This is a genomic window from Bradyrhizobium cajani (genome assembly GCF_009759665.1).
GTDB classification, from domain to species: Bacteria; Pseudomonadota; Alphaproteobacteria; order Rhizobiales; family Xanthobacteraceae; genus Bradyrhizobium; species Bradyrhizobium cajani.
Genome location: NZ_WQNE01000019.1, coordinates 55852 through 153304, shown reverse-complemented (window position 1 = coordinate 153304; position 97453 = coordinate 55852). Strand labels below are relative to the sequence as shown.

Here is a 97453-nt window from a genome sequence, read left to right as displayed (position 1 = left end):
GTGTGAGGGCGAGGCGGGCCGATTTGGCGTGATGGGGAAACCCCAGCGACGGCGATACGGGGATCACCGCCCTGCCATCTCCACCGATGAGAAGCCGCCTAGTTTGCGGTCAAATCCCGCAAAATGGTGCCCAGGAAAGGACTCGAACCTTCACGGCCGTTAAGCCACTGGCACCTGAAGCCAGCGCGTCTACCAATTCCACCACCTGGGCATGCCGTTTGGGGCACGGAGGCGGTTACTACGGTTCGGTGACGCCGTTGTCAATTCATGCTTGAACCGGGCTTCGGCTTGCCGATTGCGCATCGCAAACCGGCCCGATACAAGCCTGATAACACGCACTCTTTCCGCAGGAACGAACCCCATGGCATCGAATCTGGACACGCTGGTCACGGTTTTCGGCGGATCGGGGTTTTTGGGCCGGAACGTGGTCCGGGCGCTGTGCAAGCGGGATTACCGGGTCCGGGTGGCGGTGCGGCGGCCGGAACTCGCCGGTTACCTCCAGCCCTCCGGCAAGGTCGGGCAGGTCCACGTCGTGCAGGCCAATTTGCGCTATCCGGCCTCGGTCGAGGCGGCGCTGCGTGATTCGCAGGTCGTGATCAATCTGGTCGGCATCCTTGCCGAGGGCGGGGCGCAGACTTTCGATGCCGTTCAGGCCAAGGGCGCCGAAACCGTCGCCAAGGCGGCGGCCGCCGCCGGGGCGGGTCTGGTCCACGTCTCCGCGATCGGCGCCGACGCGCAGTCGCCCTCGCACTATGCGAGGGCCAAGGCGGCCGGCGAGGCGGCGGTCCTGGCCGCGGTGCCGTCGGCGACGATCTTCCGCCCGTCCGTGATGTTCGGCCCCGAAGACCAGTTCACCAACCGCTTCGCGGCGCTGGCGCGGATGTCGCCGGTGCTGCCGCTGATCGGCGGGAGTACCCGGATGCAGCCGGTCTATGTCGGCGACGTCGCCACCGCGATCGCGGATGCCGTCGACGGCAAGGCCAAGGCGGGCGCGACCTACGAGCTCGGCGGGCCGGAAGTGCTGACCATGCGCGAGATCATCGAGGCCATCCTCGAGATCACCGGCCGCAAGCGGATGCTGATCCCGCTGTCGTTCGGCCTCGCCCGCTTCCAGGCCAACTTCCTGCAATTCGCACCCGGCGTGTTCAAGCTGACGCCGGACCAGGTCACGCTGCTCGAGCGCGACAATGTCGTGTCGGATGCCGCGAAGGCGGCAGGCCTGACGCTGGAAGGTCTCGGCATCACCGCCGATGCGCTGGAGGCGATCGCCCCGCAATATCTCTGGCGCTTCCGCTCGGCCGGTCAGTTCCAGCGCATGAGCGTGTAGGATTTCACCTCTCCCGCTTGCGGGAGAGGTCGCGCACCATCCGTGAATAGCGTTTTCGACGCCGCGTTAGTGGCCGAGGGCCAGCGCGATCAGGCCGAGCGTGCCGACGATGACGCGCCACCAGGCGAACACCACGAAGCCGTGCCGGGTGACGTATTCCAGGAACGTCTTGACCACGATGATCGCGGTGATGAACGACACCACGAAGCCGATCGCGACGATGTTGATGTGATCCATCGTCATCTCGGAGCGGCTCTTGTAGAAGTCGTAGGCGAACGCGCCGATCATGGTGGGAATGGCGAGGAAGAACGAAAACTCCGCCGCCGCGCGCTTGTCCGAACCGAGCAGCATGGCGGCGACGATGCTGGCACCTGAGCGCGACACGCCCGGGATCATCGCCACGCACTGCGCGATGCCGATATAGAGATACATCAGCAGCGGAAACCTGGTGGCGTCGTACTCACGCGGCTTGAGATCGAGCTTGTCGACCCAGAGCAGGACGGCGCCGCCGACGATCAGCGTGAAGCAGACGACCCACGGATTGAACAGCACGCTCTTGATGTACTTGCCGGCAACGAGGCCGACGATCACCGCGGGCAGGAACGCCACCAGCACGCCGATCACGAAGCGGCGCGCATAGGCATCGCCCGTGAACAGGCCGATCGCGACATCCCACAGCTTCCTGAAGTACAGCCCGACGATCGCGAGGATCGCACCGAGCTGGATCAGAACCGTAAACGAATCCCAGAATGCGCCTTCGCCGAGATGGAAGAAGCGCTCAGCGAGCAGCAGGTGGCCGGTCGACGACACGGGAAGGAACTCGGTCACACCCTCGATGATGCCGAGGATCACTGCCCGTATTGTATCTGACATATTTACGGTCCATTTCGGCTGGAAAAGCGGGGCTCTTCTCGCCTATTCGTCCCCATGCCGCAATCGCAAAATGCGACATCACGCCCTTGCTTCGCGGTTTTGAAGGACTAGTGTGGCGCCGCACAAACATTGATGGATTCTTAAGCACCATCAAATAGTCAAAGGCTTCATGTTTACGCTGTTTCATCATCCGTTCTGTCCGCATTCGCGCTTCATCCGCCTGATCGCGGGCGAATACGGGCTCGACCTGAAGCTGGTCGAGGAACGCAGCTGGGAACGGCGGGAGGCATTTCTGCTGCTCAATGCGGCCGGCACGACGCCCGTGCTGGTCGACGACGAGCAGCCGCCGATACCGGGCGCGGCCATCATCGCCGAATATGTCGACGAGGCCTATGGCGCCGGGATGGGACCGAAGCGGTTGATGCCGGAGACGCTTCCCGAGCGCGTCGAGGTGCGCCGGCTGATGGCCTGGTTCAACGAAAAGTTCTTCGAGGAGGTCTCGCATCCTCTGGTCACCGAGCGCATCTACAAGCGCTTCATGAGCGAGGAGAACGGCGGCGGCCCGCCTTCGGCCGACGTGATGCGGGCTGCCAAGGCAAATGTGCGCTATCATCTGGCCTATATCGGCTGGCTGGCGCAGACGCGTAACTTCCTCGCCGGCGACCGGCTCTCTTACGCGGATCTCGCCGCCGCGGCGCATCTCTCGGCGATCGACTATCTGGGCGACGTGCCATGGAGCGAGGACGACGCAGCAAAGGCGTGGTACGCGCGGGTGAAATCCCGCCCGTCGTTCCGTCCGCTCCTGAGCGAATGGCTGGCGGGCGTGCCGGCGTCGCGGACCTACGTGGACCTGGATTTCTGAACTCCGATCCGACTGAATTGAAGGCGGCGCTCGCGCGCGAAGCCCGCGCGCTCGGTTTCGACGGCATCGGCATCACCGCGCCCGGCACGATCGAGAGCGCCGGAAGATACTTCCTCGAGTTCATCGCCTCCGGCGGCCATGGCGACATGGAGTGGCTCGCCGCGCAGCCGGAGCGCCGTATCGATCCGCGCGGACTATGGCAGGACGTGCGCAGCGTCATCATGCTCGGCGTCAATTACGGCCCCGACCAGGATCCGCTCGCGATCCTGAAGCAGCGCACGCGCGCGGCGATCTCGGTCTATGCGCAGGGCGACGACTATCATGATTTGATCAAGAAGCGGCTGAAGGCGCTGGCGCGCTGGCTGGTCGCGACCGCACCGTCGGACGTGAAGGTGTTTGTCGACACCGCGGCGGTGATGGAGAAGCCGCTGGCGCAAGCCGCGCATCTCGGCTGGCAGGGCAAGCACACCAATCTCGTCTCGCGCGAGTTCGGCTCGTGGCTGTTCCTGGGCGCGATCTACACCACGCTGGAGCTGCCGCGCGACGATGCCGAGATCGATCATTGCGGCTCCTGCCACGCCTGTCTCGACATCTGTCCGACCGCGGCGTTTCCCGCGCCCTACAAGCTCGACGCGCGACGCTGCATCTCGTACCTGACCATCGAGAACAAGGGACCGATCCCGCACGAATTCCGCAAAGCCATCGGCAATCGAATCTATGGCTGCGACGATTGCCTCGCGGCGTGCCCCTGGAACAAGTTCGCGCAGGAGGGCCGCGAGGCGAAGCTTGCCGCGCGCGATGAATTGCGCGCGCCGACGCTTGCCGAACTTGCACGGCTCGACGATGCCGCGTTCCGCGCGCTGTTCACGAAGTCCCCGGTCAAGCGCATCGGCCGCGACCGCTTCCTGCGCAACGTGCTGATTGCGATCGGCAACTCGGCGGACGCGACGCTGGCCGCGGAAGCGCGACGATTGCTGGAGGATGCGAGCCCGCTGGTGCGCGGAGCGGCGGTGTGGGCGCTCGGGCAGTTGTTACCGCGGGAGGAGTTTGACGCAATCAAGCCTGCTGCGATGGACGGTGAGCGCGATGAAGACGTACGTGAGGAGTGGCAAGTAGCTTCCTGACACGCCGCCGCTGACCCTCATCCTGAGGAGCCGCGCAAGCGGCGTCTCGAAGGATAGAGGCCGAGCCGCCGCAGCCGGGCCTTCATGGTTCGAGACGGCGCTTCGCACCTCCTCACCATGAGGATTGGGCATCTTGATTTCCCCGCCCGTTTCTTCAATCTCGCGCGTCATGACCAACATGCCATTCTTCACCCGCGACGGCGACACATTCCATCCGACGGAAGTGGCCAACGGTCCGTGGGACCCGAAATCGCTGCACGGGCGCGTCATCGTCGGCCTGCTCGGCTTCGCCATCGAGGAGCGCCATTCCGGCCCTGAGTTCGTGCCGGCGCGGCTCACCGTCGACATGTTTCGGCTGCCGACCATCGACAAGCCGATTCAAGTGACGACGCGGCTGGTACGCGACGGAATGCGCATCCGCGTGGTGGAAGCGGAATTCGTCTCCGGCGGCGTCAGCATGGCGCGCGCCTCGTGCCAGCTGTTGCGGCGGACGCAGAACCCCGACGGCAACGTCTGGTCGCCGCCGAACTGGGACGTGCCGAAGCCGGCCGACATTCCGAAGCCGGCCGATCCGCGGCTCGGCATGCACGGCAAATGGACAACGCGGCCGATCGTCGGCCATATGGGCTCGCTCGGTCCGCGCCGGCTCTGGATGAGCGAGGTGCGCGAGCTCGTCGCCGGCGCACCGATGACGCCGTTCGTTCATGTCGCCACCGGCGCCGATTTCGCCAGCCCGTTTGCCAATGCCGGTGACATGGGACTCGGCTACATCAACAGCGACGTCACGATCTATCTGCACCGCCTGCCGGTGACGAACTGGATCGGCTTCGAGGTAGTGAACCATCACGCCACCGACGGTGTCGCGATCGGCGAATGCTGGCTCTATGACGAAGAGGGGCCGATCGGCACCGCGACCGTCGCTGCGCTGGCGCAGCGCAAGCCGATGGCAAATCCGTCGAAGCGGTAAGGACGCGCGTATCTCTCCACTCGTCATTCCGGGGCGCGCCACTTGGCGCGAGCCCGGAATCCATTTCACCACAATACTTGCAGCCCAATGGATTCCGGGTTCGCGCTACGCGCGCCCCGGAATGACGAATGGAGAGAGCGGCGCTCAACTCAAATGCCGCTGCATCTCCGGCCGCGCCTTCAGCTCCGCGCCCTGCTTGGCGACGATCTTCGCGATCCGCTCCGGCGCGAACTTCAAATCAACGAATGCCGGCGCCGTGTTGGCGACCTCGTGATAGCTCGCGATCTTGCCGTCACGCAGCGTCATGATCGCCACGCCTTCGAACATCGCCCGCGCGCCGTTCGCTTCCGGCAGCGTCGACCGATAGCTGAAAGTGTAGCGCGCATAGAGCGTGGTGCCGTCGGACACCGGGTCATGCATGTCCCATCGGAAATCGGTCGCCGTGCGATAGAACCAGTCGTCGATCATCGCCGCGATCTTCTCGCGGCCTGCGAAGGCGCCGTAGAAGACATCGTGATAGATACCGTCCTCGGTGAACAGATCGGCAAACGCCTTGCCGTTGCGCTGCTCGACCGCATCGCAGAAGGCGCGGAGCATGGTGCTGACGGTCATTGGCGTTCTCCTTCCCCGTTCTCCGTCATGCCCCGGCTTGACCGGGGCATCCAGTACGCCGCGGCCTCTCGATTCAATCGCTACGGCCTCTGGAATACTGGATCGCCCGATCAAGTCGGGCGATGACACCGACTGTTTGGAGACACTTCACCCGATCTCCGCCACTGCAGCAAGAATGCGCGCGATGTCCTGCGGGCGGGACAGACGGTGGTCGCCGTCCTGGATCATGGTCAGCACGACGTCGTCGGCCGGCAAGCGGTGCGTCAAGGCGAAGGCGTGCTGCCACGGCACGTCGGGATCCTGCGCGCCTTGCAGGATGCGGACGGGGCAGCCGAGATCGATGGCGCTGCCGAGCACGAGATGATTGCGGCCCTCCTCGATCAGGTTCCGCGTGATCGGATAGGGCGAGCCGTCGCCGTATTCCGACGGCCGCAGCCAAACGCCCTTGGTCTCGATCTCTTTCTTCACCGCAGGCGAAAAATTTTTCCACATCAGTTCCTCGGTGAAATCCGGCGCCGGTGCGATCAGCACGAGCCCGGCGAGCGACGCCTTGGCCTCCTGCGTCTCCTGTCGCTTCCTGATCTCGCGCGCGAGCAGCAGCGCCATCCAGCCGCCCATGGAGGAACCGATCAGGATTTGCGGGCCGTCGCAGAACCGCGAAAACACCGCCACGCTCTCCTCGAGCCAGCGCCCGATGGTTCCGTCGGCAAAATCGCCGCCGGATTCGCCATGGCCGGAATAGTCGAAGCGGACGACGGCGCGGCCGTGCTCGCTGGCCCAGCCGTCCAGCGCCACGGCCTTGCTGCCCTGCATGTCCGACTTGAATCCGCCGAGCCAGACCAGTCCGGGGCCCTGTCCGCGACGGCTGCGCACCGCGATCTTGCGTGCGGACGGACCCTCGCCCACATCGATGAAGTCGAGCACGGCGTCGGGAGTTGCATCGGTCATGGAACGTTTACTCTGGCTATGCGGTTTGAGCTGTTTGGGCGCGCCTTAGCAGCGCAATCCGATGTCGGCATTGCCCTTTGGGACGCTTGCGGAACAGAAGCAAGGTGTCTATGTCGTCAGCGTGCCAACGGGCGTGACCAAAATGCCTCGCATTTGAGGGTTTTTCGCGTTTCGCACGAGCGACTTGCTTGCCGGCAACCGCATCTTCCTTCAAAATAGCCGCTTCTTTCACAACTTTGGAGAACCACCCATTCGCCGTCCTAATAAAGCTCCGCCCGCTGCCAGCAAAGACGGGCCGCGCATCAATGATGATATCCGCAATGCGCAGATCCAGCTGATCGATCAGACCGGTGATAATAAAGGCACGGTCGAGACCGTCGTCGCCATCCGGATGGCCCAGGAAGCTGGCATGGATCTGGTCGAGATTTCGCCGAATACCAGCCCTCCCGTCTGCAAGATCATGGACTACGGGAAGTACAAGTATTCCGCTCAGAAGAAAGCCGCGGAAGCCCGCAAGCGGCAGAAGACCGTCGAGATCAAGGAGATCAAGCTCCGCCCGATGATCGACGATCACGATTACGACGTGAAGATGCGCGCGATGCAGCGGTTCTTCGAAGAGGGCGACAAGGTCAAGATCACGCTGCGCTATCGTGGTCGTGAAATGGCGCACCAGGAGATCGGCACCAAGCTTCTGGACAAGATCAAGACCGACGTCGCCGAGCTCGCCAAGGTCGAGCAGGACGCACGGTTCGAAGGTCGTCAGGTCGTCATGGTGCTGGCGCCGCGCTGACGCGCAGCTCTTTGGAACTGAGAGTTCAACGGCCCGTCCGGACCTCCGGCGGGCCGTTTTGTTCTTGTCGGGATGCGAGCCACGAACGCCGCGGTAACCTCTCCCGCTTGCGGAGGAGGGAGCGCACCACCTTCTTGGCGACAGCTACGTCCTTGTCGCCTGCCAGGTGCCGCTACAGCGATCGCCGGAGATGATGCCGTTCCACGCGCCGGCACCGTTGACGCCGGCGAGCCGGCCGCCGCCGCTGGCATGAGAGGCGCCGACCGAGACGTGGACCGCCACAGCGCCGGCGCGGTTGACCCTGCCGGAGACCCGGCCACCGCCGGCGGACGAGACCCGGCTGCCGATCACGGTGAAGGGCACGCTGTAGCCCGAGCCACAATTGCCGCGGGTGGTGGCGAAGGTGACGTTCCAGACACCGTCGTAGCCGCGGTGGCGGGCATCGGCAGCCGACGGCAGCATGGCCGTGGCGAGCACGGCCAGCACCGCCAGGCGGCGCAGACGAGCGGTAACGAACAACGAGAGACGCAATTGGGATAAATGGGCCATTTGGTCCTGCTCCTGGACGAGACGGCGTGGACATTGGGGTGGCGTCCCCAATAGTCGCTGGCTGAGTTCCGGCGGTTCATCGTTGCCATTTGGCTCCCGCTCTGTCATAAGCCCAGCCTTCATCGCCCGGCTGATTAAGGGCTGCCGTGGCGGTGTTTCGTGCGGGTTTCGCGCTTGGTCGTGGAAACCTGAGCACAATCAACGCTCTAACGAGCATTTTAGACGGCCAGCCGCCTTCACGGGCGGATTTCTGTTGTGGCCATAGGAGAGCCAAATGCCCAAGCTGAAGACCAAATCGGGCGCTAAAAAGCGCTTCAAGGTGACTGCCACCGGCAAAGTGATGCACGCCCAGCGCGGCAAGCGTCACGGCATGATCAAGCGGACGAAGAAGCAGATCCGTCAGCTCCGCGGCACCCGCGTGCTGTTCAAGACCGACGGCGACAACGTCAAGAAGTACTTCTTGCCGAACGCCTGATCGCGTCCACGATCACTGCCAAACGAGCCGCGTTCGCGCGGCGTTCCGATAACCAAAGTCATCTCTGAAGGATTTTTGTCATGTCTCGCGTCAAACGCGGTGTGACCGCCCACGCCAAGCACAAGAAAGTCTACAAGGCCGCCAAGGGTTTCTACGGCCGCCGCAAGAACACCATCCGCGCCGCCAAGCCGGCCGTGGAGAAGGCCCAGCAATACGCCTTCCGTGATCGCAAGCGTAAGAAGCGGACGTTCCGCGCACTCTGGATCCAGCGCATCAACGCCGCCGTGCGTCCGTTCGGCCTGACCTACAGCCGATTTATCGACGGCATGGCCAAGTCCGGAGTCACCGTGGACCGCAAGGTGCTGTCGGATCTCGCGATCAACGAGCCCGCCGCGTTCCAGGCGATCGCCGAGAAGGCCAAAGCCGCCCTCGCGGCGTAATAGGCCAAGGCTGCTCTGGTTGCCTAAGGGCTAGCGGGCCTTCTGGCCCGCAGCCTTCAGTACACGTCGCGAGTAACGCTGGGCGGCCTCCGCCCGGCAGAAGGCTGTCGCCGAGATATACATGGTGCCGGACTTGTTCCGGTATTTCCGGTCGCAGACCCGCAACTCGCGCTGGTAGCTGAGCTTCTGCGGCGGCTTCAGCTGGCCGACAAAATCGGCCTCGCATTTCTTCTCGACGGCTTCGCCGAACTGCACGTCGCCGCTGGCGCCGTATGCGCAGGCTTCGAACAGCTCCATGGCCCGGTCGCAGCTCGGCGCGGCGTTGAGGACGGCGATGATGTCCTCCATCGAGGTGGATTTGGCCGGGCATTCCTCGGCGGCGTGAGCCGCGCCTCCCAGGGCACCTTCCAAGAGAACACCCAAGAGAACACCGAAGAGAACCAGGGCCACACCGGCCCGGCAGGATCGCAAACGCATCGCCCTCTCCTTCATCAGGTTGGTGCCAGCCATGCCTATAGAGTTCAAATGCCCTGCATTTACGACGGCTATTCGGCTTGACGTTCCGGCCCGGCTGCGGCCACAACCGGCAGCCCTTTGAAAGGATCCGACCGTGTCCGACCTCGCCAGTCTCGTCCAATCCATCCTCGCGCAGATCACCTCTGCCGGCGACGAAGCGGCCCTCGAGGCCGTTCGCGTTGCGGCCCTCGGCAAGAAGGGCTCGATCTCCGCCCTGCTCGCAACGCTCGGCAAGATGTCGCCGGACGAACGCAAGACGCAAGGCGCCGCGATCAACCAGGCCAAGGACGAGGTCACCCAGGCGCTGGCCGCCCGGCGCGACGTGCTGAAATCGGCGGCGCTCGATGCCCGGCTCGCCGCCGAGACCGTCGACGTCACCCTGCCGCTGCGCGATGCGCCGGCCGAGGCCGGCCGCATCCATCCGCTGAGCCAGGTCTGGGACGAGCTGACCACGATCTTCGCCGACATGGGATTCTCGGTCGCCGAAGGCCCGGATATCGAGACCGACGACTACAACTTCACCAAGCTGAATTTCCCGGAAGGCCATCCGGCGCGCGAGATGCACGACACCTTCTTCTTCCATCCGAAGGAGGACGGCTCGCGCATGCTGCTGCGGACCCACACCTCGCCGGTGCAGGTGCGCACCATGCTGAGCCAGAAGCCGCCGATCCGCGTGATCTGCCCGGGCCGCACCTACCGCATCGATTCGGACGCGACCCACACGCCACAATTCCACCAGGTCGAAGGTCTCGTCATCGACAAGAGCTCGCATCTCGGTCACCTCAAATGGATCCTGCACGAGTTCTGCAAGGCGTTCTTCGAGGTCGACCACATCAACATGCGGTTCCGGCCGTCGTTCTTCCCGTTCACCGAGCCGTCGCTGGAAGTCGACATCCAGTGCCGCCGTGACAAGGGCGAGATCCGTTTCGGCGAGGGCGAGGATTGGCTCGAGATTCTCGGCTGCGGCATGGTGCACCCGAACGTGCTGCGCGCCTGCGGCATCGATCCCGACGAGTACCAGGGCTTTGCCTGGGGCATGGGCATCGATCGCATCGCCATGCTGAAATACGGCATCGCCGACCTGCGCCAGCTGTTCGACAGCGACGTCCGCTGGCTGTCCCACTACGGCTTCAAACCGCTCGAAGTACCAACGCTTGCCGGAGGGCTGAGCTCGTGAAATTCACCCTCTCCTGGCTGAAGGATCATCTCGAGACCGACGAGCCGCTGGACAAGCTCGCCGACAAGCTCACCATGATCGGGCTCGAGGTCGAGAACATCGAGGACAAGGCGAAGGCGCTGAAGCCGTTCACCATCGCGAAGGTGATCTCGGCCGAGCAGCACCCGAACGCCGATCGCCTGCGCGTCTGCATGGTCGACACCGGCGACGGTGGCGCGCCGGTGCAGGTCGTGTGCGGCGCGCCGAATGCGCGCGGCGGTCTCGTCAGCGTGTTCTCAGCCCCCGGAACCTACATTCCCGGCAAGGACATTACTCTTGGAATCGGCACCATCCGCGGCGTCGAGAGCCGCGGCATGCTGTGCTCGGCGGCCGAGCTCCAGATCTCCAACGACCATGACGGCATCATGGAATTGCCGGCGGATGCGCCGATCGGCGCGGCCTATGCCGAATGGGCCGGGCTCGGCGATCCCGTGGTCGAGATCAATCTGACGCCGAACCGGCAGGACTGCACCGGCGTGCACGGCATCGCGCGCGATCTCTCCGCCGCCGACATGGGCAAGTTCAAGGATCCGGCCATCAGGCCGATCAAAGGCGAATTCCCCTGCCCGGTGAAGGTGACGGTCGAGGACGCCTCGCTGTGCCCGGGCTTCGCGCTGCGGCTCGTGCGCGGCGTGAAGAACGGCCCGTCGCCGGAATGGCTGCAGAAGCGGCTGACCGCGATCGGCCTGCGCCCGATCAATGCGCTGGTCGACATCACCAACTTCATGACCTTCGACCGCGCGCGTCCGCTGCACGTGTTCGACGCGAAGAAAGTGAAAGGCAATCTCGTCGTGCGCCGCGCCCGCCATGGCGAGAGCCTGCTTGCGCTTGACGGCCGCACCTACAATCTCGATGCCAATATCTGCGTGATCGCGGACGAGCACGGCGTCGAATCGCTCGCCGGCATCATGGGCGGCGAAGCCTCGGGCTGCGACGAGAACACCACGGACGTGCTGATCGAATCGGCGCTGTGGAACGAGATCAACATCGCCCAGACCGGCCGCAAGCTCGGCATCAATTCCGATGCGCGCTACCGCTTCGAGCGCGGCGTCGATCCGGCCTTCATGGTGCCGGGGCTCGAGCTCGCGACCAAGCTGGTGATGGAGATGTGCGGCGGTGCGCCGTCCGAGACCGTCGTGGTCGGCAAGTCCTTTGGCGACGACCGCGTGATCGATTTCCCGGTCACCGAAGTGAAGCGCCTGTCCGGCATCGAGGTGCCGCAGGTCGAGATGAAGCGCATCCTGACCCATCTCGGCTTCATGATGGCGGGGCCGGGTCCGGTGGTGAAGGTCGCGGTGCCGTCCTGGCGCTCGGACGTGCACGGCAAGGCCGACATCGTCGAGGAGATCGTCCGCATCTTCGGCGTCGACAAGGTGCCGGAGACGCCGTTCGAGCGCGGTGAAGATGCGCGCAAATCCGTGCTGACGCCGCTCCAGCTCCGCACCCGCCGCGCACGGCGCGCGCTGGCGAGCCGCGGCATGGTCGAGGCGGTCACGTGGTCGTTCATCGCAAAGCCTGCGGCCGAATTGTTCGGCGGCGGTCAGCGCGAACTCGAAGTGGCCAACCCGATCGCGTCGGATCTGTCCGACATGCGCCCGACGCTGCTGGCGGGACTGATCGCGGCCGCGCAGGCCAATGCCGATCGCGGTTACGGCGATGTGGTGCTGTTCGAGGTCGGCCAGCTGTTCAAGGGCGACCGTCCGCAGGATCAGTTCATGGCGGCAAGCGGCATCCGCCGCGGCCTGGCCTCGTCCGAAGGTCTCGGCCGGCACTGGTCCGGCTCTGCGGCCGCCGACGTGTTCGACGCCAAGGCCGATGCGCTTGCGGTGCTGGCCGCCATTGGTGCGCCGATGCAGGCGCTCCAGATCGTCGCGGGCGGGCCGGGCTGGCTGCATCCCGGACGCTCCGGCACGATCCAGATCGGGCCGCAGAACGTGCTCGGCTATTTCGGCGAGATGCACCCGCGCGCGCTCGAGGCGCTCGGCGCCGACGGTCCGCTGCTCGTGTTCGAGGTGATCCTCGACCGCATTCCGGAGGCGAAGAAGCGGGCGACCCGCGCCAAGCCTGCAATCGAGCTGGCGGCCTTCCAGCCGGTCTCGCGCGACTTCGCCTTCATCGTCGACCGCACTGTGAAGGCCGGCGACATCGCGCGCGCCGCGCAGGGCGTCGACAAGAAGCTGATCACCGGCGTGAACGTCTTCGACGTCTACGAGGGCAAGGGCATCGACGACGGCAAGAAGTCGATCGCGATCGCGGTGACGATCCAGCCGCGCGAGAAGACCCTGACCGACCAGGAGATCGAGGCCGTCGCCGCAAAGATCGTGGCGGAGGTCACGAAGAAGACCGGCGGCACTTTGCGCGGATGACCCTTACGGACTTCCTCCCGAAGGACGTCAGCCTCACCATTGCGATGGCGCTCTGCGCCATCGCTTTCGTTTCCGGCACCGCGCGCGGCTTCTCGGGTTTCGGTGCGGCGCTCATTTTCATGCCGCTGGCGAGCAGTGTCGCAGCACCGCGGCTGGTCGCGGCCTTGCTGCTCGTGATCGATTTCGTTGCGGCCGCGCCGCTTTTGCCCGAAGCGTGGCGCAAGGCGGATCGCAAGGCCACCGCCGTGATCGTGCTGGGCGCGCTGATCGGCGTGCCCGTCGGCACCTATTTCCTCAGCGTGCTCGAGCCCGTCACAACGCGCTGGATCATCTCCTGCTTCGTCGCTGCGCTGCTGCTTCTGCTGCTGTCGGGCTGGCGCTATCGCGGCAAGGACCATGCCTGGCTCTCGATCGGCATCGGCAGCGTCTCGGGCTTCTGCAGCGGGCTGGCGCAGACCGGCGGCCCGCCGATCGTCGGCTACTGGCTCGGCCGCCCGATCGCACCGATCGTCGCGCGCGCCAACATCGTGCTGTTCTTCGGCGCGTCGGATTTCTTCTCGATGGTCAGCTACGCGACCACGGGCCTGATCAGCCGCGAATCGCTGCTGCTCTCGCTGATCGTCGGTCCGGTCTACGCTCTTGGCGTCGCGTTTGGCGCATCCCTGTTCGGCCGCGCCAGCGAGAAAGTGTTTCGCGGCATCTGCTACGGGCTGATCGCGATGGCGGTGATCGTGGGGCTGCCGGTGCTGGATGGGGTCTTGCGCTAACTCTCTCCGCGGGTCGTCCCCGCGAACGCGGGGACCCATAACCACGGTGAGAAGTTGTGGCGCAAGCTGGTAACTCCGAGTCTTCGCCAAACCACTCCCTGTGGTTATGGGTCCCGGATCGGCGCTTCGCTTCGCTGCGCTTGTCCGGGACGACAGCGAGCGTGTTGCAGCTTAATTGCCCTACTGCCTCGGCGCCCGCCGCTTCTTCGTCGACTGCGTCGGCACATCGGGCTCGTCCCTGAGCGCGCCGATCCTGCGCAGCGCTGCGTCCGCGGCACGCTCACCGCTTTCCCAGGCGCCGTCGACCGTGCCCCAGAGCGTCTCGTGGGTAGCTTCGCCGGCGAGGAACATGCAGCCGATCGGCTCGGTCAGCGTCTTGCGCGAGAGCTGGCCGCCGGGAGAGGCGGCCGACATCGCGCCCATCACGAAGGGCGAGGCGTTCCAGCGCGTCGCGCTGGTCTTCTGTATGGCGCTAGCGGCCTCGCTGCCGAACAGCTTTGTGATCCATTCCCTCGCAAAGGCCGTCATCGCCTTCTCGCCCTGCTCGGAGAGATCACGGCCGAACGAGCCGCCGACGTCGATCGAGCACAGCGAGGAGCCGCCGATATTGGCGAACATCAGCGCCGTGCGCGTCGAGTTGCTCTGCTCGATGAGAATGTCGTCGCGCGACAGCCCGAGCGGATTGCCCGGCAGCTGCAGCACGATGTGATCGTAGCTGCCGAGCGTGAGCTTCGACGCCGCATCGAGCGTGCGCTTTGGAATATCGGGTGCGAACTTGATCGCGCCGGCTGTCAGCACGTTGGTCGAGACCGTGATGATGGCCGCGCGTGCGACGATCTTGCCGCTTGGGGTCTCCACGCTGACGTCGCGGTTGCTCCAGGCGATCCGGCTCGCTGGCGTCGACAGCGCGACCGGCGCCTGCTCGCCGAGCTTCGTGATCAGCGTGCCCAGGCCCTGGCGGCAGGCGATCGCGGCGTTGCGGTCCTGCGCACGCGCCTTGTCGATCGCCGACAGCTCCTTCAGGTCCTTGCCGGCAAAGCTCGCGCCCAGCATGAACTCGGTCGCGCCGGCCCAGTCGCCGAGATCCTTCGGCAGGACCGAGGCGCAGGATGTATCGAGCTTGCCGCGCCCAGCCTCGTCAATGGTGCGGTTGGCGCGCACGAGCGCGGCCAGAAACTCCTCAATCTCCCCCGCCCGCGCGTTGCGGCGGCCGATGCGCATCTTCTGGCCCGCGGGCGCCGGCAGGACATCGAGCCCGACGCTGCGCGCGAGGCGAATCATCGGATTGGTGTCGGGATTGTGCATCCAACGCGCGCCGCGATCGAACGGCACGTCGAAGGTCGTGGTATCGGTGATGCAGCGCCCGCCGATCTGCGAGGCCGCCTCCATCACCACGACCTTGCGGTTGGCCGCGGCGATGCGCCGCGCTGCGGCAATTCCCGCGGCCCCCGCGCCGATCACGACAATGTCGGCTTCGCGCGGCAGTGGCGCGGCGGATGCGCGCAGGACCGGCATTGCGGCAAGGCCCGCTGACGCCGAAAGGAAACCGCGGCGGGTGATTGTCATGTCATGGTTTCCGGAGACTTGCGGCGAACGGGAACAGCCAGAGAACCTTGCCGCATCTGATGTTGCGCAGCAACCGTCATGGTGAATCAATCGTGCTTGATCTCACAGAGTGATGAACTGAATTGCAACACGTTTCGACCATGATAGAGAAGGGAAAAAGGCGGCCGGAAAAGGCCGTGGGGGGAGTTCGAAATGGGGACGGTCCTTGACTCAGTCGGCAAGCTGATTGCCGCGTACCTCTCGAAGGAGGTGCCGGGCTACGAGCCGTTCACGCCGAGCGACCCGGAGCACCTGCGCGGCATCATCGAGCCCGGCGACGTGCTGCTGGTCGAGGGCAACAACCACATCTCCGGCATCATCAAATATCTGACGCAGTCGACCTGGTCACACGCCGCGCTCTATGTCGGCCCGATCGAGGGTGCGCTAGAGCCCGACGGCGAGCCGCATGTGCTGATCGAGGCCAATATCGGCGAAGGCGTCGCCTCGGCGCCGCTGTCGAAATATTTCCCCTATCACACCCGTGTCTGCCGTCCGGTCGGGCTGTCCTATGAGGACCGCACCACCGTCTGCCGCTATGCCATCAACCGCATCGGCTTCGGCTACGACACCAAGAACATCGTCGACCTCATGCGCTTCCTGTTCCCGCTGCCGGTGCCGCAGCGCTGGCGGCGGCGCATGATCGCGCTCGGCTCGGGCGATCCGACCAAGATCATCTGCTCGGCGCTGATCGCACAGGCCTTCGACACCGTGCGCTACCCGATCCTGCCGAAGATCACCAAGGCCGGCAGCCGCGCCGCCCGGCGCGAGATCCTCCACATCCGCGATTCCTCGCTCTACATGCCCCGCGACTTCGATATCTCGCCCTATTTCGAAGTCGTCAAACCCACCATCGTGCACGGCTTCGACTACACAGCCCTGCACTGGGCCGACAAGCAGAAGCCGCTCGAGGAGGTAGCGGGCACATTCAGTGTGTTTCCAGAAACGATCAGTGCGCCGCCGCTCGTTCCTGAGGCGATTGACGAAGAAGCGCCGGTTGAAGTTTCGGCTGCGCAAATAGGCGCGCAGCCCGTGGAGATGAGCGTCGCCTTCTCCGAGCATTTTATGCAGCTGAACGAACTCGCGATGTATCGCGCACGGCGCCGCGGAGACGCCTGCGAAATCGTGGCGTAACGTCGCCGCCGTCCCTGCGAACGCAAGGACCCATACCGCGGAGTCTATCGAGGACCAGGCGGTAGAAGTACCGGACGATATCCAATCTTCGCCAAACCCCTCCCTGGGGTTATTGGTCCCTGCGTTCGCAGGGACGACACCTGCAAATGTGGTGCGATCGCGCCTCTCTCCACCGTCATTGCGAGCGCAGCGAAGCAATCCAGAATCTCGCCGCAGCGACAGTCTGGATTGCTTCGTCGCAAGTGCTCCTCGCAATGACGGTGGAAACCTACCGTTCCGCCCTGCCGATCACCGCCATCAACTCCGCGATCTTCTCGCGCTGATCGGCCTTGTCGCCGCTCGCGATCGCGTGCTCGACGCAATGGGCGACGTGGTCCTTCAAGATCTCCTCCTCGACCCGCCGCAATGCGGCGCGCACCGCGGAGATCTGCGTGACGATGTCGATGCAGTAGCGGTCCTCCTCGACCATTTTCGCGAGGCCGCGAACCTGACCTTCGATCCGGCCGAGGCGTTTTCCGACAGATGTCTTGATGTCCTTGCGCATGGGGTCTATATACCCCTACCGGGTATAGGTTGCAAGGCCGGAGCAATGGCAATGAACAGCAGTGAACACAAGCATCACCACCACGACGCAGACGGACATTCCGGATGCGGCTGTTCCGCCAAGGCCGCCCCGGCAGCGGCCAAGTCGGCGGACTCCTCCTGCTGCGGCGGCCATGGCGATCACGCCGGCCACGCCCATCATCACGCGCATGACCACGGCGATGCCGCGACGAAGGTCCTCGATCCCGTCTGCGGCATGACGGTCGATCCCGCGACCTCGAAGCACCACCACACGCATCACGGCGAGACCTTCCATTTCTGCTCGGCCGGCTGCCGCACCAAGTTCGCCGCCGATCCCGCCAAATATCTCGCCAAGGAAAAAACGCCCGCGCCGGAGATGCCCGCGGGCACGATCTACACCTGCCCGATGCATCCGGAGATCCGGCAGGTCGGCCCCGGCAGCTGCCCGATCTGCGGCATGGCGCTGGAGCCGGAGGTGGCGAGCCTCGAGACCGGCCCCAACCCCGAGCTCGCCGACATGACGCGGCGGTTCTGGATCGGCGGAGCACTGGCGCTGCCGGCCGTGGTGCTGGAGATGGGCGGCCATCTCGCCGGCCCGCACAACTGGATCGACCAGACGCTGTCGAACTGGATCCAGCTCGTCTTCGCGACACCCGTGGTGCTGTGGGCCGGCTGGCCGTTCTTCGTCCGCGGCTGGCAGTCGCTGCTGACGCGCAACCTCAACATGTTCACGCTGATCGCGATGGGCACGGGCGTCGCCTGGGTCTACAGCATCATCGGCACCGTCGCGCCGCAGATATTCCCTGACACCTTCCGCGGCCATGAGGGTGCGGTCGCCGTCTATTTCGAGGCGGCTGCCGTCATCACCGTGCTGGTGCTGCTTGGCCAGGTGCTGGAGCTGCGCGCCCGCGATGCAACGTCGGGTGCGATCAAGGCGCTGCTCCAGCTCGCGCCGAAGACGGCGCGCCGCGTCGATGCCGACGGCGGCGAGCATGAGGTCGAGATCGATACGCTGCATGCCGGCGACCGTCTGCGCGTTCGTCCCGGCGAGAAGGTGCCGGTCGACGGCACCATTCTCGAGGGGCGCTCCTCGCTCGACGAATCGCTCGTGACCGGCGAATCCATGCCGGTTACCAAGGAGACCGGCGCCAAGGTGATCGCCGGCACGCTCAATCAGTCCGGCAGTTTCATCATGCACGCCGACAAGGTCGGGCGCGAGACGCTGCTGTCGCAGATCGTGCAGATGGTTGCCGACGCGCAGCGCTCGCGCGCGCCGATCCAGCGGCTCGCCGATCAGGTCGCGGGCTGGTTCGTGCCGACGGTGATCGTCGTCGCCATCGCCGCCTTCGCCGCCTGGGCCTGGTTCGGGCCGGAGCCACGGCTGGCTTTCGGCCTGGTCGCCGCGGTCAGCGTGCTGATCATTGCCTGCCCCTGTGCGCTTGGCCTGGCGACTCCGATGTCGATCATGGTCGGCGTCGGCCGTGGTGCGCAGGCCGGCGTGCTGATCAAGAACGCCGAGGCGCTGGAGCGGATGGAGAAGATCGACACGCTGGTGGTCGACAAGACCGGCACGCTGACCGAGGGCAAGCCCAAGGTGGTCACGATCGTCCCGGCCTCCGGTTTTGCCGAGGACGACATCCTCCGCATGGCGGCCAGCGTCGAGCGCGCCAGCGAGCATCCGCTGGCCGACGCGATCATGCGCGCGGCCAAGGAGAAGCAGCTCGCGCTGAGCCAGGTCGAACATTTCGACTCGCCGACCGGCAAGGGCGCGACCGGCAAGGTCGACGGCAGAACGGTCGTGCTGGGTAACGCAAAATACCTTGCCTCGATCGGGATCGACACCAAGCCGCTCGACGCCGAGGCCGAACGGCTGCGCGGCGACGGCGCCACCGTGATCAACATGGCCGTTGACGGCGCCCTCGCCGGCCTGTTCGCAATCGCCGATCCGGTCAAGGCCTCGACCCCGGAGGCGCTGAAGACACTCGCGGCCGAAGGCATCAAGGTCATCATGCTGACCGGCGACAACCGCACCACGGCCGAGGCTGTGGCGCGCCGGCTCGGCATCGCCGAGGTCGAGGCCGAGGTGCTGCCGGACCAGAAGAGCGCGGTGGTGGCAAAGCTGCAGAAGGCCGGCCGCAGCGTCGCGATGGCCGGCGACGGCGTCAACGACGCACCGGCGCTGGCCGCGGCCGAGGTCGGCATTGCCATGGGCACCGGCACGGACGTGGCGATGGAGAGCGCGGGCGTCACGCTGCTCAAGGGCGATCTCATCGGCATCGCGCGGGCGCGAAAACTGTCGCAGGCGACCATGAGCAACATCCGCCAGAACCTGTTCTTCGCCTTCATCTACAACGCCGCCGGCATTCCGATCGCGGCCGGCATCCTCTATCCGGCCTTCGGCCTGCTGCTGTCGCCGATCATCGCCGCGGCGGCGATGGCGCTGTCCTCGGTGAGCGTAGTCGGCAACGCACTGCGGCTGCGCGCAACGCCGCTGTGAGGAAATAAAGTATCCGTAGCCCGGATGGAGCGTAGCGAAATCCGGGTTCTGTCCCTATACCGATATCGTCCCGGATTGCGCTTCGCTCCATCCGGGCTACGCATCAACGGACACAGGCGAGACGCACGGAGAAAGATCTGATGCAACGCATCACCATCACGATCGAGGACGATCTCCTGGCGGAGATCGACGCGGCGGCGGAGGCGCGCGGCTACCAGAACCGTTCCGAGATCATCCGCGACCTCGCCCGCGCCGGCCTGCAACAGAGCACGGAAGGCACCGCGCAGGCCGGCCCCTGCGTCGCCGGCCTCGTCTATGTCTACGACCACGCCGCGCGCGATCTCTCGAAGCGCCTGGTGCAGGAATTCCACGGCCATCACGATCTCGCCCTGGCGACTCTGCACGTCCACCTCGACGACGACAACTGCATGGAGCTGACGGCGCTGCGCGGCGATGCCGGCGAAGTCAGGCATTTCGCCGATCACATCATAGCCGAGCGTGGTGTGCGCTACGGTCGGGTGGTGATGATCCCGACGGGAGAGGGGAAGCAGGCGAAGGCGCGGAAGCACGGGCATCGGCACGAGTAGCTTAGCCTGGCCGCGCGGCATTCTTCTCCTCCCCTCCTGTGGAGGGAAGCGCAGTTGAGAGCGGTTCCTGCGGCCATCCTTCGAGACGCCCGCTTTGGGCGGGCTCCTCAGGATGAGGACGGAATGCGTGGCAGCAGTTTCAACAGGCACGGTGCTGCTTAGCCTCATCCTGAGGAGACCGCTGGAAGCGGTCGTCTCGAGGACGAGGCGTGCGGTCAGGCGGTGCCAAAAGTCATACGCGATGGCCCCGCGATCGGCCGTTAGCCGCAGGCCAGCCTCCCTTGCCGAAGCCGCCCGGCATGTCTACCTCTCGCGGGTGGTTTTCGTAAGAAGGGTACCCCGATGCTGGATGCCGCCGTGAAGGCGCTGTCGCAAATGATCTCGCCGCCGATGCGCTCGATCCTGTGGCGATCGATCGGCCTTGCCCTGGTGCTGATCACGGTGCTGGCGATCGGACTGCAGCGGCTCCTGAGCTGGTTCGCGACCCATGGCGAGGTCTGGCTGGAAGGCCTGCTCGGGCCGAGCTGGCATTCGTCGCTGGAGGTCCTGGCCTGGATCGTCTCGATCGCAGCAGGCTTCGGCGTCGTGTTCGGCGGGGTCTTCCTGATGCCCGCGATCACCTCGCTGGTGGCCAGCCTGTTCGTCGACGACGTCGCCGACATCGTCGAGCGCGAGCACTATCCGGCGGAGCGGCCGGGCGTTGCGCTGCCGTTCAGCCAGGCGATCTTCGAGGGCGTCAAGACCGCGCTGCTGACGATCCTGATCTATCTCGCCGCACTGCCGCTGGTGTTGCTGGCGGGGGCGGGATTCCTGATCTTCTTCCTCGCCGCCGCCTGGCTGCTCGGCCGCGAATATTTCGAGCTTGCCGCAATGCGTTTCCGCTCGCCGGAAGAGGCCAAGGCGATGCGGCGCGACCACGCCGCGACCATCTTCACCGCCGGCCTCTTCATTGCGGCGTTCGTCTCGATCCCGGTCGTCAACCTGGCGACTCCGATCTTCGGCATGGCCTTCATGGTCCACATGCACAAGCGCCTGTCCGGTTCACGGCCGGAGCTGATCGAGCCGGCGCGCTCGGTGCGGTGACCGTGCCCACCTCTCCCGTAGGGAGAGGTGGAGCGAGACCGCGGCGCGATTGATCATCGCGCCCTACGTCACCTGCACACCGCATTTCCGCAGCACCATCCTGGCGAAGCCGAACGGCGCCGGCGTGAACGGGCCCGGCGGGCGCGGGTGATCAGTGCGACGAAGCCGAGCGCGGCTATCGCCGGCATCACACCGTCTTTTCCGGCCACCGGCAGAGATCGTTGATCAGGCAGACTTCGCAGCGCGGCTTGCGCGCGAGGCAAGTATAGCGGCCGTGCAGGATCAGCCAATGATGGGCATGCAGCATGAATTCGGCCGGGATCACCTTTTCGAGACCAAGCTCGACCTCCAGCGGCGTCTTGCCGGGCGCAAGTCCAGTCCGGTTGCCGACACGAAAGACGTGGGTGTCGACCGCCATGGTGTGCTCGCCAAAGGCCATGTTGAGCACGACATTGGCGGTCTTGCGCCCGGCGCCGGGCAACGATTCGATCTCGGCACGCGTGCGCGGCACCTCGCCGCCGAATTCGCTGAGCACTTTGGCCGACAGCGCGATGACGTTCTTCGCCTTGGTCCGGTAGAGGCCGATGGTCTTGATGTACTCGCGCAGGCGTTCCTCGCCGAGGTCGAGCATCTTCTGCGGGGTATCGGCGACCTCGAACAATGCGCGTGTCGCCTTGTTGACGCCGGCGTCGGTCGCCTGCGCCGACAGCACCACGGCGACCAGCAGCGTGAACGGATTGATGTGCTCAAGCTCGCCTTTCGGCTCCGGATTGGCCTTGCGGAAACGGCTGAAGACCTCGTGAATCTCGGCCGGCGTCCAAGACTTGATAGAATTGGGTCTTGTGGCTTTGCTCGATGTCTTGGCAGGCGCCTTCGGCTTCGCGGTGGCCGCCTTGAGGACCGCCTTGGCCTTTTTCTTCGGCACGGCCGCTTTGCGCGGGGCCGGCTTGCGGGTGATTTTCGCCATGATCGGGATATACTGAGGGACAATGAGCACAGGCAACGAAATTGAGCGCGCGCGATCTGAGAGCGAGAACGAGCCTCAGATCTTCTCTGCGCTGCTGTCGCCGCACCGCTCGCTGAACCGCACCGGCTTTCTGGCCGTGATGCTGTTCCTGAGCGTCGTCAGCTTCGTCACGGGCCTCGCCTTCCTGATGATGGGGGCATGGCCGGTGTTCGGCTTCTTCGGCCTCGACGTGCTGGTGATCTGGTGGGCCTTCAAGGTCAATTTCCGCAGCGCACGGGCGACCGAGGAAATCGTGGTCACGCCGTCGGAACTGCGGGTGCGCCGCGTCAGCCATCGCGGCCAGGTTTCCGAATGGGTGTTCAACCCGCTCTGGGTCCGCCTCGACCAGGAGGTCGACGAAGACTATGGCATCGAGCACCTCTATCTGATTTCGCGCGGCCGCCAGCTCCAGATCGCCGGGTTCCTGGGACCAGAGGAAAAAGCACGCTTTTACAAGGCCTTGGTCGACGCTCTGAGCGCCGCAAGGCGCGGCCCGACCTACAACCCGGTGGCCTGATATTCGGATCGGAAATCGGGTGGTTTCGAACCCGCCCCTCTCCTACATTTCCGGTCATGATGACACTCGCGATACATGACCAGCGCCTGGCAGGGCCGGGCATCCAGAACGCCGCGCTGCGCGACTATGATTCCGTGCGCCGGGCGATCGCATTCATCTCGGAGAACTGGCGCGCGCAGCCGACCATCGAGGCGATGGCGGATGCGGCCGGGGTCACGCCGGATGAGCTGCACCATCTGTTCCGCCGCTGGGCCTCGCTCACGCCGAAGGCTTTCATGCAGGCGTTGACCCTCGACCACGCCAAGAGCCTGCTCAGGGATTCCGCGAGCATCCTCGACGCAGCGCTCGACTCCGGTCTTTCAGGACCGGGCCGGCTGCACGATCTCTTCGTCACCCATGAGGCGATGTCGCCGGGCGAATGGAAGAACGGCGGCGCGGGATTGGCGCTGCGTTACGGCTTCCATCCCTCGCCGTTCGGCACCGCGATCGTGATCGCGACGGACCGCGGCCTGTCGGGCCTTGCCTTCGCCGATCATGGCGAGGAGAAGGTTGCGCTCGCCGACATGACGCGGCGCTGGCCGAAGGCCACCTATGTCGAGGATCACGAAGGCACGGCCGCGCTCGCACAGCGCATCTTCGACCCGAAGCTGTGGCGGCCCGACCAGCCGCTGCGCGTGGTGATGATCGGCACCGATTTCGAGGTGCGGGTCTGGGAGACGCTGCTGAAGATCCCGATGGGCCGCGCGGTGTCGTATTCAGACATCGCCTGCAACATCAACAGCCCGAAGGCCTCGCGCGCCGTCGGTGCTGCGGTCGGCAAGAACCCGGTGTCTTTCGTCGTGCCCTGTCACCGCGCGCTCGGCAAGAGCGGCACGCTCACCGGCTATCACTGGGGCATCACCCGCAAGCAGGCGATGCTGGGCTGGGAGGCCGGGCAGCTGGGGATTCAGTGATCGTCCGATGTCGTTCCGGGGCGATGCGAAGCATCGAACTACGGTGCGCAATTGCGCACCTGAGAACCTCGATATTCCGGGTTCGCCCTACGGGCGCCCCGGAATGACGGCATCTGTGATCAGCCCGCCAGATCCAGCTTCGAGGCCACCGTCGAATCCGCATTGAGGCGGTAGATGATCGGCACACCCGTCGCGAGCTCGCGCTTCAAAATGCCTTCGGGCGAGAGCTTTTCCAGCACCATGATCAGCGCGCGCAGAGAATTGCCGTGAGCGGCAACCAGCGTGCGCTTGCCGTTGAGCACGCCGGGCAGGATCTCCTGCACGTAATAGGGCAGCGCGCGCGCCAGCGTATCCTTCAGGCTCTCGCCGCCGGGCGGCGGCACGTCGTAGGAGCGGCGCCAGATCAGCACCTGATCCTCGCCCCATTTCTTGCGGGCGTCATCCTTGTTGAGGCCCGAGAGATCGCCATAGTCGCGCTCGTTCAGCGCGAGGTTCTTCGAGGTCGGCAGGCCTTCCTGGCCGAGCTCGCCGAGGATGAGATCGAGCGTGTGCTGCGCGCGCGTCAGCACCGAGGTGTAGGCGACGTCGAACACGAGCCCCTGCGCCTTCAGCTTCCGGCCGGCGTCTCTCGCTTCTTTCACGCCGAGCTCGGTGAGATCGGGATCCTTCCACCCCGTGAACAGGTTCTTCAGATTCCAATCGCTCTGGCCGTGCCGCACCAGCACGAGAAGACGTTCGCTCATTGACTGCTTTCCGTTTTGTTCAGATGTCGGATAGGCCGAGCACGTCGGCCATCGAGTAGTGCCCCGGGCTCTTGCCATGCGCCCACAGCGCCGCCTTCAGCGCGCCATGGGCGAACAGCATGCGGTCTTCGGCGTGATGCGACAGCGTCAGGCGCTCGAACGGGCCGAGGAAGCTCACGCTGTGATCGCCGGCCGCGGTGCCGCCGCGCAACGAGGCAAAGCCGATGTCGCCGGGCCGCCGCGCGCCGGTGATGCCGTCGCGGCCGCGCGCCGCACGCTCATCGAGCGAGACACCGCGGCCGCTCGCCGCCGCCTGGCCCAGCATCAGCGCCGTGCCCGAGGGCGCATCGACCTTCATGCGATGATGGGTCTCGACGATCTCGATGTCGAAGCTCTCGTCGAGCGCCTTGGCGACGCGCTTGACCACCGCGGCGAGCAGGTTGACACCCAGGCTCATATTGCCGGACTGCACCACGACGGCGCGGTTGGTGACGCTCTTGATCACGGCATTGTCGGAGGCCGAGAGGCCGGTCGTGCCGACGACATGGACGAGGCCGCGCTGGGCGGCGATCGCGACATTGGCGATGGTCGCGGCCGGCACGGTGAAGTCGAGGATGCCGTCGGCATCCTTCGACATCGCCCAGAGATCGGCCGACAGCTCGATGCCATTGGCGGGCAGGCCTGCGAGCACCCCGGCATCCTTGCCGAGCAGATCGGAACCCGGCGCCTCCAGCGCGCCGGCCAGCACTGCGCCTTTGCTCTCGGCAATCGCCCGCGTCAGTGCGCGGCCCATCCGGCCGCCGGCTCCTGCAACGATCAAACGCATGTCGGACATGGCTCACCCTCTCCACGCCCTATAGCGGGAGCGGGCCGTTCCGGCAACCGATCAGGCCTTCAAACCGCTCTTGGAGCCGGATCCCGCGCACCCAGGCGCGAGCTAAAGTGTGAGCTCCAGGTCCTTTTTGAGCACGACCTGGCCATCGCGCTCGATGACATAGGTCGCCTTGTAGGTGCCACGGTCCCACCCCCCAGGAGGGCGCTTCTTCCCCGCAAAAAGCATGAATTGCGCCTTGTTGCCCTGAAGCGGCGCAGACCGATTTTCCGCGATGACATTCTCGAGGGGACCCTTGATGACCAGCCATTGCGCGTCGCCTGCCTTCAGCCCGATAGCGCGAACGAACGCGACGATCGCCATCGAGCTGGCAGACGGCGTTTGCCGCTCGGCACTGCCGTCCTCGATGAGTTCCATCGTGACCGGGCCCGTCGTAAAGCCTGCATTGAGGATGGCTCGTTCCTGATATTCGAGTTTCGAGCGGATGGCAGCAAGCCAGAGGGATTGACCGCCCTCGCAAGACCCGGGACGAACCCCATACGCAAAGGGATCGACGACCGCACCATTGTGCCTCACGGTGAAATGCAGGTGGGGATACTCCGTGAGGCCGGAAAGACCGACACGGCCGATCGGCTGTCCAGGTTCGACCTTGTCGCCGACATTGACCAACACACTGCCGGCGGCCAGGTGGCAGTACTGGGTTTCCCACTGCCCCGGATGTTCGATCACGACGCCATTGCCGCATTCGGTCTCGCGCACTGCTTCGCGTCCCGATTTCGTGAAAGCGTCGTCCAGAGCGTCGTTGCGTGTACGCAGAATGCGGCCGCCTGCCGCGGCGCGCACCTCCACGCCGGTCTTTTGCGCTGCAAGTGAGGGCAAGCGAAAGTCGGTGCCGTTGTGGTTGTCATAAGTCAGCGTGCCGCATTTGTAATCTCGCGCCGACCGAGATGGATCGAGATCGGTGTAGTTCTGGATGTAGCAGGTGCGGCCAGGCTCGCAGGCAATCGGAAGCGCCAATTGAATGTCCTGAGCATCGGCATGGAAGCCGGCCCCAGCCAATGCCAGCACGGCGAAAGCCCGATGGAGGAAACCTGCGCAGCTCATGCGACGCGACATCACGGAGAGTCCCGTACTCAGTCAGACGAACGCTTGCCCGCCGTCCGCAAACTCATCGGCCGGTCTTCGTTCAATGGATCAGCGGAGGCCGGCCGGCTCACCAAGTTCTCGCGCCGGCCCGCGCCAAAAGGTGACTGGGTGAGATGATACAGAAGAAAGAATTCCGACTGTCGATTGATGCCCAATTTGAGCATGATCCTCTTGGTGTAAGTTCGCACCGTTGCCTCGGTCAGTCGAAGCTCAGCTCCGATATCGCGAGGGCACTGGAATTGAAGAATACGCGCGACGATCCTTTCCTCAGCCCAGTTCAACCCAAAGGCAGATGCAATGCAGTGCGCGCCGTGCACATCGTCGAATTGCGGCACGACGATGAGGGCCCTTCCCAGCTCGTCATGCGTCGGAACAGCGCCGATCTTGGCGAAGGCGAATTGCTGGCGATCCATCGAGAGCGGTACCGTAGTATTGAACAATCCACGAGTCCCGCTCTCACCGAGCACCCTCCGGATCGCCCGCCGCAAGCTCTCGGTTACGGAACTGCATGCGCCGGCGAGCCTGCCTCCATCCACCCTTAGCAGCTCGCGCTTGGCAAGCAGCACGCGTCCACCACGATTGACTTCGTAAACGTGCAATCCCTGGTCGGCGACGATGGCGGGAAAGGTCAGCTCTTCGAGCCAGAGCTGCGCATCGACATGGCCCGGCGCCTGACGGGCAAGCGAATGAGCAGCCCTCCATATCGGGCGCACGGTATGCGCCAGACCGGGGATTTCGGCTTCGGCAAGCGCGGTGGGTCGCCATCCGGCCACAAATACGACGGTGGTCCGCTCGCCGGAGGCAAATCTGCCAATGACCGAGTGACCCTTTATCGGGGGTTCGGCGCCGATCAACTTTCGCACGAAGGAGGTCCGGGAATTGATCGGCTCGAGAGAGGCAACGTCCTCGACGGTGCCCTTGCGCGCAATTCGCTCAACCATCGTCGTGCATGACGGATCGGCAGGTACGTCGCCGATCCTGACTTCATCCAGCCCGGAGGAGGATATCATCGCGACGTAGCAGTTCCTGCAGCCGAGCAATTCCGCCATGGCGTTCGCAAAGTATTCCATTGCGGTTTGCTGTGGGCGTGGCTCCGGACAAGGCCCTGAAGGACCACGTCCGTCACTGCCTTGCTTCGAGGCGCGCTCGACGCAATCGGAACGAAGCTCATCCTGTGCGGAAGGTAGTGCCTTACTGCACTCATGCACGGTCACCTCCGTCGTGGGCCCGCCCCCGTCCCAGCGCTTAATTCTCCCTGAACGCACGGTTGATCCGTAGCGTCATCGGCTGCAAAAGATATTCCGCAAAAGTTCGTTCCCCTGTCTCGACAAATATCTCGACCGGCATTCCAGGCATCAATGTCGGGATGTAGGAGGCCGTCGGCGCGTTGGGGTCCAGCTCAATCTCGGCCAGATAGGAGCTCACGCCGGAACGGCTGTCGGTCAGTGCGTCTGCCGCAACACCGACGACCCGTCCCTCGAGCATCGGCCGGCGACGAATGTTCAGCGCGTGAACGCGCACACGCGCCATCTGTCCGACATGGACCTCCTCTCGATCGGCAGGCTTCAATGTCGCCTCGATGACTAGCCGATCTTGCGTAGGAACGATTTCCATAAGGGTTTCGCGAGGTCCAAGCACGGCATTGAGATCCCTGCTGTTGAGGCCGACAATCCTTCCACTTTCAGGGGCACGCAATTCAGACCGGACAAGCTGGGCACGCAACGCGGCAATTCGATGTCTGAGGTCGCCGATTTCCTCGCTCGTCGCGTGCCGCTGCTTGGCGATATCCTGACTTTGGTTGAATCCCAGTTGCATACGTCGGTCCTGCAACTCCGAGATCTTGCCCTGCATCTGCGAAATTGATGCGGCATTGCGGTCGACCTGTCCGGCGGCCTCCGCTTCAGCACGTTGCAACGCCAACAACCGTGGTTTCCGGGCGAGACCTTTTGCCAGGAGATGGCTCGTGTCGGCTATCTCTTCCCGCAACAGTTTGAGTTGCTGTTGCAGCCCTTGAGTGTTGCTCTCCAGGCCGCGGATGGCGTCCGCGTTCTGCAGTATTTGCTGATCGATCACCTTGCGCTCGTTTTCGATCGCGGCCAGTCGCGCGGCAAATTCAGCCTGCTGGGTTTGAATGGCGATGCGTGCGGAGAGACGGTTCGCATTATCCCGCAATTCGTCCGGAAACCGGATTGACTTCGCGGCCTCTTGCTCCGCCGCCAGCCGGGCTTCCATCGCCAGGTCCGCAAAGAACTTCGTTTCGAGAGAACCAAGTGTCCCTTCGATCTGCGCGGTGTCGAGCCGCGCAATGAGTTGCCCGGCCTCGACGTGATCATTCTCGCGGACATAGATCGATTTGATGATTCCGCCTTCCAGGTGTTGCACCGCCTTGCGCTTTGAATGGACCTTGATGAATCCTGGTGCCACGACGGCGCCGCGGAGCGGAACGGTGGTTGCCCATAAGCCGAAGCCGCAAAATTGCAGGACGAGCAACACGCAGCCCCAGGCGATGATGCGTCGCATGTCGGATCGCGGTCGCTCGATCGGCGACGTCCTCGACCGGAGGCCGGCAACAGGCGCGGAGATTGCGATGGCATGACCGGTCTGCGTCATGGGAGTCCCCTCCTCGCCGCCAGCTTGTGAGGTTCGTTGCGAGGGAGCACGGACGGACTCGGTACCGGTGCGGGCCGCTGGGTGCGAAGAACCTCATATGGCGACCCGAAGGTGACCTGTTTGCCGTCCCTCAAGAGGAGCACGGCATCGGCGATGGTCAGGAGGCGCGGCCGATGGGTCACGATCACCGATGCTGCGCCGCGGGCTTTGGCTGATTGAATGGCGGAGCACAACGCTTCTTCGCCGTCCGGGTCGAGATTGGCGTTGGGCTCATCCAACAGGATCAATTTGCGATCGCCGAAAAAGGCGCGTGCAAGACCGATGCGCTGACGCTGGCCACCGGACAGCCTGCTGCCGTCGCGGCCGATCTCGGTCTGGTAGCCAGCCGGAAGCGACAGGATCATTTCATGCGCCTGCGCGAGCATGGCTGCGGCGACGATCGCCTCGTCGCGTGCGCATTCGTCGAACCCGGCAATGGCTTCGGCCACCGTCCCACCCAGGAGCTGCACGTCCTGGGGAAGATAGCCGACGAATTGTCCGAGCTGGTCGGGATCCCAGGTATGGAGCGCTGCGTGGTCCAACCGGATCGTACCGCTGCTCGGCCGCTCGAGGCCTGCCATCAAGCGCAGCAATGTGGATTTTCCAGCGCCGGTCGGTCCGATCACGACGACAAGTTCGGAAGGCCGGCATCGAAATGATATGCCCGCGAGAATGGGACGCGGCGTCTCGCCAATCCGAAACGTCACCCGTTCGACCTCGAGAAGGCCGGATGGCGGCGGCAGCAACGTCTTTTGCGCACGCGCAAGAACCGGCGCCGCGGCGTTGCTGACCTGGGTCCAGGCGTCCTGCGCCGATGTCAGCGCGCGCCAAGCCGAGACCAACCCTTCCATGGGCTGCAATGTGCGAGCGATCAGGATTGAACTCGCGATCAGACTTCCGGACAGCACCTCGTTCTGAAGCACGAGCCAGGCACCGACGCCGATCGCGGCAATCTGGAGGATGGTTCTGACCATTCGCGCGGCGGCCGTGATTGTGTAGATGCGTTCGCTGGCCCGCACGACCGGCGACAGGGCTTCGTCATTGAGGCTCATGAACGCGCGGATGGCGGCTCGGGTCCAGCCCATCGCCTGCACCACTCTGGAGTGTCGGACGATTCCATCGAGCATCGCCTGCGTCTGCAACGCGGCCTGCGAAGCCTGCGCGATTTCCCGCCGCGCAATCCAGTGGCTAGCAGCACCCATCGCCAAGAGCACTCCCACCCCGATCAAGGCTATGACGCCATACCAGGGATGCAGGAAGTATAGGATGAGTATGAACACGGGGAGGAAGGGAGCATCTATCAGCGATGTGACCGTTCCGCTCGACAGGAAACTCCTCAACTCGCGAAGCCTGACGAGATCGTGCGGCCTGCCATCGCCCGGCGCCGTGCCTATGATGCTGCCTTCAAGGATGATCGGAGCGAGGCAGTGCTCGAACCCAACGGCGAACCGGCTCAACAGCCGGTTACGAAACGTGTCGAAGGCGGCGCTGAAGGCGAGAGCGCCTACGGCGATGACGGTGAGGCCGACAAGCGTCTCAACGCTACCACTGCTGAGCACACGGTCGAACACTTCGATGGAATAGAAAGGTACCACCAGCAGCAACAGATTCACGGACACGCTGAAGCACACGATCCACACCAGTGCGGATCGTCCCGGAATCAAGTTCATCAGCGATCTCGGGCCAGAGGCTGGGATCGCACGACGGTTACGCGAATACATAATTGGCCGGCACTATCACTGACTGAAAACACGCAGAGGGTGGGGCGGCCTGACAGCCGCCCCACCGCTGGCCGTCGCTAGACGACTTCGATGGCCGTGTAGCCGGCGGCGTTGTTGATGTCGTCGATCGACTCGAACGGTGTCGCGCCGCCCGAGACGCCGTCGAGCTGGATCGTACCAAAGCCGAAGTCCAGCACGGTGTTGGTTCCGTCGTCGTCCACGATGACCGTGGCCGGATCAAAGCCTGGCGGAGCATCGACATGAACGACATCGCCGTCGGCAGCACTGAGATCGGTGACCTCATCATTGCCGAAATTGGTCGCCGTGCCGTCACCGAAATTATGCGTGTCGGTTCCCGCGTCGCCCGTCAGCACATCGTCGCCGAGTCCGCCGTCGAGGACGTCGGCGCCGTTGCCGCCGTCCAACTCGTCATCGCCGGCATTGCCATTCAGGGTGTCATTGCCGGCACCTCCCGACAGGGAGTCTGCCCCATCTCCGCCATTCAGGACATCGACGCCGGCGCCACCAGCGAGCGTGTCGTCTCCGGCGTCGCCGTCGAGCGTATCGTTGCCATCTCCGCCACTGAGTTCGTCATCGCCGTCACCGCCGCTCATGGTGTCGTTGCCCGCACCACCCGCCATCAGGTCGTCTCCGGCATCGCCGAACATCGTATCGTTCCCGGCGCCGCCATCCATGAGATCGTCGCCGGCATTGCCATGCAAAGTGTCGTTGCCGTCGTCACCGTTCAGCGTATCGGCGCCGGCGCCACCGTTCAGGATGTCGTCACCGGTGCCGCCATTCAGCAGGTCATTGTCGAGTCCGCCGTTCAGCGTGTCGTTACCGGCATCGCCATTCAGGGTGTCATCTCCGAGGCCGCCGGCAAGTACGTCGTTACCGTCGCCGCCGTTCAATACGTCGTTGCCGGCGTCGCCGCTCAACGTATCGTCGCCGGCATCGCCCCATAGGGTGTCGGCGCCTGCACCGCCATGGACGTCATCATTGCCGTCCCCGCCGTGGATGCTGTCGTCGCCGGCGTCACCAAAGAGGTGATCGTCGCCCGTTCCGCCATCGATGGTATCAATGCCCGCGTTTCCATGGATGGTGTCCACGCCGGCATTTCCGTTCAGCGTATCGTCGCCCGCGCCGCCATTGATCGCGTCATCGCCGTCGCCGCCGTCGATCGTATCGATACCGGCATTTCCATCCAGGGTATCGTTGCCGGCACCGCCATCGATGTCATCGTTGCCCGGACCGCCGCTTACGGTATCGTTTCCATCGAGAGCGGCGATCGTGTCGTTGCCTTGCAGGCCGTTGATCTCGTCGTCCGCAGCCGTGCCAACCAGCGCATCGTCGCCTGCTGTTCCATTGATGAGTGCCATAATCTCCGCTCCATTTTGCATGGAAATGCGCGACGCGGGTCGTCGTGCGGCCCGTCATGGACGTCGCAGATTTCGGGTCTGGCTTGATACCCATCACCGATCGGTGTGGGCTCCAATCCAGCAACCTTGGATGAAAGGAGAAGGGTGCGGCAATCCCCATTTGGGGACAAAAGAATACGGCAAGCTAGTGGACCAATGACGGCGACAGTCTTCGTCTCAGGCGCGAACGGCCCCACTCGTTCGATCGAGTGAGGCCGTCAAGGCGATATCGGCGTGAGTGCGAGCGGACTGTCCGCGGCGGTCTCTCGATTGCGTACCATCATCGCGCGCGTTCTGTCCGCGCGGATCATGTTCGCATCAACCGAGGATAGGCTGTCGTGACAATCCGTCTTCAGGGCTGCGGGACGTCATAGCCCTCGATGATGATGAGGTCGGCGACGGAGTGCGGCTGGCGCACCTTGATGTTGGCCTGGTATTCCGGCGAATTGTAGCAGGCGATCGCGGTCTCGTAGTCCGGGAATTCGATCACGACGTTGCGGCTGCGGCTGGCGCCTTCGACGGTTGTGAACTTGCCGCCGCGAACGACGAAACGGCCGCCCCATTTCTGGAAGATCGGACCATTCGCGGCGATGTAGGGCTTGTAGCCCTCGTCGTTGTTCACGTCGACGCGCCCGATCCAGTAGCCTTTTGCCATTGTTCTTCTCCCTTTTGCTGGTCTCTATTTGCGCATGATCTCCGCGCAAACGCGTTCCGCGTTTGTCGCGAGAGAAAACCGCTGCACACTTTTCGCTAACGCGGCCCTTCGGGTCCGGATCATCCTCCGAGCGCCGCTGCGATCTCGGCCTGGATGGCATCAGCCGTGGCCCTGGGATCAGCAGCTTCCACCACCGGCCGCCCGACGACAAGATAGTCGGCGCCGGCGGCAATGGCGCGGCCCGGCGTCATGATGCGCTTCTGGTCTCCGCTGGCCGAACCGGCCGGCCGGATGCCTGGCGTGACGAGGTGCATCTGGTGTCCGACGACCTTGCGCAAGGCACCCACCTCCTCGGGCGACGAGACGAGCCCATCGACGCCGAGCACCTGCGCCTGCTGGGCGCGCGCTTCGACGAGCTCGGAAACACTGAGCCGATAGCCGGCCGCATGCAGATCGTCATCGTTGTAGGACGTCAGCACGGTGACGGCGAGGATCTTCAGGCTGGAATTGCCGCGGCCCTCGACGGCGCCCTTCATGGTCTGAGGATAGGCGTGCACGGTGAGGAAGGTCGCTCCCAGCCGGGTGATGCTCTCCACGCCCTGCGTCACGGTGTTGCCGATGTCGTGCAGCTTGAGATCGAGGAAGACCTTCTTGCCCTTGTCGGCGAGCTTGCCGACCAGCGGCAATCCGCCGGCATAAACAAGCCGATACCCGATCTTGTAGAAGGTGACGCTGTCGCCGAGCCGGTTGATCATCGCTTCCGCGGCATCAACGCTCGGCAGATCGAGAGCAACGATCAGGCGGTCCTTCGGGGCGATCTCGGCTGGCGTCATGTCACCTCACATCATGCGTTGGGAAATGTCGATCAACTGCCGCACCGTTTCCTTCAGCGCGTCGCTGTCGGCCGGGTTCTTCAGCCTGTCCATATCGTCATAGGCCTCGTGGGCAAAGGCGAGCGTGAGCTGGCTGGCAATCACGGTGGCGTGGCAGGAGGTCAGGATCAGCCGCAACGCCTGGAGCGCGCGGGCGGCGCCGAGCCGGCTCTGCGAGGCGCCGGCGAGTGCGAAGGCTCGGTTGCGGAACACCTCGCCACGCGCCTCGTGGGGATCCTGCACGCGGCTGACCCAGTCAATCGCGTTCTTCAGCAGCGGCGGCACCGAGGCGTTGTATTCGGGCGATACGAAGAGCACGCCATGATGCGCACCCATCATGCGCTTGAGATTGACGGCGTGCTTGGGCACGCCGGACCTGGCCTGGAGATCACCGTCATAGATCGGCAGCGGAAAATCGGCGAGCGAGATGCGAGTGACATCGACGCCGGCTTGGGCGAATTCATAGGCCGCGACCGCCGCCAGCTTCGCGTTATGCGAGCCGGTGCGCAGCGAGCCGGGAATGACCAGGATCTTGGGTGCGGACATCCAATCCAATGCGTTCGGCGAAACGAGCCCGCCGCGCAAAGAAGGACGCCGGCGGAATTAGTCCTTGCGATACACCCAGACGCGAGCCGGCGGAAGGTTCATCCAGATCCGTTCCGAGGCCTCTGTGGACACGCCGGGCAGCGATTTCGGGATCGGCGGCACCACCGCATAGGTGAACTGGACGAAGGGCGCGCCGGGCGCCAGGGCCGTGAAGGCATCGCGAACGAGCCGCAGCCGCGTCAGCATCGGCTTCGTCACCAGCGGCAGTCCGGAAACGACGGCAGAGGCCGGCGCGCTCAGCACGTTCCACAGCGTGTCGCGCAAACGATAGGCATCGCCCTGCACCACCTTCGCCTGCGGATAGCGGTCGCGCAGCAGCGCGCAGAAGCCGGGATTGTATTCGACGAGGACGAGACGCTTCTGCTCGACGCCGCGCTCGACCAGGGCCGAGGTGATGGCGCCGGTGCCGGGCCCGAGCTCGACCACCGGTGCGTCCGAGTCGATATCGACGTAATGGGCCATGGTCCGGGCCAGCAGCTTGCCCGACGGCATCACCGCGCCCATATGCAGCGGTTTTTCGATCCACGATCTGAGAAAGCGCACCTCGTCATCGAGACGAGGCTTCTTCAACGCACGCGCGGACGATGGCAATGGCATGTCAGGACCGGACGGGACCGCGGGACGCGGCGTGTCAGAAAATGGTCATAAACACGTATAGGCCGGAGGCGGCACGGTCAAGACGAGTCAACTCGCCCGATTACCGAAGAAATCCTTGACCTTGGCGAAGAAACCTTCGGATTCCGGCTGGGTGTTGCCGGAGGAGAGCTTCTCGAACTCGGCCAGCAATTCCTGCTGCTTCTTGGTGAGGTTCTGCGGGGTCTCGACCACGACCTGGACATACATGTCGCCCATCTGGCGCGAGCGCAGCACCGGCATGCCCTTTGATGCAATGCGGAATCGGCGGCCCGACTGGGTCCCGGCCGGGACTTTCACCTTGGTCTTGGCCTTCTCGATGGTCGGCACCTCGAATTCGCCGCCGAGCGCCGCCGTCACCATCGAGATCGGCACGCGGCAATGCAGGTCCGCGCCATCGCGCTGGAAGAACTGGTGCTGGGCCAGAGACAGGAAGATGTAGAGGTCGCCGGGCGGGCCGCCCCGGACACCGGCCTCGCCTTCGCCGGCGAGCCTGATCCGGGTGCCGTCCTCGACGCCCTGGGGGATGTTGACCGAGAGGGTACGCTCGCGGGTGACCCGGCCCTGTCCCGAGCACGACGGACAGGCGTCCTCGATCATCTGGCCGCGGCCCTGGCAGCCGGGGCAGGTGCGTTCCAGCGTGAAGAAGCCCTGTGACTGCCGCACCCGACCGGCGCCGCCGCAGGTCGAGCAGGTCTTCGGCTTGGTGCCGGCCTTGGCGCCGGTGCCCGAACAGGGCTCGCAGGTGACCGAGACCGGAATCTCGATCTGCGCGGTCTTGCCGCCGAAGGCTTCCTCGAGCGTGATCTCCATGTTGTAGCGCAGGTCGGCGCCGCGCTCACGGCCGCCGCGGCCGCGCTGGCCGGCCATGCCGAACAGATCTTCGAAGATGTCGGAGAAGGAGGAGGCAAAGCCTGCGCCGAAACCGGCACCGCCGCCGCCCTGCTCGAAGGCGGCATGGCCGTAACGGTCATAGGCGGCGCGCTTGTCCTTGTCTTTCAGGACCTCGTAGGCCTCGTTGATTTCCTTGAATTTGACTTCGCTGGTGTTGTCCCCCGGATTGCGGTCGGGGTGGAACTTCATCGCCAGCTTGCGGAACGACGATTTCAGGACCGAATCGTCAGCATCGCGTTCGACTTCGAGGGTTTCGTAATAGCAGCGCTTGGCGGACGTGGACATGTCGGACTCGGTCTATCCAATCGCAGGTCAGGTCGGCGAGAAATGGCGTTCCCACGCGACGATATAGGTAGCCTTCCGCTTCGCGGCAGAGGGCAGCTTGGCGGCGTTCAGAATAACGGCTGGGAATTGATCGATCGTAACGGGCGCCTCGCCCGCCCCGCCAGGCACGACGGCCTCCCCCGCGAGGGAGGAGGCCGGTAGCGCGTGTGGGGTCCAAGCCGTCCGCATGATCACCCTCTTGGGGTTCAAGCGGACTTCTTGTTGTTCTTGTCGTCGTCGACTTCGGTGAACTCCGCGTCGACGACGTCGTCCTTCGCAGCGTCCTTGGCCGCATCGGCTTCGGCCTGCTGCTTGTACATCGCCTCGCCGAGCTTCATCGAAGCCTGCGCCAGCGTGTTGGTCTTGGCCTTGATCGCCTCGGCATCGTTGCCCTTCAGCGCTTCCTTGAGATCGCTGACGGCATCCTCGATGGCGCGGCGCTCGCCTTCGGCGACCTTGGAGCCATGCTCGGCCAGCGCCTTCTCGGTGGAGTGCACCAGCGCGTCGGCATGGTTCTTGGCATCGACCGCCTCGCGGCGCTGCTTGTCGGCCGCGGCATTGGCTTCGGCATCCTTGACCATCTTCTCGATGTCGGCTTCCGACAGACCGCCGGAGGCCTGGATGCGGATCTGCTGCTCCTTGCCGGTCGCCTTGTCCTTGGCCGAGACGTTGACGATGCCGTTGGCGTCGATGTCGAACGTCACCTCGATCTGCGGCATGCCGCGCGGGGCCGGCGGAATGCCCATCAGGTCGAACTGGCCGAGCATCTTGTTGTCGGCCGCCATCTCACGCTCGCCCTGGAAGACGCGGATGGTGACCGCGTTCTGGTTGTCCTCGGCGGTCGAGAACACCTGGCTCTTCTTGGTCGGGATCGTGGTGTTGCGGTCGATGATGCGGGTGAACACGCCGCCCAGCGTCTCGATGCCCAGCGACAGCGGGGTCACGTCGAGCAGCAGCACGTCCTTGACGTCGCCCTGGAGCACGCCAGCCTGGATCGCGGCACCGATCGCCACGACTTCGTCCGGGTTGACACCCTTGTGCGGCTCCTTGCCGAACAACTGCTTCACGACTTCCTGGACCTTCGGCATGCGCGACATGCCGCCGACCAGCACCACTTCGCCGATCTCACCGGCGGTGACGCCGGCATCCTTCAGCGCCTTGCGGCAGGGCTCGACGGTCTTCTGGATGAGGTCGTCGACCAGCGCCTCGAACTTGGCGCGGGTGAGCTTCATCGTCAGATGCTTCGGGCCGGTCTGGTCCGCGGTGATGAAGGGCAGGTTGATCTCGGTCTGCGTCGTCGACGACAGCTCGATCTTGGCCTTTTCAGCGGCCTCCTTCAGGCGCTGCAAAGCAAGCTTGTCGTTGCGCAGGTTGATGCCCTGCTCCTTCTGGAACTCGTCGGCGAGGTAGCCAACGAGGCGCATGTCGAAATCTTCGCCGCCGAGGAAGGTGTCGCCGTTGGTCGACTTCACCTCGAACACGCCGTCGCCGATTTCGAGAATGGAGATATCGAACGTGCCGCCGCCGAGGTCATACACGGCGATCGTGCCGGCCTTGGTCTTGTCCAGGCCATAGGCGAGCGCGGCTGCGGTCGGCTCATTGATGATGCGCAGCACTTCGAGGCCCGCGATCTTGCCGGCGTCCTTGGTCGCCTGGCGCTGGGCGTCGTTGAAGTAGGCGGGAACGGTGATGACGGCCTGGTCGACCTTCTGGCCGAGATGGGCTTCCGCGGTCTCCTTCATCTTCTGCAAGATGAACGCCGAGACCTGCGAGGGCGAGTAGGTCTGGCCGTCGGCCTCGACCCAGGCGTCGCCGTTGGAAGCCTTCACGATCTTGTAGGGAACGAGCTTCTTGTCCTTCTCGACCATCGGGTCGTCGTAGCGGCGGCCGATGAGGCGCTTCACTGCGAAGAAGGTGCGCTCGGGATTGGTGACCGCCTGGCGCTTGGCCGGCTGGCCGACGAGACGCTCACCGTCGTCGGTGACGGCGACGATCGAAGGCGTCGTGCGCATGCCTTCGGAATTCTCGATGACTTTGGCGTTCTTGCCATCCATTACGGCGACGCACGAGTTCGTGGTGCCGAGGTCGATCCCAATGACCTTTCCCATGGTCCTGATATCCTTCTTTTTGCGGCAGGTTGGCTGGGCCCAGAAGGCACCCGATCCGAAACCCCCTAAGATCAAACATTCGCGATATTGCGATGGTTGACGCTCATATAGGAGGGGGGGAGGGGCCCGCAAGGACCGGGATCACGTTTCGGCCGTGAAAACATTGGGTTTTGGCAGATCACATCCGGGCTGAACCGCCCTTGCGGGTGAGGAATTATTAACAGGTCCGGCGGCCGGCCGGCCCCGCCGCCGCAACCTGGCCCGCTCTGTTGCAGCAAGGCCAAACCCGCTAAAAGGCGGGCGCCGGGCAGCCGCCATCGGGGCTGCTTGGCGCGACAAAGGGGCCCGGTGACCGACCATCGAACGGCCTCAATATGAACCAATCAGAGTGCCCATGAAGCTGATCCGCCCCCTCGCCGCGCTCGCCCTCCTCGTCGCCTCGGCGCTTCCAGCCGGGGCAGCCGACGCCGTTTTCCCGCCGGGCTTGCGCCTCGGCATGGTGCCGCTGATCGGGCTGAGCACGGCAAAGACCTTTCCGGGCTTCGAGAGCGGGGACGGCAGCGTCAAGGTGCTGATCACCGAGCTGCCGCCGGCGGCCTATGGCGAGGTCGTGAGCGCCTTCAATTCGAATCCAGCCGGCACCGCCGGCGTCAAGCAGGACAAGATCGAGACCCCCGCGGGTCTTGCCTATTTCACCACCGAAAGCGGCAAGGCGGGCGAGACCCCGGTGAAGCGCTATTCGATGATCGTGCCGGGCGCCGGATTCTCCGGCTATGTCGCGGTCCAGATCCCCGAGAATGCGACCAAGATCTACACCGACGAGGCGGTGCGGCAGATGTTTGCGAGCACCGTCACCCGCAAGCAGGTCTCGACCGAAGAGCAGATCGCGCTGATGCCGTTCAAGATCACCGATCTCGCCGACTTCAAGGACATCCGCACGCTGGCCCCGGGCGCCAGCATCATCCTGGCCGACGGCAACGAAAGCATGGGCTATGAGTCGAAGCCGTTCATGATCCTCGGCCTGATCGGCGCCACCCCGCAGCAGGCCGACGACCGCGCCCGCTTCGCCCAGGAAGCAGCGCTGCAAATCCCCGGCGTGCGCGAATCGCGCGTCACCATGTCGGAGCCGATCCGCATCAACGGCCAGCAGGGTTTCGAGACCCGGATCGACGGCGTCAGCGGCAAGGACAAGACCCCGGTGACCGTGGTGCAGTGGATCCGCTTCTCGAGCGGCGGCGCCTCGCTGCGCATCATCGCCAGCGCCCCGCGCGACCAGTGGCCAGCCGCCTTCACCCGCTTCCGCGCCGTGCGCGACGGCATCCAGCCGAAGGGGTAAGGCGAAGGCGGCGCAACACACTCGGTGTCATCCCCGCCTAGTTGCGCAATTGCGCACGGGGGCGGGGATCCATACCGCGTGATCTCGCGGTTGCCGTCGGTCGCAGTCCCACGAAGAGTCTTCGCCAAACCTCTCCCTGTGGTTATAGATCCCGGGCTCGCGCTTTGCGCGCCCCGGGACGACAGTGATGTTGGGGCTGCGAGCCCAACCCCTCACCAGAACCGGCTGCATTTTCGGGCTTCTGTTCGCTCGCGCGCGGAACTAGGCTTCGGCTCCACTGGGCTCATCCTGAGGGAGGCGAACGATGTTGGATCGACGACAGATTTTGACAGCGCTTGGGACGAGCGCGCTTGCGGCCCTCGCTCCGGGCGCACTCCTTGCGGCCACATCGATCAAGCCGGACGAGACCTCCGTGCTGCTCGTGATCGACGTCCAGAACTGTTTTCTGCCGGGCGGCAGCCTCGCGGTGAAGGACGGCGAGCAGGTCGTGCCCGTCATCAACAAAATGGCGAAAGCGTTTTCGAACGTCGTGATGACGCAGGACTGGCACACGCCCGGCCATGTTTCGTTTGCGTCAGTACACTCCGGCAAGAAGCCGTTCGAGACCATCGACCTGCCCTACGGCAAGCAGGTGCTGTGGCCGGATCATTGCGTGCAGGGCACGGACGGCGCAGCACTTTCGAAGGATCTATCGATCCCGCAGGCCGAGCTCATCATCCGCAAGGGCTTTCACAAGGACGTCGACAGCTATTCGGCCTTCCTCGAAGCCGACGGCAAGACCTCGACGGGACTTGCCGGCTATCTGAAGGGGCGCAAGATCAAGCGCGTCTTCGTCGCCGGCCTCGCGACGGATTTCTGCGTCGCCTGGACCGCGCTCGACGCGCGCAAGGCGGGCTTCGAGACCTATGTGGTCGAAGACGCCTGCCGCGGCATCGACACGCAGGGCTCGCTGGCAAAGGCCTGGGCCGACATGGCCAAGGCCGGCGTGAAGCGGATTCAGTCCGCGGATATCGCGATGAGCGCGTAGGAACTTCGCGCGGTCATTCCGGGGCGGCTCGCAGAGCCAAACCCGGAATCTCGAGATTCTCAGGTGCGCAATTGCGCACCGTAGTTCGATGCTTCGCATCGCCCCGGAATGACACCAAGATTTCAGGAAGCGGTTTACGCCGCTCAGTTCGACTCGTTGCTGTTGGCGGCGGCTGTCGCCTTCGCGCCGCCTTTGGCGACACCGACCAGGGCCGGGCGCAGCACGCGCTCGCCGATGGTGTAGCCGGCCTGCACGACCTGGACCACGGTGCCCGACGGCACCGACGGATCGGGCACCTCGAACATCGCCTGCTGGAAGTTCGGATCGAACTTCTGGCCCTGGGGATCGAACTTCTTCACGCCGTGCTTCTCCAGCGCGTTGAGCAGCGAGCGCTCGGTGAGCTCGACGCCCTCGATCAGCGAAATCAGGCCGGGATCGGCGGCGGCGCGGGCCTCGGCCGGAACGGCATCGAGCGCGCGCTGAAGATTGTCGGCGATGTCGAGCACGTCGCGGGCAAAGCCGGTGATGCCATAGAGGCGGGCGTCGGCGACCTCCTTGGTGGTGCGCTTGCGCAAATTCTCCATCTCGGCCAGCGTTCGCAGCATGCGGTCGCGCGCCTCGGTGGCTTCCTTCTGCAACGTTTCGACCGAACCCGGCTCGGGATCGTCGGGCATGATGTAGGGCTTTGACACCACGGGTTCAGCCGTCGGCGCGGCCGTGTCTTCGGGTTGCCGGTCTCGATCGTTCATCGGCTCTAATCTCGAACTCGTTTCCAGGGATTGTTGGCCCGGATATCGTGCCTAAAGAGACGAAAATCAAGCGCCCGTGATCGGAGGAAACGCCGGTCAGCCCCCCAAAAGGCGGCTGACGATGCGGGCGGCATAGTCCACGGTCGGGATCACGCGGGCATAATTCAGCCGTGTCGGACCGATCACGCCGAGAACGCCGACGATATGGCCGGCGGCATCCCGATAGGGCGAGATGATGGTGGAGGAGCCCGACAGCGAGAACAGCTTGTTCTCGCTGCCGATGAAGATCCGCACGCCCTCCGCGGTCTCGGCCCGGCCAAGCAGGTCGATCACGCCGCGCTTGGTCTCGAGATCGTCGAACAACAGCCGCACCCGCTCCAGATCCTCCAGCGCATGCAGGTCTTCGAGCAGGTTGGCGTGACCGCGAACGATGAGCTGGCGGTTCTCGTTCTCGCCACCGGACCAGCTCGCGATGCCGGCCGAGATCACCTTCTGCGTCAGCTGGTCGAGCTCGGCGCGCGCCTCCGCGAGCGCGGTCTCGAGCTCGAGCCGCGCTTCGGCCAGGGTCCGGCCGCGGATTCGTGCATTGAGGAAATTGCCGGCTTCAATGATGGCCGAGGAGGGAACCCCGGGCGGCAGCGTCAGGACACGGTTTTCGACCTGGCCATCCTCGCCGACCAGGATCACCAGCGCCCTTTCGGGTTCCAGCCGGACGAATTCGATATGTTTGAGCCTCGCATTCGACTTCGGCGTCAACACGACCGCGGCGGCCCGCGTGAGACCCGAGAGCTGCGTCAGCGCCTGCTCCAGCGCCGCCTCGACCGATTGGGCCTGGCCGACGGAAGCAAGCTGGCTCTGGATCGACTGCCGCTCGGCCTCGCTGAGATCGCCAACCTGCATCAAGGCATCGACGAAGAAACGCAGGCCGAGTTCCGTCGGCAGGCGGCCGGCGGAGGTATGCGGGGCATAGATCAGGCCGAGCTGTTCCAGATCGGCCATGACGTTGCGGACCGAGGCCGGCGACAGCGGCAAGGCGATCAGGCGCGAGATGTTGCGCGAGCCGACCGGCTCGCCTGTCGCGAGATAGCTTTCGACAATTTGACGAAAGATGTCGCGGGAACGCTCGTTGAGCTGGGCGAGGCCTGCGCGCGGCGCGATCAGATGGATCGGATCGTGATGGGCCACAGACGGTAACTCCTCTCAGATGCTCATAATTTGTCCATCCCGGACGCTTCTGACAAGCGTGGCGTTTGCGGGTTCGAAATCAGGGGTGAAAAAACCTTGCCGCCCACCCTCACCCCACCTACAAGCACCGCGAACAGCCCTACACCTGCGAGTTTTGGAGGATTTCCCATGCGGCCAAGCCGCCGTGCGCCCGACGAATTGCGCCCCGTGACGCTGGAGCGCGGCGTGGTCAAATATGCGGAGGGCTCGTGCCTCGTGAAATTCGGCGACACCCATGTGCTGGTCACCGCCACGCTGGAAGACCGCCTGCCGCCGTGGCTGAAGGGCCAGGGCCGCGGCTGGGTCACCGCCGAATACGGCATGCTGCCACGCGCGACCTCGGAACGCACCCGCCGCGAAGCCTCTGCGGGAAAACAGAGCGGCCGCACCGTCGAGATTCAGCGCCTGATCGGCCGCTCGCTTCGCACCATCGTCGACCTCGAAGCGCTCGGTGAGCGCCAGATCACGGTCGATTGCGACGTGCTCCAGGCCGACGGCGGCACGCGCACGGCCTCGATCACCGGCGCCTGGGTCGCGCTTGCCGACTGCATCAACTGGATGAAGGCGCGCAACATGATCAAGGCCAACGTGCTCCGCGACAACGTCGCCGCGATCTCGTGCGGCATCTACAATGGCACGCCGGTGCTCGATCTTGACTATGCCGAGGATTCGGAAGCCCAGACCGACGCCAATTTCGTCATGACGGGCGACGGCCGCATCATCGAGGTGCAGGGCACCGCGGAACGCGAGCCGTTCAGCGAAGCCGAGTTCCTGGCGCTGATGGCCCTGGCGCGCAAGGGCGTCGCGCGTCTCGTGGACTTGCAGAAACTGGCGGTAGCGTAGTCAATAGGCCATGCACCGCCGAATCACGGACAAGCTCGTCATCGCCACCCACAATCCCGGCAAGCTCGCCGAGATGCGGGAGCTGCTTGCGCCGTACGGCATCGAGGCGGTGTCGGCGGGCGAGCTCGGCCTGCCCGAGCCGGAGGAGACCGGCAACGATTTCCGCAGCAATGCCGCGATCAAGGCGATCGCGGCGGCGCAGGCGGCCAGGCTTCCCGCCTTCGCCGATGATTCCGGCATCGTGGTCGACGCGCTCGACGGCGCGCCCGGCATCTACAGCGCGCGCTGGGCCGGCCCGGCCAAGGACTTCGCCGCGGCGATGGCGCAGATCGAGCGCCTGTTGCAGGAGCGCGGCGCCACCACGCCGGACAAGCGCAAGGCGCACTTCGTCTCAGCGCTCTGCGTCGCCTGGCCCGACGATCATCTCGAAGAGGTCGAGGCGCGCGTCGACGGCACGCTGGTCTGGCCGCCGCGCGGCACCGCCGGCTTCGGCTATGATCCGATGTTCCTGCCCGAGGACCACAGCCGTACCTTCGGCGAGATGGAGAGCGTCGAGAAGCACGGCCTGCCGCCGATTGGCCTCGGCCTGTCGCACCGCGCCCGCGCCTTCGTGAAACTGGCGGAGATCTGCCTTGAGCCGCGCTAAGGAAGCCTTCGGCGTCTACGTGCACTGGCCGTTCTGCCTGTCGAAGTGCCCCTATTGCGATTTCAACAGCCATGTCCGCCACGCCGCGATCGACGAGGGCCGCTTTGCGGCCGCCTTCGCCCGCGAGATCGAGACGACGGCGCAGCGCGCGGGAGGCCGCGAGGTCACCTCGATCTTTCTCGGCGGCGGCACGCCGTCCCTGATGCAGCCCGCAACCGTCGGCGCGGTGCTCGATGCGATCGGCAGGCACTGGACCGTCGCCGGCGATGTCGAGGTGACGCTGGAAGCAAACCCGACCAGTGTCGAGGCCACCCGCTTCGCGGGCTATCGCGCCGCCGGCGTCAACCGCGTCTCGCTCGGCGTGCAGGCGCTCGACGATGTCTCGCTGAAGGCGCTGGGCCGCATGCACAGCGCGCGCGAGGCACTCGATGCCGTCGCGATCGCGCGCCGCTCGTTCGAGCGTTATTCGTTCGACCTGATCTACGCCCGCCCCGACCAGACGCCGGCGATGTGGGCCGATGAGCTGCGGCTCGCGATCAATGAGGCCGCCGAGCATCTGTCGCTCTATCAGCTCACGATCGAGGAAGGCACGCCGTTCTTCGGCCTGCACCAGGCCGGCAAATTGAAGACGCCGGACGAAGCGGTCGCGCGCGCGCTCTACGACGTCACGCAGGAGACCTGCGAGAAGCTCGGGCTCCCCGCCTACGAGATTTCAAATCACGCGCGGCGCGGCGCCGAGTGCCGGCACAATCTGGTCTACTGGCGCGGTGACGAATATGCCGGCATCGGTCCCGGCGCGCATGGCCGGCTCGACATCGACGGCGTGCGCCACGCCACCGCCACCGAGAAGCGTCCCGAGGCCTGGCTGATGCGGGTCGAGACCAACGGCCACGGCATCGTCACCGACGATCTCCTCAACAGCGAGGAACGCGCCGACGAATTCCTGCTGATGGGGCTGCGCCTCGCCGAGGGCATCGACCCCGAGCGCTACACCGCGCTTTCCGGCCGCCCGCTCGATCCCGGCCGCATTGCGCTGCTGCGCGAGGAAGGTGCGATCACCGTCGACGCCACGGGACGCCTGCGCGTGACCAGCAGCGGATTCCCGGTGCTGGACGCGGTGGTCGCGGATCTGGCGGCGTAACGAGCTGCCGTAGCCCGGATGGAGCGTAGCGAAATCCGGGATCTGTCTACGCGGAGAGACTGTTCCCGGATTACGCTGCGCTCCATCCGGGCTACGAGGCCATCACGCCCCAAAGCTCTTCGGCGAGCCCGCGACTGCAACGCCGCCGCCGGTCGTCACCTTCATCACGGCGAGCCCACGTTCATTGGTGCCGTCGGCGCGGAAGCGGAACAGGCCATCGATGCCGGCAAAGCCGGAGGGGTTGGTGAGCACGTCCGGCGAGAAGCGCGTGGTGCCCTGCGTGCGCGCGAGCGCGGCGACGAGGGCGACGGCGTCATAGGCCAGCGTCGCCGTGCGCACCGGCTCGGCGCCGTATTTGGTGCGGTAGCGGCCGGAGAAGGCGCGAAAGCCGGCCGGATCGGGCGCGGCGTAGAGGCCGCCTTGCAGTGCGGAGCTGGCATAGACGCGCGGATTGTCCCACAGGCCAGTGCCGAGCATCTGGATGTTGCGCAAATTGGCGCCCGCCGCGGTCATGGCATCGGCCACCGCGACGACGGCATCGCCGTCGTCGGCGATGAACAGTGCGTCGGCGCTGCCGAGCTGCTGCGCCACGGTGCGGGCCGGCGTGGCGCGATCGGCGCCGTATTTCTCGAACGCGACGATGCGGCCGCCACGCCGCGGCACCGCCGCCTTCACCGCGGCCTCGACGACATTGCCGTAGGCATTGTCGGGCACCAGCACGGCGACGGAGCGCTTTCCGATGCTGGCGGAATATTCGATGATGCGGTTGACGTCTGACTCCGGCAGGAAGCTGAGCAGATAGACGCCGCGGCCGGCGATGCTCGAATCGGTCGAGAACGCGATCACGGAAATGCCGCGCGTGCGCGCGACCTGCGCCACCGCCGGCACCGATTGTGCGAACAGCGGCCCCAGGATGATCTCGGCGCCCTCGTCAACCGCCTGCTGCGCACCTGCCTGCGCGCCCTGCGGGCTGCCATTGTCGTCCTTGATCAGGAGCTGGATATTGGGATTCTGAAACTCGGCCAGCGCCATCTCGGCGGCATTGCGCATGGATTGCGCGGCAAGGCCGGCGTTGCCGGCGGCCGAGAGCGGCAGGATCACGGCGACCTTGACCCCGCCGGTGCCCGCGGTCGTGGCCTGTTGCTGCGGACCGGCCGGCTGGGCCGGCGGCGCGGAGGAGCTGCTGAACGGATTGGAGAACTGGCTCAGGCTCTGCTGCACGCCGGCGCAGGCCGACAGCAGGGGCGCGCCGAGCAGCAGGCCAATCGCGCTCCGCCGGGTCGCCCCCGACGATCGGGACCCCGGAGACGAAGACTTGGGAGTACGCGGGCCCACCATGGCAGCTCTTCTCTCGACCAGCCCTGTTCGGACCCGTCACCACAACTATTCCGCGACACAACCCGCGGATTCAGGCATAATGTCGGCAAATAGTTAACCAAAACAAAAGGATAATGACCGCTTAACGCGATCGCCCTCCGTTCCTGGCCAGCTGTTCGCCGTCCGTCCCCCCGCATCAAGGCGGCGTTTCCGCCCTGAATATGGCGCTGACGCTTCAGTCCCTCCCGAATGTGACCCCGGATGGATCACATTCCCGTCCTCGTCCCACGACTCGGTACTCGCCCCGCTGCGATCTTTTTCGGAGGAGCGGTTCCCAGTCCCAGGGATCATGCCTAAGTTCAACTCATTATGCGCGCAAAGCCGGCCCCGATAAATACGCCTGAAGATGCGGACCCCGCCTCACGCGGTTTTTCGATCGACGCCCATCGCCTGGCGGCGGCGAAGGCAGCGCCGGGCCTCCATCTGGTGGCAACCCCGATCGGCAATCTCGGCGACATCACCCTGCGGGCGCTTCAGACGCTGGCCGGCGTCGACGTCATCGCCTGCGAGGATACCCGCATCACGCGCCGGCTGACCGAGCGCTACGCCATCGCAGCCCAGCTCAAGCCATATCACGAGCACAACGCGGAAGCCGCGCGTCCAAGGATCCTGGAGGCGCTGGCGCAGGGCGGCTCGGTCGCGCTGGTCTCGGATGCCGGCACGCCGCTGATCTCCGATCCCGGCTTCAAGCTGGTGCGCGAGGTCTGCGCCGCCGGCCACGCCGTCTATGCGCTGCCCGGCCCGTCCTCCGTGCTGGCGGCGCTGTCGGTGGCGGCGCTGCCGACCGACCGCTTCTTCTTCGAGGGCTTTCTGCCGGCGAAATCGGCCGCGCGAAAATCGCGCCTTGCCGAGCTCGCCCGCATCGATGCGACGCTGGTGATGTTCGAATCCGGCAACCGCGTGCAGGATACCCTTGCCGAACTCGCCGAGATCATGGGGACGCGTGAAGCCGCGATCTGCCGCGAGCTCACGAAACTGCACGAGGAAATCTCGCGCGCCACATTGCGCGAGCTGGCGCGCGACGCAGCTGCGCTGGAGACGCGCGGCGAGTTCGTGCTGGTGATCGGCCCGCCCCCGGCGGACGCCGAGGTGCTGACATCGGATGCGCTGGACGATCTGCTGCGTCAGCAGCTCGCCGCGCACAGCGTCAAGGATGCCGTCGCGCATGCGGTCGCGCTGTCGGGCCGGCCGCGCCGCGAGGTCTATGCCCGCGCGCTCGAGCTCGCGAAAGACCTGCGGGGCGACGATGGCGAAGACTGAGGGAACGACGGAACCGAGGGTCGCCTCGCCCGACCGCGTCGCCGCGTTCCGCACCGGCATCTCCGCCGAGAGCCGCGCCGCCGCCTATCTCATGGCCAAGGGCTATCGTATCCTGGCCAAGCGCTACCGCACGCCGCATGGCGAGATCGACATCGTGGCGCGCCGCCGCAATTTGATCGCCTTCGTCGAGGTCAAGGCGCGCGCGACGCTGGATGACGCCGCCTTTGCCGTGACGCCGCGCCAGCAGCAGCGCATCGTCAACGCCGCGCAAGGCTGGCTCGTGGCGCATCCCGAGCATGCCGAATTCGAACTACGATTCGACGCCATGCTGATTGCGCCGCGATCACTTCCGCGCCATGTGTTGGCGGCATTCGACGCCTCGACCTGAAAGGCAGACCATGAAACTGAACGTCGCCGTCCAGATGGATCCCATCGCCCGCATCAACATCAAGGGTGATTCCACCTTTGCGCTGCTTCTGGAGGCGCAGAAGCGCGGCCACGGCCTGTCCTATTACACGCCGGACAAGCTCTCGATGGTCGGCGACGAGATCGTGGCTCCCGTCCAGCTCCTCACCGTGCGCGACGAGTCTGGCGACCATTTCACCCTCGGCGAGCCCAGGCGCGAGGCGCTCAATGGCTTCGACGTGATCTTGCTCCGCCAGGATCCGCCATTCGACCTCGCCTACATCACCTCGACCCATTTTCTGGAGCGCATCCACCCGAAGACGCTGGTCGTCAACGACCCGGCCTCGGTGCGCAACGCGCCGGAAAAGCTGTTCGTGATGAACTTTCCGCAGCTGATGCCGCCGACCCTGATCTCGCGCGACCTGGACGAGATCAACGCATTCCGCGACAGGCACGGCGCCGTGGTGATGAAGCCGCTGCACGGCCATGGCGGCGCCGCGGTGTTCCGCGTGATGCCGCAGGACATGAATTTCGGCTCGCTGTTCGACATGTTCTCGGTCACCTTCAAGGAGCCCTGGGTGATCCAGCAGTTTATCCCCGAGGTGAAGCACGGCGACAAGCGCATCATCCTCGTCAACGGCGAGTTCGCCGGCGCGGTGAACCGCGTGCCCGCCGCGGACGACCTCCGCTCCAACATGGTGCGCGGCGGCGCGGCGCAGGAGACCGAGCTCACTCCGCGCGAACGCGAGATCTGCACGACGGTCGGGCCGGCGCTGCGCGAGCGCGGCCTCCTGTTCGTCGGCATCGACGTCATCAACGGCAACCTCACCGAGATCAACGTGACCTCGCCGACCGGCATCCGCGCCATCGCGCGGCTCGGCGGGCCGGATGTGGCAGCCAAGGTCTGGGACGCGATCGAACAGAAGCGGGCGAAGTAAGCGCCGGTCCCGTAGCCCGGATGGAGCGCAGCGCAATCCGAGATCTCACAGCGCGCCTCGTGGTCCCGGATTGCGCTGCGCTCCATCCGGGCTACGACATCAATGGAAACACTGCGCGCCCGCTACTAACCACCCGTTCACCATGACGCCCCGCGCCGCCTCCGCGCGCGGCTGCCGGCTTACGTGAATCTACGGGGGCCGCTGGCCGACCGGCTAACGCCGCGTTCACCATCTGCCGAAAACCAGCATCGCGACCGGCCACCACATTCGGCCTCGCAACACCCCTTATACTTTTACTCCCTACTCATCGACGCAGGGGAACCCGCTACGTGCGGTTCGAGTGCCCCGCGTAAGAGTAGAAGCGTATGAACACCGCACGCATCGTCGTACTCGTCATCGCGCTGGGCGCAGGCGGCGTCGCCGCGTATCTGGCGAGCGGCTTTGACAACAAGCCCGCGCCCGCGCTTCCCGTCGCCGAGAAGCTGCCGACGATCGAGATTCTCATCGCCAAGAACGACATACAGCTAGGCCAGGCTGTGAAGCCTGAGGACCTGCAATGGCAGGCCTGGCCGGCGGCGACGGCGAGCAGCGCCTTCATCCGCCGCGACAGCAGGCCCGAGGCACAGACCCAGATCGCGGGCTCGATCGCGCGGGTGCCGTTGATGCAGGGCGAACCGATCCGCGATCAGAAGCTGGTCAAGGCGGACGGCTCGGGCTTCATGGCCGCAATTTTGCCGTCGGGCATGCGGGCTGTCTCCACCGAGATTTCAGCCGAAACGGCCGCCGGCGGCTTCATCCTGCCGAACGACCGCGTCGACATCGTGCTGACCCGCCGCCTGAAGAATCCCGACACCAACGGCCCGACCGGCGGCAACGACCTCATCCTGTCCGAGATCATCCTGACCAACATACGCGTGCTCGCGATCGACCAGGCGCCGAAGGAAAAAGACGGCCAGACCGCCGTGATCGGCAAGACCGTCACGCTCGAGCTCAAGCCCGACCAGGTCGCGACGCTGTCGGCCGCGCGCCAGGGCGGAACGCTCCAGCTCGCGCTGCGCAGCATCGTCGATGTCAACGCAACAGAACTCACGATCGAGGACCAGGCGGTCAAGCGATCCGGCGGAATCAACGTGATCCGCTACGGCGTGCAGGTGCGGCAACTGACGTCACAGAAGTGATGATGGGGATAGTATGAACTACGGGGATGATCGGACGGGCCTGCGCATTCGGGGGAAGCGCGCGCGCTCGTTCTGGACGGGGACGATGCTGATGCTGGGACTGCTCGCAGTCCCCGACTTCGTCAGCGCCGCCGATGCGCCGGTGGGGGATCAGGCGCCGATGCAGGCGCCGGATCTCGGCGTGGCGCCGGTCGCGTCGATCGCGCCGGCCCGCACGCGCTTCCTGTCGCTCGGCGTCGGCAAGTCCGTCGTCATCGACCTGCCGCGCGAGGTCAAGGACGTGCTGGTGGCCGATCCCAAGATCGCCAATGCGGTGATCCGCTCGGCCCAGCGCGCCTATATCATCGGCGGCCAGGTCGGCCAGACCAACGTCGTGTTCTTCACCGCCGACGGCCAGCAGGTCGCCTCCTACGACATCGCGGTCAAGCGCGACCTCAACGGCATGCGCGCGGCGCTGCGCCAGTCGCTGCCGGGCGTGCAGATCGAAGGCGTCGGCGACAGCGTGATGCTGACCGGCTCGGTGTCGAGCCCGGTCGAGGCCCAGCAGGCCGGGGAAGTCGCCGCGAAACTCGTCGGCGGCAACGACAAGGTCGTCAACAACATCGTCGTGCGCGGCCGCGACCAGGTGATGCTCAAGGTCGTCGTCGGCGAAGTACGCCGCGACATCGTCAAGCAGCTCGGCGTCGATCTCAGCGCCAGCCTGAACGCCGGCACGGCGGTCGTGAACTTCAACAATTCCAACCCATTCTCCGTCTCCGGCGGGCCGCTCGTCAGCAGCAACGGGCTTGGCGTTGCCGGCCTTGCCAAGGGCGTCGCCACGGTCAGCGCAACGATGCGCGCGATGGAAAGCGCCGGCGTGATGCGCACGCTCGCCGAGCCGAGTCTGACCGCGATCTCGGGCGAATCCGCCACCTTCATCGCCGGCGGCGAATTCCCGATCCCCGCAGGCTATTCCTGCGATCCGGTCACCCACGTCTGTACCACTCAGATCACCTACAAGAAGTTCGGCATCTCGCTGAACTTCACCCCGGTCGTGCTCAGCGAAGGCCGCATCAGCCTGCGGGTGATGACCGAGGTTTCGGAGCTGTCAAGCCAGAACGCCATCTCCGTGACCCAGGCGGTGTCCTCGACCTCGACCAGCTCGATCACCATCCCTTCGATCCAGACCCGCCGCGCCGAGACCACGCTGGAAATTCCCTCCGGCGGCTCGATGGCGATGGCCGGCCTGATCCAGCAGCAGACCAAGCAGGCGATCAATGGCCTGCCCGGCGTCGACCAGGTGCCGATCATCGGTGCGTTGTTCCGCAGCCAGGACTTCGTCAACAACGAGACCGAGCTGATGGTGATCGTGACGCCCTATGTGGTGCGCGCGGTCGCCCAGAAGGAATTGTCGCGGCCCGACGACGGCTTTGCGCCGGCCTCGGACGCGCAGACGGCGCTGCTCGGCCGCATGAACCGCCTCTATGGCATCGCGCGGCGCGTCGATCCGATCGACGGTATCCGCGGCGATTTCGGCTTCATCATCGACTGAGACGGACGGTTTGGGGAACGGGGCAAGAAACGGGGCAAGAGGGGACCAAGCGATGACGAAGACGATCGCCGATCGACGTCGCAACCTGCGGATCGCACTGGCACTGACGGGGCTCTCCGTCATGCTCGGCGCCTGCAACACCACCGGCGAGATCGTCACCCAGACGGTGCCGACCGACTATCGCCAGCGCCACCCGATCGCAGTGCAGGAAGGCAAGCGCTCGATCGTCATCTTCGTCGGCAAGGCGCGCGGCGGCCTGTCGGCCGCGCAGCACGCGGACGTCGCGGGCATTGCCCGGGACTGGGTGCGCGAAGGCACCGGCTCCGTCGTCGTCGACGTGCCCGTCGACACCGCGAATTCGCGCGCGGCGACGGCGACCTATCAGGAAATCCGTTCCGTTCTCGCATCCGGCGGTGTGCCGTCGCGCGCCGTCGTCCGGCATCCCTATCGCCCGGAGGATCCCGGACTGCTGCCGACGATCCGGCTGAGTTATTCAAAAATCGCCGCGGTGGCCGGCCCCTGCGGGCTGTGGCCGGAAGACGTCGGTCCGAACATCCTCGACCCCGGCTACAACGAGAACCGGCCGTACTTCAATCTCGGCTGCGCCAGCCAGCGCAATCTCGCCGCGATGATCGACAACCCCGCCGATCTCGAGCAGCCGCGGGCCGAGACGCCCGCCTATACCGCGCGGCGCGACATCGCCTTCGAGCGCTACCGCAAGGGCACGACCACGACGACCACCTATCCCGAAGCCGAGAAGGCCAAACTCAGCGACACAGGCAAATGACAGGCTTCCACGACGAAGAAGCGGACGATCCGCGGCACCCCGAGGAACACATTGCGCCGGTGCCTCGCATCTCGGTGCAGGCATTTTGCGAGACCGAGCAGACGCTCGCCGCGGTGACCGCGGCTGGCCAGGATCGCCGTCTCGCCAAGGCGCATCTCACCGCCAGGGACGGCGGTCTTGCCGCGGCAATCGAAGTCTATGAGACGATGCCGACGCCGAACGTCATCGTGATCGAGTCCGACGGCACGCGCGACATTCTCGAAGGGCTCGACGACCTCGCCGGCGTCTGCGATCCCGGCACCCGCGTGGTCGTGATCGGCAATCCCAACGACACGGCGCCCTATCGCGAGCTGGTGCGCCGCGGCGTCAACGATTACGTGGTGGGACCGGTCGAAACCCTCGACGTGGTCCGCTCGATCTGCAGCCTGTTCTCGGCCTCGGAGGCCATCATCACCGGCCGCGTCATCGCGGTGGTCGGCGCCAAGGGCGGCGTCGGCGCCTCCACCGTCGCGCACAACGTGGCCTGGACCATCGCGCGCGACCTTGCGCTCGATTCCGTCGTGATCGATCTCGACCTCGCCTTCGGCACCGCGGGCCTCGACTACAACCAGGACCCCGCGCAGGGCATCGCCAACGCGGTACTGTCGCAAGACAGGCCGGACACGGCGTTGATGGAGCGCCTGCTCGCCAAATGCACCGAGCGGCTCAGCCTGCTGGCCGCGCCCGCGACGCTCGACCGTGTCTACGATTTCGGCGCCGAAGCGTTTGACGCGATCTTCGACACGTTGCGTATGACCACGCCCTGCATCGTGCTCGACGTCCCTCATCAATGGTCGGGCTGGACGCGGCGCGCGCTGGTCAACGCCGACGACATCGTGATCGTGGCCGAGCCCGATCTCGCCAATTTGCGCAACACCAAGAACATGCTGAGCGTGCTCAAGGCGGCGCGGCCGAACGACCGGCCGCCGCTCTATTGTCTCAACCAGGTCGGCATGCACAAGCGTGCGGAGATCGAGGTCAAGGCGTTCGCCAAGACGATGGAGAGCCAGCCGATCGCGGTGATCCCGTTCGATTCGAAGCTGTTCTCGACCGCCGCCAATAACGGGCAGATGATCGCGGAGGTCTCCAAGAGCCACCGCACCACCGAGCTGTTTCAGACCATGGCGAACCGTCTCGCCGGGCGCGGCGAGGTGAAGAAGCCGAAACGCTCGCTGCTCGGACCGCTGCTGAAGAAGCTGAAGGGCAGGTCGGGGCGCGGCTCAGCCCCGCATCGCAAGGCGTCTTAAAGATCGGGAATCGCAAAGATCGAAAGAGGGCGGACTATTTGTCCGTCCTTTGCTGTTTCTTCGCCAGCACCTGGCGCAACGCCGCAACTTTGGCCGCGGCCTGATCCGGCGGCAAATCTGCCTTCACGAGGATTTCGGCCTCGGACTCGCGGCCCTGCAATCCCAGCACGAGCGCGAGATTGGCGCGGACCCGCGCATCGTTCTGATTGCGCTGATAGGCGCGGCCGAGCACCTGTTCGGCCTTCGACAGATTGTTTTGCAGCATATAGGACAGGCCGAGATTGGACAGCACGGTCGGCTCGTCGGGCACGATCTTCAGCGCGCTGGCGTAATATTGCTGCGCCTCCTCGTTGCGGCCGAGCTGGTCGAGCGCTGCGCCCTGCGCCGACAGGATGCGCCAGTCCGGATCTTCCGGCGTATGCGCGCGGCTGAGCACATCGAAGGCCTGCTGGAAATTGCCGTTGTCGGCGAGCGCACGGCCGTAGCCGGCGAGCAGCGCCTTGTTGCTGGGATGGTTGAGCACGGCCTGCTCCAGCACCGCGACGGCCTGCGCGCGCTGGCCGGTCTCGCGCAGCGCCTTGCCGTATTCGAGCGCGACGTTGGGATCACCGGGCTTGGCGCGGTAGCGCTCGCGCAAGCCGTCCATGTCCGGCTTGCTGTCGGCCTTGGCGGCGGTTTCCGATTTGCCGCCGAGCGCGCCGGTCACGTCCTCCAGGCTCGTGGTCTGGCAACCACCGAGGACGAGCACCAGGAGCGCGGGAAGCAGCAATCTCGCCGGGGGAAAGGCAAGGGACGAACGCTTGGACATACTCTGATCACTCGGCAACAGATCAGAGATGCTTACCGATTAACGCTAAAGTCCCGTTAAGGGACGTCGCCCGTCCGGCTCAATCGGTGAATTCAGCACCGAATTCGCAGCCGATGCGCCAGCGCAGGCGGCACTGGCGGGAATAATCCGGTGCGAAGATGATGGTGAATTGCGGTGGCACTTCCAGGAATTCCGCCACCACCTTCACGCCCCCATCCGAGATATCCGTGATCGTGCAGTCCCTCGGCAGCGAGCCCGCGCCAAAATGAATCTTGGCGAGCCGGCTGCACACCCGACGTTCGCTTCTCCGGCGATTTGCAAGCATTTGAATTGTTCACCCGTTAGACCACGGCCCATCCCGCAAGCGCAGGAATAGCGGACATTCGTTGGAATGTGCTGAGGACAGAAGCTCGCATTCGAGGCGTAGTGTCGGCGCTGCGTTTACGATTGGTTAGGGGGCCGGCCGGGCACCAATTTGTGTTCCCGTATTGTTCTTGCCAAAGCCGGCCCGCTCCGCTACCCTCGATTGTGTAAGAGGGCAGGCTTGATCGGGCATGGTTCAGCGGGTTTCCACAGTCGCCTTTGAGGGGATCGAGGCCCGCGCGGTCGACGTGCAGGTCCAGGTCGCCCCCGGCCTGCCGGCCTTTGCCATTGTCGGCCTGCCGGACAAGGCGGTGTCGGAGGCGCGCGAGCGCGTGCGCTCGGCGCTGATCGCCTCGGGCCTGGCGCTGCCGGCGCGGCGGATCACCGTCAATCTGGCGCCGGCCGACGTCCCGAAGGAAGGCAGCCATTACGATCTGCCGATCGCGCTCGGGCTGATGGCGGCGATCGGCGCGATCCCGCCGGATGCGCTGACGGGCTTTACGGTGCTTGGCGAGCTCGGCCTCGACGGCTCGATCGCACCGGTGGCCGGCGTTCTTCCCGCCGCGATCGGCGCCAATGTGCGCGAGGAGGGACTGATCTGTCCGGCGTCCTGCGGCTCGGAAGCGGCCTGGGCCAGCCCCGACATCCAGATCATCGCAGCTCACTCGCTGATCCAGATCGCCAACCATTTCAAGGGCACGCAGGTGCTGTCGCGGCCCACGCCGAAAGTGCACGAAGCCGCCGCCTCAAAGCTCGACCTGCGCGACATCAAGGGCCAGGAGAGCGCCAAGCGGGCGCTCGAGATCGCGGCCGCCGGCGGCCATCACCTGTTGATGATCGGCGCGCCCGGCGCCGGCAAATCGATGCTGGCGGCGCGCCTGCCCTCGATCCTGCCGCCGCTGTCGCCGGGCGAACTGCTCGAAGTCTCCATGATTGCGTCGGTGGCCGGCGAGATCGAGGGCGGCGCACTGACCGCGCGGCGGCCGTTCCGCTCGCCGCACCATTCCGCCAGCATGGCCGCGCTCACGGGAGGCGGCATGCGCGCAAAGCCGGGCGAGATCTCGCTGGCACATCAAGGCGTGCTGTTCCTCGACGAGTTGCCGGAGTTCGATCCGCGCGTGCTGGATTCGCTGCGGCAGCCGCTGGAGAACGGCGAGGTCTCCGTTTCCCGCGCCAATCACCGCGTCACCTACCCTGCCCGCTTCATGCTGGTCGCGGCGATGAATCCCTGCCGCTGCGGCAACGCATTCGAGCCCGGCTATGCCTGCAAGCGCGGCCGCATCGACCGCTGCACCGGCGACTATCAGGCGCGCATCTCCGGCCCGCTGATGGACCGGATCGATCTGCGCATCGAGGTTCCCGCGGTGACCGCGGCCGATCTGATCCTGCCACCGCCGGCGGAAGGCTCCGCCGAGGTCGCCGCGCGCGTGGCGGCGGCGCGCGACATCCAGCTCGCGCGTTACGCGGACGCCGGCCTGCCGCATGTCCGCACCAATGCCGAGGCGCCGGCCTCGGTACTGGAAGAGATCGCCAGGCCCGATGCGCAGGGGCAAAAACTGCTGCGCGATGCCGCCGAGACCATGCGGCTGTCGGCGCGCGGCTACCACCGCGTGCTGCGGGTGGCGCGCACGCTCGCCGATCTCGACAACGCGGACAGGATCGGCCGCCTGCACCTCGCCGAGGCGCTGTCCTACCGCGCACTCGCGGAGGATGTGCGCCAGCTGGCGTGACCACCGCGCGCATCAACCCGGCGGTAACGAGTTTCCTTTACTCTCTGCAAACCATAAGGCCCGCGTATTCCCAGGTGCAGTTCCCAACGGGCCCGGCGAGTAGAGTGTCATGTTGCGTCTCAAGATCCTGGCCTCGGTTGTTCCCATGTTGGCGGCGGTGGTGTTCGCCCGCGGCGAGGTCGGATCGGTCTCGCATCCCTGCATCGCCCTGGGCGAAACCTCCGTCGAGCTTACCTCCCTGTTCTGGACCGCCGGCGTCCACGTCGCCTTCACCGACGATCCCGCACGGGCCACGGTGCGGGTTCAGATCACCGATGATGCCGACGCTGCGGATTTTGCGGTGGTTGACGACGGCTTCGGTTCGGAGCCGGATACCTGCCAGGCCAATCCATCGACACGCCTTGTCACGATTGCCGCGCAGCCCGTCGACGGCGGCCCGGTGATCTATCTCTCCACCGACGGTCCGGCCGATTACCGCATCTATGTGCGCTCGAAGACGTTTTCGCAGCGCGAGGCCGCGGCCCTGATCGTCGGCGCCCATGGCGGCGATCGCCCGCCCCCGCTCCAGGCGGCGTCGCTCTGAGGCGTTAACATCTCGTCAACCCTGTTTGGAGGCAGAACCAGAGCCTCAAGCTGTTCGCAAGGTCGGCGCGACATCGTCGCACGCGGCGGCGGAGTTTCGGAAAAGAGTCGGGGTCGGTTGCGATGGGTCGGACGTTCCGGATCAAGGTGCGCATGCGCCGTTTCAGGCGCCGCCACCCCAGAATCGCCTTCGCGATCCGCTCACTGATGATTTTCTCGGCGACGTTCGGCGGCGCCTATGGCTTCATCGCCGGCAGCCGGTCGGAGAGTTCCGGCTACGACCCCAACGCATTTGCGATCGGCGCGAGCTTCCTGTTCGCACTCGCCTGTCTTGGCCTTGCGACGCTGAGCATGCGGCTGCGCTTCGTCAACAAACGGCTGCGCGCGCTGGCCGCCCACAACGAGAAACTGATCGACCGCAATTGGGAGCTGAAGGAAGCCGAAGAACGCGCCCGCAGCCTGTTCGAGCAGCAGGGCGACCTGATCGTGCTGCGCGACCACCAGGGCCGCATCACCTTCGCCAACGACGCCTATTGCGCGCTCGCGGGGCAGGCGCGCGGCGCACTAGTCGGCACGCGTTTTGACTTTGACGTGCTGGAGCAGGGCGACAGTGCCCGCGAGGGCAATGGCACGCGGGTCCACGACCAGCGAATCGCAACTCCGCTCGGCGCGCGCTGGGTCGCCTGGCGCGAAGGCTTCGTGCGCCTCGATGCCGGCCAGCCGGCCGAACTGCAGAGCGTCGGACGCGACGTCACCGACCGCACCGAGACCGAACGCGCGCTGTCCGAGGCGCGCGACCTGGCCGATGCCGCCAACCGCGCCAAGTCACGCTTCCTCGCGATGGCCTCGCACGAGATCCGCACCCCGCTGAACGGCATCATCGGCATGGGCGGCCTTCTGCTCGACACCACGCTGACGCCGGAGCAGGTGACCTATGCCAGGGCGGTGAAGACCTCCGGCGAAGCACTGATGGCGCTGATCGAGGAGCTGCTCGATTATTCCAAGATCGAAGCCGGCAAGCTCGATCTTGAGCAGCGCCCCTTCGCCTTGTCCACGCTGATCGAGGAAATCACCGAACTGCTGGCGCCGCGCGCGCAGGCCAGGAATCTCGAGATCGCATCCTATGTCGACGAGCGCCTGCCGCTCGAGGTCGTCGGCGACGCCGCGCGGCTGCGCCAGGTGCTGCTCAATCTCGCCGGCAATGCCATCAAGTTCACCGCAAGCGGCGGTGTCGCGCTGATCGTCGAGCCCGGCATCTGGCCGAACGAGATCAGCTTCCTGGTCCGCGACACCGGCATCGGCATCGCACCGGACGCGCAGTCGCGCATCTTCAGGGAATTCGAGCAGGCCGACGAGCGCGTTGCGCGCACCTATGGCGGCACCGGGCTCGGCCTTGCCATCAGCGAGCGCATCGTCAAGCGCATGGGCGGCCGTATCGCGCTCACGAGCGAGCCGGGCAAGGGCTCGACCTTCGAGGTCGCGGTGCCGCTCGCGCCATCGCAAGCCGACGCGGGACAAACCGCATTTCCCAGTCCGGACCTCACCGGCAAGTCGCTTCTCCTGGTCGCCGACGGTATCGAGGCGTCGCTGATCGCGCGGCGGCTGGAGCGTTGGGGCGGCCAGACCTGCATGGTGACCGACGCCGCCGTGGCGGAAGCGCTGCTGCCGGAACGTTCATGGCACGCAGTGCTGATCGATCGCGCGCTCGGTCCGGTCTCTGCCGACCGACTGGGCGAAGCGGCCCGCGCGCATGCGACGCAGCGGCTGGTGCTGCTGACGCCGAGCTCGCGCCACGAGAAATTTTCGGCGGCGTTCACCGGCTTTCTGGTGAAGCCGCTGCGCGCGGCCTCGCTCGCCGCACGGCTCGCGCTGGCGCCCGAGATCATCTCGCCTGATCTTGCGCCGGAACCGCCGGTCGAGCCCATCGCAAGCGCGAGGCCGGCGAACGGCCTTTCGATCCTGGTCGCCGAGGACAACGAGATCAACGCGCTGTTGATGCGGTCGCTGCTGACCAGGCTCGGTCACCGCGTCGTCATCGCAACGCACGGCGATGCCGCGCTGGAATCCTGGCTCGCTGCGCGGTCCGCCGCCACGCCCTATGATCTCGTGCTGATGGACATCCAGATGCCGCAGCTCGACGGCATCGAGGCGACCAAGCGCATCCGCGCGCACGAGGCCGGCGCCGGTGGCCACCGCACGCCGATCCTGGCACTGACGGCGAACACGCTGGCAGAGGATCGTTACGCCTGCTTCGAGGCAGGTATGGATGGATTCCTGATCAAGCCGCTGGACCGGGAAAAGCTGGATGAGGCGTTGGCTGGCCTCATCGCGTCACGGCATCTGGCCGTCTGATCCGGAACCCCGAAGCTCCCCGCGCCTGGGAACCTCCATTCGACGGACCGTCGACGATTGAAATCGACCACGTTGCGCGTCACCATCCTTGAGGGGACATTTGCAGGAAAAGGATAGCGCGCATGACCGTCCTTTGCCGCCTCGCCGTCATTATCCTTCTCGCTGGAGTCTCCCGGTCCGCCGCGGCAGATACGCCGGAGCTCATCACATCGCTCAAGCAGGGCGGCTACGTTCTGGTGTTTCGGCACACTGCCACCGATGACAGCCAAAAGGACGTCTACCCCTTCAGGTTCGACGACATGAGCGCCCAGCGCCAGCTCAGTGAAAAGGGCAGGGACACAGCGCGCCAAATCGGCACGGTGATCAAGGAGCTCGCGATTCCGATCGGCGATGTTTATGCCAGCCGGCTGAACCGCGCGATCGAAGCCGCCAAGCTGATCTCGGGCCGGGAGGTCAAGCCGGTCGAGGCGTTGACTGACAGCAGCAACGCCAGTGCGTCGGGAATGGCAAACCCGACCGGCGCAAATGCAAAGGCCGGCCAGGCCGTGCGTCAGCTCGTCGATGCGCCGCCAAAGGCCGGCACCAACACCTTCCTGGTCACCCACAAGACGAACATCGCCGATGCCTTCGGCAAGGAGGCCGGCGACGTGCAGGAAGGCGAGGCTTTCGTCTACAAGGCCAGCAGCTCCGGCGCCGCGGCCTTTGCGGGGCGCATCAAGCTCGCCGATTGGAGCGCGAAAACAAGCAAGTGACGAGCCGGGCATCCGACCCAGGCTGCCTGGCGCGGCGGAAATTCCGGGCTTTCTCAAGTCTGATCCGCACCGTCTGGCTGGGAAGGCCAGCAATAAGCGGGGTCACGAGCGCATGATCCGGCGACGTCTCGGCAAATCGGGATCACCGAGCGTTACCGCAACCCAGCGAGGCAGCCCGACTTGCCGCTTCGCCATGATCTTGTGATACCAGCGTCTTGTGTCTAGCGACTGAAAGGCTGGCGAACACGTGAGAACATCGGAAAACCGCTCATTCCTCGTCTTGCTCGCCGCGATCTCCGTTGCGTTCGGTTGGGTGCTTTGGCCGTTCTCCGGAGCATTGTTGTGGGCCACGCTGCTGGCAATCATCTTCGCGCCGCTCTATCGACGCACCCTGAGAACCTTCCCGGGAAAGCACAACCTTGCCGCATTGTTCACTGTCGTCGTCGTGGTCGTCATGGTCTTGATCCCCGTGGCGATCGTGATCGCTTCGCTCGTCGACCAGGGAGGGGAGCTGTATCAGCGCATTCAGAACGGGGAGATCAGTTTCGCTCATCCCCTGCAGCAACTGAAAGCCGCGCTGCCCGACTGGGTTGTTTCCATGTCAGATCGCCTGGCGGGCATCGACCTTTCGGCCTTGAAAGAGCGCCTGTCGAGTCTGGTCGTCCCGGCCGGCCAACAGCTGGCCGGGCATGCGATCAACATCGGTCAGTTGACGCTGGAGTTCGTGGCAAGCTTGCTCGTGATGTTGTACCTGCTGTTTTTCCTGCTGCGCGACGGCGACGAGCTCAATGCACACATCCGCGACGCGCTCCCGCTGCGCCCGAGCCACACCGCCGAGATCCTGAATGCGTTCACCCTGACGGTCCGCGGGACGATCAACGGGATCGTTCTCGTTGCCCTGATTCAGGGGGCGCTTGGCGGGCTGATCTTCTGGCTGCTCGGCCTGACTGCGCCGCTGCTGGCGGGCGCCCTCATGGCGATGCTCTCGCTGCTGCCCGTGCTCGGCTCCGCCCTGGTTTGGGCTCCGGTCGGGCTCTACCTGCTTGTGGCAGGCTCAATCACGAAGGGAATAATCCTGCTCGCTTTCGGTACCTTCGTGATCGGTCTTGCCGACAATTTTCTCCGTCCTGTCCTGGTCGGTCAGTCGATCCGAATGCCAAGCTATGTTGTGCTGCTTGCCACCCTGGGCGGCCTTGCGACTTTCGGAGCGAACGGCTTCGTCATCGGCCCGCTCGTCGCCGCAATGTTTCTGACGGCGTGGCACATCTTCGTCGGTTCGAAAGCGCGACCGGATCTGGCCGAACCGGAATGACCTGTTATAGGGCACAAGCAATAAAACGCGGCGCGGAGAGCTTGTCAGGCGGCGCTTGGGTTCCCTTGAAGATGGTCTCTGCCTGGGCCGCGCGCTTGCAATGCGGGCACACGAAGAGATGCGCGATGATCGGGGTCGGCTCGTCCGCAAGCAGTTCGGAGCGGAACCACTTCATCTCGATATGGCAGTCCGGGCAACTCGGCGCTTCAAGCTGCTCCGCAGCGCTTCTGAGACGATCAACCATGGTGCCCTCGCCGTTTTCGAAGGCATAGTGGAGTACCCATCGTTGGTCTGCAACAAGAGACACTCTTGCCGGACCGGTCAGGAGACATGTTCACCGGCGCGATTATAGCCGCCTGAGCGCCACGCTCTCCACCGCGTGGTCGGCGCCCTTCTTCAGGATCAGCGTCGCGCGCGGACGCGTCGGCAAAATGTTGTCCTCGAGATTGGCGAGGTTGGTGCGCTCCCAGATCGCGGTGGCGGTCGCGGTGGCTTCCTCGTCCGACAACAGCGCGTAGCGGTTGAAGTAGGATTTTGGATTGGTGAACGCGGTGTCGCGCAGCGCCAGGAAGCGCTTGATGTACCACTGGCGCAGCGCCGCCTCGTCGGCATCGATATAGACCGAGAAATCGAAGAAGTCGGAGACGACAGGCACTGCCTTGCCGTCGCGCGGCAGCTTACCGGTCTGCAGCACGTTGACGCCTTCGACGATCAGGATGTCGGGCTGGTCGATCTCGGCCCATTCGTTCGGGACGATGTCGTAGGTCAGATGCGAATAGACCGGCGAGCGCACATGGCGGCGGCCCGACTTGATGTCGGACAGGAATCCGAGCAGCAGCGGCAGGTCGTAGCTCTCCGGAAAGCCCTTCTTCTGCAGGATGCCTTGCTGCTCGAGCAGGGCCTTCGGGTAAAGAAATCCGTCGGTGGTGATCAAGTCGACTTTCGGGCGCGGCGACCAGCGCGCCAGCAGGGCCTGGAGCACGCGCGCCGTGGTGGATTTTCCGACCGCGACCGAACCAGCGACGCCAATGATATAGGGCACCTTGCGGTCGCGGATGTTGAGAAACTGGCGCTCCGCGTAATACAGGCGCTGCATCGCATCGACATAGATCGAGAGCAGGCGCGACAGCGGCAAGTAAATGTCTTCGACCTCCTTGAGATCGAGGCGATCGTGCAGCGAACGCAAGCGATCGAACTCGCCCGGCTCCAGCGTCATCGGCGTGTCGTCGCGCAGCCGCGCCCATTCCTCCCGCGTATAGACGCGGTACGGATTATACTGCTGCTCGGGTGCGCGGATATCCATGACGCGACCTTTCCACCTCGGCTAGTTGCCGCTTTTGCGCGACGCCTTCTCTTCCAACCCTGACATGTTCGTCCGCTTGTCCAGCGCGGCCTCGACCTCTTCCAGCTTTACGCCGCGGGCCTTCAGCAGCACAAGGAAATGATAGAGCAGGTCGGCGCTTTCAGCGATCAGATGCGCGCGGTCGTTTTCGACTGCTGCGATTACGGTTTCGACTGCTTCCTCGCCGAACTTCTTGGCGCAATGCTCGGCGCCCTTGTCCAGAAGTTTGCGGGTATAGGACGCCTCGCCACCGGATGCCGCGCGGGCATCGATGGTCTCGGCCAGATCGTGGATCGTGAAACGCGACATCGGCATTACTCAGAAACACACAGGCCACGGAGGCCATTCCCCGCTGGCACATGTGTAGCATTTTTATGAAGTGGAGTCGTCAGGCATCGAGGCGCATGGGCAGCCCGCGCCTTGCCATGTGCTCCTTGGCTTCGCGGACGGTGAATTCCCCGAAGTGGAAGATCGAGGCAGCGAGCACGGCGGTGGCATGCCCGTCGCGGATACCGTCGACGAGGTGATCGAGATTGCCGACGCCGCCCGAGGCGATCACGGGAACGGGAATGCTGTCGGCGATTGCCCGGGTCAGGGGAATGTCGAAACCCTGCCTTGTGCCGTCGCGATCCATCGAGGTGAGCAGGATTTCGCCAGCGCCGAGCGAGACGACTTCCTGGGCATATTCGATGGCGTCGATGCCGGTCGAATTGCGCCCGCCATGGGTGAAGATCTCCCAGCGGTCGCCGCCCGGCCGCTTGACCCGCTTGGCGTCGATCGCGACCACCACGCATTGCTCGCCGAATTTTTCGGCCGCTTCCTTCACGAACTCGCGCCGCGACACCGCGGCGCTGTTGATCGAGACCTTGTCGGCGCCGGCGCGCAGCAGCGTCTTGATATCGTCGACCTTGCGCACGCCGCCACCGACAGTCACCGGCATGAAACAGGCTTCCGCGGTGCGCCGGACCACGTCCAGCATGATGCCGCGGTTCTCATGGGTGGCCGTGATGTCGAGGAAGGTCAGCTCGTCGGCGCCGGCGGCGTCATAGGCGATCGCCGCTTCGACGGGATCGCCGGCATCGCGCAGATCGACGAAGTTGACGCCCTTGACGACCCTTCCGTCCTTGACGTCGAGGCAGGGGATCACGCGCACCTTGAACATCCGATGTCTCCTAGCCGCGCGCGTTGCGGATCAGGGTGAGGGCGGCGGCGGGATCGAGCCGGCCGTCATAGAGCGCACGGCCGGCGATCGCGCCGGCGAGCTTTTTGGCGCGCGGCGTCAGCATCGCCTTGACGTCCTCGATCGAGGCGAGGCCGCCGGAGGCGATCACGGGGATGGAGATGGCATCCGCCAGCGCAATGGTCGCGTCCAGGTTCAGGCCCTTGAGCAGGCCGTCGCGCGCAATGTCGGTGAAGATGATGGCGGCAACGCCGGCATCCTCGAAACGCTGCGCGATCTCCAGCACCGTCACCTGCGAGGTCTCGGCCCAGCCCTCGACCGCGACCTTGCCGTCGCGGGCGTCCAGCCCGACCGCGACGCGGCCGGGGAATTGCTTCGCCGCAGTCTTCACCAGCTGGGGATCGCGCACCGCGGCGGTGCCGATGATGACGCGGGTGATGCCCTTGGCGAGCCAGGCTTCGACGGTGGCAAGATCGCGAATGCCGCCACCGAGCTGCACGGGAATCCTGATCGTCTTCAGCATCGCCTCGACAGCCTGCGCATTCACCGGCTTGCCGGCAAAGGCACCGTCGAGGTCGACGACGTGGAGATACTCAAAACCCTGCTCGGCAAAACTCTGCGCCTGCGCGGCGGGATCGAGATTGAACACGGTCGCGCGCGCCATGTCGCCTTGCTCGAGGCGCACGCATTGGCCGTTCTTGAGGTCGATCGCGGGAAAGAGAATCACGGTTTCCATCGCAAGAAGTTCGAGATCAGGGCCAAACCGAAACGCTGGCTCTTCTCGGGGTGAAATTGCGTGCCGACCGCGGTGTCCTTGGCGACGATCGCGGTGACGGGCCCGCCGTAATCGGCGCGCGCGAGCACATCCGCCTCGTTGGCGGCGTTGAGGTGGTAGGAGTGCACGAAATAGGCATGCTGGCCCTTCGGGCCGAGCGCCAGCTTGTTCAGCACCGGGTGCTCCTGCAACACGTCGAGCGTATTCCAGCCCATGTGCGGGATCTTCAGGCCCTCGTCGCGCGGCATGATCTTCTCGACGTCGCCGCCGATCCAGTTCAGCCCCTCCGTGATGACGTGCTCCTTGCCGCGGCTCGCCATCAACTGCATGCCGACGCAGATGCCGAAAAAGGGCCGGGCCTTGACGCGCACCGCCTCCGTGATCGCCTCGACCATGCCGTTGACGGCATCGAGCCCGCGCCGGCAATCGGCGAACGCGCCGACGCCCGGCAGCACCAGGCGGTCGGCGCTGTAGGCCTGGTCCGGATCGCTGGTGACGAAGACCTTTTGCGGATTTTCCAGGCTGCGCGCGGCGCGCTCGAACGCCTTGGCGGCGGAATGCAGATTGCCGGAACCGTAATCGATGATGGCAACGCTCATCTTGACCCTCCCGGTTCTGGAAACAATCCAATGATGCCGCCCGCCGGCAGCGGCGGCGGGCTGGAAAATTGCTGACCCGGCACGTTGCGGGTCGGCGGCGGACCGCCGCGATCGACGGCCCATTGATCGTTGACGATGCCTTGCTGCTTCTGGCTCCAGCGCTCGAAGAAGCGGTGCTCGGCGCTGTCCTCGTCGTCGGCCACGACGACATCGAGCTGACGCCACTTGCCGCGTGAAAAAGACCAGCGGCGCAGGCTCGAGGCCTCGAGACCCATCAGCAGCGCGATGATGACATCGGCGAAGAAGATCGAGCTGCGTCCGACCCCAAGGCTGGACAACCCGGCATGAAATGCGGCGATGAACAGCAACCAGCCGATCAATGCCAGCCACAGCCGATTCCAGAGCAGCCAGAACGGACCGAAAATCATCGCCCAGAAATGGAAGCCGTCGCGCACGAAGACGAACTTGTCGGTGGCGCGCAGATCGGCTCCGGCAGGTGAGGGAGCATGAACTGTGTAGACAGGCATGGTGATGCCCCGTTCTCTGAATTCAGTGATGCCGTCAGCAGCGTTCGCCGCGCGACGGAGATGTCAGCCGCCGAGCGAGCCCTTGGTGGACGGGATTTCGTCCACAGCCTTCGGATCGATCGCGACCGCCGCCCGCAGCGCCCGCGCCAGACCCTTGAAGCAGGATTCGGCGATATGGTGGCTGTTATCGCCATATAGGGTCTCGACGTGCAGAGTCACGCCGGCGTTCATGGCGAAGGCCTGGAACCATTCGCGCACCAGCTCCGTGTCGAACTCGCCGATCTTGTCGCGGGGGAAGTCGACCTTGAACACCAGGACCGGGCGGCCCGAGATGTCGATGACCACGCGCGACAGCGTCTCGTCCATGGGCATGTGCACGCCGGCGTAACGGGTGATGCCCGCCATGGTGCCGAGCGCCTGCTTGACGGCCTGGCCGAGCGCGATGCCGGTGTCTTCGGTGGTATGGTGATGATCAATGTGCAGGTCGCCCACCGCCTTGACCGTGAGGTCGATGCGGGAATGGCGGGCGAGGAGATCGAGCATATGGTCGAAAAAGCCGATGCCGGTCGCGATATTGGACACGCCGGTGCCATCGAGGTTCACGGTCACCTCGATGTCGGTCTCCTTGGTCTTGCGCTTGATCGTCGCGGTGCGCATCAAAACTAGCTTTCGCTTCTATTTGAGCATGATCTTTCCCGGAAAACCGGTGCCCACTTTTCCGGATCATGCTCGGGGGCCGAAAACGCCGGTCTTTTAACAGCCAAATGACGCCTTCGCTACTGCGGGAACGGCCGATCAGGGCGGCACTTGAGCTTATCTTGGGCCTATGGTGAGCGAAATTTGAGGCCGGAACGGCCCGTTGTGCCCCTGCCCCTGACCGCCTAAATCAGGCCAGACAACGAGGGTCATTCATGCAGGATTCCCAGAACAGCTCACCGGTCTGGCACGGCACCACGATCTTGACGGTCCGCAAGGGCGGCAAGGTGGTGGTCGGCGGCGACGGCCAGGTCTCGATCGGTCAGACCGTGATCAAGTCCAACGCCAGGAAGGTCCGCAGGCTCGGCAAGGGCGACGTCATCGGCGGGTTTGCCGGCGCGACCGCCGACGCCTTCACCCTGTTTGAGCGGTTGGAATCCAAACTCGAGCAATATCCGGGGCAGCTGACCCGGGCCGCCGTCGAGCTGGCCAAGGACTGGCGCACCGACCGCTATCTGCGGCGGCTGGAAGCCATGATGATCGTGGCCGACAAGGACGTCTCCCTGGTGCTGACGGGCACCGGCGACGTGCTCGAGCCCGAGGCCGGGGTGATGGCGATCGGCTCCGGCGGTAATTACGCGCTGGCCGCTGCCCGGGCCCTGCTCGACACCGACAAGGACGCCGAGACCATCGTCCGCCGTTCCCTCGACATCGCTGCCGACATCTGCGTCTACACCAACCGGAACGTGACCATCGAAGCCCTGTCGGCTGGCTAGAGCCCGTGGCCGAACAGGTGAGCTCCGGACTGGCTGTAACCTCTCCCGCAAGCGGGAGAGGGGGCGCAGCACCGCCTTGGTAACTGAATGACGACCACCTACACCTTCCGCCCGATGACCTCGGCCGATTTGCCGCTGGTCCGGCGATGGCTGGGCGAAGCGCATGTGGTGGAATGGTGGGGCGATCCGGTTGAACAGTTTGCGCTGGTCAGCGGCGACCTCACTGAACCCGCGATGGACCAGTACATCGTGTTGGCCGGCAACAGGCCGTTCGGCTATCTTCAGTGCTACCGCCTGACCGCCTGGAATACGGGCTTTGGGCTGCAACCGGAGGGCACGCGTGGGATCGATCAGTTCATCGGCGAGAGCGACATGATCGCCCGTGGCCATGGCTCGGCGTTCATCCGCCAGTTCGCCGATGAGCGGTTGCGGGAAGGGCCGCCGCGCATCGTGACCGATCCGGACCCGCTCAACCTGCGGGCCGTACGCGCCTATGAGAAGGCTGGATTTGTCCGCGACCGCATGGTCGAGACGCCCGACGGGCCGGCCCTGCTGATGGTGCGCGAGACGTGACGCTGACGCAGACCCACGCGAGCAAGGCCGCGTTCCCGGCACTCGCCTGGGTCGCCATCGCGCTGTTGCTGCTGGCGCTGCAAGCCGCAATCCTGTTTGCGATGGGGCGGGTGCCGATCTGCACCTGCGGCACCATCAAGCTGTGGCACGGCGTGGTGTACAGCTCGGAGAACTCCCAGCACGTCGCCGACTGGTACAGTTTCTCGCACGTTCTTCACGGCTTCCTGTTCTACGGCCTGACCTGGCTCCTGTTTGCGCGACTGCCCTGGCTGCCTCTGTCCTGGCCGGCACGGCTGATCATCGCGATGCTGATCGAAGGCGCCTGGGAGATCGTCGAGAATTCCCCGTTCATCATCGAGCGCTACCGCGCCGGCACGATCTCGCTGGACTATTACGGCGACAGCATCGTCAATTCGGTCTCTGACACGCTGTTCATGGTGCTCGGGTTCCTCGTCGCCCGCGTGCTGCCGGTGTCCATCACCCTTCTGGTCGGGCTCGGCTTCGAGATCATGTTGGCGCTCCATATTCGCGACAATCTGACGCTGAATATCCTGATGCTGATCCATCCGGTCGAGGCGGTGAAGCAATGGCAATCCGGCCCGCCCATCCTCTGACGGCCGAAAAAATCGGCTTGTCCTACCCCGCATCCGACCCTAGCTAAGGTGCCATGACAGACTTCTCCCCCCGCGAAATCGTTTCCGAACTCGACCGTTTCATCGTCGGCCAGGCCGACGCCAAGCGCGCCGTCTCGATTGCGCTGCGCAACCGCTGGCGCCGGCAACAGCTCGAAGGCTCCCTGCGCGAGGAGGTGCTGCCGAAGAACATTCTGATGATCGGCCCGACCGGCGTCGGCAAGACCGAGATCGCGCGGCGGCTGGCCAAGCTTGCGAATGCACCGTTCCTGAAGGTGGAAGCGACGAAATTCACCGAGGTCGGCTATGTCGGCCGCGACGTCGAGCAGATCGTGCGCGATCTCGTCGAGGTCGCGATCGTCCAGGTGCGCGAGCGCAAGCGCAAGGACGTGCAGGCACGCGCCCAGCTCGCGGCCGAAGAGCGTGTGCTCGATGCGCTGGTCGGCGCCAATTCGAGCGCCGCGACCCGCGAATCCTTCCGCAAGAAGCTGCGCGCGGGCGAGCTCAACGACAAGGAAATCGAGATCGAGACCCAGTCCTCCGGCGGCGGCATGCCGATGTTCGAGATCCCGGGCATGCCGGGCGCGCAGATGGGCGCGATCTCGATCGGCGACATCTTCGGCAAGCTGGGCGGCCGCAGCAAGACGCGGCGGCTGACGGTGGAAGGCTCGCACGAGATCCTTGTCAACGAGGAATCCGACAAGCTGCTGGACACCGAGCAGCTCACGCTGGAAGCGATCAACGCGGTCGAGAACAACGGCATCGTGTTCCTGGACGAGATCGACAAGATCTGCGCACGCGACGGCCGCGTCGGCGGCGACGTCTCGCGCGAGGGCGTGCAGCGCGATCTGTTGCCGCTGATCGAGGGCACCTCGGTCTCGACCAAGCACGGCGCGGTCAAGACCGACCATATCCTGTTCATCGCCTCCGGCGCCTTCCACGTCGCAAAACCGTCCGACCTGTTGCCGGAATTGCAGGGCCGTCTGCCGATCCGCGTCGAATTGCAGGCCCTGACCCGCGACGACATGCGCCGCATCCTGACCGAGCCCGAGGCCTCGCTGATCAAGCAATATGTCGCCTTGATGCAGACCGAGGGCGTCACACTCGACATCACCGACGGCGCCATCGACGCACTGGCCGATGTCGCGGTCGCCGTCAATTCCACCGTTGAGAACATCGGCGCCCGGCGGCTCCAGACCGTGATGGAGCGGGTGCTGGACGAGATCTCCTTCACCGCGCCCGATCGCAACGGCGAGACCATCCGGGTCGATGCGGACTTCGTGCAGAAGCACGTCGGCGATCTCGCCAAGAATGCCGATCTGAGCCGGTTCATTTTGTAATTCTGGTTCAGTCCGCTATCTATCCGCTGTCGTCCCTGCGGAAGCAGGGACCCATAACCCCCAGCGGTCCTTGTTGAAACAGATAGTAGCTCCAGCCCTGCCTCAAATAACCTCCTGTGGTTATGGGTCCCGGATCGGCGCTCACTTCGTTCGCTTGTCCGGGACGACAGCGGAGTTTTGTGCGCGTGCCCGCTAATATCTGGCAAAACCCCTCGCGGCTTCTGCTCGCGATCAACGCGGCGGTCATCGCCGGCGTCTTCGTCCACAAGATCCAGCTGCCGCCTTACGTCCCCTACATCCATCTCCTCGTCGACTATCATTTCGGCTTCATCAAGCGCGCGCTGATCGGGGCCATCGTCGCGCTGTTCACGGACAAGGTGCCGGTCTGGCTGGTGTTCGCGCTCGCCGGCGCGACGTGGCTGGTGACGCTTGGGCTTTACTCAAGGCTCTTCCAGAAGACGTTCGGCCTCACCGCCAAGACGCTGCCGCTGTTCGTCTTCATCGCGGGCTCGCCGTTCTTCCTGAAGAACTTCATGCACACGCTCGGCCATTTCGACATCTATGGCTGTGCGCTGGCGATCATCCTGTTGCTGATGCCGGCGGGCTCGCTGCTGTTCGTGGCTTTGGCCGCGCTGTTCTCGATCGTTCTCGTGCTGATCCACCACATTCATCTTCTGATGTATGTGCCGACCATCATCACCATCGTCGTGATCCGGCATTACCTGGCTTACGGCTGCAATCGCACCAATCTCGCCGTCGGCGTGATCGCCTTGGCCGTCGTCTCCGCGCTGTTCTTCGCAGCGCAATTTCTCGGAACGATGCCGGTCCCCGAAGCCGACTTCGTCGCCTATCTGAAGACCCGGATGGCCGATCCCTCGCGAACGAGCCTGCTGCAATTCAGCTACATCTGGTACCAGCCGCTTGCGAAGGAAGTGTCCGACACCCGGGCATGGATGCCGCACAACATTCTCGGCGTGCCCGTGTTCGCGCTGCTGATCTGGCTGCACACGCCGCTGTGGCGCTATTTTGCGAACCTGATCGGCGCGCTCGCAAGCGATCTGCACCGGCGCCTCGTCGTCGCGGCGCTGATCGGCGTCAGCCTCGCTTATCTCGTGATGTTCGCGATGGTGTTCGACTATTCGCGCTGGATCTCGAACTGGGCGGTCTGCATGTTCCTGATCCTGCATGCCGTGAAGATGCTCCCCGCCGCGCGCGAGACGCCGCCGATTCCGGCCGAGGATCAGAAGACAAATATCTTTGGCCTGATCCTCACGCTGATCCCGCGCGTCGGAATCGTCCGACCGTTCTAGAATCGCGCCCGCCGAATCCGCACATACAGCGCGCCCTCGCCGCCATGGCCGATATGCGCGGTCTCGAAGCCGACGACGAAGGCGCGGAATTCCGGCAGGCTGAGCCATTCCGGCACCTGGCGGCGCAGCACGCCGCTCTCGCCGCCGCTCCGTCCCTTGCCGGTGATGACCAGCACGAAGGTCAGGCCGTCATGATGGGCGCGGTGCAGGAAGCCGCTCAAGGCGCGATGGGCGCGCGTCTGGGTCATGCCGTGCAGGTCGAGCCGCGCCTCGATCTCGCTCCGTCCACGCGAAAGCTTGGTGCGCTCGCGCTTGCCGAGCGGCGCCAAAGGCGGCACGGACGGTTTTGCGACGCGCGGCATCGGCGCAGCGGCAATGGGCCGTGGCGATGGCGCAGGCCTCACGGCCGAAACGGCGGGCGAGGGCTCCGTGCGCGGCGTGCCTTGCGGCTTGGCCACGCGGTGCTTCCTCAGCGGCTTGACCTGCTTTGCAACGGTGTCCCACAGCGCACGCTCTTCCTCGCTGAGCCCGCGACGGCGCGGCGAGGGACGAGGCTCCAGCACAGGCGGACGGGACGATCGCTTCATTGTTGCCGATGGGGACGATTCTTCGCAGGCCGCCGCGGCTCAGAAGCAGGCTCGATCGCGGGACGCGGAACCGGTAGCGGGACAGGGCCGGCGGTGGCAACCGTTTCGTTCTTGCCTTGCGTCGCAGCGGCGGCAGGCGTGCTCGTCTTGGCGGGATCGGTCTGCGGAAACAGCTTTGCGATCTTCTCCGATGGCCGCGGGTCCGGCACCGGCAGCCTTGCGCCGCGCATGCTGGGATCGAGGCCCTTCGGCACCAGCATCACGAAATGCATGGCGTGGCGCAGCCGCCCGGAGACGCGGCCGGCGTCCGCGCCGGCGCCGAAATAGAGATCGGCGCGCGCGGGGCCGATGATGGCCGAGCCGGTGTCCTGCGCGATCATCAAACGGTGGAACGGGGTCTTCGAACGCTCGGAATCGATCGGCAGCTCGCCCTCGATGAAGAACGGCGTGCCGTAGACATGCAGCGACTTGTCGACCGCGATCGAGCGGCCGGCCGTCAGCGGAATGCCCTGCGCGCCGACCGCCTCGTCCTTGTCGGACAGATTGACCTCGCGGAAGAAGATGTAGGAACGGTTCTGGCGGCGCAGCTCCTTGGCGCCATCCGGATTCTGCGCCATCCACTCCCTGATCTTCTGCATCGACATCTCTTCCTTCGGAATGATGCCACGCTCGATCAGGACGCGACCGACCGCCGTGTAGGGATAGCCGTTATAGGCGTCGTAGTTGAGCCGGACCGTGCCGCCGTCATCGAACTTGATGCGCGCCGAGCCCTGGATCTGCGCGAACAGGAGATCGGTGGGATCCTTCAGCCAGGCGATCTCGAGCCCGCGGCCGGCGATCTTGCCGTCCTCGATCTCGCCGCGATCGTAATAGGGCACGAGCTTGCGGCGGCCGATCTTGCGATAGACCGGACCCTTGTTGGGCAGGCTGACCGAGTCCTGCTTGTAGCCGCGCACGAACAGGTTCGACGGACGGCGATAGACCGGGACATTGTAGACATCAGTCTGCGTGCGCGAGCCGTCGAGCACCGGCTCGTAATAACCGGTGACGAAGCCGTCGGGCTCGCCGAGGCGCGAGATGCGCAGCGGCGCGAAATTCTCCTCGAAGAAGGTCCTGGCCTTGGCGTCGTCGGTGAGCTCGAGCGTTTTGGCGGCCCGGCAGGGTTCGTTCAGCGAGGCGCCGAGCGCCTTCGGTTCGGGAGCGCCGGTCTGCGCGTTGATCGGCCGGCAGCTCGCGCGGAAGGTCTTGTAGGCGGCGAGATGATCGTCGTTGCTCCAGCCCTTCACGTCTGCCCAGGCCAGCGGCAGATATTGCGCGCCGGGAATCTCGAACGGCAGCGGAAGCTGAGGATAGGGCAAGGCCCGCGGCGGGGCGGCAGGCAATGTCGGCAGATGATGGTGATGGCTGCGGTAGTGACGCCGCGCCGCCTCGGCGCCGAGCGAAAACGACGACAGCACGACGACGCCTGCGCAAAGCGCCGTCGCGCTGTTTTTCAGAAAGAGCTTAATTCGCGCTTCCGGTGCCAACCAGCTTCCAGTTTGGATCGCGAGAGGAGATGTCGCGGGCGAAAGTCCAGATGTCGGTGATGTCGGCGACCGTGTCGGCGCTGCCGTCGACGATGTTGCCGGCCTTGTCGCGGGTGGCCGAGATCATCTGCGAGACGAAGCGGATCGTGAGTTGGGCCGTACGGTCCCGCAGCTCGGCACCGACGAGTTCGGCCTTGTCGATCGAGACGAAACGCGTCTCGGTCTTCTGCTCGTTCTTCTCGCGGTCCTTGATCGCGGCCTCGAAGCTCTCATAGACCTCCGACGACAGGAGGTCGCGCAACGCGCGGCGATCGCCATTGGCGAAGGCCAGCACGATCATCTCATAGGCGCCCCGGGCGCCCGAGATGAAATGGCGCGGGTCGAAGGCGGAATCCTTTTCCACGATGGCGTCGAGACCCTGCGCCAGCGCGGTGCCGGGCTCCGCCAGGCCCTTCCAGCGGTCGGAGGGCGGGGTCGGCTCGGCCGTCGGCGCCAGCGGGGCCTGGTCGATCACCTTGCCCGGCATGGTCACGACGTTCTTCTCCTGGGCACCCTGCAGCGCGTTACGGTCGAACGGCGGCCGCTCGTTGCCCGTGCGCTGCCCCAGCACGCTGCGCAGCCGCAGAAAGATAAAGACCGCCAGCGCCAGGAAGATGATGGTGTAGATGTCCACGTCGTATTCGCTTTCTGGTCTTCTCGAGAAGGGGGCCGTTGCCGGGAAAATCGATCCGGCCAGTAGACCGTTCCATACGGGAACGGCAAGTCTACCATTTTGGGTCCGCGCGTCAGATCCGTGGGATGTAGGCACGAAATCTGGCCCGGCCAATGGCGCCTTTTGGCACAGCGTGGAGTGTAGCGCGTTTTATGCTTAAGGGGAAACCCGAACCTGACGGGAAATCGCGCATCTTCAATCATTTAAGGCACAATTTCGCGAAAAGGTCGGGGTGAACGTCACAGTTGTGGGCGCGGTCTGGAAACCCCCATCCGGGACCGTTCGTCCTTGTGGAGTGAGGCGGCCCTATGTTAGCCAACCGCCGCGAAATTCAGCCCAAATCGGGTAAGGAGAGACTTTCATGACCAACGGTAACGGCACCCCTCCCGAGGCGGCCCAGGCTCCCCAGCTCAACGTACTGGCGCAATACACCAAGGATCTCTCGTTCGAAAATCCGAATGCGCCGGGCTCGCTCCAGCCCCAGAGCCAGCAGCCCCAGATCAACATCCAGATCAACGTCGGCGCCAACAACCTCAGCGAACAGGAATTCGAGGTGACGCTGTCGGTCGAAGGCAAGGCCGAGACCGCGGGCAAGGTGATGTTCTCGTTCGAGCTCGCCTATGCCGGCGTGTTCCGGATCGTCAATGTGCCGAAGGAGAACCTGCATCCGCTGGTCATGATCGAATGCCCGCGCCTGCTGTTCCCGTTCGCGCGTGAGATCATCGCGACTGCCGTGCGCGACGGCGGGTTCCCGCCCCTGATGCTGGATCCGGTCGACTTCGTCGGTCTCTATCGCCAGAACATGGAGCGGCAAATGGCCGCTCAGGGCCAGGCCGGTCAGGCCTAACCGGCCGCCACGGCTGCTGGAGCGGGCAGGAACTCGTTCCAGATCGCCTTGTCGCCGAGCGTTGCGATGAAGGCCCGGTGGGCCTCGCGCTCGGCGTCCGAAATCCGCGGCGCGAGCGGCACCGGCCGCTGCCGCCGCGGTGCATCTCCGGTCGCATTGACGCGGATCTCCTCGGCCTCCGACGCCAGCAGCAGCTGCGACTGCCGCGCCCCGACCAGATCGACATAGACTTCGGCGAGCAGCTCGGCGTCGAGCAGCGCGCCGTGTTTGGTGCGGTGCGAATTGTCGATCGCATAGCGCGAACAGAGATCGTCGAGACGGTTCGACACGCCTGGATGCTTGCGCCGGGCCAGCAGCAGCGTATCGACCAGCCGCTCGCGCGGGACCGCGGCGCGCTTGATCCGGTCGAGCTCGGCATTGATGAAGCTGATGTCGAACGAGGCGTTATGGATCACCAGCGGCGCATCGCCGATGAACTCCAGAAAATCGTCGACGACCTCGTGGAACAGCGGCTTGGTCGACAAGAATTCGGCCGACAGCCCATGCACCGCGAACGCTTCCGCCGGCATATCCCTCTCTGGATTGATATAGACGTGATACGTCTGTCCCGTCGGCATGCGGTTGAAGATCTCTACGCAGCCGATTTCGACCAGACGATCGCCCCGGAGGGGATCGAGGCCAGTGGTTTCAGTGTCGAGAACGATTTCGCGCATGCTTCAGGACGCCGTGTCAATCGGCGAATCAGGCTCGCCGCTGCGGCATCTTAACGACCTCGGCCAGGATGTGCGCGATTTGCGCCCGCACCGGCTCAAGTCCGTGCGACGTATCCACCACGAAATCGGCGCGCTGGCGCTTTTCCGCATCCGGCGTCTGCTTGGCGATGATGGCGTCGAGCTTCGCCTCGTCCATCGTGCCCCGCGCCAGCACGCGCTCGCGCTGGAGTTCCGGCGAGGTCGAGACCACGACCACGGCGTCGACCCGCTTCTCGCCGCCGGTCTCGAACAACAGCGGAATGTCCAGCACCACGACCGGCGCGCCGGCCGCTTCTGCATCGGAAAAGAATTTTTGACGTGAGGCGCCGAGCATCGGATGGACGATCTGCTCGAGCTGCTTGATGGCGGCGGGATCATGCACCACGCGCGCGGACAGTTTCGGCCGGTCGACCTTGCCGTTCGCGGTGGTGCCGGGAAAGGCGGCCTCGATGGCGGGAGCTGCCTCGCCTTCATATAATTGATGGACGGCGGCATCGGCGTCGTAGACGGGCACGCCGGCCTCCGCGAACAATTTCGCGGTGGTCGATTTGCCCATCCCGATCGAGCCGGTCAGTCCAAGGATCCGCATCAGCGCCCAGCCATATCTCTAAAGCGCGATGAGATCGGGTCGAGTCGCATCGCGCTTTAGCTCTTTGTTTGCGCATGATCTCTTCGGAAAACCGCTTCACACTTTTCCGGATCATGCTCTAGTCCGCAACTAGCCCCTCGCGCCGCAGGAACGCAAGCAGCGGCAGCAGCGGCAGGCCGAGAATGGTGAAATGGTCGCCCTCGATGCGCTCGAACAGATGCACGCCGAGGCCTTCAAGCTGATAGGCGCCGACGCTGCCGGTCACGGCATCGCCGGCGGCATCGAGATAGGCCGAAAGTCCCGCCTCGCTCATCGCCCGCATGGTCATGCGTGCCACGGAAACATCTTCGAAGACGATCTCGCCATCGCGCGCCACGGCCACTGCGGAATTCAGCTCGTGGCTCTTGCCGGCGAGATCGCGCAATTGCGCCAGCGCCTGGGTGCGGCCCGCGGGCTTGTTGAAGAGACGATTCCCGAGAGCCAGCGTCTGGTCGGCACCGATCACGTGGCTTCCTGGACGATTGGCCGAGACTGCCTTGGCTTTTTCCCGGGCCAGCAGCAGGGCAATCTCGCGCGGATTTGAGAGGCTTGAGGCGGCCTGAATGCCGCGCTCGTCAATGTCGGCCGTAACAGCCTCGAATGCGAGCCCGGCATTGGCCAGCAGCATTTTGCGCGCACCGCTTTGCGAAGCCAGGATCAACGGAGATGTGCCGCGCCATAAACCCATCGCCAGGACTATTCCGAGGGCCGGTTACGTTGACGGTCGGTGTAGAGCTTCATGATCGCCGCGGCGGTCTCCTCGATCGAGCGCCGGGTGACGTCGAGCAGCGGCCAGTCGTGCTTGGCACTCAGCTTGCGGGCGAAGGCGACTTCGTCGGCGACCGCCTGCCGGTCGGTGTAGGTGTCGCTGCTGGAATTGGCGCCCATGGTGAGCAGGCGGTTCTGGCGCACCTGGATCAGGCGCTCCGGCGTCGCATGCAGGCTCACCACCAGCGGCCGCGTCAGTGTCTCGAGCTGCGTCGGCACCGGAATGCCAGGCACCAGCGGCACATTGGCGGTACGGATGCCGCGATTGGCGAGATAAATCGACGTCGGCGTCTTGGAGGTGCGGGATACGCCGACAAGCACCACGTCGGCATCGTCGAGGCCTTCGACATGCTGGCCGTCGTCGTGGATCATCGTGTAGTTCAGCGCGTCGATGCGCTTGAAATATTCAGCATTGAGGACGTGCTGGGCGCCGACGCGGCCTGTGGTCGCGGCACCGAGATAGGCCTCGAACAGCTGCATCACCGGGCCGATGATCGACAGGCTCGGAACGTTGATCCCCTTGCACTTGTCCTCGAGCCGCGAGACCAGATCCTTCTCCAGCAGCGTGAACAGCACGATCCCCGGCGCTTCCTCGATCTCGTCGAGCACGCGATCGAGCTGCTTCTGGCTGCGCACCAGCGGATAGACATGCTCGACCGGGGTGACGTTCGCGTACTGCGCGGCGACGGCACGTGCGACCGTGATCAGGGTCTCGCCGGTGGAGTCCGAGACGAGGTGCAGATGGAAATAATTGTTCGAGGTCGGCACAAAAACTCTTTTGATTTCGATGGGGCGGTTTGTGGATTTCTGTGGAGCTTAACCCCTCGGAAAGGGATGTGCGACACCAGGGGCGGGACAACGGCCAATTTTCTTCACACCGCTGCCCGTCAGAACAAGTCCGGCGCCCCTTCGCGACGGAAACGGGATTGCGCGGACAACTCCCTTGATAAGCTGCGGGCAGGCGCGCGCAAGCCCTTGAGCATGGGAGACTTATCCGAGCAGGCCGGACCGGAGCAGGATATGTTGATGGATGTGAACAAGCCGGCGTGAAGCGGCGGACGGCATTGCGTGAGTCCAATCCACGGTCACAAAGACTCAAACCTTAAGATTCTAAAATTTTTAGGTTTAGAAGAGCCGAGCACGCGGATATGTGTGCGCCCAGATCTATGAATGAATTCTTACCGGGCACGTTTCATCCACTGTTCGGTGAGCAGGAGCGTTTTCGGGCGAAGCGGATACCGGTCCGCATCAGGAAAACGCGTCGAAATTGGAATGGAGACTGCCGGCATGTACGAGTGGATCAAGGCGCTGCACGTGATCGCCGTCATCTCCTGGATGGCGGGCATGCTCTATCTGCCGCGGCTGTTCGTCTATCACTGCGAGGCCGAGATCGGCTCGAAGCAGTCGGAAACGTTCAAGGTCATGGAGCGCCGGCTGCTCAAGGCGATCATCAACCCCGCCATGATGGTCACCTGGTTCGCCGGGCTCTATCTCGCATGGTCAGGCCATTGGTTCGCATCGCCCTGGTTGCACGTAAAACTGGCATTGGTCCTGGCGATGTCTGCGGTCCACGGCTTTTTTTCCCGCTGGCTGAAGGATTTCGCCGCCGACCGGCGCCCACGGAGCCAGAAATTCTATCGGATTATCAATGAGGTGCCGACTGTCCTGATGATTTTCATCGTCATCATGGTGATCGTGAAGCCGCTCTAGGCAAGGATCGCGACGAATCGCTCAGCGCTTCGGCTTGCGGAGCAGGAAGCGATTTTCTATATTATCCGTATCCCACCCAACGCAGGCGGATGTGGTTGTGTCCGAGCTTTTTGAAGGCCGGACACCGCATCAGGTTTGAAGCCTCACCCGGCACTCACCTTGCCAGACCTGCGGACCTTACCTTCTCACGTCCGCATTTCAGAGCCTCCTCGCACCCCTCCCAAGGTTACCCCACAGGACCACCCCAATGCGGGAAATTAAACTCCAGGACCTCAAGTCGAAAACTCCGGCCGAGCTCGTCTCGTTCGCGGAGGAGAATGGGGTCGAGAATGCCAGCACCATGCGCAAGCAGGAGCTGCTGTTCGCCATCCTCAAGCAGCTCTCGCTCGCTGAGACCGACATTGTCGGCGAGGGCGTCGTCGAGGTGCTCTCCGACGGTTTCGGCTTCCTTCGCTCGCCCGATGCGAATTATCTGCCGGGCCCGGACGATATCTACGTTTCGCCGTCGCAGATCCGCCGCTTCGGACTGCGCACCGGCGATACCATCGAAGGCCACATCCGCAGCCCGAAAGAGGGCGAACGCTATTTCGCGCTGCTGAAGGTCAACACGCTCAATTTCGAGGATCCGGAAAAGGCCAAGCACAAGGTCAATTTCGACAACCTGACGCCGCTGTTTCCGAATCAGCGCTTCCGGATGGAGATCGACGATCCGACGCGGAAAGACCTGTCTGCACGCGTGATCGACATCGTCGCTCCGATCGGCAAGGGCCAGCGCGCGCTGATCGTCGCGCCGCCGCGCACCGGTAAGACCGTGCTGATGCAGAACATCGCGCATTCGATCACGGCGAATCATCCGGATTGCTATCTGATCGTGCTTCTGATCGACGAGCGTCCGGAGGAAGTCACGGACATGCAGCGCTCGGTGAAGGGCGAGGTCGTGTCCTCGACCTTCGACGAGCCGGCCGTGCGTCACGTCCAGGTCGCCGAGATGGTGATCGAGAAGGCGAAGCGCCTGGTTGAGCATGGCCGCGATGTCGTGATCCTGCTCGATTCGATCACGCGCCTCGGCCGCGCCTACAACACCGTGGTGCCGTCATCCGGCAAGGTGCTGACCGGCGGCGTCGACGCCAACGCGCTCCAGCGCCCGAAGCGCTTCTTCGGTGCCGCCCGCAACATCGAGGAGGGCGGCTCGCTGACCATCATCGCGACCGCGCTGGTCGATACCGGCAGCCGCATGGACGAAGTCATCTTCGAAGAGTTCAAGGGCACCGGTAACTCCGAACTGATCCTCGACCGCAAGGTCTCGGACAAGCGGACCTTCCCGGCGATCGACATCTCGCGCTCCGGCACCCGCAAGGAGGAGCTCATCACCGATCCGCAGGTGCTCAAGAAGATGTACGTGCTCCGCCGCATCCTCAATCCGATGGGCACCATGGACGCGATCGACTTCCTGCTCGACAAGCTGCGCTCGACCAAGAGCAATTCGGAGTTCTTCGATTCGATGAACACCTGAGTGCGGTGCAGCACGGAATCAAAAGGGCGCCTCCGGGCGCCCTTTTTTGTGCGGTCATGTTGCAGCGAAAGTGCAGCATGGGCGGCTGGCCGGTCCGGGCTGGGATTTCTAGGAAGTTGTTGATCGATATCAATAATATTTGACTAGGGCTGAATCTATCGACCTCAGCTCAGGGGTATTTTGCAGCAGAAGTGCTGTGTTCATGTTGCGATGCAACAAAGAGGTTATTTGCTGCAACGTAGGCTGCAGCAAAATCACGCTTTCCCGTCGGTCAAGAACGGACGTTTGCCTTTTGGCCTCCACCCGGACAAATAGGCCATGCATCCGCGAGACCAGACCATCTTTGCGCTGTCGTCCGGCCGGCCGCCGAGTGCGCTCGCCGTGGTGCGGGTCTCCGGGCCGCAGGCCAGCCTCGTGCTGACGGCCCTAGCGGGCAAGCTGCCGGCGCCACGGCAGGCCAGTCGCCGGCTTCTCCGCGCCGGTGCAGACCAGCCCATCGATGACGCCGTCGTGCTCTGGTTTCCCGGGCCGGGAAGCGCGACCGGCGAGGACGTCGCGGAATTCCACGTCCATGGCGGCCGCGCGGTGCTGTCCGCGCTCCTCGCCGCTATTTCTGATATTCCTAATATGCGGGCGGCCGAGCCGGGCGAGTTCACGCGGCGCGCGTTCGAGAACGGCAAGCTCGATCTCACCGAGGCCGAGGGCCTCGACGATCTCATTCACGCCGACACCGACCGCCAGCGCCGCCAGGCGCTGCGCCAGTTGCAGGGTCTGCTCGGCGATCGTGCACGCGACTGGCGCGAGCGCATCATCGAGGCTTCGGCGTTGATCGAGGCCGGCATCGATTTTTCCGACGAGGGCGATGTGCCCGCGGAGTTAATGGCGCCGGCGGTCAAGGCGATCAGGGCCTTGCACGGTGAAATCACAGAAGTCCTTGCGGCACAGGGACATGCTGAACGTCTGCGCGACGGCCTCGTGGTTGCGGTCGCAGGCGAGCCGAATGTCGGCAAGTCGACGCTGATCAACCAGCTCGCGCGCCGCGACGTCGCGATCGTATCGCCGCACGCCGGCACCACGCGCGACGTGATCGAGGTACAGCTCGATCTCGACGGCTATCCCGTGACGGTGATCGATACGGCCGGCATCCGCGAGACCGATGATCCGGTCGAGCAGGAAGGCGTGCGCCGTGCGCGGGCGCGGGCCGAGGATGCCGACCTCGTGCTGTGGCTGGTGGAGGGATCGCCCGCCGTCGACGTGACGGGGTCGCCGTGGACATCCGGCGACGGAAGCGGTCGGGCTGGCGGCTCGGTCTGGGTCGTCCGCAACAAGATCGATCTTGGCGGGGGCGGAGGTGCCCGCGGCGAGTTCGGGATCTCGGCGAGCCGAGGTGACGGCATTCCCGAGCTGGTCGATGCCTTGGTGAAATTCGCGGCTGAGTACTTTGGAACCAGCGAGGGCGCCGTGGTGACTCGGGCGCGTCAACGGGATTTGTTGCGCCGCGCGTCGGACAGCTTGCGCCGGAGCCTCGAGCTTGTAGAAGAGGGCGAAGAGCTGGCTGCCGAGGAATTGCGCGCCGCCGCCTATGCCCTGGGCCGGCTGCTGGGCCGGGTGGATGTCGAGGACGTCCTTGGGGCCATTTTCCAGAAATTCTGCATCGGCAAGTAGCGCTAGTTCTTCATTGTAGAACTAGCGCTTGTTCCACTTCTTGCGTTTCACGTGAAACGGCTTAGGCCTGTTTCACGTGAAACATTCGTGGAATGGAACTCTAAGAACAGCGGAATCAATCCCGACGTTTGACCTCTCGGGGCGCATGGTTTGGGACCAGTCAGGTCGGGCCGCAATCCCGGTCATTGCGAGAAGCTCTTGCGACGAAGCAATCCAGACTGTCTCCCAGGAGGGATTCTGGATTGCTTCGCTGCGCTCGCAATGATGGGTGTTTGGGGGTCCGTCGATTCCCGATCATGGTCAGTCCGGACGTTGCGCTCCCCTGACGTTGTTTCACGTGAAACACGCACCTGATTTCTCTTCGTCGAAATGCCAGCCGGCATAAAGCCTTTCCTACTGTGCATGGGGTTGTTTCGCGAAAATCGGAGGAGACGTAGCGGCCCCGTTTCACGTGAACGACCGTCTCACCCAGTTTCTACTTCCGGCTTTCATACCTCTGAGCTAGAAGTCCGTTCATGCGAACAGAGCGAGCAAGCTTCGACGTCATCGTGATTGGCGGCGGCCACGCCGGCTGTGAGGCCGCGGCTGCGGCTGCACGGATGGGCGCGGTGACCGCTCTGGTGACGCACCGGTTCTCCACCGTCGGCGCGATGTCCTGCAACCCCGCCATCGGTGGCCTCGGCAAGGGCCATCTGGTTCGCGAGGTCGATGCCCTCGATGGTCTGATGGGGCGGGTCGGCGATGCCGGCGGCATCCAGTTTCGCGTTCTCAACCGACGTAAGGGTCCCGCGGTCCGGGGTCCCCGGGCTCAGGCGGACCGGAAGCTCTATGCGGCTGCGATGCAGACCGCGATCCGGGAGACCGAAGGCCTTTCCGTCATCGAAGGGGAGGCCGATGAGCTGGTCGTCGCAGATGGCCGGGTCACCGGTCTGCGCCTGGCCGACGGCCGGGAGTTCGCGGCCGGGGCGATCGTCATCACCACCGGCACGTTCCTTCGAGGTTTGATCCACCTCGGGGAGAAGAACTGGCCCGCCGGCCGCGTCGGTGAGGCGCCGGCGATGGGTCTTTCGAGTTCCTTCGAGCGCGCCGGGTTCACCCTTGGACGGCTCAAGACCGGCACGCCGCCCCGTCTGGACGGCACCACGATCGACTGGTCCGCGGTCGAGATGCAGCCCGGAGACGAGCCGCCGGAGCCGTTCTCGGTGATGACCGAGCGGATCACGACTCCGCAGATCCAGTGCGGGATCACCCGGACCACGGCCGCCACCCACGAGGTGATCCGGGCCAATGTTCACCGGTCCCCGATGTATTCCGGCCAGATCAAGAGCTCCGGACCGCGCTATTGCCCCTCGATCGAGGACAAGATCGTCCGTTTCGGCGATCGCGACGGCCATCAGATCTTCCTGGAGCCGGAAGGGCTCGACGACAGCACGGTCTATCCCAACGGCATCTCGACCTCGCTGCCGGAGGAGGTCCAGCTCGCGATTCTCGCCAGCATCCCCGGCCTTGAGCGGGTGAAGATGGTCCGGCCGGGCTATGCCATCGAATACGACCACATCGATCCCCGGGAGCTCGACCCCACCCTCCAGACCAAGCGCCTGCGCGGCCTGTTCCTGGCCGGGCAGATCAATGGCACCACCGGATACGAAGAGGCGGCCGGGCAGGGCATCGTGGCTGGCCTGAACGCCGCGCTGGCCGCGAGCGGCGCAGCCCTGACCGTGCTCGATCGCGCGGACGGGTATCTCGGTGTGATGATCGACGACCTCGTCACCCGCGGGATCAGTGAGCCCTATCGGATGTTCACCTCCAGGGCCGAGTACCGGCTGACGCTGCGGGCCGACAATGCCGATCAGCGTCTGACCGAGAAGGGGATTGCGCTCGGCTGCGTCGGGAGCGCCCGGACGCAGCATCACCGCGCCAAGATGGACGCGCTCAATGCCGCCCGGACGCTTTCGAAGTCGCTGACCATCACCCCGAACGAGGCGACCAAGCACGGGCTGTCCCTGAACCGGGACGGCCAGCGCCGATCGGCCTTCGAGCTGATGGCCTATCCTGACATCGGCTGGAGCCAGGTCCGTGCGATCTGGCCGGAGCTGTCGGCGATCGATCCCGCCATCGCCACCCATCTCGAGATCGACGCCAAGTACGACGTCTATCTGGAGCGCCAGAGCGCCGACGTCGAAGCCTTCCGGCGGGACGAGGGGATGGTGCTGTCGGAGGTCGACTACCAGCAGGTCCCTGGTCTTTCCAACGAGGTCCGAGCCAAGCTGGAGAAGGCGCGGCCGTTCACGGTTGGTCAGGCCGGCCGGATCGATGGGATGACGCCGGCGGCGCTCGGCATCCTTGCGGCCTACCTCCGGCGCGAGGCACGGAAGACCTCGAAGGCGATCGCATAGGTTTCACGTGAAACAGCGCGGGCCGGGCGGCGGCAGATCTTCATCGCGACGGTCCGAGGCGGGTGAGGGGGCTGGCGGTCGAACCGGACCGGCCCCGGCTGGTCCGAAGATCGGCAAGGCCAATGCGAACGACCCATCGCTTGACGCCATCATCGCCGCCGACAAGACCGCAGCGCTCAAGCTCGCGCCCGTTTCACGTGAAACCGAGGATCGCCTCGACCGGTACATCGCGCTGCTCCGGGAGTGGCAGGCCAAGACCAATCTGGTGGCGCCCTCGACCTTGCCGCATCTCTGGACCCGCCATATCGCCGACTCGCTTCAGCTCGTCGATCTCGCGCCGACGGCAAGACGCTGGGCCGACCTTGGCAGCGGCGGCGGTTTTCCTGGCGTGGTCCTCGCCTGCGCCTTGGCCGGGACGCCTGGCGCGAATGTCCATCTCGTCGAGCGAATCGCCAAGAAGGCGGCCTTTTTGCGTGAAGCGATCCGCGTCACCACATCTCCGGGGGTCGTACATCTCGCTGAGATCGGGGATAATGTGGATAGAATCACCGGTCCCGTCGATTGCGTCACCGCGCGCGCACTGGCTCCGCTACATCAACTCATCGGCTTTGCGGAGCCGCTCATGCGCCAGGGCGCAAGAGCGCTATTTCCGAAGGGTCAAGATGTAGAGGCCGAATTGACCGAAGCCGCTAAATATTGGAATATTCAGCCGAAGCTCCATCGAAGCCGCACGGGTGACGGCTGGATCGTGGAGCTGACGTCCGTCGAACGGCGCGGATGAGCCGTCCAAGGGGTTGAGTGGGGAATTTCGATGAGCGTGATTGACGAACCGCCGCAAGAACAGACCGCCCAGGAACAGACCGCCCAAGAACAGGCCGCTGAGGTCCCGCATGGCCACCCGCGCATCCTGGCGCTGGCGAATCAGAAGGGCGGCGTGGGAAAAACAACCACAGCGATCAATCTCGGCACGGCGCTCGCAGCGATCGGCGAGCGCGTCCTGATCGTCGATCTCGACCCGCAGGGCAACGCCTCCACCGGTCTCGGCATCGATCGCCGCAATCGTTCCTGCTCGACCTATGACGTGCTGGTCGGCGAAGCTCCCTTGCGCGAGGCCGTGGTCTCGACCGCGGTGCCGCGGCTGCACATCGCGCCCTCGACCATGGATCTCTCCGGCCTCGAGCTCGAGCTCGGCACCACGCCCGGCCGCGCCTTCAAGCTGCGCGATGCGATCGCTTCGCTGAACAACAACGTCTCGCCGGACGCCGACTACACCTACGTGCTGATCGACTGCCCGCCTTCGCTCAATTTGCTCACGGTGAATGCGATGGCGGCGTCCGATGCGATCCTGGTGCCGCTCCAATGCGAGTTCTTCGCGCTCGAAGGTCTGTCGCAATTGCTGCAGACGGTGGAGCAGGTGCGCTCGACACTCAATCCGAACCTGTCGATCCACGGCATCGTGCTGACCATGTTCGACTCGCGCAACAACCTCTCGAACCAGGTCGTCGCCGACGTCCGGCAGTTCATGGGCGAGAAGGTCTACAAGACCATGATCCCGCGCAATGTGCGCATCTCGGAGGCGCCGTCCTACGGCAAGCCGGTGCTAGTCTACGATCTCAAATGCGTCGGCAGCGAAGCGTATTTGCGGCTCGCCACCGAAGTGATCCAGCGCGAACGCGAGCTGCGCACGACGCATTGACCGTGACGTAGGGTGGGTTAGGGCGTCTTCGCGCCCCACCATCTTCCGCATACAACTGGTGGGCACGCTTCGCTTTGCCCACCCTACGACAATTCAGTTCTGGAGTGCTGCACCGTGAATCCAAGGGAGCTGGCGATGGCCGACGAAGCGCGTTCGCGACTGGGCCGGGGTCTTGCGAGTTTGATCGGCGATGTCGGCGGTGAGGCTCAGCACGTCGATCGTCCGCGCGCGCAGCGCAAGGTACCGATCGAGTTCATCAAGCCCAATCCGCGCAATCCGCGCCGCACCTTTTCGGAGGTCGAGCTCAAGGAGCTCTCCGACTCCATCAGACAGCATGGTGTGATCCAGCCGATCGTGGTGCGTCCGGTGAAGGGCGCGCAGGATCGCTACGAGATCATCGCCGGCGAGCGGCGCTGGCGCGCCTCGCAAATGGCCGGCCTGCACGAGGTGCCGATCGTCCCGGTCGACATCAGCGACAGCGATGCGCTGGAGTTCGCGATCATCGAGAACGTGCAGCGCGAAGACCTCAACCCGATGGAAGAGGCGCAGGGTTATCACGCGCTTGCCAACGAGTTCAAACGCAGCCAGGACGACATCGCAAAAGTCGTCGGCAAGAGCCGCAGCCACGTTGCGAACATGATGCGCCTGACGAAGCTGCCGGCCGAGGTGCAAGCCTTCATCGCGACTGGCGAGCTGACGGCTGGCCACGCCCGTGCGCTGATTGGCGTGCCCGATCCGCTGGCGGCCGCCAAACGCATCGTCGCGGAAGGCCTCAACGTCCGTCAGGCCGAAGCGCTCGCGCATGAAGAGGGCGTGCCGGAGCGCAAGCCGCAGAAGGCGCGCAGCAGCGGGGGCAAGGAAAAGGACCCCGACACGATCGATCTGGAAAAGCGCGTCAGCGACGCGCTCGGCCTCAAGGTCACCGTCAACCACCGCGATCCCGGCGGCTCGGTGCAGATCAACTACCGCAACCTCGATCAGCTCGACGAGGTGATGAAGCGGCTGGCCAAGGGCGTGCTGTAGGTACACCGGTTCTCTATCACCGTCACCCCCGCGCAACGGCGAAGCCGTTGTCGCTGGAGGTGTCCGCTTCAGCGGCCCTCGAAGGGCGACGGCCCGGCTGCATCGGGGCCGTTCATCCTTCGAGGCTCCCGGCACGATGCGTAGCATCGTTCCACTCGCACCTCAGGATGACGGATTTGGCGCCTCGCTTCGTCGTTGCGAGCGCATCTCTCTCCACATCGTCATTGCGAGCGAAGCGAAGCAATCCAGAGTCCCTCCGCGGAAGGACTCTGGATTGCTTCGTCGCTTGCGCTCCTCGCAATGACGGGGAAAGACTCGACCTTAACCCCGCCGCTTCGCGTTCGCGGCGATCGCCATCAGCGTACGCTGGGCGATGGCGGCGGCGAGGGTGGATTGCTTGCGGGTGTCGAGCGCGGCGGTTGCGAGCTGCTCGATGATGGCGGCGAGGCGCGCCGCGCTGAAATTGCGCAGCGCGGCTTCGACCGCCGGCTTTCGTGAAAAATGCAGGCGCGGAAAGCCGCCGTCGAGCACGGCGGAGGCCGGCGTGCCGTCGGCGATCGCGAGCGCCGATTTGTGCAGCCATGCGGCCTGACGCTGCGCGGCGGAGATGATCACGCCGGGATAGGTGCCGGCGATCATGGCCTTGGCGAATTCGGTCTCGACGATGTCGGGCCGGCCGGCGAAGGCGCCGTCGACGATGGGATCGAGCTTCAGCTCGGACGCATCGGCGACCACGGACATCACATCATCCAGCGTGATCTCGCCCTTGCCATGCGCATAGAGCGTCAGCTTGCGCAGCTCGTTGCGCGAGGCCTGGCGGTCGCCGCCGAGGAACGACATCAGCGCCGCGCGGGCGTCCTGCGCGATGCGCAAATTTGCGATGCGAAGCTCGTCTTCCATTAGCTTCGCCAGATCGCGCTCGGTGTCGGGATAGCAGCCGATCGCCACGGCCGTCTTGGCGCGTTCGCAGGCTTTCCGCAGCGGCGATTCCGGGCGCAGCTCGCCGGCCTCGATCACGATGCGGCAATCCTTCACGCTCATCTCGGCCAGCGTGTCGACGCCGCTGGCAAAGCTGCGCGAGCCGGCGCGGATGCGGATGGCGCGGCGGCCGCCGAACAGCGGCACGGTCATGGCCTCGTCGACGAGGCGGGACGGCTCGGCGGAGAGCTCGTCGCCGTCGAGCTTGACCAGCGAGAAGGGATCGTTGGGATCGTCGACGGCGGAGGCGATCAGCGCATCGGCGCGCTCGCGCACCAGGCCGGCGTCAGGACCGTAAAGCAGGATGATCGGGCGGCCCGCGTCGGGGCGGGCGAGGAAGGCGTCGATCTCTTTTCCGCGCAGCGCGACCATCGGGCCCAATTGTCATTCCGGGGCGCGCAGCGCGCCAACCCGGAATCCAGAGGTTATGGATCGAGATTCCGGGTTCTCGCTTCGCGCGCCCCGGAATGACGGGAATGAATCAGGTACCCGCAGTGAAGAACGAGGCGAGCCGGGTCGTGATGTTCTCTGCGATTTCGTTGGCGGCACGGTCTTCCGCATCACGCAGCGCCCGATTGCGGGAGAAACGCTGGTAGGAGCCCGGCATGTCATAGGACACGCGTGAGAAGGTCGTGCCGGTCATGACCGATTGGCCGCTGACGACCTCGATCAGATTGTACTGACAGTCGATGCCGTAGTTTTCGCTGTTCGGCAGACCGGTCGTGGGGTCGACGATCAGCGACGATTTCGTGGTGGTGAAGCGAATATCCAGGCGGTGCGTCGGCGGCATGCCGGTCGCCGAGCCATACAGCTTGAAAGCCAGCGCATTGCGGACCTCGACCCCGACCCGAGCCTCGCGGGAGGCGTTTGCCTTGTTGATCGGCGGTAGATCGACCCCCATCAGCTTCTCGCGCAAGCCGGGGGTGCCGTCGGTGCGCTCGGCGTACATCGGCTGGAAGCAGCCGGCCGTCAGCGCCGCCAGCGCGGCGACTGCCAGCAGGCGGGCTGCGATACGGATCCTAGCCGACAACATTCACGATCCTCTTGGGGACGATGATCACTTTGCGGACGGGCTTGCCATCCAGGGCCAGCTTTACCGCATCGAGGGCCAAAACGGCAGCCTCGATTTCCGGATTCTGAGCCGCTGTTGCAACTGTGACCTCACCCCGCTTCTTGCCGTTGACCTGGACCACGAGGGTCACGCTGTCTTCAACCAGCAAATCGCGTTCGATTTGCGGCCAATCGGCCTCGGAAACCAGCCCGCCATGGCCCAGAACCTGCCAGCACTCCTCGGCCAGATGCGGCATCATCGGGGAGAACAGCTGGACCAGGATCTGGCTGGCCTCCCGGATTGCCCAGGATAAATCTGGAGCCAGGTCGGCCGCCGACTGGCCGGGGCGCTGGAGCACCTCCGAAAACGCATTGGTGAATTCGCGGATGTGGGCGAGGCAGACATTGAAGTGCAGCCGCTCGATGCCGGTGGTGACCTTGTCCAGCGCGCCATGGGCGGCCTTGCGCAAGGCGGTCGCATCCGCCCCGAACGAGGCCGGTCGTGCCGCCGGCGCAGCCCTGCCGAGCTCCACGGAATCGTTCACCAGACGCCACAGCCGCTGCACGAAGCGCGAGGCGCCCTGGACGCGCTCGTCGCTCCAGATCACGTCGCGATCGGGCGGGGAGTCCGACAGCATGAACCAGCGGGCGACGTCGGCACCATAGGTCTCGATGATGTCGTCGGGGTCGACCGTGTTCTTCTTCGACTTCGACATCTTCTCGATCGCGCCGATCTGGATGTCTTCGCCGGTGCTGAGCAGCGTCGCGCGCCTGCCATTGCCGCCGACCTCGACCTTCACCTCGGCCGGCTGCACGTAAGTGCCGTCGGCCTTCTGATAGGTCTCGTGCACCACCATGCCTTGCGTGAACATGCCGGCAAACGGCTCGTCCAGCGCAATGTGCCCGGTTGCCTTCATCGCGCGGGTGAAGAAGCGGCTGTAGAGCAGATGCAGGATCGCGTGCTCGACGCCGCCGATATACTGGTCGACCGGCAGCATCCGGTTGGCGACGGCGGGCGTCGTCGGCGCGTTCTCGTTCCAGGGATCGGTGAAGCGCGCGAAGTACCAGGACGAGTCCACGAAGGTGTCCATAGTGTCGGTTTCGCGGCTAGCGCTACCCCCGCACTTCGGGCAGGTCACGTGCTTCCAGGTCGGGTGATGGTCGAGCGCGTTGCCGGGCTTGTCGAAGGTGGCATCGTCCGGCAGCTTCACCGGCAGGTCGGCATCCGGCACCGGCACCACGTCGCAGGTCGGGCAATGGATGACGGGAATCGGACAGCCCCAATAGCGCTGGCGCGAAATGCCCCAGTCGCGCAGGCGGAAATTCACTTGTCGTTCGCCGACCGGCGCGTTGCCGCGCAGCTCGTTTTCCAGCCGCTTTGCGATCTCCTCCTTCGCTGCATCGATGGTCATGCCATCGAGGAAGCGCGAATTGATCATACGGCCGTCACCGTCATAGGCGGTGTCGGTGATGACGAAGGTCTTCGGATCCTGGCCCTCGGGGCAGACGACCGGCGTGTTGCCGAGATTGTACTTGTTGACGAAGTCGAGGTCGCGCTGGTCGTGCGCGGGGCAGCCGAAGATCGCGCCGGTGCCGTATTCCATCAGCACGAAGTTGGCGACATAGACCGGCAGCTTCCAGCTCGGATCGAACGGATGAACCGCGCGGATGCCGGTGTCAAAGCCCTGCTTCTCCGCGGTGTCGATGATCTCCTGCGCAGTGCCGATCTTCTTGATCTCGGCGATGAACTCCGCGAGCTTCGGGTTCTTGGCGGCGGCCGCCTGCGCCAGCGGATGGTCGGCCGAGATCGCCATGAACTTCGCGCCGAACAGCGTGTCGGGGCGCGTCGTGAAGATCTTCAGCTCGCTCTCGCCGGCGGGCGTCGTGGTCTGATCCAGCGCGAAGCGGATCAACAGGCCTTCGGAGCGGCCGATCCAGTTGCGCTGCATCAGCCGCACCTTGTCGGGCCAGCGGTCCAGCCCGTCCAGCGCTTGCAGCAGCTCCTGGGAGTACTTCGTGATCTTGAAGACCCACTGGTTCATTTCCCGTTGTTCGACAACGGCACCCGAACGCCAGCCACGCCCGTCGATCACCTGCTCGTTGGCGAGCACGGTCATGTCGACGGGGTCCCAGTTCACCTTGCGCTTCTCGCGCTCGGCAAGACCGGCGCGCAGGAAGTCCAGGAACATCTTCTGCTGGTGCTTGTAATAGGAGGGATCGCAGGTCGCGATCTCGCGGCTCCAGTCCAGCGACAGCCCGATCGAGCGGAGCTGCTTCTTCATCGCGGCGATGTTGTCGTAGGTCCAGGCCTTGGGCGCCACCTTGCGCTCGATGGCGGCGTTCTCGGCCGGCAGGCCGAAAGCGTCCCAGCCCATCGGGTGCAACACGTTGAACCCCTTGGCGCGCATGAAGCGCGCCAGCACGTCGCCGAGCGTGTAATTCCGGACATGGCCGATGTGAATCCGCCCCGACGGGTAGGGAAACATTTCGAGCACGTAGTATTTCGGCCGCGAATCGTCGTTTCGGGAGACGAAGATCGCCTGTTGGTCCCAGGCGGCTTGCCAGCGCGGTTCGGCGTCGCGGGCGTTATAGCGTTCGGAGGTCATGGAATCGTTGGGTTTTCGTGGGCTCGGCCGTCAGAAGACGGCGGACTAGGCCATAGAAGTCCTCAAGGGGTCAATGGGTTGCCGCAACTTGGGACCCTGCGGGACCCTCCCCGCATAACTACTGAGGCCGCCGTTGGGGTGTGATTAAGGGGTCGATGCGAGGTTGCGGTCGGCCGGAACCCCCAAGACCTGCGATGGACGCCAGTTTCGACGATCTCGATCACGACTATGCCGTCTCCGTCGCCGAGCGGGCGATGCGTGGCATGGCCGAGCAGCGGATAGCGCCGACGCCGGCCAATTTCGCCGTCTGGTTCCATTATTTCGCAGGCAGCCATGACGATCTGCGCAACGCCATCGATCTCCTGATCGACCACAACCGTCCCTTCGACGTCAGGACCAATCAGGATCTGTTCGATACCTACGTCGCGCCACAGGCGGGCGCCGTCGCCTTCGAGACGTCCGAGCGCCTGCACGCCCTCATGGGCGCGGCGAAGGAGTTCCTGGCGACCGCAATCGCCGACAACCATTCCCAGATGCAGGCGATCAGCGAGGTCGCCGACCAAGGCAAGGCCGGCGTCGATCCGAAGGCGCTGGTCGCCCAGCTCATGAGCGAGCTGGCCCGCGCCGCCACCCGCGCGACACGGCTGGAGGCAGGTTTCGCGGAAAAGACCCGCGAGCTCGACGTGATCCGCGATTCGCTCTCAAAGTCCGAGGAGCGTGCCCGGACCGACACGCTGACGGGCCTTGCAAACCGGCGGGCGCTGGATGAATTCCTGCGCAAGGCGCAGGCGACCGCGGATTGGGGCGAGCCGCTCAGCGTGCTCTTGCTCGACATCGACCACTTCAAGACCTTCAACGACAATTTCGGCCACGGCGTCGGCGACCAGGTGCTGCGCCTGATGGCGAAAGTGCTGCGCGAAAAGGTTCGCGCGCACGATCTGCCGGCCCGCTACGGTGGCGAGGAACTGATCGCAGTGCTGCCCGATGCCGACCTCGCCACCTGTGTCGAGATCGCCGAGCGTATCAGGCGCGCGATCGCCGACTGCAGGATCACGCGTCGCTCGACCGGCGAGGTCCTCCCCAGCATCAGCATATCGATCGGCGTGGCACAGTACCGGAGCGGTGAAGCGATCTCCGATCTCATCGAGCGCTGCGACCGCGCGCTCTATCTCGCCAAGGGCGGCGGCCGTAATCGCGTGGTGACGGAGATCGAGCTCGATCGCGCCGGGGCTGCGGGGTAGGCGTTGGCGAACGGCGACGGTGCGCTCCCTCGCCCCGCAAGCGGGGCGAGGTGAAGACAGCGCCATTCCTGGCTGAATGGTCAGCCCGCCGCCATCATCATGTCCGACATGCCGGTCTCGATCCCCTGCACGCCGTGCTCGACGACGTTGTTGCGGCCGCGGTGCTTTGCGGCGTAGAGCGCGGCATCGGCCGCTTCGATGAGATCACCGGGGCGCAGGGTCTCGTTGGGCTTCGTTGCGGCAACGCCGATCGAGACGGTGACGATCATGTGGCTCGAGGTGATGTGCGGCAGGCAAAGCTTCAGCACGGCCGCGCGCACCTGTTCGCCGATCTCGACCGCACGCGTGACCTCGGTGTTCGGCAGCAACAGGCAGAATTCCTCGCCGCCGTAGCGCGCCGCAAAGCCCATGTTGTCGGCCGCGATGCCGGACAGCGACTCGCCGAGCCTGGTCAGGCACGAATCGCCTTCGAGGTGGCCGTAGGTGTCGTTGAACAGCTTGAAGTGGTCGACGTCGATCATCAGCAGCGCGAGGTCGCTGCCATATTGCTGGGCGCGCATCCACTCGAAATCGAGCCGGCTCTGGAAGCCGCGGCGGTTGGCGAGACCCGACAGCATGTCGATCGAGGCCATCACCGTCAGGCGGTCGTTGCTCGCGATCAGCTCGCGCTCGCGCTCGCTGAGCTGCGCGGCCATCGCGTTGAAGGCGCGGGCCAGCGGCACGAACTCGGCCGGCAGGCGACTGCGTGCCGCGCGCGCCGACAGGTCACCCTCGCCGAGGCGCTTGGCCATGTCGGCAAGCATCTCGATCGGCTTGATCACCAGTTTCTCGGCGGCGATCAGCGCGCCGAGCAGCACGAACACGACGACGAAAGCGAGCTGGAGATAGGCGGTGCGGATATCGCGGCTGACCGCCGCGGAGACCTTGTCCTCGTCGATGCTCGCGATCAGGCGGGCGTTGGTGCCGGCGATGCGGATGTAGCTCACCGCGCGCCGGGAGCCGTCGGCGGCGAGAAAGGACAGCGAGCCTTCGTCCTGGTCCGACCGCAGCGCCTTGTCGGCGATGGCCGACATCAGCGGCATGTTGTCGAGAGGACGACCGACGGTGCTGTGCTGGTCGGCGGGCGCGGCGAGCACGGTTCCGGCGCTGTCGACCAGAACCGCCGTGATACCGGCGCGGCCGCCCAGATTGCTCATGACCTTCGACATCCAGTCGAGGTTGACGGTGGCGAGCACGACCGCATCGGCTACGCCGCTGAACGCGGATACCGGATAGACCGCCATGACCGTCGGCGTCGGCACCGGCCGCGACAGGATGAAATCGCTCAGCACGAAGCGGCCCGTTTCCTGCGCCTGCTGGAAGTAAGGCCGGTCGCTGAGATCGAGGCCGACATACATGTTGTTGGTGGCGCACTGGATGCGACCGTCCTGGCCGGCGATCAGCAGCGTGCGGATCCAGGGAAGGTTCGACGGCAGGCTCGCGCGCAGCACGTCGCAGCTCTTGCTGATGCCGCCGACGGAGGCGCGGATGAATGCTTCCGATTTCAGGATGGTCTCGACCGACGAGATCACCTCGCGCTGCGCATCGGCGCTGTGTCTTGCGACGGTGGTGAATTCAGCCGCGGCCTGCGCGATCTGGCGGGCGCGCGCGTCTTCGAGCGAACGGATGCGCTCGAGCATCAACGGCGCCACCAGAATCACCGCGAGCAACGCGAGCCGCGCCCGGATTCCGAGAACCTGCTTGAGTTTCGCCCGTTTGCGGTTGAGACTGACGCTTGCCATCTTCGCTAACCCACCCCACGGGCTAAGGTAAAGCGAAGGGTTCAAAAACTCTTTCTTGAACTCGGTAAAATTGGACTTACCTCGGTTCCGATCACAGCCAGTCGACGTCATGACAGAAGCCAGCACAGCGCCGCTAACCGGCGATTCACCAAACGCTCTCGCCGCGGTCGAAGCCGAAATCAGCCGTGCCTGCAAGGACGCGCGGCGCGATCGTGCGTCCGTCACGCTGATCGCGGTGTCGAAGACATTCGCTGCGGATGCAATTAGCCCGGTAATTGCCGCCGGACAGCGCGTATTCGGCGAGAATCGGGTGCAGGAGGCCAAAGGCAAGTGGCCCGCGTTAACTTCTGTTTACCCCGACATTGCGCTGCATCTGATCGGCCCGCTGCAATCCAACAAGGCCAAGGAGGCGGTCGCACTGTTCGATGCCATCCATTCGGTTGACCGCCCGAGCATTTGCCAGGCGTTAGCCAAGGAAATCGAATCCCAGAACAAGCACCCGCAGCTCTTCGTCCAGATCAACACCGGCGAGGAGCCGCAGAAGGCCGGCGTCGCACCCGGCGACGCCGATGCGTTCCTCGCAAGCTGCCGCGACATCTATGGGCTGACGATCTCCGGCCTGATGTGCATCCCGCCGGTCGACGAGCCGCCGGCGGCCCATTTTGCGCTGACCGCCAAGATCGCGGAACGCAACGGCTTGAAAAACCTCTCGATGGGCATGAGCGCGGATTTCGCCAACGCCATCATGCTCGGCGCCACGCATGTGCGTGTCGGGAGCGCGATCTTCGGGCATCGGTAAGAGCCGTTAGCGACGGCCGTGCCCCGCGATTGCTATCGATTTCGTCATTGCGAGCAATGACGGCGGTGGCTACGCGAATCCCACCGACACCTTCCCCAGCACACCAAAATCCGCCACAAGATGATCGCCGGCCTGGATCGGCAGCGGCGGATGGCAGGTGCCCGTGGTCACCACCTCCCCTGCCCGCAAGGTGATGCCGAGCCCGCGCAGCTCGTTGGCAAGCCAGGCCAAGGCAATACGGGGATCGCCGAGCACGTTCTTGCCGTGGCCGATATAACGCTGGCCCCGCAGCGTGATCTCCGGCCGTTCCTCGACGAGATCCATCGCGCGCCAATTCGCGCTCGTCGCCTCGCCCAGTACGAACAGATGCGCACAGGCATTGTCGGCGATGAGCTGCGCCTCGCCGGCGCCGGCGAAATCGGCAAAGCGCGAATCGGGAATTTCGATCGCGGGATGCAAGCTGTCGACGGCGGCGAGCACGTCGTCGACGGTGTACGGCGTCGTGCGCGGCGGCAGATCGCGTCCCATGCGGAAGGCGAATTCCGGCTCGCCGACGCGCATCTCGTTGCCCTTCATCGACGCGGTGCTCCCATCGGCGATCACGGTGTCGCTCATGATGCGGCCGGCCAGTGGTCCCGCGACATTGATATGCCTCTGTCCGGCTTCGCTCGTTGCCGCGATCTTCCAGCCGAACAGTTTTGCGGCCGATTGCGTTTCGAGCGCAGCCTGGACGGCGTAACCCTCGGCGCGGCCCTGCGGCCGCAAATGCGTCTCCAGCGCGTCAAGCTTGGTGCCATCGCGCCAATGCCGAACGAGGATGCGTGACGCGGCGGCGATCTGATCCCTGTCGAGCATGTGCCCTCACCCGATGATGATTCGTGTTCGCGGACCCAGGCGCCGCAGCAATTGCAGCATCGCGGATTTCGTCATGGAGACGCAGCCCGCGGTCGGCCCGAAATTGTCGCGGGCCAGATGCAAGAACACCGCGCTGCCGCGGCCGGCGATGCGCGGCCGGGTGTTGTGATCGATTTCGATGATGAAATCATAGAGCTGGTCGGCCCGCTCGAGCCGGTCGCCGCCCTGCTCCCGCCCGAGCCGAACCGGCTGGTTGTAGTGGCGATCTTTGGGGTCCTCGCACCAGGCGTCCTCGCCGGTGATCATCCGGGCCGGCAGGAAAGTCTGCGGGCGGCTGTGCCGGTCGCCCCGCCACCACAATTGCCTGGGACGGAAGCTGCCGCGCGGGGTGCCGCCATCGCCCTCGCGCTTGTTGGCGAGGATGCCGCCCCGCCCCAGCGCCACCGGGATCGTCAAGTGTCCTGCAGTCAGCCATCCCCGGCGCGGATTACCGGCGGCAGGCTTAACGCGGATCGCAGAGAGCGCCCGGGCGCTCCGATTCAGGGTGTAACTAGCTGAAGTAGCTTT

At 64.9% G+C, this 97453-nt stretch carries 95 protein-coding genes and 1 tRNA gene (1 of these 96 cut by a window edge); 48 read left to right on the top strand and 48 right to left on the bottom strand.

Translation table 11 applies throughout. The features are described 5' to 3' along the window. Positions 1 to 124: 124 nt before the first annotated feature. Positions 125 to 211: transfer RNA gene (locus GPL20_RS22600), tRNA-Leu, on the bottom strand. Positions 212 to 361: 150 nt separating this feature from the next. Here GPL20_RS22600 and GPL20_RS22595 point away from each other — a divergent pair. Then, positions 362 to 1327, top strand: a complete 966-nt coding sequence (locus GPL20_RS22595) for a complex I NDUFA9 subunit family protein (protein ID WP_157331702.1) — start codon at positions 362 to 364, stop codon at positions 1325 to 1327. 66 nt (positions 1328 to 1393) lie between these two features. On the opposite strand, the gene GPL20_RS22590 is transcribed toward GPL20_RS22595, so the two are convergent. Next, positions 1394 to 2200 (bottom strand): undecaprenyl-diphosphate phosphatase, encoded by an 807-nt coding sequence (locus GPL20_RS22590; protein ID WP_157331701.1) that lies wholly within the window; start codon positions 2198 to 2200, stop codon positions 1394 to 1396. A 169-nt stretch (positions 2201 to 2369) separates the two neighbouring features. Here GPL20_RS22590 and GPL20_RS22585 point away from each other — a divergent pair, with 169 nt between their 5' ends. From GPL20_RS22585 to GPL20_RS22575, 3 genes are all read left to right on the top strand, one after another. Then, positions 2370 to 3062: a glutathione S-transferase family protein gene (locus tag GPL20_RS22585; RefSeq protein WP_157331700.1), complete on the top strand. Its 693-nt coding sequence runs from the start codon at positions 2370 to 2372 to the stop codon at positions 3060 to 3062. Beyond that, on the top strand, positions 3011 to 4186 hold the full coding sequence (gene queG, locus GPL20_RS22580) for a tRNA epoxyqueuosine(34) reductase QueG (protein ID WP_157331699.1): 1176 nt from the start codon (positions 3011 to 3013) through the stop codon (positions 4184 to 4186). Before GPL20_RS22585 ends, queG begins: the two co-directional genes overlap by 52 nt. Positions 4187 to 4355: 169 nt before the next feature. Continuing rightward, positions 4356 to 5153 (top strand): acyl-CoA thioesterase domain-containing protein, encoded by a 798-nt coding sequence (locus GPL20_RS22575; RefSeq protein ID WP_157331698.1) that lies wholly within the window; start codon positions 4356 to 4358, stop codon positions 5151 to 5153. Positions 5154 to 5297: 144 nt separating this feature from the next. Here the strand turns inward: GPL20_RS22575 and GPL20_RS22570 are convergent, their stop codons facing one another. Together GPL20_RS22570 and GPL20_RS22565 are read right to left on the bottom strand one after the other, a co-directional pair. Next, positions 5298 to 5765 carry a nuclear transport factor 2 family protein gene (locus GPL20_RS22570; RefSeq protein WP_157331697.1) on the bottom strand — a complete coding sequence of 156 codons (468 nt, stop codon included), beginning with the start codon at positions 5763 to 5765 and terminating at the stop codon, positions 5298 to 5300. A gap of 147 nt (positions 5766 to 5912) precedes the next feature. Beyond that, positions 5913 to 6713 (bottom strand): alpha/beta hydrolase, encoded by an 801-nt coding sequence (locus tag GPL20_RS22565; RefSeq protein ID WP_157331696.1) that lies wholly within the window; start codon positions 6711 to 6713, stop codon positions 5913 to 5915. A gap of 250 nt (positions 6714 to 6963) precedes the next feature. Between GPL20_RS22565 and infC the strand changes: the two genes are divergently transcribed. Further along, on the top strand, positions 6964 to 7503 hold the full coding sequence (gene infC, locus GPL20_RS22560; protein ID WP_080134054.1) for a translation initiation factor IF-3: 540 nt from the start codon (positions 6964 to 6966) through the stop codon (positions 7501 to 7503). Between the two features lie 144 nt (positions 7504 to 7647). On the opposite strand, the gene GPL20_RS22555 is transcribed toward infC, so the two are convergent. Continuing rightward, a complete protein-coding gene (locus GPL20_RS22555) occupies positions 7648 to 8052 on the bottom strand; it encodes a hypothetical protein (RefSeq protein ID WP_157331694.1) in 405 nt (134 codons plus the stop codon). 274 nt (positions 8053 to 8326) lie between these two features. On the opposite strand from GPL20_RS22555, the gene rpmI reads away from it, so the two are divergent. Both rpmI and rplT read left to right on the top strand, forming a co-directional pair. Next, a complete protein-coding gene (rpmI, locus tag GPL20_RS22550) occupies positions 8327 to 8527 on the top strand; it encodes a 50S ribosomal protein L35 (protein WP_008539890.1) in 201 nt (66 codons plus the stop codon). A gap of 80 nt (positions 8528 to 8607) precedes the next feature. Then, positions 8608 to 8967, top strand: a complete 360-nt coding sequence (gene rplT / locus GPL20_RS22545) for a 50S ribosomal protein L20 (protein WP_157331693.1) — start codon at positions 8608 to 8610, stop codon at positions 8965 to 8967. A 30-nt stretch (positions 8968 to 8997) separates the two neighbouring features. Here the strand turns inward: rplT and GPL20_RS22540 are convergent, their stop codons facing one another. Next, positions 8998 to 9444, bottom strand: coding sequence for a hypothetical protein (locus GPL20_RS22540; protein ID WP_157331725.1), 447 nt, complete (start codon positions 9442 to 9444; stop codon positions 8998 to 9000). 133 nt (positions 9445 to 9577) lie between these two features. On the opposite strand from GPL20_RS22540, the gene pheS reads away from it, so the two are divergent. From pheS to GPL20_RS22525, 3 genes are read left to right on the top strand one after another with little or no spacing between them, the layout of a single operon-like run. Further along, entirely contained in the window at positions 9578 to 10660 is a 1083-nt protein-coding gene (gene pheS, locus GPL20_RS22535) for a phenylalanine--tRNA ligase subunit alpha (protein WP_254125903.1), read from the top strand. Beyond that, positions 10657 to 13065: a phenylalanine--tRNA ligase subunit beta gene (pheT, locus tag GPL20_RS22530; protein ID WP_254125901.1), complete on the top strand. Its 2409-nt coding sequence runs from the start codon at positions 10657 to 10659 to the stop codon at positions 13063 to 13065. The genes pheS and pheT overlap by 4 nt, the downstream gene beginning before the upstream one ends. Continuing rightward, positions 13062 to 13832 carry a sulfite exporter TauE/SafE family protein gene (locus tag GPL20_RS22525; protein ID WP_157331692.1) on the top strand — a complete coding sequence of 257 codons (771 nt, stop codon included), beginning with the start codon at positions 13062 to 13064 and terminating at the stop codon, positions 13830 to 13832. The genes pheT and GPL20_RS22525 overlap by 4 nt, the downstream gene beginning before the upstream one ends. A 180-nt stretch (positions 13833 to 14012) precedes the next feature. On the opposite strand, the gene GPL20_RS22520 is transcribed toward GPL20_RS22525, so the two are convergent. Next, entirely contained in the window at positions 14013 to 15398 is a 1386-nt protein-coding gene (locus tag GPL20_RS22520) for a flavin monoamine oxidase family protein (RefSeq protein ID WP_157331691.1), read from the bottom strand. Between the two features lie 192 nt (positions 15399 to 15590). On the opposite strand from GPL20_RS22520, the gene GPL20_RS22515 reads away from it, so the two are divergent. Beyond that, entirely contained in the window at positions 15591 to 16568 is a 978-nt protein-coding gene (locus GPL20_RS22515; RefSeq protein WP_157331690.1) for a YiiX/YebB-like N1pC/P60 family cysteine hydrolase, read from the top strand. A gap of 268 nt (positions 16569 to 16836) precedes the next feature. Here GPL20_RS22515 and GPL20_RS22505 read toward each other — a convergent pair whose 3' ends face one another. Next, positions 16837 to 17112, bottom strand: a complete 276-nt coding sequence (locus GPL20_RS22505; RefSeq protein WP_157331688.1) for a metal-sensitive transcriptional regulator — start codon at positions 17110 to 17112, stop codon at positions 16837 to 16839. Positions 17113 to 17163: 51 nt separating this feature from the next. Between GPL20_RS22505 and GPL20_RS22500 the strand changes: the two genes are divergently transcribed. The 3 genes from GPL20_RS22500 (at position 17164) to GPL20_RS22490 (ending at position 21299) form a co-directional block, all read left to right on the top strand. Then, complete coding sequence (locus tag GPL20_RS22500; RefSeq protein WP_167533150.1) at positions 17164 to 19629, top strand: heavy metal translocating P-type ATPase; 2466 nt, start codon at positions 17164 to 17166, stop codon at positions 19627 to 19629. A gap of 140 nt (positions 19630 to 19769) precedes the next feature. Next, positions 19770 to 20216 carry a nickel-responsive transcriptional regulator NikR gene (gene nikR / locus GPL20_RS22495; RefSeq protein ID WP_157331686.1) on the top strand — a complete coding sequence of 149 codons (447 nt, stop codon included), beginning with the start codon at positions 19770 to 19772 and terminating at the stop codon, positions 20214 to 20216. Positions 20217 to 20558: 342 nt separating this feature from the next. Continuing rightward, entirely contained in the window at positions 20559 to 21299 is a 741-nt protein-coding gene (locus tag GPL20_RS22490) for a sulfate transporter family protein (protein WP_157331685.1), read from the top strand. Between the two features lie 187 nt (positions 21300 to 21486). On the opposite strand, the gene nth is transcribed toward GPL20_RS22490, so the two are convergent. Continuing rightward, complete coding sequence (nth, locus tag GPL20_RS22485) at positions 21487 to 22266, bottom strand: endonuclease III (protein WP_157331684.1); 780 nt, start codon at positions 22264 to 22266, stop codon at positions 21487 to 21489. Positions 22267 to 22288: 22 nt separating this feature from the next. On the opposite strand from nth, the gene GPL20_RS22480 reads away from it, so the two are divergent. Next, positions 22289 to 22822, top strand: a complete 534-nt coding sequence (locus tag GPL20_RS22480; protein WP_157331683.1) for a DUF2244 domain-containing protein — start codon at positions 22289 to 22291, stop codon at positions 22820 to 22822. Between the two features lie 56 nt (positions 22823 to 22878). After that, the gene (locus GPL20_RS22475) at positions 22879 to 23775 is read left to right on the top strand and encodes a methylated-DNA--[protein]-cysteine S-methyltransferase (RefSeq protein WP_157331682.1); all 897 of its coding nucleotides are present in this window, start codon (positions 22879 to 22881) and stop codon (positions 23773 to 23775) included. 119 nt (positions 23776 to 23894) lie between these two features. Here the strand turns inward: GPL20_RS22475 and GPL20_RS22465 are convergent, their stop codons facing one another. From GPL20_RS22465 to dnaK, 13 genes are all read right to left on the bottom strand, one after another. Then, positions 23895 to 24518, bottom strand: coding sequence for a 2,3-bisphosphoglycerate-dependent phosphoglycerate mutase (locus tag GPL20_RS22465; protein WP_157331681.1), 624 nt, complete (start codon positions 24516 to 24518; stop codon positions 23895 to 23897). Between the two features lie 19 nt (positions 24519 to 24537). After that, a complete protein-coding gene (dapB, locus tag GPL20_RS22460) occupies positions 24538 to 25353 on the bottom strand; it encodes a 4-hydroxy-tetrahydrodipicolinate reductase (protein ID WP_157331680.1) in 816 nt (271 codons plus the stop codon). A 102-nt stretch (positions 25354 to 25455) separates the two neighbouring features. Then, positions 25456 to 26466 (bottom strand): M23 family metallopeptidase, encoded by a 1011-nt coding sequence (locus GPL20_RS22455; protein ID WP_246250824.1) that lies wholly within the window; start codon positions 26464 to 26466, stop codon positions 25456 to 25458. Between the two features lie 17 nt (positions 26467 to 26483). After that, on the bottom strand, positions 26484 to 27566 hold the full coding sequence (locus GPL20_RS22450) for a helix-turn-helix transcriptional regulator (RefSeq protein ID WP_205751193.1): 1083 nt from the start codon (positions 27564 to 27566) through the stop codon (positions 26484 to 26486). A gap of 175 nt (positions 27567 to 27741) precedes the next feature. Beyond that, the gene (locus tag GPL20_RS22445; protein WP_157331679.1) at positions 27742 to 29106 is read right to left on the bottom strand and encodes an HlyD family type I secretion periplasmic adaptor subunit; all 1365 of its coding nucleotides are present in this window, start codon (positions 29104 to 29106) and stop codon (positions 27742 to 27744) included. Continuing rightward, the gene (locus GPL20_RS22440) at positions 29103 to 30815 is read right to left on the bottom strand and encodes a type I secretion system permease/ATPase (RefSeq protein ID WP_167533149.1); all 1713 of its coding nucleotides are present in this window, start codon (positions 30813 to 30815) and stop codon (positions 29103 to 29105) included. The genes GPL20_RS22445 and GPL20_RS22440 overlap by 4 nt, the downstream gene beginning before the upstream one ends. Positions 30816 to 30943: 128 nt before the next feature. After that, entirely contained in the window at positions 30944 to 32245 is a 1302-nt protein-coding gene (locus GPL20_RS22435; protein ID WP_167533148.1) for a calcium-binding protein, read from the bottom strand. A gap of 391 nt (positions 32246 to 32636) precedes the next feature. Further along, positions 32637 to 32939: a DUF1330 domain-containing protein gene (locus GPL20_RS22430; protein WP_157331677.1), complete on the bottom strand. Its 303-nt coding sequence runs from the start codon at positions 32937 to 32939 to the stop codon at positions 32637 to 32639. 119 nt (positions 32940 to 33058) lie between these two features. After that, positions 33059 to 33772: an orotidine-5'-phosphate decarboxylase gene (gene pyrF, locus GPL20_RS22425; RefSeq protein WP_157331676.1), complete on the bottom strand. Its 714-nt coding sequence runs from the start codon at positions 33770 to 33772 to the stop codon at positions 33059 to 33061. A 6-nt stretch (positions 33773 to 33778) separates the two neighbouring features. After that, the gene (locus GPL20_RS22420; RefSeq protein ID WP_157331675.1) at positions 33779 to 34357 is read right to left on the bottom strand and encodes an NADPH-dependent FMN reductase; all 579 of its coding nucleotides are present in this window, start codon (positions 34355 to 34357) and stop codon (positions 33779 to 33781) included. A 57-nt stretch (positions 34358 to 34414) separates the two neighbouring features. Then, positions 34415 to 35014: a class I SAM-dependent methyltransferase gene (locus GPL20_RS22415; RefSeq protein ID WP_157331674.1), complete on the bottom strand. Its 600-nt coding sequence runs from the start codon at positions 35012 to 35014 to the stop codon at positions 34415 to 34417. Positions 35015 to 35101: 87 nt separating this feature from the next. Continuing rightward, on the bottom strand, positions 35102 to 36229 hold the full coding sequence (gene dnaJ, locus GPL20_RS22410; protein ID WP_157331673.1) for a molecular chaperone DnaJ: 1128 nt from the start codon (positions 36227 to 36229) through the stop codon (positions 35102 to 35104). A 245-nt stretch (positions 36230 to 36474) separates the two neighbouring features. After that, positions 36475 to 38376 (bottom strand): molecular chaperone DnaK, encoded by a 1902-nt coding sequence (gene dnaK, locus GPL20_RS22405; protein WP_157331672.1) that lies wholly within the window; start codon positions 38374 to 38376, stop codon positions 36475 to 36477. Between the two features lie 394 nt (positions 38377 to 38770). Here dnaK and GPL20_RS22400 point away from each other — a divergent pair, with 394 nt between their 5' ends. Together GPL20_RS22400 and pncA are read left to right on the top strand one after the other, a co-directional pair. Then, entirely contained in the window at positions 38771 to 39712 is a 942-nt protein-coding gene (locus GPL20_RS22400) for a hypothetical protein (RefSeq protein ID WP_157331671.1), read from the top strand. Positions 39713 to 40016: 304 nt separating this feature from the next. After that, a complete protein-coding gene (pncA, locus tag GPL20_RS22395) occupies positions 40017 to 40739 on the top strand; it encodes a bifunctional nicotinamidase/pyrazinamidase (RefSeq protein WP_157331670.1) in 723 nt (240 codons plus the stop codon). Between the two features lie 143 nt (positions 40740 to 40882). Here pncA and grpE read toward each other — a convergent pair whose 3' ends face one another. Both grpE and hrcA read right to left on the bottom strand, forming a co-directional pair. Then, positions 40883 to 41488, bottom strand: coding sequence for a nucleotide exchange factor GrpE (grpE, locus tag GPL20_RS22390; RefSeq protein ID WP_157331668.1), 606 nt, complete (start codon positions 41486 to 41488; stop codon positions 40883 to 40885). Positions 41489 to 41584: 96 nt separating this feature from the next. Then, the gene (gene hrcA / locus GPL20_RS22385) at positions 41585 to 42673 is read right to left on the bottom strand and encodes a heat-inducible transcriptional repressor HrcA (protein ID WP_254125897.1); all 1089 of its coding nucleotides are present in this window, start codon (positions 42671 to 42673) and stop codon (positions 41585 to 41587) included. Between the two features lie 168 nt (positions 42674 to 42841). Between hrcA and rph the strand changes: the two genes are divergently transcribed. Genes rph through hemW form a run of 3 tightly spaced genes read left to right on the top strand, consistent with a single transcriptional unit; the run spans position 42842 to position 45342 of the window. After that, the gene (gene rph / locus GPL20_RS22380) at positions 42842 to 43555 is read left to right on the top strand and encodes a ribonuclease PH (RefSeq protein WP_157331667.1); all 714 of its coding nucleotides are present in this window, start codon (positions 42842 to 42844) and stop codon (positions 43553 to 43555) included. A gap of 10 nt (positions 43556 to 43565) precedes the next feature. Continuing rightward, positions 43566 to 44201, top strand: coding sequence for an RdgB/HAM1 family non-canonical purine NTP pyrophosphatase (gene rdgB / locus GPL20_RS22375; protein ID WP_157331665.1), 636 nt, complete (start codon positions 43566 to 43568; stop codon positions 44199 to 44201). Then, positions 44188 to 45342: a radical SAM family heme chaperone HemW gene (hemW, locus tag GPL20_RS22370; protein WP_157331664.1), complete on the top strand. Its 1155-nt coding sequence runs from the start codon at positions 44188 to 44190 to the stop codon at positions 45340 to 45342. The genes rdgB and hemW overlap by 14 nt, the downstream gene beginning before the upstream one ends. A gap of 102 nt (positions 45343 to 45444) precedes the next feature. Here hemW and GPL20_RS22365 read toward each other — a convergent pair whose 3' ends face one another. Further along, a complete protein-coding gene (locus GPL20_RS22365; protein ID WP_157331662.1) occupies positions 45445 to 46680 on the bottom strand; it encodes a penicillin-binding protein activator in 1236 nt (411 codons plus the stop codon). 348 nt (positions 46681 to 47028) lie between these two features. Here GPL20_RS22365 and rsmI point away from each other — a divergent pair, with 348 nt between their 5' ends. The 7 genes from rsmI (at position 47029) to GPL20_RS22330 (ending at position 54104) form a co-directional block, all read left to right on the top strand. Then, on the top strand, positions 47029 to 47979 hold the full coding sequence (gene rsmI / locus GPL20_RS22360; RefSeq protein WP_157331661.1) for a 16S rRNA (cytidine(1402)-2'-O)-methyltransferase: 951 nt from the start codon (positions 47029 to 47031) through the stop codon (positions 47977 to 47979). Beyond that, positions 47966 to 48367 carry a YraN family protein gene (locus GPL20_RS22355; protein WP_157331659.1) on the top strand — a complete coding sequence of 134 codons (402 nt, stop codon included), beginning with the start codon at positions 47966 to 47968 and terminating at the stop codon, positions 48365 to 48367. Before rsmI ends, GPL20_RS22355 begins: the two co-directional genes overlap by 14 nt. 10 nt (positions 48368 to 48377) lie before the next feature. Beyond that, a complete protein-coding gene (gene gshB / locus GPL20_RS22350; protein ID WP_157331657.1) occupies positions 48378 to 49322 on the top strand; it encodes a glutathione synthase in 945 nt (314 codons plus the stop codon). A 365-nt stretch (positions 49323 to 49687) separates the two neighbouring features. Next, positions 49688 to 50500, top strand: coding sequence for a Flp pilus assembly protein CpaB (cpaB, locus tag GPL20_RS22345; protein ID WP_157331656.1), 813 nt, complete (start codon positions 49688 to 49690; stop codon positions 50498 to 50500). 13 nt (positions 50501 to 50513) lie between these two features. Further along, entirely contained in the window at positions 50514 to 52031 is a 1518-nt protein-coding gene (locus GPL20_RS22340; protein ID WP_157331654.1) for a type II and III secretion system protein family protein, read from the top strand. A gap of 52 nt (positions 52032 to 52083) precedes the next feature. Continuing rightward, positions 52084 to 52818: a CpaD family pilus assembly protein gene (locus GPL20_RS22335; protein ID WP_157331653.1), complete on the top strand. Its 735-nt coding sequence runs from the start codon at positions 52084 to 52086 to the stop codon at positions 52816 to 52818. Then, complete coding sequence (locus GPL20_RS22330) at positions 52815 to 54104, top strand: CpaE/TadZ family protein (RefSeq protein ID WP_157331652.1); 1290 nt, start codon at positions 52815 to 52817, stop codon at positions 54102 to 54104. The genes GPL20_RS22335 and GPL20_RS22330 overlap by 4 nt, the downstream gene beginning before the upstream one ends. 34 nt (positions 54105 to 54138) lie before the next feature. On the opposite strand, the gene GPL20_RS22325 is transcribed toward GPL20_RS22330, so the two are convergent. Beyond that, complete coding sequence (locus GPL20_RS22325; RefSeq protein WP_157331650.1) at positions 54139 to 54912, bottom strand: tetratricopeptide repeat protein; 774 nt, start codon at positions 54910 to 54912, stop codon at positions 54139 to 54141. A 79-nt stretch (positions 54913 to 54991) separates the two neighbouring features. Further along, entirely contained in the window at positions 54992 to 55237 is a 246-nt protein-coding gene (locus tag GPL20_RS22320; protein ID WP_011083489.1) for a PilZ domain-containing protein, read from the bottom strand. Between the two features lie 229 nt (positions 55238 to 55466). Between GPL20_RS22320 and GPL20_RS22315 the strand changes: the two genes are divergently transcribed. The 5 genes from GPL20_RS22315 to GPL20_RS22295 all read left to right on the top strand — a co-directional run bounded on the left by GPL20_RS22315 (position 55467) and on the right by GPL20_RS22295 (position 62003). Continuing rightward, positions 55467 to 57005, top strand: a complete 1539-nt coding sequence (locus tag GPL20_RS22315; protein WP_157331649.1) for a YifB family Mg chelatase-like AAA ATPase — start codon at positions 55467 to 55469, stop codon at positions 57003 to 57005. Between the two features lie 109 nt (positions 57006 to 57114). Beyond that, entirely contained in the window at positions 57115 to 57588 is a 474-nt protein-coding gene (locus GPL20_RS22310; protein ID WP_157331647.1) for a hypothetical protein, read from the top strand. 122 nt (positions 57589 to 57710) lie between these two features. Further along, a complete protein-coding gene (locus tag GPL20_RS22305) occupies positions 57711 to 59939 on the top strand; it encodes a PAS domain-containing hybrid sensor histidine kinase/response regulator (protein ID WP_157331646.1) in 2229 nt (742 codons plus the stop codon). 122 nt (positions 59940 to 60061) lie between these two features. Next, the gene (locus tag GPL20_RS22300) at positions 60062 to 60691 is read left to right on the top strand and encodes a histidine phosphatase family protein (protein ID WP_157331645.1); all 630 of its coding nucleotides are present in this window, start codon (positions 60062 to 60064) and stop codon (positions 60689 to 60691) included. A gap of 247 nt (positions 60692 to 60938) precedes the next feature. Then, positions 60939 to 62003, top strand: a complete 1065-nt coding sequence (locus tag GPL20_RS22295) for an AI-2E family transporter (protein WP_254125933.1) — start codon at positions 60939 to 60941, stop codon at positions 62001 to 62003. A 4-nt stretch (positions 62004 to 62007) separates the two neighbouring features. Here GPL20_RS22295 and GPL20_RS22290 read toward each other — a convergent pair whose 3' ends face one another. From GPL20_RS22290 to hisB, 8 genes are all read right to left on the bottom strand, one after another. Next, entirely contained in the window at positions 62008 to 62247 is a 240-nt protein-coding gene (locus tag GPL20_RS22290) for a hypothetical protein (RefSeq protein WP_157331643.1), read from the bottom strand. 102 nt (positions 62248 to 62349) lie between these two features. Beyond that, on the bottom strand, positions 62350 to 63306 hold the full coding sequence (gene coaA, locus GPL20_RS22285) for a type I pantothenate kinase (protein WP_157331642.1): 957 nt from the start codon (positions 63304 to 63306) through the stop codon (positions 62350 to 62352). 21 nt (positions 63307 to 63327) lie between these two features. Then, a complete protein-coding gene (locus tag GPL20_RS22280) occupies positions 63328 to 63654 on the bottom strand; it encodes a phosphoribosyl-ATP diphosphatase (protein ID WP_018646049.1) in 327 nt (108 codons plus the stop codon). Positions 63655 to 63733: 79 nt separating this feature from the next. Further along, positions 63734 to 64507 carry an imidazole glycerol phosphate synthase subunit HisF gene (gene hisF, locus GPL20_RS22275; RefSeq protein ID WP_157331641.1) on the bottom strand — a complete coding sequence of 258 codons (774 nt, stop codon included), beginning with the start codon at positions 64505 to 64507 and terminating at the stop codon, positions 63734 to 63736. A gap of 10 nt (positions 64508 to 64517) precedes the next feature. After that, a complete protein-coding gene (gene hisA / locus GPL20_RS22270) occupies positions 64518 to 65252 on the bottom strand; it encodes a 1-(5-phosphoribosyl)-5-[(5-phosphoribosylamino)methylideneamino]imidazole-4-carboxamide isomerase (protein ID WP_254125931.1) in 735 nt (244 codons plus the stop codon). Further along, positions 65249 to 65899, bottom strand: a complete 651-nt coding sequence (hisH, locus tag GPL20_RS22265; protein WP_157331638.1) for an imidazole glycerol phosphate synthase subunit HisH — start codon at positions 65897 to 65899, stop codon at positions 65249 to 65251. The genes hisA and hisH overlap by 4 nt, the downstream gene beginning before the upstream one ends. Beyond that, positions 65896 to 66426 (bottom strand): DUF2628 domain-containing protein, encoded by a 531-nt coding sequence (locus tag GPL20_RS22260; protein WP_157331637.1) that lies wholly within the window; start codon positions 66424 to 66426, stop codon positions 65896 to 65898. Before GPL20_RS22260 ends, hisH begins: the two co-directional genes overlap by 4 nt. A 63-nt stretch (positions 66427 to 66489) precedes the next feature. Next, positions 66490 to 67083, bottom strand: coding sequence for an imidazoleglycerol-phosphate dehydratase HisB (gene hisB / locus GPL20_RS22255; protein WP_157331635.1), 594 nt, complete (start codon positions 67081 to 67083; stop codon positions 66490 to 66492). A gap of 254 nt (positions 67084 to 67337) precedes the next feature. Here hisB and hslV point away from each other — a divergent pair, with 254 nt between their 5' ends. The 5 genes from hslV (at position 67338) to GPL20_RS22230 (ending at position 71753) form a co-directional block, all read left to right on the top strand. Beyond that, positions 67338 to 67898, top strand: coding sequence for an ATP-dependent protease subunit HslV (gene hslV / locus GPL20_RS22250; protein ID WP_157331634.1), 561 nt, complete (start codon positions 67338 to 67340; stop codon positions 67896 to 67898). Between the two features lie 87 nt (positions 67899 to 67985). Beyond that, the gene (locus GPL20_RS22245) at positions 67986 to 68471 is read left to right on the top strand and encodes a GNAT family N-acetyltransferase (protein WP_157331632.1); all 486 of its coding nucleotides are present in this window, start codon (positions 67986 to 67988) and stop codon (positions 68469 to 68471) included. Next, complete coding sequence (locus GPL20_RS22240) at positions 68468 to 69085, top strand: DUF2585 domain-containing protein (protein ID WP_254125929.1); 618 nt, start codon at positions 68468 to 68470, stop codon at positions 69083 to 69085. Before GPL20_RS22245 ends, GPL20_RS22240 begins: the two co-directional genes overlap by 4 nt. Before the next feature lie 53 nt (positions 69086 to 69138). After that, positions 69139 to 70443, top strand: coding sequence for an ATP-dependent protease ATPase subunit HslU (hslU, locus tag GPL20_RS22235; RefSeq protein ID WP_157331630.1), 1305 nt, complete (start codon positions 69139 to 69141; stop codon positions 70441 to 70443). Positions 70444 to 70628: 185 nt separating this feature from the next. Beyond that, positions 70629 to 71753 carry a hypothetical protein gene (locus tag GPL20_RS22230; protein WP_254125927.1) on the top strand — a complete coding sequence of 375 codons (1125 nt, stop codon included), beginning with the start codon at positions 70629 to 70631 and terminating at the stop codon, positions 71751 to 71753. Here GPL20_RS22230 and GPL20_RS22225 read toward each other — a convergent pair. Genes GPL20_RS22225 through GPL20_RS22215 form a run of 3 tightly spaced genes read right to left on the bottom strand, consistent with a single transcriptional unit; the run spans position 71750 to position 74539 of the window. Beyond that, positions 71750 to 72340, bottom strand: coding sequence for a Smr/MutS family protein (locus GPL20_RS22225; RefSeq protein WP_157331628.1), 591 nt, complete (start codon positions 72338 to 72340; stop codon positions 71750 to 71752). The genes GPL20_RS22230 and GPL20_RS22225 overlap by 4 nt on opposite strands. Continuing rightward, positions 72337 to 73866: a murein transglycosylase A gene (gene mltA, locus GPL20_RS22220; RefSeq protein ID WP_167533147.1), complete on the bottom strand. Its 1530-nt coding sequence runs from the start codon at positions 73864 to 73866 to the stop codon at positions 72337 to 72339. The genes GPL20_RS22225 and mltA overlap by 4 nt, the downstream gene beginning before the upstream one ends. Further along, a complete protein-coding gene (locus GPL20_RS22215; protein WP_254125925.1) occupies positions 73844 to 74539 on the bottom strand; it encodes a Tim44/TimA family putative adaptor protein in 696 nt (231 codons plus the stop codon). Before GPL20_RS22215 ends, mltA begins: the two co-directional genes overlap by 23 nt. Positions 74540 to 74939: 400 nt before the next feature. Here GPL20_RS22215 and secB point away from each other — a divergent pair, with 400 nt between their 5' ends. Next, entirely contained in the window at positions 74940 to 75425 is a 486-nt protein-coding gene (gene secB / locus GPL20_RS22210; protein WP_157331627.1) for a protein-export chaperone SecB, read from the top strand. Here secB and dnaQ read toward each other — a convergent pair. From dnaQ to GPL20_RS22190, 4 genes are all read right to left on the bottom strand, one after another. Further along, entirely contained in the window at positions 75422 to 76138 is a 717-nt protein-coding gene (gene dnaQ, locus GPL20_RS22205; protein ID WP_157331626.1) for a DNA polymerase III subunit epsilon, read from the bottom strand. The two genes, secB and dnaQ, sit on opposite strands and share 4 nt — an antisense overlap. 28 nt (positions 76139 to 76166) lie before the next feature. Beyond that, positions 76167 to 76766: a dephospho-CoA kinase gene (gene coaE, locus GPL20_RS22200; protein ID WP_157331625.1), complete on the bottom strand. Its 600-nt coding sequence runs from the start codon at positions 76764 to 76766 to the stop codon at positions 76167 to 76169. Positions 76767 to 76884: 118 nt separating this feature from the next. Continuing rightward, positions 76885 to 77493 carry a Maf family nucleotide pyrophosphatase gene (locus GPL20_RS22195; protein WP_157331624.1) on the bottom strand — a complete coding sequence of 203 codons (609 nt, stop codon included), beginning with the start codon at positions 77491 to 77493 and terminating at the stop codon, positions 76885 to 76887. An 8-nt stretch (positions 77494 to 77501) separates the two neighbouring features. Beyond that, the gene (locus GPL20_RS22190; RefSeq protein ID WP_254125923.1) at positions 77502 to 78341 is read right to left on the bottom strand and encodes a pyruvate, water dikinase regulatory protein; all 840 of its coding nucleotides are present in this window, start codon (positions 78339 to 78341) and stop codon (positions 77502 to 77504) included. A 519-nt stretch (positions 78342 to 78860) separates the two neighbouring features. Here GPL20_RS22190 and hemJ point away from each other — a divergent pair. The 7 genes from hemJ to GPL20_RS22150 all read left to right on the top strand — a co-directional run bounded on the left by hemJ (position 78861) and on the right by GPL20_RS22150 (position 87576). After that, positions 78861 to 79283, top strand: coding sequence for a protoporphyrinogen oxidase HemJ (gene hemJ, locus GPL20_RS22185; protein ID WP_157331623.1), 423 nt, complete (start codon positions 78861 to 78863; stop codon positions 79281 to 79283). A 247-nt stretch (positions 79284 to 79530) separates the two neighbouring features. Further along, entirely contained in the window at positions 79531 to 80796 is a 1266-nt protein-coding gene (rho, locus tag GPL20_RS22180; RefSeq protein WP_128930505.1) for a transcription termination factor Rho, read from the top strand. A gap of 318 nt (positions 80797 to 81114) precedes the next feature. Then, the gene (gene mnmE / locus GPL20_RS22175; protein ID WP_157331622.1) at positions 81115 to 82461 is read left to right on the top strand and encodes a tRNA uridine-5-carboxymethylaminomethyl(34) synthesis GTPase MnmE; all 1347 of its coding nucleotides are present in this window, start codon (positions 81115 to 81117) and stop codon (positions 82459 to 82461) included. Positions 82462 to 82976: 515 nt separating this feature from the next. Then, positions 82977 to 84857 carry a tRNA uridine-5-carboxymethylaminomethyl(34) synthesis enzyme MnmG gene (mnmG, locus tag GPL20_RS22165; protein ID WP_157331620.1) on the top strand — a complete coding sequence of 627 codons (1881 nt, stop codon included), beginning with the start codon at positions 82977 to 82979 and terminating at the stop codon, positions 84855 to 84857. Between the two features lie 109 nt (positions 84858 to 84966). Beyond that, positions 84967 to 85638, top strand: coding sequence for a 16S rRNA (guanine(527)-N(7))-methyltransferase RsmG (gene rsmG / locus GPL20_RS22160; RefSeq protein ID WP_373568270.1), 672 nt, complete (start codon positions 84967 to 84969; stop codon positions 85636 to 85638). A 30-nt stretch (positions 85639 to 85668) separates the two neighbouring features. After that, positions 85669 to 86553 (top strand): ParA family protein, encoded by an 885-nt coding sequence (locus GPL20_RS22155; protein WP_157331618.1) that lies wholly within the window; start codon positions 85669 to 85671, stop codon positions 86551 to 86553. 135 nt (positions 86554 to 86688) lie between these two features. After that, a complete protein-coding gene (locus GPL20_RS22150) occupies positions 86689 to 87576 on the top strand; it encodes a ParB/RepB/Spo0J family partition protein (protein WP_157331617.1) in 888 nt (295 codons plus the stop codon). A gap of 321 nt (positions 87577 to 87897) precedes the next feature. Here GPL20_RS22150 and holA read toward each other — a convergent pair whose 3' ends face one another. From holA to leuS, 3 genes are all read right to left on the bottom strand, one after another. Next, positions 87898 to 88926, bottom strand: coding sequence for a DNA polymerase III subunit delta (gene holA, locus GPL20_RS22140; RefSeq protein WP_157331710.1), 1029 nt, complete (start codon positions 88924 to 88926; stop codon positions 87898 to 87900). Positions 88927 to 89035: 109 nt separating this feature from the next. Next, complete coding sequence (gene lptE, locus GPL20_RS22135; RefSeq protein WP_157331615.1) at positions 89036 to 89587, bottom strand: LPS assembly lipoprotein LptE; 552 nt, start codon at positions 89585 to 89587, stop codon at positions 89036 to 89038. Beyond that, entirely contained in the window at positions 89574 to 92210 is a 2637-nt protein-coding gene (gene leuS / locus GPL20_RS22130; RefSeq protein ID WP_157331614.1) for a leucine--tRNA ligase, read from the bottom strand. The genes lptE and leuS overlap by 14 nt, the downstream gene beginning before the upstream one ends. A 194-nt stretch (positions 92211 to 92404) precedes the next feature. Here leuS and GPL20_RS22125 point away from each other — a divergent pair, with 194 nt between their 5' ends. Beyond that, positions 92405 to 93451: a GGDEF domain-containing protein gene (locus tag GPL20_RS22125; RefSeq protein ID WP_205751192.1), complete on the top strand. Its 1047-nt coding sequence runs from the start codon at positions 92405 to 92407 to the stop codon at positions 93449 to 93451. A gap of 80 nt (positions 93452 to 93531) precedes the next feature. Here the strand turns inward: GPL20_RS22125 and GPL20_RS22120 are convergent, their stop codons facing one another. Next, positions 93532 to 95232, bottom strand: a complete 1701-nt coding sequence (locus GPL20_RS22120) for a diguanylate cyclase domain-containing protein (protein ID WP_157331613.1) — start codon at positions 95230 to 95232, stop codon at positions 93532 to 93534. 109 nt (positions 95233 to 95341) lie between these two features. On the opposite strand from GPL20_RS22120, the gene GPL20_RS22115 reads away from it, so the two are divergent. Then, on the top strand, positions 95342 to 96031 hold the full coding sequence (locus GPL20_RS22115) for a YggS family pyridoxal phosphate-dependent enzyme (RefSeq protein ID WP_157331612.1): 690 nt from the start codon (positions 95342 to 95344) through the stop codon (positions 96029 to 96031). A 69-nt stretch (positions 96032 to 96100) separates the two neighbouring features. Here GPL20_RS22115 and GPL20_RS22110 read toward each other — a convergent pair whose 3' ends face one another. Together GPL20_RS22110 and GPL20_RS22105 are read right to left on the bottom strand one after the other, a co-directional pair. Then, positions 96101 to 96886 (bottom strand): 2-keto-4-pentenoate hydratase, encoded by a 786-nt coding sequence (locus GPL20_RS22110; RefSeq protein WP_157331611.1) that lies wholly within the window; start codon positions 96884 to 96886, stop codon positions 96101 to 96103. Between the two features lie 6 nt (positions 96887 to 96892). Beyond that, positions 96893 to 97453: the 3' portion of a L,D-transpeptidase family protein gene (locus GPL20_RS22105; RefSeq protein WP_167533151.1), read on the bottom strand. Its footprint extends 9 nt past the window's final position; only the last 561 of its 570 coding nucleotides appear in the window; the start codon falls outside the window, past its right edge; its stop codon occupies positions 96893 to 96895.

What these genes read in the sequence shown, in the direction of transcription:
- GPL20_RS22595 (WP_157331702.1), top strand. Translation starts at nt 362, where the DNA reads ATGGCATCGAATCTGGACACGCTGGTCACGGTTTTCGGCGGATCGGGG.
- GPL20_RS22590 (WP_157331701.1), bottom strand. Translation starts at nt 2,200, where the DNA reads ATGTCAGATACAATACGGGCAGTGATCCTCGGCATCATCGAGGGTGTG.
- GPL20_RS22585 (WP_157331700.1), top strand. Translation starts at nt 2,370, where the DNA reads ATGTTTACGCTGTTTCATCATCCGTTCTGTCCGCATTCGCGCTTCATC.
- queG (WP_157331699.1), top strand. Translation starts at nt 3,011, where the DNA reads ATGGCTGGCGGGCGTGCCGGCGTCGCGGACCTACGTGGACCTGGATTT.
- GPL20_RS22575 (WP_157331698.1), top strand. Translation starts at nt 4,356, where the DNA reads ATGACCAACATGCCATTCTTCACCCGCGACGGCGACACATTCCATCCG.
- GPL20_RS22570 (WP_157331697.1), bottom strand. Translation starts at nt 5,765, where the DNA reads ATGACCGTCAGCACCATGCTCCGCGCCTTCTGCGATGCGGTCGAGCAG.
- GPL20_RS22565 (WP_157331696.1), bottom strand. Translation starts at nt 6,713, where the DNA reads ATGACCGATGCAACTCCCGACGCCGTGCTCGACTTCATCGATGTGGGC.
- GPL20_RS22555 (WP_157331694.1), bottom strand. Translation starts at nt 8,052, where the DNA reads ATGGCCCATTTATCCCAATTGCGTCTCTCGTTGTTCGTTACCGCTCGT.
- rpmI (WP_008539890.1), top strand. Translation starts at nt 8,327, where the DNA reads ATGCCCAAGCTGAAGACCAAATCGGGCGCTAAAAAGCGCTTCAAGGTG.
- rplT (WP_157331693.1), top strand. Translation starts at nt 8,608, where the DNA reads ATGTCTCGCGTCAAACGCGGTGTGACCGCCCACGCCAAGCACAAGAAA.
- GPL20_RS22540 (WP_157331725.1), bottom strand. Translation starts at nt 9,444, where the DNA reads ATGCGTTTGCGATCCTGCCGGGCCGGTGTGGCCCTGGTTCTCTTCGGT.
- GPL20_RS22525 (WP_157331692.1), top strand. Translation starts at nt 13,062, where the DNA reads ATGACCCTTACGGACTTCCTCCCGAAGGACGTCAGCCTCACCATTGCG.
- GPL20_RS22520 (WP_157331691.1), bottom strand. Translation starts at nt 15,398, where the DNA reads ATGACAATCACCCGCCGCGGTTTCCTTTCGGCGTCAGCGGGCCTTGCC.
- GPL20_RS22515 (WP_157331690.1), top strand. Translation starts at nt 15,591, where the DNA reads ATGGGGACGGTCCTTGACTCAGTCGGCAAGCTGATTGCCGCGTACCTC.
- GPL20_RS22505 (WP_157331688.1), bottom strand. Translation starts at nt 17,112, where the DNA reads ATGCGCAAGGACATCAAGACATCTGTCGGAAAACGCCTCGGCCGGATC.
- GPL20_RS22500 (WP_167533150.1), top strand. Translation starts at nt 17,164, where the DNA reads ATGAACAGCAGTGAACACAAGCATCACCACCACGACGCAGACGGACAT.
- nikR (WP_157331686.1), top strand. Translation starts at nt 19,770, where the DNA reads ATGCAACGCATCACCATCACGATCGAGGACGATCTCCTGGCGGAGATC.
- GPL20_RS22490 (WP_157331685.1), top strand. Translation starts at nt 20,559, where the DNA reads ATGCTGGATGCCGCCGTGAAGGCGCTGTCGCAAATGATCTCGCCGCCG.
- nth (WP_157331684.1), bottom strand. Translation starts at nt 22,266, where the DNA reads ATGGCGAAAATCACCCGCAAGCCGGCCCCGCGCAAAGCGGCCGTGCCG.
- GPL20_RS22480 (WP_157331683.1), top strand. Translation starts at nt 22,289, where the DNA reads ATGAGCACAGGCAACGAAATTGAGCGCGCGCGATCTGAGAGCGAGAAC.
- GPL20_RS22475 (WP_157331682.1), top strand. Translation starts at nt 22,879, where the DNA reads ATGATGACACTCGCGATACATGACCAGCGCCTGGCAGGGCCGGGCATC.
- GPL20_RS22465 (WP_157331681.1), bottom strand. Translation starts at nt 24,518, where the DNA reads ATGAGCGAACGTCTTCTCGTGCTGGTGCGGCACGGCCAGAGCGATTGG.
- dapB (WP_157331680.1), bottom strand. Translation starts at nt 25,353, where the DNA reads ATGTCCGACATGCGTTTGATCGTTGCAGGAGCCGGCGGCCGGATGGGC.
- GPL20_RS22455 (WP_246250824.1), bottom strand. Translation starts at nt 26,466, where the DNA reads ATGTCGCGTCGCATGAGCTGCGCAGGTTTCCTCCATCGGGCTTTCGCC.
- GPL20_RS22450 (WP_205751193.1), bottom strand. Translation starts at nt 27,566, where the DNA reads ATGGAATACTTTGCGAACGCCATGGCGGAATTGCTCGGCTGCAGGAAC.
- GPL20_RS22445 (WP_157331679.1), bottom strand. Translation starts at nt 29,106, where the DNA reads ATGACGCAGACCGGTCATGCCATCGCAATCTCCGCGCCTGTTGCCGGC.
- GPL20_RS22440 (WP_167533149.1), bottom strand. Translation starts at nt 30,815, where the DNA reads ATGAACTTGATTCCGGGACGATCCGCACTGGTGTGGATCGTGTGCTTC.
- GPL20_RS22435 (WP_167533148.1), bottom strand. Translation starts at nt 32,245, where the DNA reads ATGGCACTCATCAATGGAACAGCAGGCGACGATGCGCTGGTTGGCACG.
- GPL20_RS22430 (WP_157331677.1), bottom strand. Translation starts at nt 32,939, where the DNA reads ATGGCAAAAGGCTACTGGATCGGGCGCGTCGACGTGAACAACGACGAG.
- pyrF (WP_157331676.1), bottom strand. Translation starts at nt 33,772, where the DNA reads ATGACGCCAGCCGAGATCGCCCCGAAGGACCGCCTGATCGTTGCTCTC.
- GPL20_RS22420 (WP_157331675.1), bottom strand. Translation starts at nt 34,357, where the DNA reads ATGTCCGCACCCAAGATCCTGGTCATTCCCGGCTCGCTGCGCACCGGC.
- GPL20_RS22415 (WP_157331674.1), bottom strand. Translation starts at nt 35,014, where the DNA reads ATGCCATTGCCATCGTCCGCGCGTGCGTTGAAGAAGCCTCGTCTCGAT.
- dnaJ (WP_157331673.1), bottom strand. Translation starts at nt 36,229, where the DNA reads ATGTCCACGTCCGCCAAGCGCTGCTATTACGAAACCCTCGAAGTCGAA.
- dnaK (WP_157331672.1), bottom strand. Translation starts at nt 38,376, where the DNA reads ATGGGAAAGGTCATTGGGATCGACCTCGGCACCACGAACTCGTGCGTC.
- GPL20_RS22400 (WP_157331671.1), top strand. Translation starts at nt 38,771, where the DNA reads ATGAAGCTGATCCGCCCCCTCGCCGCGCTCGCCCTCCTCGTCGCCTCG.
- pncA (WP_157331670.1), top strand. Translation starts at nt 40,017, where the DNA reads ATGTTGGATCGACGACAGATTTTGACAGCGCTTGGGACGAGCGCGCTT.
- grpE (WP_157331668.1), bottom strand. Translation starts at nt 41,488, where the DNA reads ATGAACGATCGAGACCGGCAACCCGAAGACACGGCCGCGCCGACGGCT.
- rph (WP_157331667.1), top strand. Translation starts at nt 42,842, where the DNA reads ATGCGGCCAAGCCGCCGTGCGCCCGACGAATTGCGCCCCGTGACGCTG.
- rdgB (WP_157331665.1), top strand. Translation starts at nt 43,566, where the DNA reads ATGCACCGCCGAATCACGGACAAGCTCGTCATCGCCACCCACAATCCC.
- GPL20_RS22365 (WP_157331662.1), bottom strand. Translation starts at nt 46,680, where the DNA reads ATGGTGGGCCCGCGTACTCCCAAGTCTTCGTCTCCGGGGTCCCGATCG.
- rsmI (WP_157331661.1), top strand. Translation starts at nt 47,029, where the DNA reads ATGCGCGCAAAGCCGGCCCCGATAAATACGCCTGAAGATGCGGACCCC.
- GPL20_RS22355 (WP_157331659.1), top strand. Translation starts at nt 47,966, where the DNA reads ATGGCGAAGACTGAGGGAACGACGGAACCGAGGGTCGCCTCGCCCGAC.
- gshB (WP_157331657.1), top strand. Translation starts at nt 48,378, where the DNA reads ATGAAACTGAACGTCGCCGTCCAGATGGATCCCATCGCCCGCATCAAC.
- cpaB (WP_157331656.1), top strand. Translation starts at nt 49,688, where the DNA reads ATGAACACCGCACGCATCGTCGTACTCGTCATCGCGCTGGGCGCAGGC.
- GPL20_RS22340 (WP_157331654.1), top strand. Translation starts at nt 50,514, where the DNA reads ATGAACTACGGGGATGATCGGACGGGCCTGCGCATTCGGGGGAAGCGC.
- GPL20_RS22335 (WP_157331653.1), top strand. Translation starts at nt 52,084, where the DNA reads ATGACGAAGACGATCGCCGATCGACGTCGCAACCTGCGGATCGCACTG.
- GPL20_RS22330 (WP_157331652.1), top strand. Translation starts at nt 52,815, where the DNA reads ATGACAGGCTTCCACGACGAAGAAGCGGACGATCCGCGGCACCCCGAG.
- GPL20_RS22325 (WP_157331650.1), bottom strand. Translation starts at nt 54,912, where the DNA reads ATGTCCAAGCGTTCGTCCCTTGCCTTTCCCCCGGCGAGATTGCTGCTT.
- GPL20_RS22320 (WP_011083489.1), bottom strand. Translation starts at nt 55,237, where the DNA reads ATGCTTGCAAATCGCCGGAGAAGCGAACGTCGGGTGTGCAGCCGGCTC.
- GPL20_RS22315 (WP_157331649.1), top strand. Translation starts at nt 55,467, where the DNA reads ATGGTTCAGCGGGTTTCCACAGTCGCCTTTGAGGGGATCGAGGCCCGC.
- GPL20_RS22310 (WP_157331647.1), top strand. Translation starts at nt 57,115, where the DNA reads ATGTTGCGTCTCAAGATCCTGGCCTCGGTTGTTCCCATGTTGGCGGCG.
- GPL20_RS22305 (WP_157331646.1), top strand. Translation starts at nt 57,711, where the DNA reads ATGGGTCGGACGTTCCGGATCAAGGTGCGCATGCGCCGTTTCAGGCGC.
- GPL20_RS22300 (WP_157331645.1), top strand. Translation starts at nt 60,062, where the DNA reads ATGACCGTCCTTTGCCGCCTCGCCGTCATTATCCTTCTCGCTGGAGTC.
- GPL20_RS22290 (WP_157331643.1), bottom strand. Translation starts at nt 62,247, where the DNA reads ATGGTTGATCGTCTCAGAAGCGCTGCGGAGCAGCTTGAAGCGCCGAGT.
- coaA (WP_157331642.1), bottom strand. Translation starts at nt 63,306, where the DNA reads ATGGATATCCGCGCACCCGAGCAGCAGTATAATCCGTACCGCGTCTAT.
- GPL20_RS22280 (WP_018646049.1), bottom strand. Translation starts at nt 63,654, where the DNA reads ATGTCGCGTTTCACGATCCACGATCTGGCCGAGACCATCGATGCCCGC.
- hisF (WP_157331641.1), bottom strand. Translation starts at nt 64,507, where the DNA reads ATGTTCAAGGTGCGCGTGATCCCCTGCCTCGACGTCAAGGACGGAAGG.
- hisH (WP_157331638.1), bottom strand. Translation starts at nt 65,899, where the DNA reads ATGAGCGTTGCCATCATCGATTACGGTTCCGGCAATCTGCATTCCGCC.
- GPL20_RS22260 (WP_157331637.1), bottom strand. Translation starts at nt 66,426, where the DNA reads ATGCCTGTCTACACAGTTCATGCTCCCTCACCTGCCGGAGCCGATCTG.
- hisB (WP_157331635.1), bottom strand. Translation starts at nt 67,083, where the DNA reads ATGCGCACCGCGACGATCAAGCGCAAGACCAAGGAGACCGACATCGAG.
- hslV (WP_157331634.1), top strand. Translation starts at nt 67,338, where the DNA reads ATGCAGGATTCCCAGAACAGCTCACCGGTCTGGCACGGCACCACGATC.
- GPL20_RS22245 (WP_157331632.1), top strand. Translation starts at nt 67,986, where the DNA reads ATGACGACCACCTACACCTTCCGCCCGATGACCTCGGCCGATTTGCCG.
- hslU (WP_157331630.1), top strand. Translation starts at nt 69,139, where the DNA reads ATGACAGACTTCTCCCCCCGCGAAATCGTTTCCGAACTCGACCGTTTC.
- GPL20_RS22225 (WP_157331628.1), bottom strand. Translation starts at nt 72,340, where the DNA reads ATGAAGCGATCGTCCCGTCCGCCTGTGCTGGAGCCTCGTCCCTCGCCG.
- secB (WP_157331627.1), top strand. Translation starts at nt 74,940, where the DNA reads ATGACCAACGGTAACGGCACCCCTCCCGAGGCGGCCCAGGCTCCCCAG.
- dnaQ (WP_157331626.1), bottom strand. Translation starts at nt 76,138, where the DNA reads ATGCGCGAAATCGTTCTCGACACTGAAACCACTGGCCTCGATCCCCTC.
- coaE (WP_157331625.1), bottom strand. Translation starts at nt 76,766, where the DNA reads ATGCGGATCCTTGGACTGACCGGCTCGATCGGGATGGGCAAATCGACC.
- GPL20_RS22195 (WP_157331624.1), bottom strand. Translation starts at nt 77,493, where the DNA reads ATGGGTTTATGGCGCGGCACATCTCCGTTGATCCTGGCTTCGCAAAGC.
- hemJ (WP_157331623.1), top strand. Translation starts at nt 78,861, where the DNA reads ATGTACGAGTGGATCAAGGCGCTGCACGTGATCGCCGTCATCTCCTGG.
- rho (WP_128930505.1), top strand. Translation starts at nt 79,531, where the DNA reads ATGCGGGAAATTAAACTCCAGGACCTCAAGTCGAAAACTCCGGCCGAG.
- mnmE (WP_157331622.1), top strand. Translation starts at nt 81,115, where the DNA reads ATGCATCCGCGAGACCAGACCATCTTTGCGCTGTCGTCCGGCCGGCCG.
- mnmG (WP_157331620.1), top strand. Translation starts at nt 82,977, where the DNA reads ATGCGAACAGAGCGAGCAAGCTTCGACGTCATCGTGATTGGCGGCGGC.
- GPL20_RS22155 (WP_157331618.1), top strand. Translation starts at nt 85,669, where the DNA reads ATGAGCGTGATTGACGAACCGCCGCAAGAACAGACCGCCCAGGAACAG.
- GPL20_RS22150 (WP_157331617.1), top strand. Translation starts at nt 86,689, where the DNA reads ATGGCCGACGAAGCGCGTTCGCGACTGGGCCGGGGTCTTGCGAGTTTG.
- holA (WP_157331710.1), bottom strand. Translation starts at nt 88,926, where the DNA reads ATGGTCGCGCTGCGCGGAAAAGAGATCGACGCCTTCCTCGCCCGCCCC.
- lptE (WP_157331615.1), bottom strand. Translation starts at nt 89,587, where the DNA reads ATGTTGTCGGCTAGGATCCGTATCGCAGCCCGCCTGCTGGCAGTCGCC.
- leuS (WP_157331614.1), bottom strand. Translation starts at nt 92,210, where the DNA reads ATGACCTCCGAACGCTATAACGCCCGCGACGCCGAACCGCGCTGGCAA.
- GPL20_RS22125 (WP_205751192.1), top strand. Translation starts at nt 92,405, where the DNA reads ATGGACGCCAGTTTCGACGATCTCGATCACGACTATGCCGTCTCCGTC.
- GPL20_RS22120 (WP_157331613.1), bottom strand. Translation starts at nt 95,232, where the DNA reads ATGGCAAGCGTCAGTCTCAACCGCAAACGGGCGAAACTCAAGCAGGTT.
- GPL20_RS22115 (WP_157331612.1), top strand. Translation starts at nt 95,342, where the DNA reads ATGACAGAAGCCAGCACAGCGCCGCTAACCGGCGATTCACCAAACGCT.
- GPL20_RS22110 (WP_157331611.1), bottom strand. Translation starts at nt 96,886, where the DNA reads ATGCTCGACAGGGATCAGATCGCCGCCGCGTCACGCATCCTCGTTCGG.